The following is a 115,343-nucleotide window of genomic DNA, read 5'->3' on the forward strand; positions in this document are numbered from 1 at the left end:
ATGAAGCGCAGCCTACCCTTAAGAGAGTGCTGTTTTCCCTTCGCTCGACGTAAGCGAACACTGAGATACGCAATGAATTGGGAAGACCATAAGGGAATTCTCGAATTCTCAATCCCGGTCAGCCTTTTACCAGGACAGTGCCTTACAACATCCAGTCCCAGTGTACCCCATCCGGAACCTGCTTCAAGCACATCCCCGTACCCGGGAATCCGGTTCACCTCTTGAATGACCACCTGCCTAACGCGGCCGGATGTGGGCATCGGGGAAATCCCGTTTTTCCAACTAACAAGTACGATGGATATGACACCGATCAATGTCACCACGGCAATCAGCCATGGAATCAGGTAAATGATGAACATGAACTCATCCCTTTGTTATGACTCATTCATTCCGGCACATGAGACTTCATATATACACCCTTTTTATAAACGGACTTAATGGTAAAGTGTACACCCAGCTTGCGATTCGTCCGATAGATGAGCGAGTTAATCTCGTCGATCCCTACCGCTTCACTCTCCAGCATGCTCCGCTCTGGCCACACCTGAGCCACAATCTGTTCCCTTGTCACAAAGTGGTCAAGTTCGCTATACAGCAGCTTGAACAGCTGATATTCCTTCTTGGACAGCGGAATCTCCACTTCACCAATCTGCACGGTCTGCAAATGATCCTGCAAGCGTACACCCTCACCCAGCAGATCCGACACACGATACTCCCTCGTCTCTCCAAGATCCCCTTCAGCGCGAAGCTGAATCAAGCCGTTGACGAGCGTCAGGCTGTCTCCTTCGCCAAACGGATATTTCTCATAGGGAACGAGGCGCTGCCCGTTCAGTTCGGTTCCATTTTTGCTATCCAGATCCTCAATCCATAACTGTTGCTGTACATCATAATGAATGCGGCAATGCCGCTTCGATATCATCTGATTATAAACAGACAAGTCCAATTCACTACCGCCTGTGTAACGTCCCACCGTAATGGAGCGACCCTGGCTTACATAAGCGAACGAGCCGTCACTTTCCTGCCCTGGCGTACGAATGACGATTTTTGCCGTCTCCCGCATGTTATTCTCCCACCTTCAACGATCACTCGATCTCTATATACATCTCGTAAACAATAATGATAAGATCATCAGATTTGTTCCATTGTTTGCACCGCTATAGTTCAATATAGTGGTATACAGGAACGATTTATATTTGTTCTACTCACTCTACTATACCAGACGTTGTGCTTTTTTTCTCATGACGGCCGGATACCCACTTTAGCTCATTCAACAAGAGAGGTACCTTTCCATGAACAAAAAAAACATTTTCATATACGTATTGCTCGCCTTTGCCCTGTCCATGACATTAACCGTGCTCTCCCGTATGAACGATGATGGCGGAGAATCACTGAAAGGCACATCAGCTGCCGAAACCTCGTGGTTACAAATGAAGATCCAGCCCTAGTCTACTCTATTATAACGTGATCTCCGCGCAAAACGTTTCACGAATGTCATAATAAGCTATGGCATCGAATCCAAATTAAAACAATTCAATAAGGCCCCAGATTGCTGGTCACAGCAGCCCGGAGCCTTATTTTGGATTGTAAAACAATACCGAAAGTATAGATGATTGCATGACTTCAATCATAAACTGCCCGGCACGCAGATGGATTTCAGCCATTTGTGCTAGTGACATTTTTTAGTTTTGTGATTTTGGTTTCCTCTCCACCTTTCAACCCAACAATTTCTCCATTTAATCACGGTATTAAGGGGTAGAGTATAGACACTTGCAAGTAGATTTCTGTTAGGTGCTTTTCGATTATCGAGGAACGACTTTTCTGGAGGATTATATAACATAAATTTAACTCAAATTATAAATAATGTTAATCATATGTCATTCATGGTTTCATTTTCTTTGATATACTTTCTGCTAGGTCTATGAAAGGAGATCATAGGTGAAAAAAGAGATTGGTGTATTGATGTTGTCATGTATCGTTTTTCTTTCAGGATGTGGTGGATCAGGTAATCCCGCATCGGTTATGCAAGGTTCGGGTGAGTCCCCGAGTAAACAAGTAACAACACAGCAAAATAATGAGTATTGTTCTCTAGAACGTACAAGTTTGGATAGTGAAACTGAAAAATATTTCTATGGAACTTGGAACGTTGAGAAGCTTTTAGGATTTGCAAATTCATATAATGATGCCTCAGAATATCCAACAGGTCAAAAATTTATTGGTGATGAAATAATCATCAAAAAAGACTTATTTTCATCAAAAGGAATTAAAAACTACAGTAGATATCAAACTGAACTAAGAAACCCATTATATGAGTTTACAGCGACCTGCAATAATTCAGATTCTTTTTATAGATTATATAAATTAGATATTCCAAACTTAAATAAAAATGATGTCGTAAAAGCAATAGGTGTAAGTAATCCTTCTACAAAAATTAGTATACCTGTAAGTTTAAGTTTTTTTGTTGTTAATAACGAGAAGCTTATCTTGTTATCAGAGGCAACTATCTTTGAGCTTAAGAAAATCTCGGATAAAATAAATTAAGGTTATGTGATTAGTTTCGTGCTAATTTCCAGGAGAGATTCCCTATAATTGATTCTGAAAATTCCTGTGAATATAATTTTCAAACCAGAAAGGGCCTTGGACAGCTCCAGTTTTTTTGAGGAGGCTATGTAAATGTTAATTAAAGTATTTAAGGAATGGTCGGACCAAAATAATGGTCGAATTGAAATACTTGCTCCTACTGGGAAAATGACTGCTAGGAATAAATTCAAACCAGGTGCATCCGAAGATAAAATTAAAGAGCTTTCGGAGTATTTTTCTACTCCTTTACCTCCGGATTACATAAGCTTTTTACAATTATGTAATGGAGCGTCCTTGTTTGAAGACCCTGAATATGGCGGGGAGAGCCTCTTATATTCAGCCCAAGATGTTATACATTACAATGAAGCATCAGATAATAAGATTGTAGTCGCCAATATTCTTGATGATCGAATCCTAATTGATTTAGAGCTTTGGAGTTCAGGTGATGAGCAATATCTGTTGCTTTGTGAGAGTTTATATTCTGTTGAACATACGGGATCTTTTTACAGTAACTTTGAGACATGGTTAGAACGGTTTATAATCTCTCAGGGCGAGAAGTTCTGGTATTGGAAAACAAAGCGTAGTTTTGAAGAATAAAAGATATGATCAGTAGTCTGACCCGTAATTATAGCTTAATTTGCGGAGGTGTGCGTATGCTCGATGAAAGAGAGATTCAAATTAAAGAGAGGATACAAGAAAGGTACGATATTACGGAGCAAATATATTCAGCTTGGTTTACTGAAAATCCCGCGATGCTTTTACCGAAAAATAGATTCTACCAAAAGGAAAACATAGAAAAGCACAGGGCCATCTCATATCTGCTAGACAGAGGATTTATCGTTGCACAGCCCGTAGAGAATGACCCGGAGACAGTTGCAGTAACTATAACCCCTGATGGCATAGACTACTATGAGCAAGGATATCTTAATGGAAAAGCAAACGGCTTTCAAGTCGTCGCTGAGATTAAGAACAAGGATTAAATTGAGGAAGGACTCCGGATTTGAAATACTTCTGGAGTCCTTCCATATAGTTCAAATAAAAATATACATCAGTAAGAGCAGTAGTTTAAGCCTCTCCTTACAGGGTGCCCCCCCCCTCCTCGTAATACATTGATAACATATCATGCGCTGAAAGTAGAATCATTATATCAATCTTGTTCATCCTCCGGCATAGTCGGTTCGTCGTCAGGCTTCGCTGTCTCTCTGGAATGTATTTCCTCCATCCGACTCGACACCTTCTGATACAGGTAAGAGATGCCCAGCAGCAACACACCGAAGCTGAAGTAGGCAAAGATTTTGCTGCCCGAGGTTAGCATCCCCACATCATAGAACACCATCTTACCCGTAGCGAACAACGTTAGGCCAAGGCCCAGACGCCGAATCATGACATATTTTCTACGGAATCCATAGGCAATATAGAGAATCGCGAGCAGCAGATAGATCAGGCTGAACATCAGCCCCACATCACCCCACTGGAACTGGATCGTCAGGAATACGGTGATGACCCCTAGCAGATATACCCCTGCGATAACCGGGTACCATTCAATGCTCTTGAACTGCCCGCGGATGCCTGCAATCAGCAGATCCCTTCCTGCAAAGAATACCCCTACGTTAAAGATAATTAGCACCAGCAAACCAACAATCTCTGCCGCTGTATGCTGCTGAACTTCCGGCTGAAGCGCTGGCATGGTTAAGGTGACAGCCAGTGCAATACAGCAACCAATGGCATGCAGGAAAGTGGTATACATCTGTACGTATGGATCACGCAACAACTTCACTTTGCTCAATCCATAGGCCAATGCAATGGTCAGCGCTGCAAACATGAGCAGCTTGTAGAACATGTATAACAGGAACGTCCCATCCACAGCTCTGGTATACAATTCATTCGATTCATACAGCACGTATAACCACAGATTGGCGAGTGTCACATACTTGAATCCGTTCAGGAAGCCCAGCTCCAGCGGGCTGTAGTTGAATCTCTCCCTGGCAGATGAGCTGCTGTGAACTGCCCAGGCATAATACAGTGTAATCAGCAGGGTACCCAGCGTAATGCTGGAGTATTTTAACATGAAGTAAGAACGTTCCCCGATGAAGAATAGCGCCAGCAGGTCATAGTACACGAAAGTGATTAGACATAGAAGCACAATGCCCCATCCGGCACGTTCCACCGATTTGAGCCGTTTCAGATGTCCAAGCGTAACCAGCAGAACCCCTTCAATTAACCAGCCCATCGATAACCACTTGGCCCCGAACTGGAACGGAATAATCAGAATGGCAAAGGTCAGGGAAGTGATATAGAAGAGCAGAATGGTCTGTTTCTCCTGAGCCATATTGCGCTGAACGAATCGTGCGAGACCAAGATATACCAGGCAGAAGATTAATGCCAACAAGCCCTGAGCATCATTCCAATCCGCCACATCAAATAACACGTATAACATCAGGCAACTGATGGTCGTATTCATAGCCAGCAGAGCGAAATCCCACCAGGTTAACTTCATCCGATGTTTGAACGGATATGCCAGTGTAATGCCCAGATATAATGCAAACGTCACAATGGAATACAACATGCCAATCTTCTCACTTGGCGACAGCCACAAGAGGATAAGCATGGATGGTGTGTTGAACAGGAAACTGATATAGTGCACTACCGGCCACCGTTTGCCAAACGAAATGAACACAATAATGCCGTTCAAGAGCAGCAGATAGATCATGGCTACATAGACAGCAGTGCCCTCAAGTCCGAACGAGAACATATAGGAGAATAGCGGAAGATATCCGCCTACCAGACCCAATGAACATATGGTCTTCGACTGATACCTTAGGGACAACAATACGGAGATTGCCGAAACCAATACAGACAGGGCAAGTCCCGTATATAACCCGATAATATGCAGCAAAAAGTAACTATAGAAGATGGACCCGAACAAGACGGAGATCCCACCGCCAAGCAGGCCCATCGCAAACGTCTGCTTTTTACGGCGGAACAGCCACTCTCCTCCAGCAAGCATCAGAGCACCAAGCAGGAAAAAGGCTCCGCTCTTCATCTCGTCATTAAACCAGGTCGAGTACGAGTATTGGAACGCTGCTCCAACCCCCAGAATGAGGAGCAGGATGGCTACTTTGTTGATCCAGCTGAGTCCAATCTTCATCTCCATGCGATTCTGCTTGATCCGGCGTTGAATAGTCTCTTCGCTTAATCCCTCCTCCGCCATCTGCTCATATCCACGCTCCATGTGCCCACGCAGAGCCTCTTCTCTCTCCTGTACGGCCCGCTTGTGCGATTCAATACGCTCATTCACCTCTGCCGCAAGGTAAGCAATCCTTTCCTTCACCTCGTGTGAATCCTCTTGCAACTCCTGTGCTGCCTGGTTGTACAGCGCGTTCAGGCTGGATTTGGTTCGATGTTCATGAGATGCAATTCGATCGTTATGTACCGCTGTTTTTCCTTGAAAATACGTCTCCATCTTCTCCCGCGATACCCGGATCAGATTAAGCTTCTCATCCAACATCTGTTCAGATAACGCCATGCGAAGACGTGCATTCTCTTCTTCCATCTTGCGCGAGCGAAGTTCGAGCTGTTGCAGCTTGAGTTTGTGAGCTTCATACTGTTCCTGTAACTGTTCATTCTGAACGATCAGATCATCGGATTGGTATTCCTGGAGCAGGGCATGATACTCCTTCGCCAGCTGTTTCTGCTGCTCCTGAACCTGCCCAAGCCGTTCCTTAAACTCCTTCATGAGCTTCCTCCGTTGGTTGATGTTTAATCTTTTCCCTATATTTTACTATATGTATGCCATAAAAAGAGGTTTAAACATTAGATATATCTGTGCAATATTTCAATCGAAGGATCTCAAACGCAAAAAAAGCCGGGAAGCAACCGCTTCTCCCGACTTATATTCATATGAGCATTTTGCACAAGAATGGATCTTAGGCCGCATCACTCGTCTCCGATTGGTCGGCTGACTCGGGCTCAATTATCTCAGTCGCATCCGGGTCCAGCCAACTGGCGATCATGCCACGCACATACTGCAGATCGTCCTCCGACAGATCGTAGTACCATGTGCCACTGCGCGTTGCACCCTCACCCTTCAGCATGTAATTGCTGATCGTTGGTATGCTATCTTTCATATATAAGGACTCGGCAAATTTCACGATAAAGTCCGAGGTCATGTTGGTTGTAAAATTCGATCCGGCAATCTGGATGACGTCCGGGATCTTGGTCAGATTTTTGACCTCCAGCGCACGATTCATGAAGGCACTTAGAAAAATCCGGTGACGCATCGTACGATTGAAATCGGAATCTTCCCGGTAACGCACATATCCAAGCGCTTCTTCACCGCTATAGATCGGTTTATTCGCTTCAACAAACAGCTTCTCATGAATTTTGAGCTTGTTCTCAATATTTTTTTTGATCGGCAGTTCAACGCCACCCACCGCATCAACAATATCCTTGAGCCCATTAAAATTAATCGCGGCATAGAAATCCACTTTGTTCCCCAGCAAATTCTCCACCGTATCCATCGCCATCTTGGCTTCACCGTGGGCATATGCTGAGTTGATCTTCGACTTCACATCCCGGCCGACAATCTCGGTATAGGAATCACGTGGAATGGACAGCAGCAGCACTTTATTGTCTTCTGGACGCACGACGGAATAGATGATGGTATCCGAACGGCTTGGTTCATTATCGCGTTGGTCAATTCCCAGCAGCAACAATGAGAACGGGTCGGTATGTTCCACGACAGGGGCATCCTTATCGCCAGCTGGTACAAAGGAGTCATCCAAGGCTTCCTTCACCGTAGCTGAAGCGAACAAATTAAAGGCAAACACGACGAGTTGCTTTTGATAGATAAATCCGAGTCCTCCGAGCACAAGCAGCACACTTAGGGTGATGATCAATGGCTTCTTCCATTTCTTCTTCGGTTTCTTCGGCTTCCGTCTTGTTAAATGTGCAGCACTGTTTTCCATCATATCTCCTTTAATAACGGGTTCTTAGAATCATTTAACTATATTAATAACACGTTTTCAATAGATTACGTTATAATCTGCTATACATAAACAAGCATAAAGGGAGCGATAAAGGATGGAGTATCGACGTTTGGGCAATAGTGGTTTGCGTGTGTCGGCACTGGGGCTCGGCACCAATGCGTTTGGTAAACGCGCGGATGAAGCAGCTTCTACCCGCATTATTCATGCAGCGATGGATCAGGGCATCAACTTTATCGATACCGCCAATATCTACGCAGGTACGGAATCAGAACGCATCATTGGACAGGCTCTCACAGGTCGTCGGGAAAACGCGGTGCTTGCGACCAAAGCCGGACTTCCCCGGCATGACGGTCCCCATGGGCGGGGTTCCTCCCGCTACCACCTGCAACAAGAGCTGGAACATAGCCTGCGGCGCCTGCAAACGGATTATGTGGATCTGTACCAGATCCATACTTTTGATCCGCATACACCGCTGGATGAGACACTGCGCACACTGGATGATATGGTCACTTCCGGCAAAGTCCGTTACATCGGAGCCTCCAACTACGCAGCCTGGGAGCTGATGAAAGCTTTAGGCATCAGTGAACAGAAAGGTTATGTGCGCTACATCTCCACCCAAACCAGCTACTCTCTGGCAGACCGTACACCCGAGCTTGAACTGGTACCGATGTGTCTCGATCAGGGTGTAGGCGTTATCCCGTATTTCCCGCTGGCAGGTGGTATTCTAACCGGTAAATATAACGGACAGACTAGTGTGCCTTCTGGTTCCAGAGCAGACACCGATCCGTCCTTCAACCGTTTCCTGCTGGAGCATAATATCCAACTGAGTGAACAAGTGAGTGCTAAAGCTGCCTCATATGGATGCTTCCCGAGTGTTCTGTCGCTCGCATGGCTACTGACACGTCCGGCTGTATCTACAGTGATTGTGGGCGCTACACGCACCGAACAGCTGGAACATAATCTGGCTAGTCTGGACATGTCACTGCCCGATGAGCTGTTGGCCGATCTGGACCAGATCAGTGACTCTTTCCGTCGCCGCGAGCCGTTTGCGTCCTATCGAATCGATTGAGCAACCGAAATAGACCTCCCGACAAGATGAAGTCAGGAGGTCTATTTGTATTTTACAGAGGGCTATAATTATTAATAATCAGAAAATTTTCCAGTTCCACTACATTCTGTAGTTTAATACATTAAAAAAAGATATATTACGGATCAACTCTCTGTTTTTTGGCGAAGAAACTCTTGCATAATCTCCAAATACTCTCCCTTACGTTCATCCAAAGTTTCGAAAAATGCCTTGTCCGATTCCTCGACCAGATGAATTCCCTCCACAGCCAATCGGGTTCCCTCTTCCGTTGTTGTAATAATATTGGCACGCGTATCTGTCTGATGACGAGCGCGGGTAATTAATCCCCTTTTTTCAAGCGCACGTAGAACCTGAGAAGTCACGTTAACATCCACCTTGGCAAACTGAGCAATTTGAACCTGAGTAACTCCTTTGCCTTCCTCATCGTGTTCATTGAGCCACAAACAGGCGTGCAATAATACAAATTGAGGTTGTGTCAGTTCGAGGGGCTCCAGCACCCTGCGTACTTCCTTTTGCCACATGGCTGTAACTTGCCATAACAGATATCCCGGGCTTTCTTGTGCGTTTTTATACCGTGAGCTTGTCATCTCATACCTCCATGATGTGCGACCTTATGCAACAGAATATGTACCCGTCAGTCAATGAAGTAAAATCCATTATTCATATAACGATGATGGAAACATATCCGTTGCAACTCTGTGTGTTCTTTCTCAAAAAAATGATTAGCGCGCAGGGATAAACTGCTTCACCCATTGTCCGAATCCTTGCGGATTGCGGCTCTGTATAAGAATGGTTCCTTCACCCCGGAACCGACATACCAGTCCTTCTCCACTTGTAACACTGGATAACCAGCCCTGTGAAGCTTTCTCAATACGGTAATCTACATAATGTGGCCATGCCACCAAATGGGCGTTATCCACGATCATTTCTTCACCTGCTGCCAGATTAATCGCATGGATGGCACCATAGGAAGACAGAAATACAGTTCCACGTCCGCTGATCTCAATAATGAAGAAACCTTCTCCCGAAAAGAGACCTTTTTTCAGGTTTTGCATTTTGGTATTCACCTGGATGCCCTCGGTTCCTGCCAGAAATCCGTCTTTCTGCACATAGAGTGAATAGGAACCGTCTAATTCAACAGCTTCTACATCACCCATGCTTGAAGGTGAGAGCAGAATCTCTGCCGACCCACCCGCAGCCGTCAATTCCTGAAAGAAAAACTTCTCTCCGCTCAGCATCCGACCGAACCCGGCAAACATCCCGCCTTCTGCTGAACCCTTCAGTTCAACCGTAGGCGTCATGGATACCATCGCACCACTTTCGGCCTTGAACCGCTCTCCCCGCTGCAAATGTACCTTGAGCATTGCAAAAGCACCATCATATAAAATCTCATAGTTCACGGTTGCACCAGCTCCCTATTGTCAGAGTTAAAATCGTTGAGTCCATTGTCTTCCAGAACTGCTGATTTGTCTCCGTATTCCTTCACAATATGTTGATCTCCCCAATTACAGAGCGCATTGAGAATTGGTTCAAGACTCCGCCCGTAATCACTCAATTCGTATTCTACTTTGGGAGGGACCTGATTATATACGATTCGGTTTACGATTCCGTCGTTTTCAAGCTCTCTCAGTTGCTGTGTTAACATTTTCTGTGTAATTGCGGGCATAATACGCTTGAGATCACTGGTTCGTCTTTTCCCATGTGTCAGATGGCAAAGAATCACGCATTTCCACTTGCCACCGATCACTTCTAGGGTAGCTTCAACCGAGATGTTATATTTTTTTCTAACCATAACTTGCTTCCTCCCTGATGAATTGGATTACATCCGTCGCATGCTGTATAGGCACCAAAAAGTACGTAGGGTACTAAAAAGTACGTACTATTCAATCTATACCGAATAACTCATAATAGCATTTGCCGGTACGTAAATCTACATTCGGGGGAGTTGAGCAAGAAATGTTACAAGATTCAAAGCGTAGCACGTGGGCACTGCTAGCACTGGCCATTAGTGCATTCGCGATCGGTACCACAGAATTTATCAGCGTTGGGCTACTGCCCCTCATTGCAGATGACCTGGGCATTTCCGTAACTTCAGCGGGACTGACCGTTACTTTATATGCATTGGGCGTTACCTTTGGAGCTCCTGTTCTGACTTCACTGACGTCTACCATATCACGCAAAACGCTATTGCTTGCCATCATGATAGTCTTCATTGCAGGTAACACGATGGCTGCACTATCAACGGGCATCACCATGTTACTCATTGCACGGGTAGTATCCGCTCTGGCACACGGGGTGTTCATGTCCATTGGCTCCACGATTGCAGCCGATCTGGTGCCTGCCAACCGTAGGGCGAGTGCCATTGCCATCATGTTCTCCGGTCTAACCATTGCCACAGTAACCGGTGTACCTCTGGGTACACTTATCGGTCAACATTGGGGCTGGCGCGCTGCATTTATCCTGATTGTTGGGGTTGGCATCATTGCAATGATCGGAAACCTGATACTCGTGCCATCCACGTTGAAGCGAGGAACACGGACGGCATTTCGGGATCAGCTGAAGCTGGTTACAGGTGGACGCTTGCTGCTTGCTTTTGCCATCACTGCTGTTGGGTACGGAGGAACATTTGTTGTGTTTACGTATCTGTCCCCGTTGTTGCATGATATTAGCGGTTATTCCGAGAAAACAGTAGCGTTCATTCTGTTGTTGTACGGAATAGCCATCGCTGTTGGCAACATCATCGGCGGCAGAGCAGCCAATCGCAACCCGCTCAAGGCGCTCTTCTACATGTTCATCATTCAGACCATCATTCTGGGCATCATGTACTTTACGGTCCCATTCAAGTTGGCAGCACTACTTACCATTATGGGTATGGGTCTGCTCGCCTTCATGAATGTGCCTGGTCTTCAGATGTACGTTGTAACCTTGGCTGAACGATATGCACCACAGGCCAAGGATGTAGCCTCAGCCTTTAACATCGCCGCATTTAATGCAGGGATCGCTATAGGTGCCTATTTGGGTGGCGTGATCAATGATTCCATCGGTTTGATTCACACGACATGGGTCGGTGCCTTGATGGTTCTCGTAGCTGTAATCCTGACCGTTTGGGCTAAAATGCTGGAAAGCAAGGATCAACATGCATCAGTCGAAATGGAAAAAGCTTCGTTCTAATTTCCATTCCGACCATGGGTCTCACTCTTATATATATCAGTTCCAGCCTTCAAGGGGAACCGGTTTCACACGGTATTTTATTATACTATAATACGTTGAACCCAATTTGATCTACTATGATTTAATTTTGTATGATAAAACAACAAAAATTCAGCTTAATATGACTGATTTTTACACACTTTAAGGAGGAAATCTCATGACAACAGCTCAAACCGCACAACATTTACAATCCACAGTAACTCTGCATAACGGTGTTTCTATGCCTTGGTTCGGACTTGGTGTATTTAAGGTAGAAGAAGGATCTGAACTGATTGAAGCCGTGAAAAATGCGATCAAACATGGATACCGCAGCATTGATACTGCTGCAATATACGGCAATGAAGCCGGTGTGGGCCAAGCGATTGCCGAAGCTTTGCAAGAAAACAACCTGAAACGCGAAGAACTGTTTGTTACATCTAAAGTATGGAATGCAGACCTCGGATATGAAGAGACACTTGCTGCTTTTGATACAACCTTGAACAAACTGGGACTGGAATACCTGGACCTGTATCTGATTCACTGGCCTAAGGCCGGCAAATACAAAGCAGCCTGGAAAGCAATCGAGGAACTGTACGCAGCCGGCCGTATTAAGGCCATCGGTGTGAGTAACTTCCAGATTCATCATCTCGAAGACCTGATGCAGGATGCCAAAGTGAAACCGATGATCAATCAAGTGGAATACCACCCTCGCCTGACTCAGGTTGAGCTTAAGGCTTTCTGTGAAAAGAATGGTATCCAGCTTGAAGCTTGGTCGCCTCTGATGCAAGGTCAGCTGTTGGACAACCCAGTGCTCACGGCGATTGCTTCAGCCAAAGGCAAATCGGTTGCACAAGTAATCCTGCGTTGGGATCTGCAAAATGGAGTCATTACCATTCCGAAGTCCACCAAGGAACAGCGGATTATTGAGAACTCCTCCATCTTCGACTTTGAACTTTCAAATGAAGAGATGGATCAGATCAGTGCTCTGAACGAAGATGTACGCGTTGGACCTGATCCGGACAACTTCGATTTCTAATGAATAACCTTTTTGGAGACTGCTTTGTTTGACATAACATAACGAAAAACCACCGGACCAGGAGCCGGTGGTTTTTCGTTATATTCTCTTCCCTGTAGCCAAGACCCGCTAAAACTGCACGTTTCAATTCAAAATGTGGTAATCCATTTTTTAACTATTGAACCTGCCACAATGCAGGGACATTGGATGGTTCCCACCCAGGCAAGGAGGTGTGGGCCTGCAAACATTTATACGTCTTGCCGCTATACGTGACCAGTTGTCCTACAGTATAGGCTGTATTCGCCTGCCAGGCGGAAACGCCCGGATTTGTCGTTCCTGCTGCCGTTTTCACAGTCACCGCATTGCTCGTAGCAGAAACATTACCCGCCGCATCCTTTGCTTTTACCGTAAATGTATATGAGGTATCCGCTGCAAGCCTGCTGATCGTTGCTGTCGTTCCAGTCACGGATGTTGCCAGAGCCGTTCCATTGTACACATCATAACCCGTTACACCCATGTTATCCGTAGATGCCGCCCAGCTCAACGTTATGCTGGATGCCGTTTGCGCTGTCGATGCCAGGTTCGTCGGTGCAGTTGGCGCTTGCGTATCACCTCCCGGCTGAGTCGTGGTGCTTACGGTTACAGCATTACTGGCTGCAGACAGATTACCTGCCGCATCTTTTGCTTTGATCGTGAAAGTATAAGAAGTCCCTGCGGTAAGCCCATTGATCGTTGCAGTCGTTCCGTTGACGGAGGCAGCAAGATTGGCACCATTGTAGACGTTATAACCGGTAACCCCTACATTATCCGTTGAAGCATTCCAAGCCAGTGTCACCGAGTTTGCCGTTACGCCTGTCGAACGGGCATTACCGGGTACGCTTGGCGCCGTCGTATCTGCTGGAGGCACTGTACCTCCGGTAGGCAGATCGGCTTTCAGTTTATTTTGGAGTGTTTTGTTCCGGTCACCGCTAAGTTCCCAGAACATCGCTCCGCCAAGTCCTTTGCTCTTGATATAAGCGGTTTTATATCCAATAGACTCCGCATCGTCATAGCTAATAAAACGCTTGTTGGTTGCATTATAGAGATATGGCACTTTGGCCGTGTCATTCCAGTAACGTGTGTACCCGTTTTTGTTAATGTAGTTGGTCTCCAGATCATAGAAGTCAAAGGAACCTGCTTCCCATGTTCCAACGGAGGAACCTCCCGTACAGATCTGATACTGGCCATTGCTCGCCTGTGCGCATCCATCCCAGCCGCGGCCATAGAATGGAACACCAAGCACAAGTTTGGCGGCTGGTACCCCGGCATTCAAATGCCCTTGTGCTCCGGCAGCCACATTAAATGTATTGGCATCCGGTACCCCAGCAACTGATGCCGCAGGGTCATAGTTCAACGGCGCGTTATGCGCGCTGACTTTTTGCCAAGCCCCGTTAAAATCGTATGTCATAATGTTAATCCAATCGACGATGGAAGCTATGTTGGCAAGCTCTGTATTCGCAGCATAGGTGGTCGATGCACCGCTTGCAATCGTAAGCAGATACTTCTTGCCGTCCACAGCTCCGGCAGCATCCAGCTTCTCACGGATTTTGCTCAGAAGCAGCGTGTAATTTTGCTTATCCTCCGGACGTTTGCTGTTACCATCAAGTCCCCCTGATACCGGGTACTCCCAATCCAGATCCACCCCGTCAAAATTGTATTTGCGCAGGAAGTCGACGGCAGAGTTCGCAAATACCTCCCGTGTTGCAGCAGTCGCAGCCACATCAGAGAAGCGATTGGACCATGTCCATCCTCCGACGGAGATGATCGTCTTCAGATTAGGATTGATCTGTTTCAGCTTGTTCAGCTGATTGATATTGCCTGCAATGGGCTGATCCCACGTATCCCCTGCAAATGTCTTGCCGGTATCAATCCATGGATCGCCAAGCACGATCGTGCCATTCGGTACATTGATTGTCTGGCTCTTCTCATTCTGACACGTCCAGGTCACCGGGTTAGGGCCCGAAGGGTCCGGATTTCCATGAACACCATTCCAGCAAATATCGGCAAAAGCATAGTTGATATGCGTGACTTTGGTTGGGTCGATATCCGTTACATTATAGTTTCTCCCATACGCAGCCCATGACGGGTAGTAACCAACAATTTTATAAGAATCTGCAGCTGCTGCCGTAGCGGGTTGGAGTACAAAAGAAGGAATAATAACAGATAAGAGCAGGGATAGACCCAGGAGAAACTTTGCGGTTTTCTTGAAAGCAGTGTGTTTATTTAAATGTATCATCTAATACACAACCTCCTTTGTCGTTTGCGTACTCAGCCCGTTCAGGAACGGACGATGTGCGCTCGAAAACTGGTTATTCGTATATGCGTCCCAGTTGATTGACCAGGTCATAATCCCTTTTATCCCCGCATAACCCGCAGGCTGGCGCAAAGTATAGGAACCGCCGTACGACACACCTTTGATTAGGTAGTTCAGCGCCTTCTGCAGTTCGGCTGCCGTGGTATACCCGCCCCCGGCAGCCTGTTGGGAGGCCGGTACGCCGATCGCAATCTGGTCCGGTCGCAAGGCACTAAAGAAAGTGCCTGTGCTGCCGCCTACATGAAAGCCTTGAAGCAGCATCTCCGCCATGGCCACATGGAAATCAGCTGTTCCTTGCGCGTAAGAGCGTCCATCCAGCCCCACCATGGAGCCCGTGTTATAGTGCTGCACATGAAGCAGGGTCAGGTCATTACGCAAGGCATGGATGACTGGCAGGTAAGCTCCCCAAGGGCCACCGTAGCTCAGATATCCACCCTGTACATAGGCCGTCTCCGGCGCAGCCGTCAGGATGAAATTGGCGCCGAAGTGTGACTTAACCGCTTTCACGCCTTGGATGAGGTTAACAATTTTTGGTGTAGTTGGACTACGGAAATCGGTATCCCCTGCATTCAGAGACAGGGAGCTTCCTTCCAGATCGATATCCAGACCATTGAAACCATACGTAGAAATGATTGATTTTAATGAATCTTCGAATTGCTGTCTCTTGGTCGCGTCGGTGAGCTCAATGGTACCGTTGGCTCCCCCCATGGATAGCAGTACTTTTTTCCCTTGGCTTTGCAGATAGGCAATATCAGATTTGAATTCGGCTACCGTCACATTGTATGGAGTAAAAGCAAGCGTTCCACTGCCATGTGAAATCGGTTCGGCAAAGGAGACATTAATGACGTCATAGGCTGTTGATACATTACGAAGTCTGATATTCGTTGAACCATTATCGAAGTTGTGCCAGTAGCCGATCAGCCATTTGCTGCTGATTGGCCCAGGATTGGAAGATCCGTTGGAAGTTGTCACACTGAGGGAGGTGCTCGCAGCGGATATATTGCCTGCGGCATCTTTGGCTTTTACCGTAAAAGCATAAGTCGTGCTGGCTGTCAGTCCAGTGACTACAGCTGTTGTAGTTGAAGTACTTGTCACAAGAACGCCGTTCCGGTACACCTCATACCCCGCTACGCCCACATTATCCGTGGATGCATTCCAGGAAAGACTCACGGAGGTGTTCGTGATGGAGGATGAAGTCAGACCCGCTGGAACAGAAGGTGGTGCCGTATCTGGCGTTGGCGTTTCCCCTCCCGAACCTTCCCTGACGTATTTCCACAACGCGGGCACAACAGAGGGCTCCCATCCGGTCAACGCCGTGTGGGCTAGAATACACTCATAATCTTTATTTTGATATGTTACGAGGTCTCCATTCTGGTATGCAGTGCCTGCCTGCCACTGGGCGGCGGCATCGGCTCTCGGTGCAAACCACGTAATAAGTAGAAGAAATGCCAAAGCAAATGTAATGACTGGGCGGAATCGAACAGCTTGATTCAAGCAAAATCCCTCCTGTACTAAGGATACGTTCACCTTGCAAACAAAACTTCAATAGTCCACCTGCATCTGATCTGTGATCGATTAGAGCCAGCCTCATTCAGCCATCTGATGTTGCGTGTCACTTCACTCCCTTCCCTTACCAAAATGGACCTTCCCTCTCGTGTTCTTTTTTTGCAGGTACCATCCAAATTTTACAGGGAATTTACAGATCCTCACCCTGTATTTAATCAGTAAAATGCAAAAGAGATAAGGGATAAAATAGTTCTATTGGGGGCGAAAAATGTAATATAGCGCACAAAAAAGGTTTTCGTTCAACTCCTTAGGAGAATTGAAAGAAAACCCTTGTTAGATATTGCGCAGAGAAGAGGGCGTATCTTACTGCCGCTGCTCCCCTCTCCCTTAAAAAGGCTGCCATCCATCCACGCCGGACAGAATCAGAGGTACAGTGTACTCGGCCGCTTCCTGTTCGGTCAGCATCTTGGCCCAAGTCACACGATCAGCAGCACGTCCGGCACCAGGCCCGGCACTGTTATATTCCGCATACTGAACGGTCTGCTCTGCATCTGTCTTGTTCCAGTTATGCCATCCCTCCCGCTTCACATGAGCGCCGATCCAGCAGTTCAGAAAACAGACTTTGGCATGATGACGCCACGGTCTGCCCAGATACACCGACTGCGGCGGAGCATTGCTTGTCAGATCACAGTCCAGAAACACATAGCCGTAACGCACATCCTCTGGCGTAGATGCTGCGGTAATCCAGCCGTTCACTTGCCCATCCGCAGCCTCCGCTTCAGTCAGGCGATTCTTCGTAAAGATCTCGCACCCCTTAAATACCACCGTAGCCGAGCCAAAAATAAAATCGATATCGCCTTCGATGTAACAGTCCTCGAAATACTGCCGCAGTTTACGCCGCTCGGCACCATCACGTGGCCCGCCAAAGTAACTGCGATCCATGGGCTGCTCCGGCAGCGGGCCGGTGAAAATCGTATCCTGGTGACCAATCAAACGACAGCGACGAAAGGCCGCCCGGTCTCCATCTACGTAAACGGCCAGCGCCTGACCAACCTCCTTGCCCGGCCCGGCAGCATTTACGAAGGAAATCCCCTCTGCCGTGAAATCATCGGCACCAATGAAAGCTGTATAGGAATGAAACGTATGATATGGCGACCCGTCCGGGAACTTCTTAAGTGCATAATCATCATACGTAATGATTGTCTGCTCCGCCCCGTCACCAATCAGATGGATGCCCGGCTTCTCCATATGCAGCTTCTCATGATAGACACCAGCCTTCACGCGAATTGGAACGGTTCCGATGCCATTCTCCGGCAGCGCATCGACTGCAGCCTGAATCGTCACATAATCCCCCGTCCCGTCTGAAGCAACAGTCAGACAGGGAGTCGATGATTCCAATGCTGTATTCGGCAATCTCTGCTGTGTCATGGCAATCGCTCCATTTCCAGTGCTGCCAGCAGAAGCGGAGCCACACCCATAAAGGAATCGCTTACAACCGCTTCGCTTACATAGTAGTTGTACGAGCCATCCCGATCCAGGCTTAGTCCTGCGCCATGACAGATCCCGTTTAACCGAACGCCGTCAGCCGTCTCCTCCACCAATCTGGAGGACAGTCCTTGCCATCCCTTCTCGGCCGCAGCTCTGAAATGCGGCTCCAGATACCTTAGCCGCACACCCTTCGCAAGTGCATATACAAACATGCTTGACCCGGATGCTTCCAGATAGTTGCCTTTGCGGAAGCCCTGATCCAGTACCTGGAACCATAACCCACTCTCCTGCTCCTGCACGCGCACCAAAGCATGACACATCCGTTCGAAGATACCGATGATGGTTCCGCGCTTTGGATGATTCACGGGAAAATGTTCCACGCTGTCCACAATCGCCATGGCATACCAGCCCATCGCCCGGCTCCAGAAGTGTGGCGAGCACCCTGTCGATGAATCGGCCCAGACCTGCTCCTTTGATTCATCCCAACCATGATAGAGCAGTCCGGTCCGGGGATCACGGGTCTGGCGTTCGATCAGCAGAATCTGGTGTGCCACTTCATCCCATAACTCGGGGTGATGAAATGTCTTCGCATACTCGGATAGAAAGGGAGATGACATATACAGGCCGTCCAGCCACATCTGGAATGGATAGATTTTTTTGTGCCAGAAGCCACCCTCCGATGTTCGAGGTTGCCCTGCAAGCTGTGCGGCCAAGAGATGTGCCGCTTCTGCGTAACGCTGATCTTCTGCACCATCCAGTAATGCAAACAGGTTTTTCCCCTGATTAATCTGATCCAGATTATATTCTTCCAAAGTATACGTGCCAATAGAGCCGTCGGGCTGGATATACAGGTCCATATGTTTTTTCATAAAATCAACATACTCTTGCTTGCCATAATACTGCCCGGTTCGTGCCATTGCCATCAAGGTCATGCCTTCCACGTATGCCCATCGTCCCGAAGGGAACGCATGATAACCGTCCCCGTCACATTGCTGGATGATCGTTGCTGCAATTCGCTCAGACCAGGATAACTGCGTCTGTACCTGCATAAGCAATTCCTCCTTGAATGTTGTATCCACCTAATACATGTATGACTAACGGACCGCTTCACTCTTCAAAGGTCGCTGTCCTTATTGCCGGCACATTGCCGTTGAACTGCGAAGGTTCAGCTTAGGCTGAATGACTACCGGAACATCGACCTGTTCATCACGGATTAACGATACAATCAGCTCGGCTGCCTGCACGGCCAGTTCATCCAGAGACGGGCCAATCGTCGTCAAGGCCACTTCGGCATACTGCATATCCGGCAGATCATCATACCCGATTAACGAGATATCGCGCGGAACGCTGAACCCTGCCTCAAGCAAAGCCCGGAGCGCACCTCGGGTGACCAGGTTGTTAAGTCCAATAAACGCTGTTGGCGACTCCGACCCAAACGCATGATTCCGTATGGCAAAATATCCGTCTTCCCAGGAGGAATACGCTGGCAGCACATGATCTTCGTTAAAAGCCAGACCCGTACGCTGCAACGCTTCCCGGTATCCCTCCAGTTTAATATTCTGCGAGTTGCCGATGAATCCGATTCGGCTGTGCCCCAGCGATTTTAGATGCTCGACTGCTCTAAACAGTCCTTCTTTGCGATCAATCTTGATGTATGGAGAGTTCGGCGCTTCATCTGTACCTAGCACAAAACACGGCATGTTAAGTGTCGCGAACTTTTTCCAGAACATCTCCCGATTGTCCAGTGCGTAGTCCCACAGAATACATCCGTCCACACGCAGCTGGCTGAAGACATCTACCCCATCATCCGCCACAACCAGGATCATCTGATATCCCCGCTTCTTCAGCTCGTTGTGCAGACGGCCGGAGATGTTCGAGAATAACGGATTGCTCAGTTCATCCAGCACAAAACCGATGATGTTGCTCCTGCCCGTGGAAAGCTGCCGAGCCAACATATTTTTCCGATATTGATGTTTCTCCGCGACCGCAAGCACCTTCTGCTTTGTTGCCGGTTTGATTCGGGGATCATCATTCAGCGCCTTCGATACCGTGCTATAGCTCACCCCCGCCAGTTTTGCAATGTCTTTAATGGTTATCAAAATCAATCAACACCTCTCATACGCCTAAAACCCTATTTCTTATTTCTGTGCAGATTTATAACGATCATATTGTGCCTGTCTGCCCGAAATAACCTGCTCTATGTTCATCTTCTTCAACGTCTCAATATAACTGTCAAACTGGTCCAGACTGGCATCACCGCTAATAAACTTGAAATTCATCTCTTCCACATAGGTGGTGATGTCAGGCATCGCCATGCTCTCCACGCTCGCTTCATCCGGCAGGGCATAGACAAACGGGAACGGTTCACGGACATATGGCTCCAGTTCCTTATCCATCTTTGCATGCCAAGGGGCCACGACGGAATCGGCAGAATCGGTCGATTGGATATTCGGCAGATTCACCGGACCGATGCCGAGCTTCTGAATGTATTCATTGTCCTTGCCTTTGTCCGTAAATGTCTTCACGCCATTCTCTTCCGTATACGTGTCATCCTTGATGCCCCACGTATAATACGTCTGTGCCTCTTCACTTACCGCATAATCCAGGAAGCGGAAAGCCAGCTCCGGATTTTTGCTATCCCGCGTGATACCGAAGATGCCGCTAACCGGGGTACGACCGATGTAGAACTGATCGCCATGCGGTCCTTTCAGTGGCAGAATGCCTTTGATGATTGGCTCTTCCGGATTGTAATCCTTGAACAGCGGGCTGTAGACCATCGACATGTACCAGCTGAAATTAAATGTGGCTCCTGTCACATCCTGAGAGATACGCGATGTGACCTGATCACTCGTAGTACTCGCATAATCCACCCCAAGCAGACCTTCCTTGTACAGTCCATTCAGATAGGTCAGGTATTCCTTGTACGCTGGCTCATAATAACTGAAATGCACCTTGCCCTGATCGTCTGCATAAAACTGGTTGGACAGATCGAGACCAAACGCGGGGCCAAAGGCCATTGACACAAATTTTGCTTCCATGGACAGCGGAATCTCATCGGCTTTTCCGTTGCCGTTCGGGTCGTCTGTCTTGAACTTGCGCAGCATCGCCGTAAATTCATCCAGCGTGGTTGGCTCGCTTAATCCCAGCTTATCAAGCCAGCGCACATTAACCATAAATACCGGCATGTAGTTGCGGGTTAACGTCTGCTGCGGGATATAATACATTTTACCATCTGGTGTTGTTAAACTGGCTTTGACCGAAGGCGACTTTTCATATATTTTTTTGAGATTCACGCCGTACTTCTCCACCAGATCATTAATTGGAATGAACAGACCGCTGTTAATGTACTTCATCAGCTGATCCTGATCCGGCAGGTACACGATATCGGGCAAGCCGGTACCGGCAGCCAGCCTCGGATTGACGGCATCCGCATAATTCTGCGGCGGAATCAGATCCCAATCCACCGTCACACCGGCATTGCTCTCAATTTTCTTCACAATGGCGGCGGTAGACAGATCCACATTGGTCGTCCATGCGTTGGTTCCGAGAACAGACAACTTGGCATCCGTCTGATCCGTTACCGGTCCTGCTCCGGTATAATTGAAGGCTGGCTCCGAAGTGGACGGGGTACTCCCCGCATCGGTTCCCGCCCCTGTTCCGCCGCTACATCCCGCCAGGCTGATTGCCAGTATCGCTGCGATTACACTTTTTCTTCCTGCCCCTTTAAATCTCATCCATCATTCCTCCTTGGTATGAACCATTCTGAACTCCCTTGAATGACATGACACTTAAGCAATAAAAGCTATCCTTTCACGGCTCCGAGGGTGATCCCCTTAACGAAGTACCGTTGGATAAACGGGTAGATCGTAACAATAGGCAGAATGCTGACCACAATGGATACATAACGAACCTGAAGGGAGGAGACCGCCAGCGCACCAGATGTCATCGTACCGCCCATCTTCTGCATCACTTCCGGCGAAGCCATGATCAGCACCCTTCGCAGGAACATCTGTAAGGGCTGCATATCCTGTTTGCCCAGATATAATAGGGCCGTGAAAAAGTTGTTCCAGTGGAATACCGCATAGTACAGCGTAAGCACAGCCAGTGTTGGCTTGATGATCGGAACCGCCAGACGATACAGCATTGTCATCTCATTGGCCCCGTCTATACTGGCACTTTCAAAAATCTCATTCGGAATGCCTTCAAAGGCCGAGCGGCAGATCATGACGTTAAACGTAATCACCAGCACAGGCAGCACCATGACCCAGCGGGTATTGTACAGCCCAAGCGAGGTAATCAGCATGTAGACCGGAATGAGTCCACCCGAGAAATACATGGTGAAAGCGATGAAAAAGTTCAGCTTGCGACGCAAGAAAAACTGCTGTCTGGATAACGGAAACGCGGCAAGACATGTTGCCACAATATTCAACAGTGTACCTACAACGGTGTACCAGAGGGTGTTGTAGAACGATACCCATAACTCCTTGTATTGCAGTACCATTTGGTAACCTGACAGGGTAAAGCCGACGGGCCACAATACAACTTTTTGTTTGTCGATGGCATCCACCGAGCTGAATGAAATGCTGATGACGTACAGAAAGGGATACAACGTGACAACAACCGCCAGTATGGTCAGCAGGTAGACACATCCGTAGAACAAACGGTCACTTTTCGATTTTTGCATACAGGTCTCCTTTGGTCCGGGTTATAGTCTTACCAGAGTGACATCTTGGTCAGGCGGCGGGTCATGGAATTGGCAGCAAACACAAGCACAAAAGTGATAATGGAATTAAACAGGCCGACCGCTGTGGCGAAGCCGTAATTCTGGCCCTCAATCCCCATCCGGTATACATAGGTGGACAGGACATCAGCCGTTTCGTAGGTGGCTCCGTTGTAGAGCAGATATACTTTCTCGAAGCCTACGCTCATAATGCCGCCAAGCGACAGAAGCAGAAGAATGACAATGGTTGGTTTGATACTGGGAAGGGTCAGGTGCCATAGCTCCTGGAATTTGTTGACGCCGTCGATTTTGCCGGAATCGTACATTTCGGGATCAATGCCCATAATGGCTGCAATGTAGATGATGGAGCTGAAGCCAAAGCTCTGCCAGATGTCGGAACTTGTGAAGATGGTGCGGAACCAGCTGGCATCCATCATGAAGTTCACTTTTTCCATGCCCAGACTCGCGATGAGGGTGTTCACGATACCGTCTGTTGGTGAAAGGAAGTTAATAATCATACCGGCTACAACAACAGTGGAGATGAAGTGAGGAAGGTACGTAACCGTCTGGGCAAATCGCTTGAATGTCCGGTTCTTGATCTCTACAATGCAGACAGCGAATAAAATCGGAATGGAGAAGCCGAACAGGAGTGGCAGAAATGCAAGCAAGAATGTGTTGCGCAGCAGCCGCCAGAAGTAAATGGAATTCACGAACTGTTCGAACCAGCGCAGTCCCACCCACTCCCCGCTGAGCATGCCCTGCCCCGGCAAGAAATTACGAAATGCCAATAGCACGCCAGGCATCGGAAGGTACATGAAGATGAGGTAATACAGAAAAATAGGCGAAAACATCAGTAGCAAATATTTATCCCGTCTGATCAGGCTGAACAGGGTGGACATGCGTTTTTTCAACGTGAAACACTCCCCTTCGCTACATAATTACAACGTTTGAATTTTTAAATAAAAAAGAATTGTCATTTCACTGATGTATTTATTATTATTTCATTCACATTTTGTAACAACCTATATTATTCTGCATAATAACAAGATATTAGCTTGGATTGGTCCTCCTCACACCGTATTTCTTTCTTTTTAAGACTTGCCATAAACATAATTACAACGTTGTAATTTTAATCTAAATGTATACGCTTACATAAACTTTTTCCCATCTTAGCAAAGTCTCCATCGTTTGGCAACAACAAAAATCAGTGTCATGCTGTAACGTACTAAATACAGTCTCGCATACGCGAGACTGCCCATTAAAATCTACACCTGATTCCGATATTGCATCGGTGTCATAACATACACTCGCTGAAAGGCTCTATATAACTGGCTGACGCTGGAGAATCCCAGATCATAACTGATGGTGGTTACCGAATCCGTCGTATGGCGGAGCCTCCTGGACGCTTCTTCTACGCGCAAATTCAGCAGATATTGATACGGTGTTGTTCCCGTAAGAGCCTTGAAAGAACGCATAAAATGATGCCGACTCTGATGCGCAACCATCGCCATCGAATCAATATCCATTGGACCTGTATAGGCACTGTGAATGTACTCCAGCACCCGGCGGAGATGAGGGTCCATACATGTAGGATTATCTACAATCGCTTTTCCATTTTCCTGCCCCATCAACATGCGCCTTAGATACATCTCGACCGCCAGTTCTGTTTCCTGTACTTGGAGCGAATCCGGCATGTCATCTACCAAAATGGAGTTCCAACCTCGGAACAGACTACTGATCTCCGTTGGATCAAAAGTATGGGTGGGTCGAAACTCAGCTTGTCCGCTACTAATCTCCCCACTCGCGTAACTGCCTAATGGCGGTTTACGGAACTTGATCACGATGACAGCCGAATCCGAACCTATTTCAAAATAATGCTCAGTCTGAGGATGGGCAATAATCCCCATGCCTGCTTTCAGAGGATAATCATACCGTTCCTGCACCAGATAACATTTACCTCTGACCGGCAACGTTAGCTGATACCAGTCATCATGCACATGCGGTTCATTCGCGAACCCTCCGGTAGCTTTCCATAATTCCAACCCATTTAACGTCATGTTTAATTCCATCGTTTCCTCACCTGCTGACATTATAGCAAATCGTGCTCACTTTCCAAGCACTTTTCACAAAGACATGATCTGCCCCCATCTTTTATCATAGAAAAAAATAATTCGAGGTGATCTCCCATGGCTCAGGCCACTTTAAGCAAAATGCAAATCAACTCCTCCGCCAATTGGGCACTCGCCGGAGTCAGCTTCGCCCATCTGCTGAATGATGCGATGCAGACCGTGGTTCCGTCTGCTTTCCCGTTATTCCAGCAGACCATGCAGCTCAGTTTCGCCCAGATGGGCTGGATTGCCTTCACCCTGAATATTACCGCATCCGTCCTTCAGCCCCTGGTCGGTTATATGTCAGATCGCAAACCCATGCCGATTCTGCTTCCCGGAGGCATGTTATTCTCCCTGATCGGTGTGCTCGGCTTAGCCTTGTCTTCCGAGTTATGGATGCTGCTTGTGTCTGCAGCACTGATTGGCATAGGCTCATCCATCCTACACCCCGAGTCCTCACGCGTGGCTCATATGGCAGCAGGCCGTGGACGTGGAATGGCGCAATCCATCTTCCAGGTGGGAGGCAACACGGGACAGGCTATTGCTCCATTACTGGTCGCCTTCATCCTGCTGCCGCATGGGCAGCGTAGTTTTCTATGGCTGATGGGCTTTGCCCTGATCGGCATCTTCATTCAATCTATTGTCAGTCGTTGGTACAGAGACAAGCTTGCCGAGACTCGCATTCGTCAGCAACAACCTTTAAAATCAAGCGGCGCAGAACCAATAGCTCGACCTATGAGCAGGGGATTCATCGCTTTTACAATGGGAATTCTCATCCTGCTGTTATTCTCCAAATTCGTATATATTGCTGGCATGACCGGATATTACGCCTTCTATTACGCGGATGCATATGACTTGCCTCTCTCCCAGGCACAGATCTGTCTGTTTATCCTGCAATTTGCAGGTATGGTCGGAACCTTACTCGGCGGCCCACTCGCTGATCGTTATGGGCGTAAACCGATGATCTGGTTCTCCATTGCAGGCACTGCACCGTTTTCGCTCTTGTTGCCCTATGCAGGACCTGTCTTGTCCATGGTATTGTGCGGAATGATTGGACTAATCCTGATGTCCGGCTTCAGCGTCATCATTGTTTATGCACAGGAGCTGCTTCCTCGTCATATTGGAACGGTATCCGGGTTATTTTTTGGCCTGTCATTCGGAATGGCTGGACTTGGCTCGGTTGTGCTGGGTTCCTTAATTGACGTGACCAGCATTTCGTTTGTTATCAAGTTATGTTCGTTTCTGCCACTGCTTGGTGTGTGTGCTGTATTTCTGCGCAAGGACCAACCAAGAACAGCATGATAACCGTTGAAACCTTTTTCGTTTTGTGACTACAATACACCTAGGAGAATTGAGGATAACAGAAGGAAGGAATAACGCATGATTATTGATGTACAGCATGTCACTTGGAAAAGGGGACCTCTTACCCTGCTGAACGATGTAAGCTGGCAGGTTAATGACGGTGAACACTGGGCGTTGCTTGGCCTGAATGGCTCTGGCAAAACAACACTCCTGAACATGATCACCGGGTATCTCTGGCCAACTGAAGGCAAGATATCCGTGCTGGGCCATGAATATGGCGATGTGGATCTGAGGCAGCTCCGCAAATCCATCGGCTGGGTCAGTTCGTCTCTGCAAGAGAAATTGTACGGCACGGATCGCACACAATATGTCGTAATCAGCGGCAAACATGCCACCATTGGCTTGTATGACAAGCTATCGGATGATGATCTGGATGAGGCACAGGGATTGATGCAAACGCTGGGCTGTCAGCACCTGTGGGATCGCGAATATCGTACCTGTTCTCAAGGTGAGAAACAGAAACTTCTTATTGCCCGAGCACTCATGGCCAATCCGCGCGTACTCATTCTGGACGAGCCTTGCAATGGACTGGATCTGTTCTCAAGAGAGCGATTGCTGGACAGCATTCGTGAACTATCACAGCGTCCAGATACCCCTTCACTCATCTATGTCACCCATCATACCGAAGAAATATTGCCCGTGTTTAGTCACAGTCTCTTGCTTCGTAGGGGTGAAATCGTGAATAGCGGACTAACGAGCGAGCTGATGAACACCGAAGTGCTGAGCAACTTCTTCGAGGCACCTGTGGAAGTTGATCGGCACGGGGAACGTGTGTATGTTAGAGCTGCGGCGGATTCATAATTACGTGGTTATACACAGCACACGCAGCATAGGTGCAGTAACTTAACAGTAAAAGCCCAATATCTTATCCACATGTGGATAGATTTTGGGCTTTTTAATGCTATATCTAGTGTTATCCACCGTTTTCTGTGTAGAACTTTCTACTTTTTGAGTATAACTCAGCTATTCCATCTGTTTCTTCTCCGCAATCTATTTCCGGGCAGCCAGGAACAGAAACAATGGAATGCGCTGCCTGCGCAGATAGGTTTCCTCGTTTACAAAATAAGCACGTTGTGGTGCTGACTCGCGCAAATGTTCTACACGGAACCCTGCCCGCTGCAATGCCATAAAGTAGGATTCAATGGAACGATGCATCTTTTTTACAGAACCGCCCAGCCACTGTTGCTCACGAAATCCTTCCACAAAATACTGATCAACTACCCAGTCCGTTCGTGTCCCGGAAGGTTGCAGTGTGGACGTGATCACAGGATGTTCTACCGAGAACACAAATGTCCCGTTCTCTTTCAACGTATTGTATATGTTCCGGAACAGGCTCTCCACATCCTCAATATAGTGAACAGCCAGTCTCGATATCACCAGATCGTACACTTCGGCCGGGTATGTCCAATCTTCCATGAACGCTTGCTCAATCCGGGCATTCCATCCTTTTACGGATTCGTTAGCTGCCTGAATCATATTCACCGAACCCTCAATTCCCGTATACGTCGCACCTTCGCGCTCCCTGCTCAGCAATTCTGCGGCGAACCTTGCATCTCCACAACCGAGGTCCAGTATATTCTTGCCAGAAACATCTCCGATCAACTCCAGCATCACCGGCTTCTCCAGTGTATCATTGGCGTTCTCCTGCCACTTGCGACGTTCCATATACTTCTCAAAGTTCGCCTGATCATCGTAAAAATCCGATCCTCTGTCCTTCATTCGGTGACCCTCCATTTCGGATAAGCATGATCCTCTTTACAGCCTGTATGAGTATACAGAATATGGATGTGCGTGGCTATAACAAAAAAAGCTGTTGTCTGGAGTTATCCAGCAAACAGCCTTGCTGCCTTACACTTCTACAATTTTCGCCGCTTAGCCAAAACGTTCTGTTTTGTACCATTTGCTCTCGCGTTTCCGAATCTTGTCCATAATCAAGGAGTAGAATGCCTTGATCGAGATCAGGATGAACAGCTGTGCATACGTGAAGTAGGACACGCAGGCATAGATGAAATTACGAGTATTGCTCTGTCCAATATCTGCGGCAAGTGCCAGATTGATCTGTAACACGTAAATAAAGTACATGAGTGCCCAACCAATGACAAGGAAGACATACGCATCGCCGGCAAACTGGAACGGTGAACTTACCTCTGGTTTAAATATAGCAATGACCTGATAGACCAGATTCACGAGAAATATAATATCCGATACAATAATCGCAAGCATAAACCAGAAATAACTGACGGCATAATAGATAACCAACAACTTATTACGCCAACTGGAGCGGTTAAACAGGTTATGGATATTATCCAGTACCACCTGGTAGTTCCCCTTGGCCCATCGTTCGCGCTGCTTCATGTATACACTAAGCTGTTCCGGCTCCTGCTGATAGGCTTCCGCTTGCGGCGCCAGTGCCACAAACTGTCCGCGATTCAAAATCTCGAATGATAGTGCCGTATCTTCTGTGATGGCTGTCACATCCCAGCCGCCAATTTCCCGAATCAACTTGGTTTTGATAATGTAATTCGTTCCCGGAATGGAACCCAGCTGGAACAATTCCCACAGGCCCGTGTGATACACACGTTGCGAAGTAATAATCTCCAGATTGATGCATTTGGAGAGGAAATTCTGCCCTCTGTTGCGTGCTTTGTTTCTGCCAAAAACCACGCCATATTGTTCAGGGTTCTCAAGCGATTTTTGGGTCAAAAACATTAATGAATTCCGTTCAGGTGCGGCATCTGCATCAAAGATACAGATCCAATCACCCGTGGCAATTTCCAATCCGTCATTTAAAGCCCCGGACTTGCCACCTGTTCCTTTACGCTCCATTACTGTCACATTGCGATGCATATAACTAGTCTGACTGAGAAATGATCTCAGCTTCTCTGCGGTATCATCTGTACAGTTATCCGCTATAACGATGACCTGTACCTTGTCCTCCGGATAATTCAACCGCAGGATGTGCTCTACCGTCGCAACAATGACCAGACCCTCGTTGTGCGCAGGAACCATGACCGTAACGGTTGGATAATGGTCCATATCTTCAGGGATCTGAATCCCTTTTTTGTCCTGTTTATTAATAAAGCGAATTGCACCTGCCATAATAACAATCGACTCGAATACGGCAATCCAGATACTGAATATGGATAATATTAATATAAAATCAGCCACTTACCTTCCTCCGATCATACTTGCGAATAACTCTCGATCGAAAGCGAAGGGTTGCAATCGTTAACCAAATCGTAAATACCGCAAATATACCACTGACGGCGATACAGATCGGGATGAACCAGGACATATAGTCCACTGTGTATTCTCCTTCCCTTTATATATACTCTCCGATAAGATCGGTCTCCGTGTTTCGTTCTAGAGCTGCAATCACCGCATCAATGTCATCGTATTTGCTGAATTGCTCCTTCTGAAATACCAGAGCACCGGAGCGTATCACTGTTTGCAGCTCATTTCCCTTTTTATCAATAATTTGAAGATCCATGATGGCTTTTTTGATCCGCTGTGTCAGAAGTGGAAGATATTCCACATTCACCATTGGACATATGATGACAAAACGCCCACGATCCACGAAAAATTTGTAATCCTCATACCGAATCTGCTTCTGGATCGTACCCGAGATTTCAAGCAGAAACTGTGCATACCGGACTGAACCGAGAGATTCCATCACCAATGGCAAGAATTCAATCTTGAACATGGCAATGCTGAATCCATACTTTTCGGAGTATCGACGCGCAAGGTTACTATGTTTGATTAACGTATCTGCCAGAGCTCCTTTATTCCCAAGCGAGGTATCCAGATCGATTTCAGGGTTACGATCCTGCATATCCTGGAGACGCTCCACTACACGCGCACTGCGCAGCAGACTTGCCTTGATGAACGCAGCCACGGCAACGTTGGCCGGGATGAGCAACCACCAAGAGAATACAAGCACATTTGCATCAGCGTAAGTAACAAGCCACACAAAATATGAGACCAGATATACAAACCCCGCCACGACGGATACGCCAACAGGCAGAAAAAGACCAAAAACCAAGGCACCCAGCGACACCATACTAAAAATCATATCCCCTGTAGTGTAGCTCTGATCCATGTACACTTTAAGATAAATCATCAGTTGCTGCATGAGGGCTAGTCCAATTAAAAGGGCATATCCCCACGCAATACGACGGGTAGGTGCTTTATTCCTCATAGTTCCTTCTCTCCGTTGAAGTTTTAGAACTCTCGTTCAAACGCACTTCTCTTAAATTGCAACAATTTATGACATGATTAGACAAAACTATGCTAACACATTGAAGAATTTATTAAATGACAAAATCATTACTTTTTAATGCTTTTCTGTAAATTAATTTCTCCCAACAAAGGAAACAGATTATCAAACAGATGTGTGTTGCCGTCAAATACATATCCACCTGAATAACGAGAGTCCTGACTACGCAATGTAATCATATGGTTATACAGCTGTTTGGCCCACTTTGGATCACCTGAACGTACAGCCAGTAAGATGGCCAGGCCGTATACCGATGAAGATTCATACGAGACGGCAGGTGTGTGTGATTTTCGCTTATACTGTCCGGGCAGCTGATGCCGGGTGCTGAACTCCTTTTTCAAAAAAGAAATGAGCTTGTCCGGTTTGCGGTCGGTCACCGTTAGATGATTCGCCACGATTAACTGGTCGATCAGATTCACCGTATCATCATAAGTATATTCTTTACGGACCACATCGTAGGTCTTCGGATAGAACAATTCATCCTCAGGCATCTTCATCAGTATTGCTTCGTATTTCGCGTAGGTTCCGGGCTCCACCACTTGATGTTTTTCCATCGTCTGAAGAGACGGGAGATCAACATAAACCAGGCTTAACGTATCTGTGGAATGACCACTTGCAAAATCGTGGAAATCCACCAAATATCCTCGCTGCTGAGCCGACTGTGTTAAGGCACGGGAAATGGCGGCTGCGGTCGTAAGCTTCGTCTCTCTCCCTTGCTCCCACTGATCTGCAGCCTGCAATAGGGCACCAATGATACGAAGATCATCGCCAAGTGCATTGGTCGTTACATGGGATTCACCTTTGGCATCCAGCTTCCAGGCTATATAAGGATCTGGCGGCGTGAGAAAATAGGTCTTCAATTGCTCGTAGCTCTGCTCAAACAATACCTGATTATCACTATCTACGGCATACTGCATCCACAAGCCAAGGGACTCGGACAATGCCTCTCTGCCTGCAACAGTATCTGCCTTCTCTGATGTTGCATCCTGCAAATACGTTGCCAGCGTACCGTTCGGGTTGGTCATATGATCTTCAATAAAAGAAACTGTCGGGGATACTCCATTCATCAGGAAGCGCTCCCTTAGTAACAATATGCTTGCCACTGTAACAGTAATCAGCAGCAACACCAGCCATGTTCGTTTTTTTCGGAATATCATCCTAACGCCATTCCTCCTGCTTGTGTACGACAAAGAAACAACAACGCCCCTGGTTGAGGATTTCAACCTATCTAAAGTGTGCACTTATTCTTCACTATCCATGTACGATCTTCGTCCACCCTTTTTGACAAATTTCCAGTCCACTTCAATATTATGACGCATCCGTCTAAGAAGATGGATGGCTGTCTCGATCTCTTTCTCGGTCAGACCATCCAGAGTCACCTGATCCGAATGTACGCCCTCTTTACGAATGAATTCCCATGCTTCAAGCCCAGCTTCGGTTGGAAACAACACTTTATTCTTTTTATTACCCATTGCCGGCTGTTTAATAATGAATCCATCGGATTCGAGTTTGCTAATGGCTCTGGCCGCCGTTGTACGATCCACTTTGATCAGTTCAGCAAGCTGATTCGGAATGATGCCCGGATTCTCACAGATTCGATACAGATAAAGATATTGTCCACGGGACAGGTTCAGATGCTGAAACTCGACATTACTGATTGAATCCAGACAGCGGGCAATCATACCAATTTCACGCAGCACTTCTTTTTTCTCAGTCAACACGTTCACGCCCCTATAAAATTGTTGCATTCGCAACATAAATGATGGTATAACTACAGTTGAAATTGATTTCAATTTTAAACATATATCTCAAACCGTATACATGGAACGAAAATCGTTCCACATTCCTGTTATGTACCAGTTTATCACGTCAGGATAACATTACGATCACCCAAAGGAGAAACATTCATGAATACAAGGATTGTTGAAGTTAATAATCAGGAATTGCTCGATGCCTGCTTCGCCATCCGTACCGCTATTTTCGTCGAAGAACAAGGCGTGCCCGCAACGGATGAATTCGATGCTTATGATACATTAGACGCGGAGGCGCGCCACATTCTGCTCTACGTGGACGGTGTGCCTGCTGCTTCCTCCAGACTGCGCATTGTGGAACAGGTCGCCAAATTGGAACGGATCTGTGTCATGTTTGATTACCGCAAACACGGCCTGGGCCGCGTGCTGATCGACAAGCTGGAGCAGATGGCTGTTGCTGATGGTCTTGAGAAAGCAAAGCTGCACGCACAGGTACAAGCTTCCGGTTTCTACGAACGTCTCGGATATGCACCAGCGTCGGAAGTATTTATGGAAGACGGCATTCCCCATCTGCTAATGACCAAAAAACTTAAATAATGACGCTCCAAAAAACGCCTCCGTCATCACTTCTCAGTGATATACAGAGGCGTTTTGCATTCAGGCAACACATTCATTAGTGAATCAACAACGATAAATGGCACGTACAAAGTAAAGGCACTAATTATAACAACCAAGTATCCTAACTTCCTTGCCAGATCCGCATTGTTTCTTATCCCAGTGCCAGACGGCCTGGCTCGGATTCGGCAGCGCTGTTCTTCATTTGTTTACTGCGCAACTGTCCGCAAGCAGCATCGATATCGGTACCATGTTCCATACGTACAGTGGAGTTGATGTTGTTCTTTTTGAGCGTATCATAGAAGCCCAGAATTGATTCTTCTGTACTCCGTTGATACTGACTGTGCTCATCCACCGGGTTGTATGGGATCAGATTCACACTGACCATACTTCTGCGACTGGACAACAGTTCAGCGAGCTCCGCGGCATGCTCACGTTGATCGTTAACATCACGTAGCAAGATGTACTCAAACATGATGCGTTTGTTGGTTTTAGCCAGATAATAATCCACCGCATCCATCAATTGCTCAATCGGGAAAGCCCGGTTGATCTTCATGATGTGTGTACGCAGTTCATTATTAGGTGCATGCAGAGAGATCGCCAGGTTGACCTGCAGACTGCTGTCTGCAAATTCCTTGATTTTGTCCGGAAGGCCGCTCGTGGATACAGTAATCCGTTTGGCGGCAAGTGCCAGCCCTTTGCGATCCTTGATGACTTCGATGAAATCACTCATGTGCTGGAAGTTATCGAATGGTTCACCAATACCCATCACTACCACGTTGGTTACCCGCTCGTCTTGACCCGCTGCATCCAGATGTCGCTGCACATGCATAATCTGCTCCACAATCTCTCCAGCTGTCAGGTCACGGCTCTTCTTGATCAGACCGCTCGCACAGAAGCTACAGCCAATATTACAGCCCACTTGTGTGGTCACACAGACAGTAAGTCCGTATTTTTGCCGCATCAATACCGTCTCAATCAGGTTGCCGTCCTGCATCCGAAGCAGAAATTTCACGGTACCATCTGCCGATTCCTGCTTCACATGTTCGCTCAGCGAGTTCATTGTGAAATGCTCAGAGAGAACGTCCAGACATTCCTGACGGACATCGGACATCGCGGGAAAATCGTGTACACGCTCTTGATATAACCATTCCCAGATCCGGGATGCACGGGATTTTTTCTGCCCATGCTCCGGTAGCCAGGAACGTAATTGCTCTAATGTTAATCCATATATGGATGATTTGTTCATTGTATAATCCTCTTTTCGCAAGAAAGCATATGGCTTATCGGTCCTACCCAAAAAACCTCTACTCCGTATTGTCCCAAAATTGACGAGGGAAAACAAGGGCTTTTGCATTTCTTCCAAGAGGTTTTATCCATGTTAAATCTGCACAATAGACCATATTTCACCCTATCGGGCCTTCACCATTAGAAGTGAATGATGCCGGATGTGTGCAGTAGAACCAGCAGAACCAGGATCGGAGCTACATAACGCAGCATGAACAGCCACACCCGGAACCATCCGGAACGCAGGCCGGAAGCTTCAGCAGCCGTTTTCCAGAAGTATCCGGCAAAAATCGTCACAAGCAGTCCACCTACAGGCAGCAGGATGTTAGATGCTACAAAGTCCATCCAGTCGAACACACTCTTCGATCCAATCGTCCATTCAGGCAGCAAGCCAATCGACAATACCGAAGGGAGTCCCACGATGAAGACCGCTAGTGAAATAACCCATACCGCACGACTGCGGCTCCAGGACAAACGTTCCATGAAATATTTCACCGGAACTTCCAGCAAGGATACTGCTGACGTCAAAGCCGCAATAGCCAGCAGTATGAAGAACAATCCGCCAAACAGGAATCCAAGAGGCATAGCTGAGAAGGCTGCCGGAAGAGCCACAAAGATCAGTGACGGTCCTTGGTCCGGTGCAATACCAAACGAGAATGTTGTTGGGAAGATGATCAGACCCGCAATGAATGCATAGATCAGGTCACCTGCACCAACGGCGACGGTTGCCGCACCGAGAGATTGATTTTTATCCACATACGAACCGTAGGTTACCAGAATACCCATCCCGAGTGACAGGGAGAAGAAGGCATGTCCAAGCGCTACCAGTGCGGATTCTGTTGTAAGCTGCGAGAAGTCCGGATTCAGGAAGAAGGATACCCCAGCACCTGCACCCGGCAATGTAACTGCACGAATCATCAGGATAATAAGCAGTACAAGCATAGCTGGAATCAGAACTTTGTTGAATTTCTCGATTCCGTTGGATACCCCTTTGGCTACAATCCAGCCTGTAATTAGGACCGCGACCAGTTGCCATACAATCGGCATATAGCCACCTATAAAGGAGTCGAACTGACCGGCATAATCCGGATTGTCAAACAACGTGCCGCTGAAAGACGTAATCGCATATTGCAATGTCCAGCCAGCAATAATGACATAAAAGGACAGGATGATAAATGGCGTTAATACTTGCAGCAATCCGGCTGCGAGCCAACCTTTATGTCCACCTGCTTTGATAAAAGCAGTAGCTGCACTACCTCTGCCACTGCGACCAATCGCAAGTTCAGCCAGGAGCACTGGCAGACCGATGAGTAACAAACAGACGATGAAGAGCAGGAAAAACGCTGCTCCTCCGTTCTCACCCGTAATGTACGGGAATTTCCACATGTTGCCCAGACCAACCGAACTACCAATGGCTGCAAGGATAAATCCAGCTTGGGAGAAGCGTTCTCCTTTGCCAGCGTTGTCTTGATTTAGATTAGGCTTACTAAAATTCATCGTATCTACTCCATCACTTTAAAGTTTTCCCGTAATTATATACTACTCACCTTGTCAGGTCATTCGAAATTCGAAATTTGTCGAAATGTTATTTTTTTACATAAAAAACATACGGAAATCTTCATCTCATAAGTTCCTTAAACACAGTATGTGATAAAGTCCGTTAGTCCAACCGTATGAAGTTTCAACAAATCCTTATTCCCAACCGTTCAAAGCCCAATAGAATTAAAAAGAGGTGTCCCCTCAGCCACTTGGATGACTGGGAGCACCTCTCTTTTTAAATTACACTTTAATTTGAAGTAACTCGTACTTGATAACGCCCATCGGAGCATTGACATGAATGACACTGCCCACTTCTTTGCCCATTATCTCTTTGCCCAGCGGGCTCTCGTACGAAATTTTATTATTCGCAACATCCGCCTCGGCAGGGCCAACCACTTTATATTCAATCTTCTCGGCGAACTCAATGTCATTAAGCAACACCGTCGATCCAATGCTCACTTTGTTGGAGTCTATATTGTCTGAAGAGATGACTCTTGCTTTTGTCAGCATCTTCTCCAAGATCAAAATTCGGGTCTCCATAAAGGCCTGATCATCTTTGGCTGAATGATACTCACTATTTTCCTTCAGGTCACCGTAACTGATCGCGAGTTTCAGACGAGCTGCCAATTCCTTACGCTTCACCGTCTTCAAATCCTTCAGTTCGTCCTCCAGCTTTTCCAAGCCTTCCTGTGTCAAAATCACTTCATCATTAGCCATTTTTCCATCTCCTAATCCTGCTATCTATCTATATTCTAACCTATATCCACTCCAAAGGGTTAGCATACCCCGGAAAAAGAAATAGCCCAACCATATATTGTATTTCAATGAAATCAGAACCATGTCCATCTCTTGAGATGAATTTCAAGGCTTTGTTCAATAATTGTACCGTTACAATTGGCTCAATTGATTATGTTGTTTTCATCCGTTCACTTTTACAATGAACTCAGGGCAGCAGAAGTTTATAAAGATTTGGGCTGCAGCCCACTATATGACGTGAGGTGATCTGTATGAATGAACTATTGAATACAGCTGAAATACAGGCCTATCTGAAACGGATCGGCATAGATGATATAAAGGAACCTACACTGGAATTCTTATTTGAACTCCAGCGAGCACATGTACAATATTTATCTTGGCAAACGGTCGATATTTTTGCAGGTCGTCCTGCGGGAATCAGTCTTCCAGATTCAACTCAGCTTATATTACAGGGACGCAGCGGCTACTGCTTTCATCTAAATGGTGCATTTAGTGTTCTTCTCCGATCACTGGGTTATACGGTTGATTGGCATCGCGGTGGAGTACAGCCTCATGGGGAACAACCCCGTGTGAACTCATTCCATCTCGGTCTTTCTGTGCTTCTGCCGGATGCTGACCCGACAGTTGAACGCTGGATTGTAGATGTAGGTCTCGGCGGAATGCCCTTTGAACCTCTGCCACTTCGTTATGGAGCCTATGGTTCAGCTCCGTTCACGTACCAATTGATGCCATCATCTGTTGTGGCGGGGGGATGGCGGCTTGAGTACGAGCCGAATGGGCCAAGTGAAGGTGTGGACTATGCTCCTGAAGCAATTACCAGCCTAGAAGAGTTCATTCCCAAACATGAATTCTACAGTCGGGCGGCCGAATCACCTTGGCATAACGCATTTTTGCTTCGTCAGCGAGATGAGATCCGCAGTCATGAACTACGTGGATGTATGCTTCGAACACATGATATCGAAGGAATCCGGAAAACGGAGATCCAGAGTTATACCGAATGGCGTAACGTATTAACTGAAATATTCCATGAACCATTGGTGAACTACAGCGAACTGGAATGCCAGGACATGTGGGAACGAGTTCAGGCTGCGCATACGGAATGGAAACGAGTACAGGAAGCATGAAGAGGAAGATGCAGAATCTGAGGCCTTAACATGAAAAGCGACACAACCGGCTTGCTTATTAGGGGCATCCGTATAGTGATGATTTGGGAGGAAGAGTTGAGGGTCCGTTCCATATAAAGGAAAGTTATTGATCCACGCCGAATACGTACTCAGGTGATAAATGATGATAACTATTTGTGTGCTCCAAGTTCCAGAAGTATTGCCCGAGGCGAACTGGAACCAATTGCTGTCGCAAGTTTCTGGCGAGCGACGTGCCCAGGCTTCGCGTTTTTTGCGTCAGGCTGACGCGTATCGCTCCGTGCTGGGAGAGATATTGACTCGTGTGACTTTGAGCAAGTTGACTGGACTGAGACATGCTGAGCTTTCTTTTACCCATAACTCCTATGGCAAACCTTCGCTCATTCACCATTCGGATGTACCATTCAACGTCTCCCATTCTGGTGATTGGATTGCGCTAATCTCTGGCGGTACAGATGAACTGGGCGTAGATGTGGAAAAAATAGCTCCAATTGACATGCAGATTGCTGAGCGTTTCTTCTCTCCTAAGGAGAGCCAGTTCTTGGCTGCCGAGCCTGACGACCGGCGGCTGGAGACCTTCTACCGTCTATGGACGCTGAAGGAAAGTTATATCAAGGCAGTCGGTATGGGCTTGTCCATACCGCTGGACTCCTTCGCCATCCTACCTAATGAACGGAAGGAATGGCATTGCAAACAGGCCGGGACATATCTCTTTCTCAGTCAGCGACTGGATGATGGACATATGCTTGCGGCATGTTCTGCTGGGGGAGAGCTGCCGAGCAAGACGGAGATTGTAACCTTGGAGGATCTGTATAAAGAGTTAGTATAGAGTGGTGCTGGGCCTCAACGAGTTTGGATCAGCTGAGTTTTGTAAGAGGTTAACATCGAACATGCCCTGGCTAATGTTAATCAAAAAAGCTAACGACGTGAGTATCACGCGTTAGCTTTTTAGCTTTAAATCCACACTCCGTTTACGTCTCTGACGTATGGATAGAACTAGTCCCGGCTCCGCAATTTTCCAAGCAGACGGATGATCTCAATGTACAACCATACCAGTGTAACCATCAATCCAAATGCACCGTACCACTCCATGTACTTGGGTGCCCCACGTTCAGCACCACCCTCGATGAAATCGAAATCAAGGACCAGATTGAGGGCAGCCACAATGACGATAACGACCGAAATACCAATGCCGATCAAGCTGTTATCATGCAGATAAGGAATCGAAATTCCGAAGAAACTCAGTACAAAGCTCAGCAGATACATGATCATGATACCGCCGGTTGCAGCCACTACCCCAAGCTTGAAGTTCTCCGTAGCTTTGATCAATCTGGTTTTGTATGCCACCAGCAGAGCGATGAATACAGCCATGGTCAGCAGGGCCGCCTGCAAGGTAATTCCGTTATACAGGGACTCATAGGTTGCAGAGAGTGCTCCAAGGAACAGGCCTTCTGCCACGGCATAGACAGGTACGAGATAAGGTGCCGCTACGGGTTTGAACGAAATCACAAGTGCCAGAATGAAACCAACAATTAATCCGCCATAAGCAAGCGGCATTACTTGTTGTCCGTTAAAGAACATCATCCAGGTTGCAAATGCACTGCCCAGTAGAATCACAAGCGTAATAAACGCTTTGTTCACCGTGCCGTTGATCGTCATGTAATTCTGATACCGATCTTCTCCATATCCTCTGTTTTCAAACGTGCTGTCTTTAAGTGTAGGGTTACCGCTACGACCGATCAACACAATCACCTCTTCATATGTATTTGGTATATCTGTGATACTAAGTTTGGGTTTACTACGTTTCAAATTCTACAAGCTACTCCCTCAAAAAGATCGGGAGGCACCAGAAGGAATCGGATGCAATCCTTCGATTACATCCTTACCTACTGGCGCAACACTTAGGACATATGTCCCAGACATTGCATGTTCATGTGCTTTTTAAGCGTCTTATTTGTACAAGACTTTATCTACATTGTATTTCGCACGCATCGTGTTGATGATATACGTCTCATAAATTTCACGATCTACCGGATCTTCAACCAGGCATACTTCAATCTTAGTTACTTCTTCGCGGTGATTCTTCATTGGTGATACCGTGTCTTCAAAATGCTTTTTGATACGTGGTCTTAATTTACGTGCTTTCCCGACGAATAACAACTCTCCAGCGGCATTGTAAAACATGAAAATCCCGCCTAGTTCCCGGGTAATCAGGTGAAAATCAGTAAATCCATAAATGTGGCTAAGCTGTGGATCAACCTGCTTTGTAATGGTTACATCCGGTGTTGGCACGGTAATATTAATCAATAGGCTCACTTCCTCATTATCTATAGGTTTACATCCTATCACATATTATAAACGGACACCATTTCATTCTATATGAAGTACAATTCACGCAATTTTCGCTATTACGACAAATATTTCAAAAAAAAGGTTAACTTCCCTGATTCAAAGTGGTACTATAGGGGTATGAGGAAGAAATTGGGCACTGAGACATACGTCTTTATATCTACCTCCGTCTATTGTACCCTATGATTGAAACTCTTTTTCATGCTGAATTCTGTTACGTGATCACGACAAGAGTACAGTTAGCAAGAACCCTAGCTTATAGATTGTAGATTCATCATCTAATCGACCCTTGCAGCAAGCAAACCTAGAAAGACCTAGATTCATGATTCACTGTAGATTTTAAGTATCACCTAGAAAGCCTGCAATTATAGTCGTACTGAAGTTAATAGACACACGTAGAAGGTCAGATAGCTATCGATCCTAGAGAGACTAGTCATGCAATACAACTGTAGAAATTATAGCAGCAGTACTATAGAAAATGGATCAAGTTTCACCACCAGGCCCCGGCATACTGCCAGGGCTTTTTTGCGTTTGTGCGAACACCCAACCACACGCTCAGGGAAACAGAGGTATCGTGGTTCTTTCTGCTGGGTTTATAATATGGCAAGATACCAATAGAGGGAGTGATGGGATGTATTCCGATCTGCAACTGACGGAGGACCGCCCTGTATATATACAAGTCAAAGATTATATGAAGCGATTGATGCTCAAAGGCGGCCTGCAAGCCAAACAAAAGCTGCCCTCGACCCGTGAACTCAGTACACTCATGAAGGTTAGTCGCAGCACGGTCCTGCTCGCTTATGCCGAGCTTGAAGATGAAGGTCTGATCTATGCAGTCAAAGGCAAGGGCAATTACGTCAGTGCCTCCATCGAAACACCTGAGGCAGCAGCGAACTGGGAACTGGACTGGACGACAGAGGTAAGCGAGTATGCCATTCAGGCAGAGCAGTACGATCTGATGAAGCATGGCTCCGGTGCAGAGCGCGGTGAGATATCGTTTACCAGCATAGCACCGGATGAAAAGCTGTTTGATCTGCACAACGTAAAGCGGGCTTTTCTGGATCGCATGTCACTTGAAGGCGAAGTACTGTTGAATTACGGATATGCGCAGGGGTACAGACCGCTGATGAACTATTTACTACGTTATATGGAGAACAAAGGTGTCGATCTCCGTGGCAAGGACATCCTGATTACTAACGGATTCACGGAAGGTTTCGATCTGGTGCTTGGAGCGTTGCGCAAAAAAAGCGGAAAAGCGCTCTGTGAGAATCCAACGCACCACACGGCGATTAAAAATCTAAAATTGCACCAGTTTCAACTGACCGGTGTGAATATGGAGCCGGATGGCCTGGACTTGAAACAACTGGAACATGAACTCGAGACAAGTCCATATGATCTGGCGTATCTCGTGCCATCCTATCACAATCCAACCGGGATTGTGACGTCCCCTGCAAAACGGGTAGAGATCATCCGGTTGATGAACAAGTATCAGGTACCCATCATTGAGGATGGATTCAACGAAGAATTACGCTATTCCGGTTCCCACGTATCTCCCCTGATTGCCAGCATGGGCAAAGGCAATGGACTGGTGTATCTGGGCAGCTTCTCCAAAGTCCTGTTCCCAGGCCTGCGGGTAGGTTGGATTATTGCGGATGCGGCGCTGATTGATTATCTGGAGAGTATGAAACGGGCACGCAGCATCCATACCTCCACGCTGGACCAATCGTTATTGTATCAATATCTGAGCAACGGTAATTTCGAGAAATATTTGAAGCGTGCTCGCACAGAGTATAAGCGAAAATATGAATTGGTTGTGCGTTGCCTGAAGCAGCATCTGCCAATGTGCCGGATTTCCGGTGCGGGTGGTCTGCATCTGTTCGTGCAGTTCCCTTCCCAATACAGAACCCGTGATCTGCTGGCGGCCTGTAAAGGAAAAGGTGTAACGTTCACACCAGGGGATACCTTCTATCTGGAACCCGGTCAGGGTGTAAACACGATGCGTCTGGGTTTCTCCAGAGTGAGCGATGAGAATATACGTAAAGGCATTCGCATCATTGGCGAGACAGCAGCTCAAATGAGATAAGGAGGATTTCACATGAAAGTTGGCGTGATTATGGGCGGTACATCTTCAGAGCGGGATATTTCCCTGCTCACCGGACAGGAGATGATTGCAAACCTGAATAGAGACAAATACGAGGTTATACCCATTGAGCTGAATACCAAGCGTGATCTAATCGACAAGTCAGCGGGGATCGATGTGGCACTGCTTGCCCTGCATGGCAAATACGGCGAAGACGGTACTGTCCAGGGCACATTAGAATCTCTGGGTATTCCCTACACAGGCTGTGGTGTGCTGGCAAGCAGTGTATGCATGGATAAAGACATGTCCAAACAGCTCATGCAGCATGCGGGTGTACTTACTGGAGAATGGCTGCGAGTGAGCCATATGGAGGAACTATCCTCTATTGCTGTTCAACAATTAACGTACCCCGTGGTGGTCAAACCCAATTCAGGTGGTTCCAGCATTGGTACCCAAGTGGTTAAGGAGGCATCCACCCTACCCGCCGCTGTAGAGGCTGCCCTCGTCTGGGATGATACGGTGATGATTGAACAGTATATCGAGGGTGAGGAGATCACCTGTGCCATTCTGGATGGTAAGATGCTGCCGGTGATCTCCATCCGTTCAAACGCTGCGTTTTTCGACTATGCTTCCAAATACGATGACCACGGGGCCGATGAGCAGGTTGTACAATTGCCTTTGGACCTTCACAATCGCGTCGAAGCAGCGGCCTTAGCCTGTTATCAGGTGCTCAAATGCAGCGTCTACGCTCGTGTGGATATGATGATTCGGGAAGGCATGCCGTATGTCCTTGAAGTGAACACGCTGCCGGGTCTTACCCGTAACAGTCTGCTGCCCAAAAGTGCAGCAGTTGCAGGCATTTCTTTTGCAGAGCTGCTGGATACCATTATTGAACTTTCATTGAAGGAAAGACCCAAGGAGGATACAACATTATGAGCCTGGATGTGACGATTAGACATAGTTCCACTACCGATCTGCAGGATATGGTCATTCTGATGGACCAACTTGGTTATCCCACCACGTACGCCGAGATGGAAGAGCGCTATACCCATATCTCTGCGGACGCAAACTTTACTACACTGGTTGCTGAAGCACGAGGCCGCGTAGTTGGACTGATCGGATTACAGACGTCTTATCTATATGAAAAGAACGGAAGACACTGCCGTATCTTGGCATTGGTTGTACACGACCAGTTCAGGGGCTCAGGCATCGGCCGTCAGCTCATTCTTGAAGCCGAACAATGGGCAGCCACACATAACGTGGATTCCTTGTCTCTGAACAGTGGCAATCGCCCAGAACGTGAAGCTGCACATGAATTCTATCGCCAGATGGGCTTTATAGCCGGGAGTACCGGGTTTAGCAAAAAGCCACAAATTCTACAGCACACTTAACCTGCGGGATACGTGATACGCCCCCTTGAATATCAAACCAAAAAAAGAACGCCCCAATCCGCACATTGGCGAAAAAGGGCGTTCTTCAGTATATATCTATGCTGCATCGATGTGCTGTTGATGATTATGGGATCAATATTTGGCTGACTGCGCACCATCAATCGGAATAATGGCTCCATTGATGAATGGTGCTTCGCCAGACAGCAAGAAAGCAACGAGGCGCCCTACTTCCTTCGGTTCACCCAAGCGCTTCGCCGGGTTGTCCTTCACGAACTCTTTGGATGCTGACTCCCAGTCATTCGGATTGATCTGTTTGAACGAACCGATGACCATATCTGTCAGAATGGCTCCAGGTGCAATTGCATTAACGCTGATTCCATGCTCGGCGTATTCAATCGCTGCATCTTTGGTCATGCCGGCTACGGCATGTTTGCTCGCTCCGTAGGCAACCAGGTTTGGCACGGCGCGAATCCCACCAACAGAGGATGCGTTCACGATGTAGCCTTCTCCCTGTTTTTTCATCACAGGTAGAACGTGCTTCAACCCAAAAAATACACCCTTCAGGTTGATGTCGATAACTTTATTGAACATCTCCGTCTCGTAGTTCTCGATCAGGTTCTGCTTGCCTTCAATGCCTGCATTGTTGAAAAATGCATCGATACGCCCAAATTCATTGACCGTATCACTAACATACTTCTTTACAGCTTCTTCGTCCGATACGTCACCTTCAATTAGCAGAAATTCGGCATGCTGTACCTCTTCCGAGATCACACGCTTGGTCTCTTCCAGCGCCTTCATGTTCACATCCACCAGGGCAAGCTTAGCCCCTTCACGTGCAACTTCCACAGCAGCTGATCGTCCAAGACCGGAGCCACCGCCTGTAATCAGGACCACTTTACCCGCAAATCGTTCAGTCATAATCTATAGACCTCCCTTTGCTGTTCTGACATCCTCCATACGTAAATACCCATTTCTTTATTTGCTCTAATCTAACGGGGAACAGTTACAGCCATCATCTCAACCAGATTAGTATGCTTCCGTATGTGCCCTGGCATTCCTCTGTCCGGGGACGACATGACAAAGAGGAGCACCTCTAATAGAGGCACTCCCCATGCATTTCATTATTTTAAGTCATAAAAAATTAAGGACGGTCAATGTAAATCCAGCCTGTTTCTTGTTCCTTATCTACAGTAGCTCCAAGGGATTCAGCCACAAAGCGCAGCGGCACATACGTCTTGCCGTCCTTGCCTACATAAGCGGATTCCACCATGGTTACTTCTTTACCAGCAACGGTTGCCTTCTTGGAACCTACGGTCAGGACAATCTCATCACCAGTGATGTCGTCAATGACAACGATTTGGTTCGAGCCTTTGGTCCATTTCACTTCAGCATCCAATTCTTCAGACACGTAGCGAAGCGGAACAAATGTTGTGTTCTTAACGGTGATCGCCCCGGCGTATTCATCATCCGGGAAGAGCACTACACTTTTACTCGTGATTCCAGCTTCATCTTTCAGCAATTGGTATGCCAGTGAATTGGAATCAAAATTGCGCAGCATCTGTCCAGGCGTAATATCATCCTTCATCAGATCCATAACACCGCGGGATACATCCACTTCATCAACTGCAACTGTGCCACCGATATTCCACTGTTCACTGTTTCCACTCACGGTTACAGAGTTCACCGGCAGATCTTCGGAAGCTGGCAGCGCTACTTTCAGTTCAAAGTTTTGCTTGCGAATATCCAGCTTGCTGTCGAGATAAAAATCCATTTTCAGTTTGGTTTCTGTGCCAAATACCGTTTTGAATTCAGGGGTATCATTCAACAGGTTGGTCAGCTCCTGATCATAATTGACCAGCATAGTGTCCAGTCCCACTTTGATCATGGCATACAGTGAGGCCACGGCTTCATCTTTCGATTCAGGAACGATCGAATTCAGCGTGTCGTCTCCCCCACCTTCTACCTCATTCACTGCTTCCAGTACAGGGTAGAACACATCGTACAGATCGCCAATCAGGTCTTTCAGTCCTTGCTCATCCTTCGAAATACTCGTCAGGAACGGTTTAACCATGGCAAGCATCTCTTCACCACTAACTTCCAGATGCAGCTTGGAGAGGCTAAGTGCTTCGCCATTCACGGATTCCTGTACCGGTGTAACGGAGATGTTCTTCGGATTGGACAGATGCTTCAGGACAAAAGAGAACAGTTTCGGGGAAAGTTCCTCGAGTTGTTTCTCCAGAGGCTTCGTATCTACCATTGGAAGCGCCTGTGCATCCTGGAACGTATCCAGAGACATGTACAGCGGTTTCTGGGCTCCGTCCAGATCAATGACCAATTGGGACTCATTCATGGACAGGTGGAAAGGTAACTTCGTTCCCTCCATGCTCAGTGTACCTTTGATCGATGCTGTCTTCGCATCTTTCATTTTGGCTTGATCAATATCCAGGGATATGGAATTAATGAGTTCGATCATTTCAAGGTCTTTTTCTGTAGCAAATTCCTTAGCCGGTTCTATGTTTATATTCATGGATTGTCTGGATTCACCGGACTTGATACTCGCGCCATTGGCCATTGCTTTGCCAACGTCTACTCCACCCACAGCCTGACATCCTGTAAGAACAACCATTAAGAGTACTAGTGGCACTGCCATCCATTGGACTAACTTCCGATTCGTAATATGAACTCCTCCTTAGAAAAATATGGTTCATTTCCATTATGAAGGTATAGGTAATTCTTGTAAACGGATACGCAAAAAAATAAACCAAAAGGCCGGAACATGTCCGACCTCTGGTCTATCTATATTTCAGCATATCGTATGTTTCGATAAAACATCCTGCTTCATTATGCAATGCTGGGAGTTATTCTTGCTCCTGATCTTCTGCGAGTTTCTCATCCGTTTCTTCATCTTCCGCAGTTGCGGGAGTCTCGAATTGATCCGGCTCGTCCTCTTGAATCGCTTTGTTCTCTTCGTTCTGATCCTGTGTCATATCGCATTCCCTCTCTTCTACCGGATTGTCATGTCATCAAGGCCTGAGCCTTGTGTCTATCAATAACCCGAATAGGCACAGTTCAAACCTGCCTCAGTGTCGGCCATAGAATTCCCCTCATAATTTTAGTGCTCATTTAGAAAACATAAAAGATGATCCCGTTCCCACTTGCAGCCGTGGCCTGAAACAAGGCCTGAATATCATCCACGGTCTGAACGATCTCCTGAAATGTCTCTTCCGCGTCCCAATCTTCCATAACTGGATAGACACCTTCAGCGATCATTTGGTCCAGACTATACCGCTCCTTTAATTCTTCCGGTGTGAGCTGCTCCAATGCCATATAGGCTTCCAGCACCTGCTCGTTACTAAGCAAAAATAGATCCATATCCGAATAGTTTCCCACGTATTGCTCACCTGCGAGAGGCACCACATATCCCAGGGGAGGCTCCCCTTCTACCAAGTTACCGTTCAGCGTGAACTGCAGCATCTGCCACGTTTTATCGATATCCAGATCCACTGCACAATCATGCACACTGATCTCACCTGACTTGATGGATTCAACTAGCTCCTTTGTTACCACAAGATATCTGCCGGACATTCCCATACCGCTACCCCTCCTGTGTAATTCCTTCTATTGTTCCCCATTAACCGTGCTTGTTGATTCAGAATCGGGGTAATCCCTATCAAGGAGGGTGTATACATGAAAAAATTTGATTACAGTCTCAATTATGATGAGTTGGATCTGCGCAAACATCCTGAGTTGTACACCGTAGGCCGGGGCGAGCAGGGTGTTCTGATGGTAGAGCCGTACAAAGGCGAGATTCTGCCACACTGGCGATTCAAAACACCCGAGATTGCGACAGAGTCATCGGAGAAGATCTATGAGCTATTTGTGGAGTATAAGAAAAAGGGAGATTTCGTGGGTATGGATATGGCTCGCAAATTTCTCCAGATGGGTTATACACGGGCCAGACGGTATACAAATCACAAAGGAGGACGCAAATACTCGAAGGAGGATGGCTCGATCCTGCCCTATCAGAATGATAAGGTGAAGGCAGAAGCCGCGGCCATATTCAAAGCACAATGGGAGATTGCGAAGACGGATCCAGACTATGTGAAAATGAAGAAGGAGCATCGGGAAAAGTACGAGTCTGATGAGGCGTAGGAACAACGGTGAAAAGATTGACTTATGGAAACATTTGTCTCAGAATCGATCTTATTACTGTACATTTTCAACCATTATATTGGAGAAGAGAGGCGCATCCGATTATGACAGATTCGTTCATCCATTTAAACACAGGCCAGAATATCAGTATCAACGAATCCACCCAACTTCAGGTAACCATTCAATGTACATCATCTCCTTCTCCCTTGGATGTTAGCTGCTTTATGGTGAACGAAGAGGGAAAAGTCCCATCCGACGACTATTTTGTTTTCTATAATCAGAAGGCCGATCCCCATCAAAGTGTGCTTTTGCAACAGGCAGAGGAACTGAAATCCTCTTTTGTACTGGATACAAATCAATTACAGCAGGCCCCTGTGGAAAAATGTGTGTTTACGGCTACTCTGGATGCGGGAGGCACCTTCGCCGATGTTCAGGCATGTCAGGCGATTGTACAAGCGGGTTCCCAGCAGATCACCTATGAGATCACACAGGTCACTGCGGAAACAGCACTTATTCTCATTGAAATCTATAAGTATCGTGACGGGTTCAAAGTTCGTGCGATTGGGCGAGGTTTCTTTGGTGGATTGCAGCCGCTGGCGGAGTCATTCGGTGTTGAAATTGAGAGTAACGACACCTCGGAAGCCGAACAGGTTCTTCTCACCGCACAAGCTGAAGTAGCAGCGACCTCTCCAGAAGTCTTGGCACCTGTTGCTGCACCAAACACGATTCATCCGCCCCTTAACCTGACCAAGATCGATCTCCTCAAGCGTAAAGTAACCCTGTCTCTGCAAAAGAAAAAGATCGAACCTATACAGGCACGTGTTGCCGTTGTATTTGATGCATCAGGCTCCATGTACCATCTGTATCGCAAAGGCATCGTGCAAGAAGCCTTCGAGCGTATCCTGGCGATTGCATCAGCGTTTGATGATAACGGAGAGTTGGACGTCTGGTTCTTCGCCAAAGACTTCTTGCGTGCACCTAGCGTCACCGCCAGGGATTTCGAGAATTATATTGAACGCACATATACGCTGGGAAGCAAAGGCGGTACCAATAACGAACCTCCTGTGATGCAGGATGTCATTCGCAAATACACGATCGAGGAACCCGATGTGAAGATGCCAACGTATATTATCTTTTTTAGCGATGGCGGGGTCAGTCAAAAAGGGAAAATTATGCGGCTTATTACCGAAAGCTCAACCAAAAACCTGTTCTGGCAATTTGTTGGCCTAGGCCAAGCCAATTACGGCATTCTCGAGAAACTCGATGACATGACAGGACGTTTCATCGATAATGCTGACTTTTTTGCTCTCGACGATATCTCCAAGATCAGCGATGAAGAATTGTACGATCGTCTCCTCACTGAATTTCCAGGTTGGATAAAGGAAGCTCGGGCCAAAGGTATTTTGGCCTAAAGCTTTTAATCTATACCCCTAATCAGGCTTGTACTTTTTCTGCTTTACCATCCTTGGAACGTGGACGGAGCATACTTCCTACGATTCGCAACATCAACTTTGCGTGACACGAGGCGGGTGAACTGCGCTGTCCAGTAATTACCGGCCCCCGGCACAGCATAAGGTTTGCCTGACTCGAGTGCTCTCATGGCCACCGCCACGACATGCTCAGGTGTATCACGTTTACCCACCGAGGCTTCATCAGCGCCCACCACATCAAAGAACGAAGTCTCGGTTGAGCCTGGGCATAATGCCAAAAACTGAACGCCACGCTTCCTGTTTTCTTCGTATAATGCCTCTGTAAAAGAAAGTACAAATGCCTTCGTCGCTCCATACACAGCCATATACGGATCAGGTTGAAAGGCAGCCGTAGACGATACATTAATGACAGCACCATTTTTCTTTTGTAACATGCCTGGCAAGAAAAGATGCGTCAGGTTTGTCAAGGCGAGCACGTTCAACATAATTTCCTCCTGCTGCCGGGAACCATCCACCTGTTCAAATAATCCATGGGTAGCAAATCCCGCATTGTTGATCAGCATATCGATGTGTATTCCCCGATTCTGACATTCCTCATATACCCTCTGAGGTGCATCGACTTGAGACAAATCCGATACGATTACCTCCGCCCTTACTTGATATGCACGTTCTATACGTTCTGCCAATTGATTCAGTTTGGATTCTGTTCTGGCCACCAGCACAATATTTTTACCCTTGGAAGCCATTTCGAGTGCAAAAACTTCCCCAATACCTGAAGAAGCACCTGTAATAAGTACCCATTGACGCTGTTCCTTTATCATCTCTCATCCATCCTCTACGTATAATTAGAACACTCGTTTTCAATAAGAAACGTTGTTTCTTTATAGAATCATCGTAACCAGAATTCATGACGCTGTCAAATACATTTGTTAAATTTGAATCTAGAACGGGTTCTTACTTATTAAATTCGGATTAAATTGACGTCATCCGGCGTAAAACAGTAGAATGACCATAAAAGGAAACGTAGTTTCTGTTCAACAACAATACGGTTACGAGGATGAAATCAATGAAGGATCTTAATTCAGGTTCCACAGAATCTGCACATACGGTAACAACCTTTCAGGAAGCCAGACTCCAGCACTCGGATAATCTGCGGCAAAATATTGTGCATGCTGCTGCTGCTTTACTGCAAGAGCATGGACCGGAAGCCGTCACGGTACGCCGTGTAGCTGAGCGCATGGAGTGCTCCACCAAAATCATATATAACCTCTTCGGCAAAAAAGAAGGGTTAGCCAAACATCTGTATTTAGAGGGATGCTCCCTCATGGCCCAGCGTTTTGAAGCTATGCCCCGGCAGGCATCGTTCGAACAATATTTCCGTGATCTGGCCTACGTCTACTGGGACTTCGGCATTTCTCAATCCAGCTTCTATCAGCTGATGTTTGGAGGATCTTTTTCCGAGTTCAAACCAGATGGAGAGACCTTACAAGGAACAGCGACTGCACTGAAGCAAGTGTCTGCTTTGGTGGAGATAGCGATTAAACAGGGAATGCTTCAGGTGCAGGATCCCCTGCTTGCGGTACGAATGATCTGGGCCCCCTTACACGGTGTTATTCATCTGTACCTGGGAGGCCATATTGAGAGCGAAGAAGCTGCCAAAACCCTCTATGATCATACGTTGTCTATGGTTATACACTCCCTTGTAAGTGCATCCGCGAATGGATAAGCATTAAATCTGTGCTGTTTTAGATACTTTTAGAAGATAAACGAAAAAGGAGCAGACCCATTGGCGTAATAAGCCTAGGGCATGCTCCTTTATTTGGTTGACTTTATCTAATTCCGTAACAATAACAGTCGATTAACGGGCCTCTTCGTTCTCAGCTTCCCAACGTGCAATTTCCTTACGCACGATTGGAGCAACTTCTTTACCAAGCAGTTCGATCGCTCTCATGACCTCGTTGTGAGGCATGGTTCCGAGTGGGGTGTGTAACATGAAGCGTGTAATCCCGACTTCTTTACGCAGATAAATAATTTTCTGAGCTACAGTATCCACATCACCTACATACAATGCACCTTCCAGACTGCGCGCCGCATCAAATGTCGCACGGCCGTAGTGTCCCCATCCACGTTCACGACCTAGTATGTTCATGACTGCTTGAGCTGGCGGGAAGAATTTCTCCACAGCTTCGTCTGTTGTATCGGCAATAAAGCCGTGAGAGTGAGAAGCAACAGTCAGCTTGGAAGCATCATGTCCCGCATGTGCAGCTGCTTTCTTGTACAGCTCCACCAGTGGTGCGAATTGCACCGGACGACCACCGATAATGGCAAGCACCAGCGGCAAACCGAGCAGCCCTGCACGAACAACCGATTCCTGATTACCGCCACTGCCAATCCATACCGGAAGTTTTTCCTGTACCGGGCGCGGGTAGATGCCCAGATTGTTAAAGGAAGGACGGTGTTTTCCTTCCCAGGTTACTTTTTCAGAATCACGCAGCTTGAGCAGCAAATCCAGTTTCTCGTCAAATAGTTCATCATAATCATTCAAATCATAGCCGAACAACGGGAAGGATTCGATAAATGATCCACGCCCTGCCATAATCTCTGCACGTCCGTTCGAAATGCCATCTAATGTCGCGAAATCTTGATATACCCGTACCGGATCATGCGATGACAGCACCGTTACCGCACTCGTCAAGCGAATATTCTTGGTCTGTGAAGCTGCCGCGGCCAGAATGACAGCTGGTGATGAAGCAGCGTAGTCAGCACGATGATGTTCTCCCACGCCGTATACATCCAGACCCACCTGATCTGCCAAAACAATCTCTTCAACAACATCCCGAATACGCTGCGCATGACTGATAAGTTCTCCTGTTTTTACATCCGGGTTTGTCTCCACAAATGTACTAATTCCGATTTCCATTGTCTGTTCCTCCCTGGTATGAAGCGATCCGTTGTTCATCTAACCTATTGTAAGTAGATCACCTTTTGTTATATATCTTAATATTGAACTATTTTGATGAAAAACACAAGTACCCTCTGTTTCCAGAGGGCACATTTATGTTTATTTCTATAATTATGGCTTATCTATACTTAGTTCCATCAGGTTGGCATTAATTACAACACCGGTCTGTTTCATAAAATTAAATCCCAGAATTCCGTCAATCTCTAAACCATAATCCATATTTCCTATTTCAACTTGAAAATCATTAATCGTTGTTCCATCTACAGTTATAGAATCGAGTGACTTGGTATAAACATACTCTATACCGCCTACACCTCTTATAATATCAACGAGATCATCCTCTTCAGGAACCATTCCTACTTCCCGAACTGCATCTGCATTCAGCAATGTACTAGCTGATCCGGTATCCAAAAGGACTTTTTCTAATTGTAGTACTTCTCCTCTAAATTCAAGTTTTATGCTTATGAAGGGTAGACCATAAATCTCTGAAATTTTCATCGAGGACCTCTCATGCCAACATACCGTTCTCTTGCCACAACTTCTGGACGTGAAGTGTGAAAAAAGCAGTATTCCCGTCTGGGATCTTCTTGATGCAATTCACCATAACGTTTTAGTGCCTTTGTAGAATCATCAAATGAATCAATCACTGCCATCTCTTCAATGTAACGCTGGCCTTCTCTAGAGTACGCCTTGGTTGCCTCAAAAACGACCCATTCATTAGGGAATCGCTCCTGAACTTCCTTCCATTGCATAGTGACACCTCCAGACCATAAGATAGAAATATTATATCATGTGGAAACAGTATTCCACGGGCTGACATTCTAAAATACATAGATTTTTAGAGCATTGCCTGTAAATCTATTATTTCTTCCTCCCGATGTACAGCAAATGAGACGAGATTCCCAATATAGAAGGGTCCTTAGCAGCATTTATCATATATTGCATGAGTTCATCATACTCGCCACGCTCTTTCCAGTATCGCTGCTGCTCGTCCGTGAGCATCGCTCTAAGGCTGGATGAACCAATCAAATCAATGGTTTCAAATCCATGTTGCTCCATGAAGGGCGTAACGTCCTGAATATTAAAATAGTATGCTCCCGTAAATCGTCCTTGATCCTGATGATCGAAAATACCTTTTTCCACAAAAGAAGAGATGGCTGCCATATTATCATTCGGCTTCCAATGCTGCGGGGATTGCAGTGAATTGATACTCATGCGCATTCGGCTCTGCATGGCTACAAACACCACGCCCCCTCGCTTGGTCACACGGTACAACTCCCTTACAGCAGCCGTGCGCTCTTCGTCTGTCTGCAGATGATACAAAGGCCCCAGCATGAGGGACGCATCGTACGTCTCGTCAGCCACACCCGAGAGAGAAGTGGCATCGAGAACATGGAACCCATCGAATTGCTGTGCCAAACCAAACTCCTGAGCCTTTTGCCTCGCAGTATCCACGGAGGAAGGTGTCAGATCCGATAAAGTGACCTGATACCCCAGCTTCGCAAGCTCCATGGCATACTTTCCTGGTCCTGCGCCATTATCCAGAATACAACCAGTAGCGGGGAGATGTTCCCTGATGTAATGCATGTTAATGATGAATTCAATTGGTTCCCGCTCCAGCCTGCCCCACTCATCAAACCCGGAATAATATTCAATAATATGATCTCTCTTCATCGCTCTGACACCTGCCTTTTCTTATATGTAGACTACTCCTCCATGTTCAAAAAATTAAATTCCAACCAGTATATATCCACTAAATATTTCCTGTCAAACAAAAAACGTTCAATTCCCGTTGAATGCGGAACTGAACGTTTCTCAATCATATCTTATATCTTTTTCACAAACTCAGACTTCAACTTCATTGCACCCAAGCTGTCGATCTTGCAATCAATATCATGATCCCCATCAATCAGGCGGATATTCTTCACCTTGGTGCCCTGTTTGACCACAAGCGAACTACCTTTTACCTTCAGATCTTTAATGACCGTAACGGTATCCCCATCACTTAGCACATTTCCGTTGGCATCACGGATTACTTTTGCATCCTCAGCGTTATCATTGTCTGCTTCCAAAGACCATTCATGCGCGCACTCCGGGCAAACCAACAGGTTACCATCCTCGTACGTGTACTCTGAATTACATTTGGGGCAGTTAGGCAAATTAGACATATGTATTAAACTCTCCATTCTACGATTGGCATTCCCGCAAGTATACGGGATTTTGACGGTATATTCCATACGCTTGGTCACTGCATAGATGGATTTAAACCAAATTTAAGGTTCATGCATCCCTCACTTTAAGGGTAACTACTTATGATGTAACTAATAGATACGCACTACACATAGATGAATTTTAATGTCTCTATGAATTGTTATTATATTTAATACCAAAGGAGTTCCTACTCATGTCCTCATATGTTTTCCCTGTGCAAACGGCTTTTTTTATATTTGTCGTCGCGGCCATGTTTTTGCTGGTGCCGTGGTTAATCTATGGGTATCGTAAAGACGGCTTCTTTAGCTGGTCGCGGTTTGGCGTCAGCTTTTCCTTTATCTTTTATATTCTGGCTGCCTATTGCCTTGTCATTCTCCCTTTTCCGACCACGCGAGATACCTGTGCACAGCAAGCTGCTGACACGATCTACTACAATCTGGTTCCATTCACTTTTGTCAAAGACATCATGAAGGAAACACCCATTGTATGGTCTCAGCCTTCCAGCTATCTGAGCATGATTCAGGGCAGAGCCTTTCTGCAAGTTCTATTTAACGTCCTGCTTCTCATGCCGCTAGGTGTATATATCCGTTATTTTTTTCAAAAGAGATCATTCTGGAAGTACGCCCTGCTTGGTGGATTAGGGCTTTCCCTATTCTTCGAGATCACTCAAATCACCGGATTCTACGGGTATTACAATTGTCCTTACCGCCTGTTCGATGTAGATGATCTGTTATTGAACACTTCGGGAGCAGTCATTGGATTCTTCACAGCGCCCATCCTGCTTGCTTTATTCCCATCACGTGCAAGCATTCAGGCGAAGAGTGAACAGATCGTGGAGCAAAACCGAGTGTATGCTATGCCTCAATTGCTCGCGTTAATTATTGATGGAATCATTGTTGTCTTCCTTTCGAATCTAATCTCCATCTTTACAGCGTCTGATGTGATCAGTGATGCGCTAAGTACATCCATTGCTATGGTCATTGTGCTGTTCTTCATACCTTGGGTGCGAAATGGGGTAACTCCAGGCTCGGCCATCTTGCGATTCCGCTATGTGAATCGTCAGACCGGCACACCTACCAGTGAATCGTTATTCAAAAGATTTGCCGCACTTTACACGCCTTGGTTCGTGATTACAATCATCGGCTGGGTCAATGATTATGCCTTCACCAGTAATGAGGATGTTATGCTCCGGCCTTATCAAATATTGCTTTCCCTAGGAACAGTCGGTGTCTATATGTTGGTCTATGCCGTGCTCTTTATTCATATTTTGATCGTGCTTTTCTCCCGTGGAAAACGTTCCTTCTACTTCGATGAGGTGTCCCGCACACGTGCCTCTCGTAAATAATATTGGAGGATAACAAGGTATAATGTACCTCTAATTCGTGCTTACGTTCTGCTTACTTCGTTAGTCAGATTACAAAAAGAGGACGTTCATTCTGAGAATGAACGTCCTCTTTTGATTAGGCGCATAGCAGATATTCAGAGTATTCAGACACAACAATCAACCTGGATTATAACCCTAACAGCTCTCGCTTGGCTGCATCCGGATCATGTACAACCTCAATCTCATGGTTGAAAATTAGTGTCGCACGATCCTGCTCATATTCAGGCCAGTTCACACCTGCAACTTCAGGTTGGCCATTCTTGGCAAAGGAAATCCAGGCATCCTGTACCTTGAGAGCAAGTGCCGCCGCAGCTTCATCCGGCTCCGCATTCATGAATTTGAGGACATGTAGTGTATTAAACACAAAGAACATTTCAATGCTGTGAATCGCTCTTTTTAACAAGGGATGTTCCGGCATCACCCAATCAAATCGATACATCCACACCGGAGCATATTTCTGTTGTGCAGCAGCATATTGTAGCGCTGACCGCCAGAAGAACATATCGGTCATCACTTGGGCTTGTCCATCTGCCGTTTTTGGATAACTATCCGCGATGGCTACCCGGTTCTCCAGATCTGGCGTCATAAAGTCTACGCCCTGAACCATATCGATTTCTTTTGAAAAAGGTACATGTGGCTGGATGAACAGTGCACCCTCGTGTAATGTCGTACCAATCAACACTGGAATATCCTGCGCTGATCCTTCGCTCACTGCCTCAAGTGGCATCTGTGGTAGTGTCTGCCCATCCAATACAGGTTGGAACAATAATGCCATACCTGCCCCGCTCTGCTGTTTGACCGTTTCACCGGCTGCAATAATCTGCTCTACAGGAATTGTATTTAACTTCTGCAGGTTGTCCCGGTCCACCCCAAGAATCTTTAACATCCCTTCCCGCAACGCTGAAGCTTGCTCTGCCGGCATGAACTGGGATGCACCACTCTCCATAATGGCACGTTGGAACAGTCCTTTGGCCGCTGGCATCGCCATCAGTGCTGCAATGCTCATACTTCCCGCTGATTCGCCGAACACCGTAACTTGATCCGGGTTACCACCAAAAGCAGAGATATTATCCTTCACCCACTGTAATGCCGCAACCTGATCCAGCAGACCTGCATTGGATACATATGAATCACCTAATGGAGCCATATGCAGGAAACCTAAAGGTCCTAATCGGTAGTTGATCGTCACAACGATGACGCCCCCCCGAACCGCTAACTGTGTACCATCATACATCGGCTGGCTACCCGAACCTGACACGAAGGAACCGCCGTGAATCCATACCATAACCGGCAGCGGTGTTGCTCCTTTTTCCTTAGGTGCCCAGATGTTCAGATATAAACTATCTTCTGACTCATTCGGAATTTCTGTCTGGCCTTCTGGTTGATGATTTCGTGGTTGTATATTCTCAGGTCCAAATTGAGTGGCCTGTCTGATTCCATCCCATGACTCGGGCTGTACCGGAGTCTTGAAACGCAGCTCACCTACCGGGGGTTTCGCATAGGGAATGCCTTTCCATACGCTTGCATCGTGCAAAAGTTCGCCTTGAACGGTACCATATGTCGTTTGAACCTGAAGTTCTCTCATGCCGCTTCTACTTCCTCTCCGTGAATAGGTTAATTAACGAGTAAGTGCATATCATGTGTACTTATTTGAGTATAGTTTGTTGTCATACCTATTTACAACTTTACCCAACTCTAGCCTCCCCTGCTACGTTTCACGTGGAACTTTATGGGGTGGATGATCTGATACATACCTTTAAGATGGACACCAAAAAGGCCACCCATTGAGTAATATCATCAAGTCTAACTTATCTTAATGACATTGACCCTTAGCATGACCCTTTCCCGTTAACTATCCAAATAACTACCCTTTTACAGGATAACGCACCGTAAACTCAATACCCTCAATCCATTCACCCGCGACAAAGTCCCGTCCCTTCACAACAACTCGATCCTTATAAACCTCCACATGAAGTCCTTCACTGCCCTCCAGATGCTCATCCTGATCTGTCCAGAGATAACCTACAGACGAAGCGTTAAACATGGTTGGCATGTGGCCCGCACCATCGTACATCGTATGCTGCGCCTCCAGTTGCCAATGAGTGTGACCCGAGAAGAGGATCGCTTGCGGATATTTGGCCAGAACAGCCTTCAGTTCTGCATCCTGATTCACACCATACCAGCCTTGTTCCTTCAACGATCCAGCTACTGTATCCATGAGTGGTTGGTGCAAGAACAAAAAGATGGGATGATCTGGCGTTGCATGCTCAGACAATTTGGCATCCAGCCACTCCAATTGTTCAGCCGACATATCGCAATCCTTCGGATGAGGTTGCTCGGTGCCCAGGAAAATATAATGATACCCATCAATCCAGTGATCGTGGTATGCACCCTTCATACCTGTTGTCCCTTCAAAATCACTTAATCGACGCTGCCATAACCCTGCGACTGTAATGGGGTCCACTCCTGAAGAGATCCGTCCCCCATCCTGACCCTCCTGCTCCGAAGGTGCAGCAGACAACGTATAGGTTCCGCCGGATAGTTTCTCAATTAGAGCAGCTGATTCAGCAGCGGTTTGTTTAGTGACCCATTCCATATCTACTTCTTGCTCCAACAACTCGGCTACTTCATCTTCTTTCATCTCAAGCAAAACGATCGGCGGTTCTTGCCATACCACGGCTCCAATATCATGATTACCTACCGTGTACCAAATGTCCGGCAAGCTCTCCGCATGTTGCTTCCATATGCGCTGCAACTCACGATATTCGCTCGGCAGCCCCCGATCCGTCACATCACCCACATGCATAATCCCGCTGCTCCCCTGACTGAATGTAGCTATGTCGGCTAACGCTTGGTCCAGATGCCGGTTATGAATATGGTCTGCCTCATCTCGCACATGTGTGTCCGTAATAACCTGGAAGCTGGCAATAGGTTGCTCCGGTGTATGTTCATTTCCCATCAAGAATCACTCCATTTCAGTCCAATAATGCCAATCAGAATAAATCCGATCCAGACCATCGACGTGAGCCGCAGACGTTCACCAAAAAAGTAATGCCCCACAACGCCAATGAGCGTAATGCCCACGCCAGACCAGATCGCATAGGCTACAGCCAGCGGCATATACTTCACTGCAAAATTAAGAAAGGTAAAACTTGCGCCATAACAGACAAACATCAACACCGAAGGCCATAACCGCGAGAATCCATCCGATACTTTTAGCAAAATGGTAGCACTCAGCTCCAGCCCGATGGCCAGTGCCAACAGTACCCAGCCCAGGTAGGCATGACTGTTCGTCATCGATTCAGCCCACCATTCAGCAATTCATGGAAGGATTGAATCGTTCTGCCCGCCAAGCGGATTCTTCCCGGTTCTCCAATCCCAATCCGGTATCCTGCACCAGCGGCTCGTGCCATCTCCATATCTCCGTCCGTATCTCCAATGACCACCGTATTCTGCACGGATACACCCAACCGTTCACAGGCAAGCAGAAGCATATCGGGAAATGGTTTGCCCCGCTCCACCAGATCCGTACCAATCACCACGTCAAAGAAGGAGTCCAGCCCCATCCACTGCAAATGTTTAACCGCACTTGGTGTATCATCTGCCGTCACTACACCCATAATCACGCCCTTGGTACGGCACTGTTCAAGGAATTCTCGAACACCCGGTAACGGATGTGCCGGACGATGCTGCTCCATCTCTTCCTCCGCTCGCGCCAAACACTCCCGGACCATAATCTTGGATTCCGCCCAGCTGAGACCCGCACGATATCCATGCCAAGTCAGTACGGCATACATTTCATCCATCGTGCCCATCGCAAGTGGCCCACGCACATCATACCCATTCATTCGGCCTTGGTCATCGTGGAATGTACCCCATATCTGTGGGAATTCATCTGTGTCGATACGGAGTCCTTTGGTCGCTAACTGTTCTCTGAAATCGTTCAACACACAATCGGTCCAGAATCCCCACATGCCTGTAAAATCCAGCAACGTCCCGTCCTTGTCGAACAAAACGGCCTTAATCGGATTTAGTAATTCATCCATATACGATTCATCTTGCATCGGTTAAACTCCTTGTCTGCGATCTTTATGAACGGAAAGGACGGTACAGCATATGTACCGCCCTTTTCGCATGAGTTACTTATAGCAATACGTTTTGCTTGTTAGTCGAGCTGCTTCTCGACCAAATCACGTGGAAACCGTTCATCACTATCATTATTTCGTTACACGATCCAGTTCTTTCTGGGCTTTTTCCTTCGCTTCCTTCAGCGCCTGCTCCGCTGTCATATTATTGATCTGCACCTGATCAGCTGCATCTTTCAATGCATCATTGATCTTGCCACCCGTTGGATCCTGGAATGGAGCCGAAGCGTGAGCTGCCTGTTGCAATGGTACAGTGATCTGTGGATTCTCCTCACTGAATTTCATGAACTCTGGATCTTGTTGAGCCGATTGACGAACTGCAATATATCCGGTGTTCATGGACCATGAAGCTGTGTTTGAAGTCTCAGAGAAATACGTAAGCCATTGGTATGCTGCCTGTTGTTGTTCAGGCGTTGCAGCTGACGGAATACCTGCCGAAATGGCACTTGCTACCGGTTTTCCTTCACCAATACCTTCCCAGCCTGGTTGTTGCATTGCAGCGACTACGCTGAAGTCCAAGTCACCTTGGTCACCACTAGATCCCGTGTAACCTGCTGCTTTATTTTTCATCACATCATCAATCGTTTTGTACCAATACTCCCAGCCCTGACCTCCATAATGAATGCCCATAATCTTGTCTTCGTTAATCCATTTACGGAACAGTTCCCATGTCTCGATCCATTCCGGGGAATCAATCATGACGGTTTTGCCATCGGCGCTAAGAATCTGTCCGCCCTTACCCAGCACGGCATCAATCATATTGTCGCTACCCCACATCGGTTCCCAACCATAGAAGGTGGTCTTGCCATTCTCTTGCTTGCTCATCTTCGAAGCTGCCTCAGCCAGCTTCTCCCATGTCGTCAAACTTGCTGGGTCGATCCCATTCTCCTTGAACGTATCCATGCGGTAATACATGATCTGAGTTGTACCGTACATTGGCAAAAAGTATTGCTTTCCATCCACCTGTCCCTGGTTCAGGAATGTCTGAATGAAATCGTCTTTCTTAAAATTCGGATCAGCGGCAATCATCTCATCCATGGGTGCATAATATCCTTTGCGTGCCCAGTCTATATTGGAGCTGAGTACAGCGGCTGGAACCTTTTTGGAAGCAATTGCTGCTTGCAGCTTCTGTTCCGTTTCCGTGTAATCTGCTTGTACAATCCCTTTTACAACGACTTCATTCTGTGAGGCGTTGAACGCATCAATCGTCTTTTTCATGTTATCGCCCAGATTACCACCCAGACCATACCAAAACTCAATCTCCACCGGATCTTTCGCCTGCGCTTCGGTTCCACTGGCAGCAGCCGTCGTGCCGCCTGATTCTGCGGGTGCTTGTGTTCCACAAGCGGTCAGCAGTGCAAAGCTGGTCGCGAGTACCAGCGACATGCCACTCTTCCAGTTCAACCTCAATCTCTTTTTCCATGTCACGCTTGCCTGACTCCAATTCATTGTTGTTCCTCCCGTTTTAGGTGAATGGTAATTCATATCAGTTCTTGTTCACACCCGCCGTAATATTCACGCTCTGCATGATGGTCTTCTGGGTGAACAGGAAGAGAATAAGTAGGGGGGCGATGGTAAAGGCACTCGCAGCCATAATCTGTGGCCAAGCAAGTCCATATGCCCCACCTTCTACAAAGAAACTGCGCAGACCCGCCGATACCAGCTGCAAGTCAGGGTCTTTGGTGATGAGCATAGGCCAGAAATAGTTGTTGTACTGTTCAATAAACGTAATCAGAACCATCACGGCAAAACTTGAGCGAACAAGCGGCGTGATAATTGTCCAGAGAATCCGGAAGTGGGAAGCACCGTCGAGCTGTCCAGCTTCCACCAATTCGTGAGATACCTGCATAAACGCCTGCCGGATCAGGAAGATCGAGAACACGCTGACACAGTTGGATACAATCAAGCCTGTATAGGAATCCAGCAAGTTAAGTTCACTAAGTACCAGGTAACTAGGCAGATACACGGCTGTGCTCGGTATCATATAACCCACCAGAATCAGGGATGTCAGTACACCTTTGAGACGGAATTTCATATGTGTCAGGGCGTACGCCATCATACTGGAGTTGACGATCTGAAATAGACAGATGGCCAAGGCTACCCCGGTACTGTTCAGGATGTAACGGGCAAATGGTGCCGCATTCCAGGCATCCACATAGTTGCTCCACAGGAACGTCTCCGGCCAGAAGGTCGGCGGGAACTGCCAGATCTCATCATTGGTTTTGAATCCGCTAATGACCATCCAATAGAAGGGAAAGGCTGTACCCAACGCGATAATGGCTAACAGAAGGTAGCGAATCAATTTACTTATTTTAAAATTCGGTTGTGACACGTTCTGCAACTCCTTGCGCTTCATCCGTTTAGACTTTTTGTTGGGCAATGTCATTGTCATTAGTAGTGCACCAGACGTCTGCCAAGCAGGAAGGATACTCCCGACAGCAGCACGCAGATCAGAATAATCACAACGGCGATGGACGAAGCTTCACCTACGTTAAAGGATTCGAATGCAGACTGGTAATACATGTACAGCAACGTTCTCGTTGATCCCGCCGGTCCACCCTGCGTCATGACATTGATCTGGTCATAGGCTTGCAAGGACTGGATGGTTAGAATAATTGAGAGGAAAAATGTCGTTGGTGAGATCAGCGGCAGTGTGATACTTCTGAACTTGTCCCAACCGTTTGCCCCATCAATTGAAGCTGCTTCGAGCAGATCCGAAGGTAGATTTCGTAGCGCAACGAGATAAAATACCATTGCCCACCCAATCGACTTCCAGAGCGTGACGATCAGAACGGCAACCAGTGCCCAGTCCGCGTCACGCAACCATCCGATCGGAGATACGCCTACCCAGCCCAGCATAAGATTAGCGAGCCCCACTTCGGGCTCGAAGATCCAGGACCACGCAATGGACACCGCAACTGTAGGGGTGACCCAAGGTGAGAAGAGTAACGTCCGGAAGATGCCGGATGATTTGATCTTGCTATTCATGAGCATCGCAAGTGCCAATCCGCCCACAATGGTTGGGATTACACTTCCAAGTCCGAATAACAAGGTGACTTTCAATGACCGATAGAATTCAGAGTTTGTCAGCAGATAACTGTAATTGTCCAACCCAACGAACAGCTTGTCCGGGCTCATGAAGTCCCAATCGGTGAAACTGAGATAAACGATATATCCCAGAGGTCCCAGCCAGAAGATCAGCAACGGGATTAGAGCTGGCAGCGTAAATAGGACCGCCTCAGACTCCCTCCATAGTTTTAAACGCAAATCCCCCACTCCTTACTGTCCAATTTTTCTTTAATGATTGGGAATTTTTGAGTATAATCAGCTTTATATTTATTCTGTACAAAATTGATTGTACACTCGTATTGAAAATTCTAATTCCGGCTTATGTTAAAATTGGAGCAAGTCATGTAAAATATGAGGCAGCTAGTGGGAACGCTATCATAAACCAGAGGTGACATTGTGGGAAAAGAAACCGCCGGGAACCCGAATCATTCTTCGTTACCTGATCGGCATGCGCTGAGGGAGAGAGTTATTGAGGCCATCGCCAATACGATGGATCTATATGGGGTTAATCATACGTTTGGCAAATTGTACGGCATCATGTATTTTGAGGATCGACCGATGACACTTGAAGAGATGAAGACCTCGATGAATATGAGCAAGAGTAACATGAGCTATGCGGTTCGTTCGCTTACAGAATCACAGATGATCTATAAACTGGAGGAAAAGAAGGATCGCCAGGATCAGTATCTGGCTGAGACTGACTTTTATCGCACATTCCAGAATTTCTTCGGAGCCAAGCTCCAACGGGAAGTAGATGTCATGTTAGAAGGCATTCATGAGGTCATTCCTGACCTGTCGGCAATGATCCTTTCGGAACATACCTCTTCTGAAGATCGAGACGATGCACTGCGTGATCTGCACAAACTCCAACATGCGGAGCAATACTACGTCTGGCTACAAGGATTTGTGGATCAGTTGCGGGACGGTAAGTTTTACGAGAATGCTGCACACACGCCCGATAAAGAGTAGTACAACTGCGTAAACAGAATAACTAATGGGTGACCCAGGCGCTAACGAACCTAGACGATCTGACGTACCAATGTTGAGTCACACTAAACCGCAAAAAGGAGCTGTTCCTAGCCAATGCATGGCTTTTGGAACAGCTCTTTTTTTTATTCTATCTATTGTATTGTCATATCCTATCCGTCATTAGGGGTTCTTTTTTTCTATGCTACTGCGTTAATGCCCCCTTTTTTTCTTTTAAAAATATTACTTTTGCGCTGCAGCTTCGATATCTGCATATGCCCAGTGTGTAGCTGGTACATCACTGAACGTTGGCGTAACTGCGCCAGTTAGGGGTGTGCGGTTGAACAATACATTCAGCACTTTCACCGCTTCAGCACGGGTCAGCTTACTGTCCGGTTTGAATGTACCATCGTTGTAACCAACCATCAGGCCAGCAGATTGCACGTATGCAATCGCATCTGCTGCCCACAGGGCTGCGGATACATCTGTGAAGGAAACTACTGTTCCATTCACGGTTGTTGAATTCGCTTGTTGCTGCATCCAGCGATACGCAATGGTAGCCATCTGTGCACGGGTGATCGAACCTTCCGGTGCAAATTGAGTGTTGCTCATGCCATTCATGATGCCAGCGGATTGCGCTTTTTGAATCTCACTTGTTGCCCAGTGTGTCGCAGATACATCCTTGTAGCTCACACCATTAGTAGAACCTGCTGCCGGTTCAGTTGGAAGATTGCGAGCCAGCATAGCTGCCATCTGTGCACGGGTTACGAATGCATCTGGACGGAAGTCAGTACCGAAACCTTGGATGTACGGTTGATGTGTACTTTGTGAAGCTTTCAGTCCATCCACAACCACGAGGGTGAACGTACTGAATTTGGTTACGGTAAATTCGATGCCTTCGCTGTTATTCGCGAGTTGCACCAATTTGCCTTGAATCAATTCTTTTGTGCCGTCACTGTGTTCGATATAGATCGCCAGGTTGTCCAATGCTTGCTGACGAGCAGCCGGATCAGTTGGCAGACTGTCACGCAGTGGCAACGTAAGTGTCACTTCGCGGCTCTGCATATTCGTGTCGATCTCTACTGGACGAGCCAGTACGCGTACATTCGTGTTTGGAGCAACCTGTTGGATCAATTGCTCTTTCTTCGCACGTTCTTCGACTTCTTTGCGCTCCGATTCCTTTTTCAAAGGTACAACGCGGAAGTACAAGTCTTGATCGAATCCAGCGATGGAACTCGTCGGAACGGAAATCACTACATTTTCAGTAGAGATTTCAAGTTTCAGCGAACCCTCATTCAGTTCTTTCACCGCTGCCTTGGGTACTTCAATACGTGTCTCGGACACGGCATCTTTGGTGTCTGGAATCACGATGCGTGCGGTGTTCATATTCAATTGTTTTGCTTTTTCCACCGATTCCTTGGCAATCGCTTCGGTCATTTTCACCAAGTCCTTGATCGTGCCGTTGGTTTCGGTTGTACGGGTAATTGGTGTCTTTGTCAGGTTGATGCCGTTTGTTCCATTAACGTCAACCACGATCTGCTCTTGTTTCGTTGTTGGTGCGGGTGTAGAGGTTACTGGTGTGGTCGTGGACGATCCGCCACCTGTGCTACCACCCGGGTTAGGCGTTGGAGTATTGCCATTATCTGTGCTGCTATCACCATTCTGTGTAAAGACAAACTTCACAGCGCGGCCTGGCAGTTCATCGCTGATTGCTTTGTAACGAACCCATACCGTTTTGTTGCCGCTAAGGTCCATTTTTTGAATGAAGGCAACATCAATCCAGTGCAGCTTATTGTCAAAGGATATCTCCATCGTGCTGTCCAAGCCCATTAGGGTGTTATTGATATCATTGCCCTTCACATCTGGAGCCGTAAAGAATCGGTTAAATACATATTGCAGATTCCCAACATCCTCGTAACTGTCTTGTTCATTTAGGACCCATTCAGCCAATTCCTTCTGGCCTTCAGGACTGAGTTCTGCCCTTTTGGATAAATCAAGAGCGCCTCTAAGATTAAATTTGTATTTGCTGAAGAATGCTTCACCTTTAATCTGATTTTTCATTGCTACATCAAGCCACTGATCCATTCGTGGTATAGAGGTAGCTTGCTCAAATGAATCGATAGGCATAGAGAGGAGATTCAGGACAATATCAGGATCAACAATATCCCCTTTAGACACTCCTTCCAACCTTTCGAATGCAACTAGATGCAAGTAATTATATGCCAGTACACCTTTATCTACTTTGCTACGTTCCAAATGTTGTTGTCCAAGGCTGCGTAACACATATGTCTGTTGGTCATTAAAGTGATTAGGTCCATTTACTAATTGCTGAGCGAGCAGATCCAGCTTATTCCTAAGAACACTGAGTTCCCTCTGCTCCCAAACAGATTGTGCCAATACACCAAGTTCAATCATATATTGGACCTGTTCTTTGTTTTTATAATCTTTATTTACATAGTCGATCAGGAATCCCGCAATGAAATCTCTAACCTGTAAGGATAAAGCTCCGTATCCGTTAGGCAGAGTAATACCCAGATCAGGATCTTCCATAGCCATTCGCATTGCTTCTATATTACTGTTGCTCTTTGCAGTATTTAAGACAGTTAATGGATCTTCATTATCATCAGGGAAAAATTTATTAAATGCAGTCTGAATTGCTTCGAAACTTGCATATCCACCAAGTGGTCTTTCGGTAAGCATATGGTCTGCCAATTGTTTTTGCTCTTCGGAAGTGAGATTATCCAATTTGCTGACATCCAAAGGGAATGTTCCAAGTGGAATCTCCACGTCTTCATCCGAATTATACCTCTCAATATCTCCCTGAATTTCTAACATATTTATTAACTTTTTCAACATTTCTTCTGATGTTTCTACTTTGTTAATAAAAGGGGTTTCATCCAGTGCTGATTGCGTATAATTCAGTATCTCCGAGATATCGAGTTTTTTTGTGAGTTTACGCTCATATCTAAAAGCTGCCATACGTCTTTCAACTTCGGAGGAATCGAGATAATAGTGAATAAGTTCATAGTATTCATCATCTGCTTCTATATCATTGAATTGTTGCTGTATTCGTTCGGCTTGCTTATTAAAAAATGCATCAAGGATTTCTCTGGAGTCAGTTCCTCCAATTTTGTGAGGAAGCTCCATGGCTTGCAAGGCTAACTGCACTACATATTGGACTTGTTCCTTACTCTTATACCTACTAGATGCTGGCGGACTTGATTCCTCCAACATATACTTTGCAATTTCAGATTGTTCTTCTTCAGATAATGATTCAAAATCCGGAGTAGCAATGAAATTTTTGTTACTAAGCAGCTCTATTACTTCTGGGATGAAATCGGTAATAGGATCCTGATCTTTTTTCTCTTTGATATCGTTAAATTGCTCCAACAAGGCTGAACTATTGGGTTCGAAAAACGCATCAAATTCTTTCTGAACTTCGGATACCGTTTCATAACCGTTTTGCGGCTTATGATCAATCATCCATTGAGCCAGTTCTTCTCTCTTTTGATCATTTTCTTCAATGGCCTCCATTTTCTCCATCTGAACTGGAAAAGGGACTATACTGGAGTCCATGGTACTCATCATTCTGGTCATTCGATTATGTTTCATCATGGAGTTTAGTGCTTCGTCCATATCCGATACATTGTTAGGAGTATTAATTGGTCGATATTCATCGATTAATGTTTTCATAAAATTAAGCTGTGAACCGTAAGGTACAGAATCTTGTGATCTGTTTATGGAAGCCCCAAACATAGCAATATTCATATACATTGGTTTATCGACACCGCTCAACATGTTATAGACAACGCTTGCCTCAACCATTGGCTGTGCTTCGTCATACGGTAGAAAACCTCCCGCCTGACTATACAATCCATATACCTCATCCAAAAGATATTCTGCATTATTTGAATTCATCACTTTAGGCATTTTTAACAAGTTATATAGGAGTGCAAAAACATACTCAACTTGGCTTTGACTCTCATAATCTACCTCCCGTGGTAGCAAAAGAATTATTCCTCGAGTCAGTTCTTTCTTTTGCTCATCATTCAGCAGGTTATAGGTGGTGGAAATATCGGTCATATCTATCAAACTGCCGCTCTCCAACATACCCTGAACTTCTGGAATAGCTACTTCAATATCCTTATCTGAACTTCTGATTTGGTTAAGTTGGTCCAACGGAGTAAATGGGTCAGCACTTGCAATCCCACCAACACTAACCACCTGTAATAACAAAACAGCAATTAAAAGGTAGCTTATAAGCTTTTTGTAAACCATGTAATCTGTTCCTCCCTATCTCATGTTTTTTTACATATAAATTCAATCTATCTGATACGTAAGGCCTATTGTAGTGCACTGCAATAAACAGAATCTAAACAAAAAAAGTAAATAAAAGGAAAAAGATCCACCCTGTAGTGCAAAAACAGGATAGATCTCAATTTTTTTCGCCAAAATTCATCATTTTATTTTTAAAAAAAGTATTCTTTTGGACCTATATAACTCTGGCTCTTAAATCAGGGTGTACCCGCCATCCACATACAATGGAACTTCACAGCAAAAAAACGAGAGACAGATCACCTGATATCAGGCATATCTGCATCCCGTCTTTGTCACATCACATTCCAATCTGACCCCATACGATCTCAATGGTCGCCTACCTAAGAAAGTAGACCCAGCCTCAGTACTCTTGCAATATTCTCGATGGTACGTTCCACATTCTCCGGGCCTTCTCGCAATAGTCGATCCAGATCTGCTGCCCCAGGCACAATACCAAATATGGCATCGATGCCTTCCGCGTAGAGGGTGTCGATCCCTTCGCCCACATAGCCTGCAAGAGCAATCACAGGTTTACCCGCTTCCTTGGCTGCCCGAGCAACACCATAGGGGGTTTTGCCAAATTTCGTTTGGAAGTCGATACCGCCTTCGCCCGTAAATACCACATCCGCAGCAATCAACTTTTCACGCAACTCAGTATATTCAATGACAATCTCAATCCCTTTACGTAATACAGCCTGTGTAAAAATCAAGAGTCCTGCGCCCAATCCACCCGCCGCTCCCGCTCCTTGTACATCTCGGATATCTTTGTGTAGCTGCTGTTTCACCACATCTGCATAATGGGACAGATTCACATCCAGCTGTTCAACCATCTCTGGAGTTGCCCCTTTTTGTGGTCCAAACACCCTTGATGCGCCATGCTCCCCACATAGGGGATTGGTCACATCACAGGCCACAATGAACTCCACTTCCTGCAAACGCTCATCCAGACCGGATACATCAATCTGAGCCAGTTGATCCAGAGCCCCGCCACCACGCGCAAGCGGCTGACCCTGTGCATTCAGAAACTTCGCACCAAGTGCTTCAGCCATGCCAGCCCCACCATCGTTGGTCGCGCTACCACCAATGCCAATGATGATCTTGCGTATGCCAAGGTCTAGACATGCGCGAATCAACTCGCCTGTTCCATAGGTTGTCGTCCGGAGCGGGTCCCGGGTGTCCTTGGCAACCAAGTGGATGCCGCTGGCCGACGCCATTTCGATGGCCGCCATGGTTCCGCCACCCAGAATGCCATACTGCGCAGTGACTGTCTGACCCAATGGTCCGCTCACCTCGTGCTGGTGAAGGACCCCGCCGGAAGCGTCCACAAGGGACTGCACCGTACCTTCCCCACCATCTGCCATAGGTACATGAATATAGCTTGCCGTCGGGTATATTTTACGCAACCCTTTTTCCATCGCAATACATACTTCTTTCGCTGTCATGCTTTCTTTGAACGAATCCGGTGCCAGAACAAATGTCTTCTCTCTAGTCTCTCTCATATCCTAAAGGAGAACACGGTTTTCCATAATATTTTTCATGCTGATATGGGATTTGGAGGGTCCCAGCTTCACCAGTGAATCCTGAAATCCGGCAAGTTCTTCAATGGACGCCGTCTGCACTTTGATCAGATAGTTATACTCACCGCTAATCCGATAGACATCCGTGACTTCGATAGCCTGTTCACAGAACTGGACCAACTCGTCGCAATGCTCTGTTTTGAGCAAAATAAACGTCGTGGTTCCACGGTTTAATTGGGCTAAATTATAGATGGTTGAATATCCTGTTATCACACCTCTCTCCTCCAGTTTCAGGATTCTTTCCTTAACCGAAGGTTGGGACATGTTAATTTCTTTGCTTATCTGTGCAACGGGAATACGTGCATGATGTTGCAGCAAGCGCATAATCTGCTGATCGATTTCATCTATCATGTGTTCCATTTGTAAACCTCCGAATCGTTGGCTTATTTAATAAGGTTTTCCTGATAAATTAGCTAAAAATAGTTAGATTTCATCTCATTATATCCTTTGATATTGTATGGTTCCAATGCGATATCAACCCTATACTTTAGAATACAATCTGAAGAAGGAGCGATGTAATGTGAGTGTTATTGGACTTGCACATGTAGCCATTCAGGCTCGTAATTACGAAGATACTCTGGCGTTTTATACAAAAGTATTGGGATTCAAGGTAGGTCACTCCTGGAGCTTGCCTTCCTTCCACATTACCGAGGCATGTATGCTGATCTCTCCGGATCAGCGTACATGTATTGAGGTATTTGATCCAAAAGCAGTCATTCCCGCCGAGGGTGAACCTGCCACCTCTCCCGAAGCGGTCCGGCACGGCGCACTGTTACATTTCGCCTTTTACGTGCATGATGTAGAAGATATCTATGAGCGAGCGCTCGCCCATGGAGCCAAGTCCTATGTTGAACCGGATTGGATATCGCTTGGCGAACCTGCACTTCAGGTTAGAAATGCGCTTGTTCACAGCCCCAATGGTGAAGTGATCGAATTCCTTGAAGAGATTAATTTCGACAGATCCTCATCCTCACCATCATCCATATGAAGTACACAAACAGCCTGTTGCCTCGTCATCCGTGGCAGCAGGCTATTTCATGGTTGAGTTTCCTTGGAGCATCAGCATACGCACCTACCCTACTCCTGCTCTGTATTCCCCAGTGTATACTCGCTCAATTTCCCTTCATAGACCAGTTGCAATCGTTCACTCTGGCGAAAATCATCCGGTGTCACCAGCGCAGGCAGCTTGTTCCACAGCTTGATGCCTGAACGCTGTAGAATCTCGGCTACAAATTGGGAGCAGAAGTAGGAGTTGCTGAACTCCACCGGCTCCTTGAGCGTAATACCAATCACGCCGAGCAGATTGTACATATATTTCTGGCGGCTGCGGATGAAGATGTGCAGCACGCGTTTCATCTTTTCCACTTCACGATCCGTCACCTGAAGCTTGTATATGACACATGTGGTATTGGGATACTTGCTGTATGTACCTGTCTGAATATTTTCCTTCACAAACCCGCCATTCAGCGGATTACTCGGATGCTTGCGGCCGAAGCTGTACAGCTCGGTTAACTCCCGGTCAAATGAGATCGATGCGTGATTATATGGCGCTCGGGTATAGCTCTGAATAACCTTGGTAAACAGCGTTCCTGTATTCGTAAGCAGGATATAGATGGAGCGTTCATCTGTCATAGCAAAATTTCCCCTTATCAAGTTGGCACTATTCCTTCATAATAACATAGGTACCCTATAATGGAATCTTACTTTGAATAAGCAGGTGATCGGTACGTGAGCAGTTCACTCTTTACACTAACGTTAATCTTCACAGCTTTACTTGTGATACATATCGTGTACAAAATTATTGCAAAGCTTCAGCCAAGCAAAGACTATTCAGGCATCGGCCAAAAAATCAAAACCTGGTGGGGTATGTTTGTGATCTTCTGCCTCGCCACCCTTTTTAACCCCATCGTGTCCCTCATCTCCCTCATGGTGCTTGCATTCTTCTCACTCAAAGAATACTTCTCCATGATTCGCAGTACACGCAAAGCCGACCGCAGACTGTTCCTGTGGGCATATCTGGCGATTCCGGTTCAGTTCTACTGGATCTATATTGGATGGTATGGCATGTTTATCGTGTTTATTCCCCTATATGTGTTCCTGGTGTTGCCCTTGCCACGTCTGATTAACAAAGGTACGGTCGGTTTCCTGCGCAGTGTCAGCTCCACACAATGGGGACTAATGCTGATGGTGTTTGGACTGAGCCACCTGGCCTATTTTCCATTTGCCACACCGGAGTACGGGTCCAAGCTGGTGTTGTTCTTGGTCGTGTTAACACAGCTTAATGATGTGGTGCACTATCTGGTCTCTCTCTATCTGGGCAAACGAAAAGTGGTGCCTACCGCCAATCCTTTTGTCACCTGGGAAGGGTTCGCGTGTGCGTTCATTGTAACGACAGCATCGTCTTATTTCATCCATCCCTACCTGACGCCATTTGATTGGAAATTCTCGCTATTCATCGGGGTGTTGATCAGTCTGGCCGGATTCTTCGGCAGTCTGACGGTGTCTGTACTGAAGCGCGATCTGTTAATCGGGGATGACAACAAGTTTGATTCGCTCAAAAAAAGCTACCTGAGCCGGGTCGACAGCCTGACCTATACCTCTCCGGTTATGTTCCACGTGGTCCGTTATTTCTTTGACTTTATGTAGCAACAGATAGATCGGCGATCTTGTAATTAAGTATGTCAAAAAAAGCAGCCACTTAGGCTGCTTTTCCTGTTCAACAGGCCCTAGACGGAGCCTTCATGATGTGCCTGCTACTTCAACGTAATTTCTTTTTCGGACATGATTTCGTTCCCCTCATCATTTGTGAAGACAAATGTGGCTTTGCCCCGCTCGCCCTTCATCTCATCCGAGTAGATAAAGCCGGAAAATTGTCCATTGCCGCTAAAGTAAAACCCCTCTTCACCATTCCCACCATGTTCAATGGCTTCCTGTAGTGAATTCACAATCGTCACCGTGTTAGACGTCCATCGCATCTCCGTTAGTGCATAACCCTTCGGAACCTGTTTAATTCCAAAATCAAAACTGTTACCCTCGCTCGGTTTCTCCGACTGGTCAATAACGATATCAATCTGTTCAGACGGTTCAGTGGATTCCGATTGAGCCGTAGGCTTGCCCTCATCACCACTGGCACTGCCTTGGCTATTGTTATTCTTCGCATCCGCATTCGGAACAGAGTTTTCTCCGGCTTCCTCTACAGGTTGCTTCGATTGCGGATAGGCGTGCTCCTGAACAGATTCATTATTATTCTTGGCGCCACAGGCACTGACGAATAGCGAAATACAGAGCACAGACATGCAAAGTACAGATTTCTTTATATTCATGATCATCATCTCATTCTCCCTTCATCCATTTACAGCACATATATCTATGTCAGTTGAACTAATCATTTACACGATAACGGAGAGGACAGAAAAAACCTGAAAAAGCGAAGCGTTCGCCTTTATCCCCGGATTTTCCCTTTAAGAAAGGGGAATCAAAAAATCTGGGGATAACAGCGATTGGAAGGTTATTCTGTCATCGTAGTGTCAGTGTAAATATTCTTTAGTTCAACTTATATAGCACACCACTTACTAATCACTACACCATATCGTCCCACATGAAGCTCCATTATATGTAAATGATTAATAAATTCAATATGTAACTGCACCTCGATGAGTAAAAAAAGAACTCTATTCATGACGTCATGCACCGTTTATTTTATCGATCAAACCCAGGCAAGACCAACACTTGTCCAATCTGAATGGCGTTATGCTCAATTTTGTTCACTTTCTTGATAGCTTCTACATACACACGAGTGTCCATCTGCTGAGGTTTATGTGCCAATGAAATGCCCCACAGTGTATCTCCCTGAGATACAACGATCTGGTCCCCCGACAGTAATTGCTCATCTCCGGCAAATGCAGTGAATACAGCACTACACCCTATGATTATAATTAGAGTTATAGTGACGATCTTCATTAGCCAGGTTGGCGTCTTCACACGCTGCATGAATTGATCTTTAACATACACGGTGGGAGACTCGGACGTTTTGGTATAAACGGATTCATAAATACTTTTGTACGTAGAATATCTCATTCTAGTCGACCTCCAGACTTTCATTCCGCTAATCTTTAATTTCATGTTTACCTATGTATTTTTCCTATAACAATGAATGATCAATAATTAACTCTTTCACTATATAGGTATCTTTGCCTAAGTGTCCCTAGCCTGATAGGTCTATACTACCAGTTCACTCTAAACAAATTCTGAACAACCGAATTTCAATGTTATATCCGATTTAATCTATCCAATATTCATGCCTGATTTTCGGCGATGCTTGCTGCAACGTTTTTCTATAATAGGTATAGACAAAGATTCTAATGAGTAAGGACGTGCCCCCATGATTTCTGCTGATCTAAAGGAACAATATTACGAGGCACTTGTGGCCAAGGATTCGGAATACGAGGGTTTATTCTATGTTGGAGTCCGAACCACGGGTGTGTTCTGTCGTCCCACATGTCCTGCGCGAAAGCCAAAATTTGAAAACTGCGAATTCTATGAGACGGCTCAGCAGGCACTTCTGGCCTCTTATCGCCCTTGCCAGCGCTGTCGCCCGCTCTCTCACCCTAACCAAGTATCCGATGTCGTTCGCATATTAGTGGAAGCTGTGGAGAAAAATCCGGAGAAACGCTGGAAAGGACAGGATTTCAAGGCCCTCTCCATCGACGAATCCACTGCTCGCCGTCAGTTTAAGAAGCGGTTCGGCATGACCTTTGTTGAATATGCTCGCGCTCGCCGCATGGGACTTGCCCTGAAAAATATTCGCTCCGGCCGCACCGTGATTGATAGCCAATTATCTACCGGATATGAATCAAGCAGTGGCTTCCGCGATGCCTTTTCACGGATCATGGGAGCCGCCCCTACACAAGTCGATGAAGGACATATCCTGAAAGCGTCCTGGATTGACACCCGCCTCGGCCCGATGATGGCCATTGCTGATGAGGAGTCGCTATATTTACTGGAATTTGTAGACCGCAGAGGTCTGGAACGCGAAGTTGAGCGTCTGCGTAAACGAACCAAATCAGCGATTGTGCCCGGCACTACAGCTCCCATCCAGTCCATTGAGCGTGAACTAAACGAGTACTTTCAAGGTATTCGGACAGCATTCGACACACCGTTGTTCTGTTTAGGAACACTATTCCAAAAACTTGTGTGGGAACAGCTGACGGCCATTCCGGCTGGTGAAACGAGGTCATATCAAGAGATAGCAAATGCACTGGGAAAACCGACTGCGTGCCGAGCTGTAGCACAGGCAAATGGGGCCAATCAGCTTGCGATTGTGATTCCATGTCACCGTGTAATCAATGCCAGTGGTGAGCTGGGCGGATACGGCGGAGGATTAACTCGCAAAAACTGGCTGTTGACTCACGAGAAACAAAAAAAGGGTAGCTGAAAAACAGAATAAAGTAATGAAGTACGCATCAAATATCCAAAGAAATGCATGATATAACAAAGGAGAGTCAACATAATATGAGTAACTTAGAAGAAAAAGCAGCGTTGTTCCAACAATACCATGTGAAAGGAAAACCACTTGTTCTGGTCAATGTGTGGGATGCCGGAAGTGCGCAAGCCATTCAATCCGCTGGAGCAACGGCCATTGCTACCGGAAGCTGGTCCGTTGCTGCGGCCCACGGTGAACGCGATGGTGAAGCCATGCCATTCCATCTGGTGCTTGCCAATCTTGCACGGATTACAGCAAGCGTGGATCTGCCTGTAACGATCGATATAGAGGGAGGGTATGGGAGGTCTGTGTCAGAAGTGAAGCAAAATATCCTGCAAGTCATCGATCATGGTGCTGTAGGAATCAACATGGAAGATCAACTTCCCGCTGGCTTGGGATTGTACACTGTGGAGGAGCAATGCCCGAGATTGTCCGCCGCCCGGGAATCTGCGGAGCAGGCAGGCATCCCGTTGTTCATTAACGCCCGCACAGATATTTTCCTGCAACATGCACCTGAACACCATAACCACTCTCTCCTGGAGGAAGCACTTATACGTTCGAGCCATTATGCAGATGCAGGAGCCAGTGGTCTGTTTGTACCCGGTTTGCAGGATCACCAACTGATTCAGGAATTGTGTGAGCGTTCACCGCTGCCAATTAACGTCATGGTTACGTCTCCTGAGCCTTCACCAAAACAGCTTGCCACACTGGGTGTAGCACGTGTAAGCTATGGGCCATATCCCTATCTGCAAGTTATGGAACACCTGAAAGAACTGGGGAGAAACATTTTATCGGGAAATTAACAGGAGGGCATGTTATAATCACCTCTATTGAACATTTACAGGAGGCAATTATGCTTAACGTGGAACAAAAGCTTGAAGTGCTACAATCGTATCCCCAACTACAACGCAAAGATGTTTCTCTCGGTCGTGTTAATTTCCACTACGAGGATAGTGCGTATGATAAAAAGATTGTTGCTCTCCATATTCATCCTAACGGTAACGGTTATATCTATGCAGGACTACTAACTAACTATGAGACCGATGCTAAAGGATTCGTCAATATTCGTGATTACTCCGAAACAGATCTGCGCACATTGTTAGATGAAACGATCCAAGCGATGTCTCACAATCCCAACGCAGTTGAATTTAAAGAACCAGAACAAGTAAAAGCTGCTGCTCCTGCATTGTCTACAACCTCTACGAGTGGCGGAACGTGGATCGATGAAGATGGACATACACTGACTTTAAAATACGAAGATGACATGTGGTATGTGTATTCCGGTGATAATCTGGATATGGCATTTGAAACGCGTAGCGAAGCTGGCGAGTACCTCAAAGACGAAGGATTCAAACCGCAGGCTCAGGCTTAGCGCATACAGATTCATTTTGGATTGCAGAAAAAACACGAGGCGTGTTCGCACTCGTGTTTTTTGTATTACAGGAAGTTTCGCTTAGATTCCTTACCCAGTTCCTTTATAACTGTTTCCTGTCAGTCTTTTTTGGATTTCATGGTAAGCGGTGCATTCTTCATCATCGGGTACGTAGACAGAAGTAGCGCACCGCCAATGCATCCCAGAACGGTGAACAATGTCATGCGATTGATCCTAGCAATCCACAACATAAACTCACCAAGATCGCCCAATGTAATGATCAGCGTAAAGACCAAGCCAACCCCAAAGAACATAATGAAGAAGTTACGCATCCCCAAGCGCATCCAACAAACCGTTGGGAAGAATGAGATTCCCAGTACGAGAAAGCCGCACATCAGATCGATCCACAGATAGGATAAGAAATGATATTCACTTGAATACAACATGCCCGGTTGATAAAGGGTTACGCCAACAATTCCTTTTTCCTGAAGCAGGTGTATGAGGAAATACGCCACATGCAGAATGACCATGGTGCCTGCAACCATCCATACCGAGTTCATATAGAAAGATTTCATGAATTGAATTCGTGTACTGCCCATACCGATCGCAACCGGAAACAGTGTAATAATTCCCCCGATTGCAAATGTACATATCCCTCCGTACATTGGACCAAACAGTTGCGTAGCATACGAGACATCAAATATGAAGCCAATGGCCAGATATACAACGGCGAGCATCAGAGCGATGGATGAAAATATGCTCAGATACAAACGCATATCATCGCGAATCAGTCGGTTCGTACCTTTTACTGCGTTCATGGTTTAACCCCCTCTTGATTACGGGTCCTGTTAACCAAATAATCTTGTAATGTCGCTTTCTCAATGGAAAGCCCCTGCGAATGAGCGATATCCTTCCACATTTTCGAGTAGGGCTCATCAATCATCACTTTCACAGTCGATCCCATCTGGGAAGACTCTATAACTTTAACACCTGCTGTGACTCGGTTGATATCGTTAATTGCCCCTGTTAGAAGAACTCCTTTTTCGCGCATCTCTTCCATCGGTTGATTTAACAACACCTCTCCAGCTTGCAAAACGATAATGGACTCACATAAAGGCTGAATCTCCTCAATATGATGGCTGGATATCAGAATCAGACGCGGGTTATCTTCATAACTTTCCAGTAGCGCATTGTAGAAGAACTTACGCTTCTCAGCATCGAGCCCATTGGTGGGTTCATCCAGAATGGTTATCTTTGCATTACTGGCAAGACCTAATATAATCTGGGTGGCAGTCTTCATGCCTTTCGAAAATTTAATGATTTTCTTCTTCTCCGGTAGTTCGAACACATTGATTAAACGTTCCGCCAAATCCTGATTCCACTGCGGATGAAAATATTGCCCCATTTGGACCATGTCACTAACCGTCCAGTTTTTTCCCAGGGGATGATTCTCCTGGATGTAGCACAGATGCTCTTGGGCAGCCAGATTATTATAGGGGTCTTGACCCATGATCTGAACGGTTCCACTGTCCGGGCGGTTATGCCCTGCCAGTAAACTCATCATGGTTGTTTTGCCCGCTCCATTTCTTCCCCAGATTGCACCAATGATTGGCTCACTCTCATGTAGCGTAACCTGGTTCAGAACGGGCGTCTTCTGGTAGCTGTAGTTGACCTGCTCCATATGAATCATAACTCACTCTCCTTATCCTTCTTGCCGCGAATCAGATCAATAATCATGTCTTCATTCATGTGAATCCGTCTGGCTTCTTCAAGTAAAGGCTTGATGTATTCTTCATAAAAATCTTGCTTCCGTTCAACGAGCAATGCTTCTCTTGCTCCCTTTGCAACAAACATTCCAACACCTCGCTGTTTGTATATAATCCCCTTGTCCACGAGTTCCTGCAGTCCTTTGCGGGCTGTAGCCGGATTGATATTGTAGAAGCGCGACAGTTCATTGGTTGAGGGAACCTGTTCTTCCACCTTCAATCTGCCTTCCACAATATCGTCCATAATCATCGTAGCAATCTGATGAAAAATAGGCTGAGATTCATCCAAAGTCGATTTCATGTGCCTCCAACTTTCATACGTATTCATTAGTGAGTTAGTCGGTTAGTTACTCATGTGACTAACTATAGTATACAAAGACGCAAATGTAAATAGGCGAACTTAATTCATCGCCTTTCCTACCTTGACTCTATTGTATTGATTAATAAGCCTGTCCAGGACTACGGATTGCTGGATCACTTCCGGATGAAGCAGACTACCGTATTCCATATGCATGCGATATAACAACTGTCTGGCATCTTCGATCCGTGATATCAAATCCAGGCGATCCATAGTATCCCTCCTTTTTGTCATATTTTAGTGTATTATGCCAATCATAAGCGCATGTGAGATACGACATACTTATTCTTCCACTTTGATACACAAAAAAAGAACGCTTCTGATTTATTCAGAAGCGTTCTTTACTTTTATTAAGTTCCAAATCCATGATCAGCGGGTCTCATAATTTCGGGGTTCGGGATTTCCTTGCCTGGGACAGGTTCCGTAGCAGGGGCTACGATGGATACAACGATACTACAGGTAGCTATCAGCAAAGCCAACTTTCTCTTCATTGAGTTTCTGCACCTCACTAATTATCATTTTGTATTGCTGTTTCGCCGTCTCAGATGCAAATTCCCGATATTGCTCGAACAGTCCGACACCTCTAAGCATACCTCGTCCACTGCTAATTTCAATAGAAAATTTTAAACTATCCAGCACAAATTCTATCCCTAAATGATACTCGTCTTTCTTTAGATAATATGCACCCAAATCTGCTAAAAGTCTTAAATATCGATCATCCGTAACCTGACTGCTCACTTTGCCAATTCGGTTACTCTGTTCCTGATAAGTGAAGTACGATTCATACTGTTTGAGAACATGATCAATATCCTTATCATAACGATTAGCCGCTGTTACAATATCACACAGCGCTGGGAATATTTCATTTTCCTTCGTCGAGATATACGCCAGATAATCAGGTAACACCTCAAAATGACCACCCATTAAATGATATATATATCGATTCGCTTCAGCCCATTCCTGAAACTGATTCATAACAACGATTTCATCTTTATCCGGGTTCCTCACCCAGCGATTATCCGAATATAAAGAAACATATTTAAGTGCCCCAGTGTAGTCCTTCAATTGATAACAGGCACTTCCTGCAGCTAGATCGGAGTATAGAATATAGAAAACAATTGGTCTTTTTGTCTCTTCTTGTTTCCGTCGGCCATTCATCTCATAGTGGATGGACGCTTTTATTTTCAATTTTTCAGATAACTCCTGAACCTTGTCCCATCTATGCAATGCTCCAAAAGCATTAATCAGTTCGTTAAGCGCATCCAACTGGAAGCGTTCATCCAGCCGATCCACATAATATTCGAACCGAGATGCAATAATCAGATTCCGGTGCTGATCATTGCTCAGTCCCAACCTGAACAGTCGGTACTGACAGAGTGCAAGCCGCTCGGAATGTTGCATTTTCTCGCTTTCAGCAATGTTTTCATATAGAAGAATGGCTGGTTTGAATTTACCCGCTTGGTAGAATTCTTCAGCCACATCAAATAACAAAGGAATATAGGATAGATTATCCATCATCAGACGAATAACCTCTTCAATACAGTCCAACTTGTCCAACTCGGCACAGCGATGAAGGAAGGGTCCCAGTCTTCGCCAGTCCGGGGTCGCGTGTACAAAACACTCGTCTATGTATAACTCATAGAAGTAACCTTCTTCCAGTCTCATGGCAGAAGTGATGCGATCCAACTGCTGCATGGCAATAGGCCGATTTTTATTCAAAATATTGCTGAGCGTACCCGAATTAATCCCTGACGTTTCCGAAAAATGACTAATGGACATCTGTTCACGCTTCAGATAACTTTCCAAGTGATCGCGTATCGTGGTTGTCGACTCCAAACGAACACCACCCTCCAAAATAAAAAACATAAACGGGATTATCGGTATGCAAAAGTAATTATATGTAATTAGAAAGTATCGGTCAATATAATAATTTCAACTAATTTGTATTAAAACCATTTTAATCCTTTTATAAAACGGACAATCCTATCCTTATTTTATATCGGAAACGTGCCTGACATCAAACCTGAAAATAGGCAAAAAACACGAGCCATTCACGGGCTCGTGTCCTCAACTGACTCAGCAGTCAGCATGCTCACTATAACTTGGATTTAAGGCAGTATATTGCCTGCTGCACGGTAAATTTCATACCACTCTGGACGAGTGAGATGAACATCTCCTGCTTTTACACAGTCTTGCAGACGTTCAATATTCATCGTGCCTGTCACAGGTTGCATCTGCGCAGGGTGACGAAGCAACCATGCGATTGCAATCGTTGTATTGCTCACGTCATATTTCGCAGCAATCTCGTCAATCTTTGCATTCAATTCCGGGAACTTGTCGCTACCCAGAAATACACCTTCGAAGAATCCGTACTGGAACGGGGACCACGGCTGAATGGTGATATCATGCAGACGACAATAATCAAGGATACTGCCGTCACGGTTAACCGCAGCTTCGTTCTCCATGTTCACGTTGATTCCACTGTCAATCATCGTGGTATTGGTAATACTCATCTGCAACTGGTTGGCTACCAGTGGCTGTTTCACGTATTTTTTCAACAATTCGATCTGGTTCGGATTCTGGTTGGATACCCCGAAGTGACGCACTTTACCTTCGCGCTCCAGTTGATCAAAGGCTTCAGCCACTTCCTCCGGCTCAACCAATGCATCAGGACGATGCAGAAGCAGAACATCAAGATATTCCGTTTTCAGACGTTGCAGGATGCCATCGACTGAATTCAGGATGTGCTCTTTGGAGAAATCAAACATGCCTTTGCGGATACCGCATTTGGATTGAAGAATCATATTTTCACGAACTTGGGGATTCATCTGTACCGCTTCGGCGAAGATTTCCTCACATGTTCCTGTACCATAAATGTCGGCATGGTCAAAGAAATTCGCGCCAACCTCCATTGCAGAACGAACAAAATGTTCGGCTTCCTTACCGTCTAGTGAATTAATACGCATGCAACCCACCGCGACTACAGGTACTTCTAGTGCACTGCTGCCCAATTTAATCGTTCTCAAGATGTTTTCCCTCCATATTCGAATATTATCGTGTATCTTACCTTTGATTGTGACATATATCTGCAATCGGTTTCAATAGCTTTATCCTACATTCATATGGAGAAATGATAGGTTCTTCATTCCAGCCTATATATCCAAAAGAATAAGTTATACTTCTTCCGGTATGATAACCTCAATGTGCCTTGGCAGGACACCGATATGAATCGGCAGGGCAGGACCTTCTTCCCCATCTACATTGGTGCGAATGGCTTCGTCTGAGCGAACATGAACTTCTTTGGCTGTAAAATAGTCCACGTCCTTATGGTCTTTCAGACTACCAAAGAAAAGGGAAGTGCCAAGGGTCAGACTGTTGAACACACTGATATTACGAACAACAAAACAATGTATCAAACCATCGTCCACCTCTGCATCCGGGGACAACTTCTCGAATCCTCCGACCGAGTTGGTCAGCGCCGCCAGAAAAAGTGGCGATTCCCCCTCCCAGAACTGTCCGTCATATTCGATGGTTAGATGATTGGCTGGTGTATTCACCAGGTCTTTCAAGCCTTCTTTGAGATATGCGAATGATCCCAACTTCGACTTCTCTTCCGAGGATACGGAGAACAAAGCTTCTGCCAAAGAACCCGCAGCCACAACGTTGGCAAACAGGCGATCATTGATTTTCCCCAAATCCACGATATGGGTCTGATTCGAACGTAACTGCCTAATGGCTTCTTCCGGGTCAAGCGAGATATTCAGCGCACGTGCAAAATCATTCACCGTACCTAGCGGTACCACGCCCAGTCGGGGACGGTGATCCTGATCCATCATGCCGTTAATCGTCTCATGTAGTGTACCGTCGCCTCCGATGGAGATGACCAGATCACAGCCGTCTTTGCAGGCACTCAGACAGTAGTTGGTCGCATCACCTTCCCCAGCCGTCTCATTAACAACCACCTCATACTGCTGTGACTCCAGAACTTCTCTGACTTGGGACACATACTGCTCGGCCTCTTCCTTACCTGACGATGGATTACTAATGATCATGGCTTGGCGCATACTCACATCTTCCCCTCCAAAATGGCATCTTTACTTTATCTTTACCCGTTTCAAGGGTGGGTTGAATAGGGTCTGCGGGGGATGTTCCATTTTTTTTGATAAACATGTCTCTGAAGAGTGCAGAGCAGGGTTTGTTTCATATAGAATAGAAGTAGACAAATACCCATTACGAAATTTCTTGTTCCTTTTCCCTGTTGACGGGTTAATAACTATAGATGTGCTTTGAGCCGAACCTACATATGTTAAACTCTTCAATTCACACTGAACACTCCGTGGGCAGAATAACCTTTCGGTCGCTGTTATCGTGTAACTACTATACTTATCTAACTCAATCTGTTCGGATTATTTTATAATTCTAAAAAATTGGAGGGAATGCATGCAATGAGAAGAATGACGCTACTATTTCTAGTATTCATCCTGAGTCTCGGGGCATCGGGGCAAGCCATGGCTTACACCACTACAGACTTGGGCGAGGGAATCATTGAAGATCCAGCTTTGGAGGAAGGACTGAAGTTAATCCTGAACAAACCTCTGGATGTGCCATTAACTTCAACGGATCTGGAGCAGCTTGAGGTGGTGGATCTGAGCAATGCAGGTATTCACAGCCTCTCCGGTCTCGAATATGCAACCAATCTGACTCACCTCCGATTATATGGAAATGAGATTGAGGATCTCACACCGCTGGAGCACCTAACCCAGCTTCGGGAAATCGATGTTCGCAATAATTACATTACATCCATAGACGCACTTACTGAATTGAAAGACTTGGGACGGCTGTATATCAGCAACAATTCCATTTCTTCCATAGAGGTTGTACGTGAGTTCAACCGATTACATACGTTCCACGCCAGCGGTAACCAGATTGCCAGTCTTGCGGCCCTCTCGGATGCGGATGCACTGAAGTGGCTCGAGATCTCGAACAATACCATTAGCAATCTGACACCGCTCATGGGTAAAACTCGGCTCCAACAACTCAATGTATCGAATAACCAGATTCAAACGCTGGACGTACTGGCTGAATTGCCAAATACACTGCGGAATCTGAATGTGGCAGGCAACCAAATCACGGATCTGACACCACTGGAGCACATGACACGCCTTCGGACACTTGATATCTCTGGTAACCAAGTACAGCATCTCAAGGGGCTTGAGGGGCTGACTGGGCTGACGGAGCTGAATGCAGAGTCCAATCAGATCTATGATCTGGAACCTTTACGGCAGCTTTCCAGCCTGGACGTATTAAAATTATCCAACAACCGGGTGTGGGATCTGACACCAATCGCAGGTTTTACGTTTACCCGTGATCAGTCAGCGACAAATGCTATACAGGATATATCGGCGTCTACCTCGTTATCCTCCGGTATTCAGACTTCTGTATCAGAGGTTGAGCCTGCCGGACTCACGGTGCAGAACAATTATCTGGATGTTGTGAGTGGCAGTCATACGATGCAGCTTCTGAACCGGATGAATGTGCGGGAGCAGAAACGAACGCCGCAAGGCAGCTTCCAGCGTCTGATTGAAGGGTCAACCACCGCCTATGTCGGGGACCGTGCTTATGCACTGGATGCTGCACCTTTTATCGATGAGGGCCGGACCTATGTGCCTCTGCGTTTTGTCTCCGAGCAGTTAAATGCCCGTGTGAACTGGAACAGCGGTACGCGCGAAGCTGTGATCACACAGAATGATAAGACCATCCGCTGGAGCGTGGGCAACAAACAAGTTGTTGTGGATGATACGCTTGCGATCAATGATGCTCCTCTTCTGATGAAAAATGGTAAAGCTTTTGTACCGGTACGCTTCATCTCGGAGCAATTCAATACGACGGTTGGTTACATCGGAAGCAGCAAAACGATTCTGATTTTTGAAAATAAACAGCTTGGTGAGAGTGTGCAGCCTTAAATAGTGTCTCACGTTCATTTCCAGCCATAAGAGAATATGAGAAACAAGCAAAGTCCCCGTCTGAACGATCAGCGGGGATTTTGTTGTGTCATGACAGTTGTATTATGACATTGGATAATGGTATATGGATATCGCCGATCACAAACAAATACAGCATATAATCTGTCTATTCGGATACGAACTCGTGATACTCCATCTTCGATTAGGGTAAATTTCACACGGTTTAGCATATCTTCTTTTGCCGCAAGAGTTGTTATACTGAACGTAATATCTATGACAGCTGGAGTTCAAGCGAGGAGGAAATTCATATGACATTCACGTTCACTGGTTATTCAACAACCCAAGATAGCCCATGGAAAAAGTTATCTTTTGTGCCTACTAATGAAAGCGCTAACTTAAAACTGACGGGTGAACAGTACCAACTTGTGGAAGGGTTTGGTGGCTGTTTTAACGAGCTTGGTTATATGGCTCTGTCCCACTTGAATGAGGAGCAGCGCCATGAGGTATTTCACTCTCTCTTCCATCCAGAGGGCGAGCACAAGTTTAACATCTGTCGCCTGCCGATCGGCGCAAGTGATTATGCAGAGCAATGGTACAGCCACAACGAAGTGGACGGCGACGTGGCCATGGAACATTTTTCGATCAAACGTGATTTCAAATATCTGATTCCTTACATCAAGGAAGCTCTGAGTTATAACCCGAACCTGCAATTCTTCGCCTCGCCATGGAGCCCGCCAACGTGGATGAAGTCGCCCAAAGCCTATAACTATGGGACACTGCGCTGGGAGAAAGATATTCTGGAGGCCTACGCCCTGTATTTTGTGAAATTTGTACAGGCTTACCGTGACGCAGGCATTACCATCCATCAGGTGCATGTGCAGAACGAAGTGATTGCAGATCAGAAATTTCCTTCTTGCATGTGGACAGGCGAGCAGCTTCGTGAGTTCATCGCCGATTATCTGGGCCCGGCTTTTGACAAACACGGTCTGGATACGGAAATCTGGCTCGGAACGATCAACGCCCCTGATCCATGGGAGGAATTGATTAAGAAAAAAACAAATGACTTCGATGAGTACGCAGGGCTTGTCCTAAGTGATCCGAAGGCCTATTCCTATATCAAGGGTGTTGGATATCAGTGGGCAGGCAAAAATGCCATTCAACGTACCTCGGCAAGTTATCCGGAGCTGCGTTATATGCAGACCGAGAACGAATGCGGTGATGGCAACAACTCATGGAATTACGCCAAATATGTATATAACCTCTACCAGCATTACTTCAGCAACGGCGTGAACGCGTACATCTACTGGAACATGGTTCTGGAACCCAAAGGCCGCAGCACATGGGGCTGGGAGCAAAACTCCATGATCACCGTAGATCCGGACAATAAGGAGGTTACTCGGAACCCGGAGTATTATGTGATGAAACACTTCGCTCATCATATTGTTCCTGGTGCTCGAAAAGTCGGTCTGTCAGGCGCCTGGAGCGGGAAATCCGTCGCTTTCCGCAACCCGGATAACAGTCTCGTCATTGTCATCAACAACCCATTCCAGGACCGTCGTGACCTGTATCTAACCCTTGAAGAAGGACAGACCCTACACATGAAGTTGGAAGCCGATTCGTTCAACAGCATGGTTATTCAACCGAAGTAACTAATCCAATACCTCGTTAAAAACGCGGACATCAATAGCGTCAGGCCCCAAAGATTCCCCGGGCCGGCGCTATTTTTTATGGGCCAGACCAGGCTTATTTTCACCATTATTACTCCTGTGAAACACAAGCCGAAGGCAACTTAAAGATATGACGTTCAAGCTTTTATATTTACAAATCTATAAATCTAGATATAATGTAATCCAGAGCTTACTCTCATGTCCATCACATTATAGGAGTTATAGGAGGCAAGGCAGGTTCATTTCGACATAATACATCTATTTTTCTGTATATCTAAATTCACTGGAGGTACGCTTTACATGAAATCACAACAGGTCAACCCGCTGCTTATCCTGATTCTGGCACTGGGTGTATTCGGGATCATTACAACAGAAATGGGGATTGTGGGGGTGCTGCCTCAGGTTGCGCACAAATTCAACATTACGGCTGCACAGGCAGGTTGGCTGGTCAGTATATTTGCGCTGGTCGTAGCCATCGCGGGTCCTTTTCTCACCTTGCTGGCGTCTGGAATTAATCGCAAAATCATCCTTTTAGCCGCTGTGCTGATGTTTGCCATTTCGAACGTCGTCTATGCCTACGCCACAACATTTGATACCATGCTTATCTTCCGTATCATTCCCGCGTTATTCCATCCCGTCTTCTTTTCCGTAGCCCTGGTCACCAGTGCCCAACTCGTTCCGGCAGAGAAAAGCAGTCAGGCCGTCGCCAAAGTATTCACCGGAGTTACCGCGGGCTTTGCCTTTGGCGTGCCACTGACATCGTATCTTGCTGAACGCCTATCCCTCGAAATCGCCTTCCTGTTTGGAGCGATGGTCAGTGTGGTCGCTTTGATCGGCATATGGATCTGGTTACCCTCGATGCCCGTGAAGGAAAAGATGTCCTATGGCAAGCAACTCGGTATTCTGCGCAAACCTGGATTATGGCTGAATGTTGTCGCAGTCATTTTTATATTCGCCGCCATGTTCTCCGTATACAGCTATTTCGCCGAGTATCTTGGACAGGTCACCCAAATGAGCGGATCATGGATCAGTGTCATGCTGACTGTCTTTGGTGTCGTCATGATCATCGGAAATTTGGGGTTTGGACAGTTTCTGCGTAAGAGCGTGGTCCGAACTGTCCTCATGTTCCCCCTGCTGTATGTAGCAGCTTACGCACTCGTCTATTGGGCCGGTCCCCACTTCATGTGGATGGTTATTGTAGTCATCCTCTGGGCATCCGTGCATTCAGGAGGATTAATTGTAAGCCAAACCTGGTTAACCGCTGAAGCGCAAGATGCGCCTGAATTCGGCAACAGCTTGTATGTATCCTTTTCCAACCTCGGTATTACCCTGGGTACTGCTATCGGCGGCTGGTTCATCGCAAACCTGGGAGTACATCAACTGGTCTGGAGCGGAATGATCTTTGCACTGATCGCTTTTGTATTGATATGGATTAAAATCAAATGCTTCTCCTCACGCTCGGTTGCTTAAAGTTCAGAACGACCATCATTCGGATTCTTGACTCCTCGCACCAGTGGTTGATCAAACAGGGAGACAAAATATTCGCACATCAAAAAGCGCCATGTCCCCATACTCATCATGTGGGACAGGCGCTTTTTGATGTGATATCATTATCGAATTTCTACGAGATGCTCAGCCACATCAATACGTAAACTTAAGGATTGTTTGCCAGGTAATTTCTCAGCCATTGCATAGCCGGACGTTCTGTACCGTTGCTATTGACCAAGTGGGAGCCAGCCTGCCAGGTTTGATTCTGGTTGTAACCCCACAGCGTCACACCTTTAACAGCAGAGTGTTTCCACAGCACAGGGAATTTCTGCTGATAACGTTGCAATTGTGTATTATCGTCACCTGTCATATCCAGCTCGGATACATAGATTGGCAACCCTGTTGCTGCAAGCTTGTTCAATACCGTGTTCATCGTGCTCACAGAAACGTTGTCCATATTGAAGTAATGCGCCTGGATTCCAATACCATCAACTAGACCTCTGTTTTTCAAAAGGTTGATAATCTGGATATATTGGTCCGCTTTAGCAGGATCACCGATAATACCATATTCATTAATTAACAGTTTGGAGTTAGGGAAGGCTTGTCTCGCCTGTTGGAATGACCAGATAACCCAATCCCAACCCGTTGCCCCATCTCCACCAATGGCATTGCGATAGGATGGTTTCGCATGCAGAGGTTCATTCACCACATCAACGAAGGCAGACTTCGAATACCGCTGTCCTGCAGCTTTAATCCATTGTGTCACTTCAGCCTTCTGATCTGCGGCTGAGAGACTGTTAATCCAATTTGGCTGTTGATTTCCCCATACGAGCGTATGGAATTTGAACGGAAATCCGTTGTTGTTAGCATAGTTGTAGGCCATATCCGCCTGGCCCCAATTCATTACGTTGCGTGTGCCTTCAATAGCATCCCACTTGGTTGAGTTCTCCGGAGTTACCTGATTCCAATATGGGCTAAAATTCGAAGGAACCTGGTTGGCAATAATATTGCCCAGAAATTTGCTACCTTTCGCCAAACCAGCACTCACACTACCAACCGCAACAGAAGCAGCGAGAATCCCTACCAATGCCAGTGAGCCGACTGTTTTAAACCACTTAGACTTAATCAATGATTTTCCTCCTTAGTATTCATTTTTTGTAAAGCGCTTACAAAAACCATTTTACTGGATAATTTTGGTTTTTAACACCTGTCAAATTATAGTATTTTATTGTAAAAAAATAGAATTTAGTGGTTTTTCTGAGGCTAATTATCGATTCAATCTCTTAAATCCAACATAACTCTTACATTGGAGTTTACATTCACTAGATGTTTATCTAGTATGAAATGATACATATCTTTACACACACTAGATAACAAGGGAGATTACAACATGCGCAAAATTTCAACGAAACGCTTCGCCGGATGGCCTTTATCTTTCCTCTTATGTGCCTCCATTTTGTTCGCCCCTTTTGCTTCCACTCCGGTTCAGGCTGCTGAGGCAGACAAGGAGACCAAGATCACGTTGCTGGGTACATCGGATATACATGGTCGATTCATGCCGTGGGACTATGCTTTGGATGGTCCAAACCCAACCGGAAGCATGACACAGCTCTACACCATTGTAAAAAAAGTGCGTGCGGAGAATCCCAATACGATCCTACTGGATGCAGGAGACATGATTCAGGATAACTCGGCTGAGTTGTTCAATGATCAACCCCAATCTCCCATGATGGTTGCAATGAACGAAATGAAATATGACGCATGGGTTATGGGTAACCATGAGTTTAACTTCGGACTGGACGTACTGGAGAAGATCTCTTCCCAATTCAATGGACAGCCTCTCGTGGGTAACATTTTCAAAGAAAACGGCGACCGCTACATGCCTGCCTATACGATTATTGAGAAAGACGGCATCAAAGTCGGTGTTATTGGAATGAACACACCTATGATTACCGAGTTTGAGAAAGGTACGGATCACCTGGACGGCATCATCGTCAAAGATCCTGTGGAAGAGACCAAGAAGGCCATTGCTGAGCTAAAAGGCAAAGTCGATGTCATGGTTGGACTCATGCATATGGGATTGGACAACGAGAACGGTAATCCGGGAACCGGAGTGACGGATATCGCCAATGCCAACCCGGAGCTGGCTGCCATTTTTGCCGGACACATGCATACTTTGATTGAATCCCAAACGGTTAACGGCGTATTGATCTCCGAACCGAATAAATATGGCTCGCATATCTCTCGAATTGACCTTACATTTGAAAAAGATGGCGACAAAGTTGTGCTGAAAAGCAAGGAAGCTCAAGCTCTCGCTGTGAAAGCAGCAGACGGAACATATGAAGTCTCCGATCCTGCGCTGGAAGAGACTTTGCACCCATTCCACGAGTTCGCTCGTGCCGATGCCAACATTGAAGTGGCTGAACTGAAAGGAACGAACCTGGTCCCTGCTGATGAGATTAAGGGTATCCCTGCGGTGCAGATCCAGGAAACACCTTTGTCTGATTTCTTCACAGAAGTGATGTTGCATTACAGTGATGCCGATGTGGTCGCGCACCAGATTGATAACGACAAGGCCAAGCTGGATGTAGGCCCGATCAAGAAAAAGGATATTGCGTTCAACTACCAATACACCTTTGGTGAAGTGACCGTATATGAAGTAACCGGACGCGATCTGATGGATTATATGGAGTGGTCTGCGGGATACTTCAACTCCACACGCCCTGGTGATGTGACCGTCAGCTTTGATCCGAAACGACGCGCTTCCAAATACAGCACCGATGATTTCTTCGGCGGCGTAACGTATGAGATTGACCTGACCAAGCCATACGGTAGTCGGATTAAAAATCTCAAGTACAGCGATGGGTCAGTGGTCAAAGAAGACGATACGCTGAAGCTCGGTATGAATGCCTACCGGATGGAAGCGCTGATTGCCAAAGGTGGCGCCATGGAAGGTCGCAAGTTCAAGCAGCTCTGGTCCTCCAAGGATGCCTCGGCATTTGGTGAGATTCAAGGCACAATTCGCAACCTGTCCATCGCCTATCTGAAAGATGTTATGAAAGGTGTCTACGAACCGAAGATTCAACATAACTGGAAAATCACCGGCGTAGACCTGACTGCACCGGAACGTGCAGATGTAGTGGAGTTAATTAACGACGGCATCATGTCTGTCCCAACAACGGAAGATGGCAAGTACACCAACATTGCCTCCATTAACATTTTGGATACGGTGACTCAGGAAGAGATTGATACGTTATCTGCCAAAGCAGATGTGAGTGCGGTACAATTCGCAGGCGTGAAAACCAAGGGAGCGTTCTATCAACAGCTGAACAAAACTCGCAAAGCAGTAGGTAGTGGTGAGGGAGCAACTACTCCTACACCTGAGAAGCCAACAACGCCAACAGTACCTAAACCAACACCAACTCCAGGCACATCGAAACCTGGTAAACCATCAACACCAAGCACTGGTAAACCAGGAACTGTCACCAAAGGCCAACAAGCCAAGGTCACTGCAGCTTACCTGAACGTACGCGCTGGCGCTTCATCCAAGGCCAAAGTTGTTGCTGCAGTACCAAAGGGCACTGTGCTTGAGGTGATCAGTACAGACAAGTATGGCTGGGTAAAAGTGAAGCTGGATGGACGTGTAGCATTTGTATACGGGAAATATGTGAGTATTTTGAAATAGGTACAATCGTGACGTACCACGCTTAACGAAAAAGAAAAAGGGCGATCCCTCCCATGGATATCATGGAAGGGATCGCCCTTTTTTATGTTAAAGAACATTTATAATAATTGCTATAACTGCTCTATGGAAAAAAGTCATTTAGCGTTGTGGCAGGTTCTTGATTTTATCCATAAAAGCGTCCAGTTGTATACCATTCGTTTGTTCCGTAAAGTAACGTGATTCCTCCGATTCACCCTCATAGGTGGCAAGTACGTAGTCACCATCAACAATATAGTACGTGCCGTAGCGGGTGAACGAATATCCTCCCAGCTGTTCTCCAGTCGTCCCCTTTTTGACTACAGCGATAATCTTCATACCTGGTTTAAGTTCAGGCTCCACACCTGCAAAGTCAGCGTTGTAAAATAAAAAAGTGTCCTCGGGCACATCATCTCCTGTTACCACTTCATGTACCCTCACCCCATAGGAGATGAATTCAGGTTGATAGGGTGTCGTTCCAGTAGCCCGATCCTTATCAGCCATCTTTCGCTCAGGCGTGCCCGGCTCAGTAGTCAACTCCACACGAAAACTCGGCAAAACATTCATAACCTCTGCCACAACGACCCCATCCCCATATGTCATGATCTCTCTGAAGCTCACTTCTCTCATGTTAATCGTCGCGGGAACGCCAGTGGATAGCGGATATTCCTTGCGGAGTTCATTCATTCGCTTTTGGGAGAGCACGTTCTCCGCACGATCATCTGAATTGACAAACAGAGTTGTACATCCCGTTAGACTAACCAGCAATGCAATACCTGTTAGCCAGCATATTAGTCGGATTCGTGCCATACATCCACCCCTCACCTGGTATGGTTGCTATATATACCTTCAATACTCAACCTCTCTTTACATCCCAGTTCGCAAGCATGCCTCTCGCCATCTCCATGTCCGACTCCTTTCCTGTAATCAGTGCAAACTTGGCAACAATTGCAGGATAGGCTGCCCACTGCTCTCGAATATGCTCCATCATCCGGGGCCATGTTCTTCCCCCTGCCTTCTCATAACGTCTCAACAGTTCACGCAGTCCTTCCTCCTGAAAGAGTGCATAGTAAATGACGAAGTCCTTACCCGGATCTGCAATCTCAGCTTCCGTCCAATCAATAAGTCCAGTTACTCGCTGGGCATCATCGACAATTATATGTGGTGGATGCAGATCACCATGGATGAACGCCGAGTGCTGAGGCCAATAGCTACTTATAGAAAGCCATACCGTCCAGCGTTCAACCAACTCGGTTGGCACCGTAAAATTCTGCTTAACCTCTTCTATATTGGCTGCAAATTCTTTGCGAGCTTCCATAGGTGTCTTGGTCCGCACTCCACCTTTCTTCGCCTTGTCGGGATCGATGTTATGCAGCGTGGCGAGAGTCGTAGCCAGTGAATCCAGGAATGTATCCGATAAGCTCTCCTGAGGGAATCTCCATACATACCCTCCCCCTGCGGGATCCACAACTGCGATCGGATCACCCTCAAGTAAAGGATAAGCGATCAACCCTGGCGTGCAGATCCGCCAATCTGGTACCTGTGCATGTATATTTCCTCGGACCACATTCAGCACCTTTCTCTCATTCTCGGCTCGCTCCCAGACATCTTTGCGTCGCGGCTGGCGCAGAACCCATCTTCGGCCTTCTTCATCCGTGGCGAATGCTACACGAAAGTCCATACCCGACTCGTTGATCTCCAAGGATTCCTCAACGATAAGGAGTCCATTCTGATTTGCTAAAGATAATAATTCCTTTCGAATTGCCAAATGCTCATTCATGTTCGCTTTTGTCATATCAGGTACTCCCCTTTTCCTGGATAAACTAAAAAACACAGACATGTTCGCCTGTGCAATTCATCTCGGAAGTTGGCATACCTGAATGCTCACAAAAAATAGTAGTACATCAAAGAACCACCTCACAGAATGATTCTTTCACGACTAGCGGCATACGTGTAACATGGCAAACCAATCCCGATGAGCTGCACACAGGCAGAAAACAGCAAGCATAAACAAACATCTCGCCATATTATCTCAATCGGGAAAAATTTAGCACACGTATCCCTCCGTTCAATAAGTTACCCATATGCTAACATATTCCAAATCCCAGTTCCAGACTGAATGGAATTTTTTTGGTTCTTTTTATTGATATACAGGAACTTGGGCGTCTCAGGTAACGTCCATAGTTTGTAGATGTAATTAAAAAGAATGAGAGGTGAGCACCCCAATGTCCATTGTACGAAAGTTATCCTTATTACCAGTCATCATGCTCTTGTTAACTCTTGGATGCACAGAGAAGTCCGTAGAACAAGTGAAAGAGAAGCCACATGTGCGAGGAATGATTACGGATTTTGAGGAAGAAAGAGGTCAGGTACTCATAGAGAATAAAGAAGATGGAGGTGTTGAATCAGGACCGATTTGGATTTCGCTCAGCAAGAACGCCGAACTCATCATCGAAGGACAGACTGTCACCGTCTCTTTGGATGAGACACTCGTTGGTCGAAGTGCAGAAGTATGGATTGGTGGAATAATCGCTCAATCTTACCCTCCCCAAACCCAGGCTGTAAAAATGGTCATTCATTAACACACAGCAATATTCACCGATACATTTCGTTTCACGTGGAACGTTATGATACACCTACGCACAGCAACAGGCGGTTCCTCCTCATATCGGAGTTGATAAAAACATTTTAACCACTTGATGCATTTACTCCGTTAGCCTGCCTGCATATAGAGTATAATGAAGAGGTATACGATAAATGTACGGTGCAATAATTGTACAAAAACTAACGCAAAAGAGGTAAACGATGAGCGAGCAACAATTTAAAGATTATGGACTAGGTGAAGAGATCGTAAAAGCACTAGACAGTCTGGGCTACGAGACACCAACCGAGGTTCAAACGAAAGTTATTCCGGTAGCACTAGAGAACCAGGATCTTGTGGTCAAATCACAGACAGGTAGCGGTAAAACAGCCGCCTACGGCATTCCGCTTTGCGAGCTGGTGGATTGGAATGAAAATAAGCCACAGGCTTTGATTCTTACACCAACCCGGGAACTGGCTTTGCAGGTTAACGAAGATATTACAAATATCGGCCGCTTTAAGCGTATTAAAGCAACCGCACTATACGGACAGTCCCCTTTTCATATCCAAAAAGCCGAGTTAAAACAAAGAACACATGTCGCTGTAGGTACGCCAGGTCGGGTACTGGATCATATCGAACGCGGCACGCTGCCACTCGAACGGATTGCTTACCTTGTCATTGACGAGGCCGATGAGATGTTAAATATGGGCTTCATCGAGACGGTACAAGCGATTATTCAGAAGTTGCCGCAGGAGCGAGTAACGATGTTGTTCTCCGCTACGTTCCCTGAAGATGTAGCCAAGCTATCACGCAAATACATGAACAAGCCGGTGGAAATCGAGATCAAAGCAAGTGGACTGACAACAGCCACTATTGAACACGCTGTAATTCATGTGCCAGAAGTGAACAAAACCGCGCTGCTTCAGGACTTGTTCATTGTGGAAAATCCGGATAGCTGCATCGTGTTCTGCCGTACGCAGGAGAATGTAGATAAACTGTTCCGGGTCATGGCTGACCTTGACTATCCAGCAGACCGTATCCATGGTGGCATGGAGCAGGATGAGCGGATCGAAGTCATGAACGCCTTCAGACGGGGACAATTCCGTTATTTGATCGCAACGGATGTAGCCGCACGTGGTATTGATATCACCAATATTACTCATGTCATCAACTACGATATTCCTTTGGAAAAAGAGGGATATGTTCACCGCACCGGCCGTACGGGTCGCGCAGGCAAAACAGGTAAAGCCATTACGTTGATTACACCGAAAGATGGCAGACGTCTTGCGGAGATTGAATCCTATATCGGTTTCGAAATCCCTATTGTGAAAGCTCCTTCCGAGGAAGCTGTAGATCGCCGCAGAGAAGATTTTGAGAAACGATTGAAGATCGTTCCTGAACGCAAAAAGGACAAGCGTGAACAGTTGAATCAGCAGATCATGAAGTTGAACTTCAACGGAGGCAAGAAGAAGAAACTTCGTGCTGTTGACTTTGTAGGTACCATCGCCAAGCTTGAAGGCGTTACGGCTGACGACATCGGGATCATTACCATTCAGGACAATGTAACGGATGTGGAGATCCTGAATGGCAAAGGCCCACTCGTGCTGGAGCTTATGCAGAATATAACGATCAAAAAGATGCAGCTCAAGGTTCGTAAAGGTCATAAATAGTTTGGTAAACACGGTCAAATAAATAGAAATTTAAACAGGGATAGTGGACTCTTTTCTAAGTCTACCATCCCTGTTTTCATTACCTCTTCTTTTTCCGCACTGTACCCCCTTCCACCGTATACCGAAATAACGCATCCTCCGCGCCCCCTGTATCATCCGTAACTTGAAACGTCGCTGCGTCCCCCGACTTATATACACTTCCCGTCACAAAGCTGAACACCACACGGTCATCTTTGCCCCAATATTCATTCAGCATGACAAATGTACTGCCGTTCACACCCTTTACCGTGCGTTTGCCATTGGCATTATATAGACTATTCTGGTCCATTGCCCAACTCTGGGGATCAGCATCGAATAGATGTGTAAAGGTGGCTCGATCGATATTTTTGTTCGGTTTCCCCCATAGATACACACGCTTGGCATCCACCGCCCAACTACCGGAAGGTGTTATTAACTCAAACGTTGCTGCATCTGCCCCCTTGATCATCTGAAGCACATCGTCCGGTTGACCGAAAGGCTGACTTGTCCGAACAACCTCGGCACGATACACATGTTGTTGATCCTTGGAAAGTCCAAGATGCTCCGTCCTAGCAAACGCTACAAATTGCCGAGCATCTGCCTCGTCGACACGGTAACCGTTGTAATACACATGTTTGTCATCACGACCGAACGGTCCGCCTAGCGGTTTAAACGTATCCGGGTCTGCTCCTTTTATAGTGCGCCACTGAAAATAAACACGTTCCCGGTCCCGTGCAAACTGCTCATCTAGCGGTTCAAAGGTAGACCTATTCACATCCCGAACGAGATTGTACACTTCCTTCGCCTCCCGATGAGCCGTACCGCCCCATTCGGTTTTATAAAAAATGGACGACGCAGTCTCATACCAATTGCCTGTGATCTGCGTAGCGCCTTCTGCACTGTGGGCATAATGATCACTCCACCAGCCAGATACGTCGGGTTGATGTTCTTGCAGCCATGCTCTCACCTCATCCTTTTCCCCATTTGCATAACGAAGAGAGCTGGACAGATGGAATAAGTGGTCCTTGTCAGTACAATAATCGTGATGAGCAATCACAGCATTCGTATCGATATCCTCAAATAGATGAAAATGCGTGCTGCTCTTCACATATAAATAACGTTGGTCCCGAGCGAAGTAGGGTGTATCCGGCAGCAGCCGAAAGCTGGGCGGATCGGAGTCAGGCACAGCCTGATCTTCCAGATAGACATATTGAGAATCACAACAGTAATCTTCATCGATTACACGGAAAGCTTCCGTATCCTGGCTGAATAAACTTGCCTTGTTCTTACGAGCATTGGACCACCATATTCCCTGATGATCACGCAGATAGGCGAACGTCAGCCACCCTTTTGGATAAGTCGAGATAACTTCAAAATCCAGTGCGGTAATGCCTCCCTTAATGGGAGTACTGGTTCCATCTTCTTCATTTTGCAATATCACTTGAAGGTCTTCATCTACAATAAATTTGTCCATGACGGTTCCCCCTCCAATTATGTTGTAAAAATGAGTCTAGCCTTATTTTAACGTGTGCACCTGATCCTCTCTACATCATCGTACATGACATTTAGGAACATTTCCTCCGCTCTCACCGCTCAACCCCGAAGAGATGAAGATATGTTCAGCAATGGATGGATTGTTCACTTGAAAAAGAGTCTAGTCCAACTAAAATATAAATGAAAACATTATATTTTAGTTACATATCTTACGGGAGGTGTATGTCATGGGTAACAGAAAAGCGGTCTGGTTACTGGTCTTTGCACTCACGTTCACCCTGTTTGGACTTCATCCTGAACGAACAAGCGCTGCAAGTGTCACGATCACCAATGGCACCGATTGGCTCGACACCGCGGGCAATCCCATCCATGCGAACAGCGGCAACATACTGCAGGTAGGCTCGACGTATTATCTGTACGGTGAACATGCGGTGGGCGGCAAGTTCGACAGTGTGAACGTCTACACCTCGACCGATCTGAAGAACTGGACTTTCAGCAATGCCATTCTGACGAAAGATTCCGCAACCGAGCTGGCTTCCAGCAAGATTGAGCGCCCCAAAGTCATCTATAACGCCTACACCAACCAGTATGTGCTCTGGGCACACTATGAGAATGGAACGGACTACAACCTTGGGCGTGTAGCGGTCGCAACAAGTAATACCCCGAATGGAAAATTCACCTATGAGGGCAGCTTCCGACCGCTGAATTATGAATCCCGTGACATGACCGTCTTTGTTGATACCGATGGCACGGGTTATCTGGTTACGGCTTCACGCAAGAATGGCGGCGCCAATGATACAATGGCTGTTTTCAAAATGAATGCAAGTTACACCGGAATACAATCCTTCGAGGGTTGGCTGTTCGAGAATGCTTATCGTGAAGCGCCTGCTGTTGTGAAAAAAGGAAACCGTTACTACCTCTTCACCTCCCAAGCCGCTGGCTGGTATCCGAATCAGGGTGCTTATGCTACAGCAACTTCCATGACGGGTCCATGGACTGCGCTTACGCCATATGGTAATCCATCTGCCTTTGGTTCGCAGATTCATGATATTGCCACGATTACAGGCAGCAACACCACATCCTACATCTACATGGGAGATCGCTGGAATCCGATGAATCTCGGAGAGCACAAGCATATTTGGCTGCCGCTAACCTTGAATGATTCCAACGGAACAGCATCACTGGAGTGGTATACAACGTGGAACATCGATGCAGCAACAGGTGCGGTAACACCGCCTGCTCTCGTCAATCATGCCCAAGGCAAAACAACTACCGCCAGCTCTACAGCCTCCAGCTCGTCCGCATCCAATGTCAATGATGGCAACTACCAGACTTCATGGGTCGCTTCCTCCAATAGCTGGCCTGCCTGGTGGCAGGTGGACTTTGGCGCACCAAAGACGATCACGGAGATCGACACCTCCTGGTTTATGTATAAAGGTTCCGAAGGATACTACAAATACAAAATCGAGATTAGCAACGATGGTGTCAATTACTCTACCTTGGATCGCACCAACAATCTGACCTATGGCTATACGACGGATGCTGTGCATTTCACAGCTCGTTATGTACGGATCAATATGGTAAACGCGGTCTTGTGGAATAATCCGGGTAACTGGTACACCCCAACCCTGCACGAGGTCAAAATGTTGGGTCCTGCAACACCGGAAGCCACAGGTTACAGCCGGTTCAGTTCACACAACGTTCCGGATCGATACATCCGTCATGCCAACTACACTGCTCGCGTGGATGCCAACGTCTCACCTGTTCTGGATTCACAGTTCCGCGTCGTGCCGGGTCTTGCCAGCTCCATGGGAATATCACTGGAGTCCATCAACTTCCCGGGCTACTTCCTGAAGCGCAACACCAGCAATAAAATTGTACTTGAAGCTTATGCCGACACCTCCGCATATAAGGGAGATGCTACGTTCCTAAGCAGTCCTGGTTGGGCTGACAGCACCAAAGTATCCCTTCAATCGTACAGTCAGCCCGGATATTACATCCGGCATTATGATTACGTGTTACAGCTCGATGCCATCAACGCATCCAGCAACTCGACAGTGAAGAGTGATGCCACGTTTGGGCGAACCAATTTCTAAGCAAAATAATTGGAGATGAGGATTAGCCAGGTTTGGTGGGTTGTGCGAAGCAATGCGGGTGCATAACGTGCCGGAGACACAAACGCTGCATGAATTACAGTGAATTATGGAATATATTCAAAAAAAGCCTACTCCGATGGGAGTAGGCTCTTCTGCCAGTCTGATCTATCAAGGTTATTTGAAATTAGGATCAAACTTCATCATGTTCATTTTACCTTGTTCCTTATAACTCACATAGATGTTATCGGTGCTGTCTATGGTGATGTCTAGCTGAAGAACATCACCAGTGGAGAACCCGGCAGATCCTACGGGTCTCCAGTCCATATTCTCATATTTCATCACAGTCACCCTGTTGCCATCTGCAGCATCTCGATATGCAACGTAAGGCGTGCCTTGGCTGTCAAAGGCCATATCCATGCTTACTTCTTGAGATGAACCCACCGAGAATCCGGGAGTGCTCACCTTTTCCCATGCTGTATCTTCTGATGGAGTGGAGTGCGGATATTTCCACATTTCAACACCATTGGAACTGCTGAGATAGATCATATAAGGTACGCCAGATGGATCAAGCGCGGATGCAGCATCCATATTCGGAGTTATTTGATATGGATATAATTTAGGATCTAATTGTTTCCATGACCCATCTGCCAGACTATATCCTGTTGCCACAGGGGTACTAGATGACCTGAATGGAGCAAATAAATACATGCCGTTGTTTGGTAATGGTGCGAGGAAGGCTCTTAGACCTGCGAATGCCTGTATTCTCGCTTCTTGTATCCGTCCCCTATCGCTATAATACCTCCATGACATGAGCATTGACGGTTCCGCAGCATTACCGACCAAAGCACCTCTAAACATCAGAAAAGGATTATCATCCTTATCAAAGGTAATGAAGAAGCTGTCTTGAACTGTATCCACTTTTCTGCTCGTCTTACCATCATTCCAACTGAAGTCAGAGACAGTAGATACTGCTCTCCACCACTTATGTTCATCATTATAATTCTTAAAGCTTACTTTACCTGAGCTATTCTTATAAGCAACATAAAGCTTGTCCTTACTGTCTATTCCAAGCGATATAGCTGAGCTCCCCAATCCTCCCGCTTTTTCAAGATCGCTTTGATTGCCGAAGGACTGCCACTTGCCTCCCTTATATTGCATTACAAATACTTCGTAATTGTCCTTTATATAAGCCATGTAAGGCATCCCTTGACTGTCGAAGACGATATTGGACTTGCTATTCAATTCCAGCTCGTCACCCACCTGCAGCCAAGATGTCATCGTCCACTTCGCGAAAAGCGTGATGTCTGCCGTCACCGGCGTACCGAAGTCGTAGACGCTCTCCAGATCACGATCGCTGTACCAACCTTCAAATCGATATCCTGCCCACTTCGGCGCAGCAGGTGCCACAGCTTGGTTGCCAGTAACCACCGTCTGACTACCTACTGCTGCCCCACCGTTACTGTCAAAGTCCACCGTGCGGCTGTTAAATGTCCACTTCGCGTACAGCGTGAGGTTACCCGTCACCGATGTCGTGAAGCTGTAGGCTTCATTCAGTCCGGCGTCGCTGTACCAACCGTTGAACGTGTAACCATCCCTTGTCGGTACGGCAGGCTCCGTAGCATTACCGCCGGTTTGCATATTCTGGTCAGCCACCAGTGATCCGCCGTTACTGTTGAAGGTGACCGTATATATAGCCGTCCACTTCGCGTACAATGTGAGGTTATTCATCACAGGTGTCGTGAAGCCGTAAGATTCATTCAGACCAGCATCACTATACCAGCCTTCAAATACATGCCCTGCACGTGTCGGTGCTTCAGGAATCGTTGCCATTTCACCTTCACTCACAGACTGATTACTCACCGATGATCCATTGTTACTGCTGAAGCTCACTGTGTAGCTATTCTTCGTCCACTTCGCGTACAGCATTACATTCGCCGTTACACCTTCCGTGAAACCATAAGGTATCATCAATTCGCTATCGCTATACCAGCCATCGAACGTATACCCTTCCAGCATCGGAGCGCCAGGAGCAGTAGCCACGGCACCTTCATTCACACTCTGTTCTGTGACTACCGATCCGCCATTACTCTCGAAAGTTACGGTATAAGTATTCGGTACATAAACCGTCCACTTCGCGTACAACGTGAGGTCTCCCGTTACCACCATAGCCGTGAAATCGTAGGCGTTCATTAGCTCGCTATCGCTGTACCAGCCGCTAAACACATAGCCGTCTTTCGTCGGAGGGGCAGGAGCCATAGCCTTGACGCCTTCATTCACTGTTTGGGCATCTACTACCGACCCTTCATTACTCTCGAAGCTTATCGTGTAAGGGATCAGCCACTTCGCATACAGTGTGAGATCCGCCGTCACCGCAGCAGCGAAGTCGTAAGCATTCGTCAACGTGTTATCACGATACCAGCCGCCGAATACATAACCATCTTTCGTCGGTTCAGTCGGCGTACTAATCGTAGCGCCAAACCCTACAGTCTGAGCCGGCACTTCTTCGGACCCACCGTTACTGTCGAAATTTACGGTGTAGTCGTTAATTGCCCACTGTGCGGTAAACTGGACATCCTCGGCAGGCATCGTGGTCGGAGGTGTTGGCGACCAACCCGTAAAGCTATATCCCTGCCATGTCGGAGTGCCCAGACGCAACAGCATCGTTGCTCCGAAAGGAACATTATCCGTTTTATTTGCTGCTCCAGAACCATTATAATCAACCGTCATTTGGTATACATCACGCTTATAATATACCTTCAGCGTCGTTTTACCGTTGCTCGTGATTAGATCCGTCAGTACCGAAATGCTGTCGTCCCGCACGAAGCCATCATAGGATCTCGGCTTGACGTCCGCCAAACTCGCCTCGGTACCCGTAACTCCACGATACGATTCCGTATCTGCAACCGTATAGGTGTCACTTCCGATATTTTGCAGCAAGTACACGACCTGATAAGGCGTACCCTCTCTCCCCATCCACTTCGCTGTATACGTAGTATCCTCAATCGGCATCGTACTTGGAACTTCTGGCGACCAACCGGCAAACGTATATCCCTGCCTTGTCGGTACAGGTATACGAGTAGCGATGTTCTTGCCAACGGCTTCTGTTAGCGAGATTTGGGGCGCACCAGCATAACCCCCAGCGAAAGTCATCTTTCGATTCTCCGGATAGTAATTAACTCTTACGACTGTCGAGCCGTCGCCCTTGATTAATACGCCGCTTACCGTTCCGGTCGCATAGCCTTGCTCCTTAAACCTGTCGGAGCTGATTCGAATCTCCGTGTCCGTTGTTCCAGTCCTCTTTTCCGTATCCACAGGCGGAGCCTGTATCCTGCTGTTCGGGTCTAGCACATAATACTCAACGGTATACGGCGTATTCTTATTCGCAATCCAGTGCGCGTACAGTTTCCGATCCTCCGCAGCCATTCGGCTCGGAATCGTGATCTTCGTGCCGCCGGAAGCGGCCGTATACCAGCCGTCAAAGGTGTATCCTGGATATACCGGGGTGACCACGCTGATTGGCGCGTTATACGGAGCCGCCACTACCTGGGTCACTCCGCCGTTCTGCGGATCTAGCTGAAGGTTGTAGTCACCCACTCTGGCAAGCCAGCTTAAATGAATCGTACGCTTGAGTGGATCGGACGTGAACGACCCCGGCGACCCCTTCCAGGTGATAACCAGATTGCCCTCACTCACCTGAATCTTCTTGTCCACCACTTCAATCATACCGTTCACTGCGTCATACTTGAAGTTCGGATTGTCCACCTGAATATCGAAATTCGAGCGATCATAAGCCCGTGTATCCGTAGCGCCTGTCTTCAAATCAAAGGTATTCATTGTGACCCACAACTCCGGTACAACGATGGATGACGCAGAACCCGCCATGTTCACTTTGAGCGACTTATCCTGTGGATAGGCGAAGTCGTAGACGTTCTGTTCTTCTCCAATCGTATACAGTGGCCACTCTTCATCGACTAGCTCTACGCCGCCGGAAAGCGCGCCATCTCCTAATTGAGCGCCGAGTTCGACCTCCAAATAGATGCCAATCTCAACGAACAGAGCGCCTAGAGACTTCGTACTCTCCACCCCGCTAATATTTTTCAATTGATAGTAGAAGTAGCCCCAGAGATTCACATACACACCGGGTTCTACAGCAAGCCCGATACTATTCAACTTGACGCTTCCAATCCCCGCTTTGACCTCCATATGAATACCAGCTCGTAAACCGATCGTCCCCATCACATAGAAGGTAAATTGGTAATCTCCGTCTCCCGGCAAGCTGACCGTATTGCTCGAACCACTGAAACTCAATACGCGCAAGCTAACCGAGTAGCGCTTGGCCATCTTATAGTAGAAATCTGCCCCCACCGTCAGGTTCACCTGGGCGCTGACCACAAACTCCGCTTCAAATTTGACTTCCACAATACCTAAAGCCACGCGTACGCTCTTTTCAAAGAGCTCCTTCTTGATTAACGGAACCCATTCCGTGTCTTGCTCCAACATCTCTTGATACTTTTCCTTCAACGATTCGGCATCTACGGCAGTATCCTGCACGCCCGCCATTACCGCTTTAATCTGTGTCGCAATGTCCTGAACCTTTCCCAACCTGCCAGCGTTCTTCTCGCCCACCCAGTCATTCAGTGCATCATTTAACTTATCGTGTTCAACGAGAGCTATCTCTGCCGTGATGTTCATCCCGGTATAGCTATAAGCATCCAGATTCGCCGTAATTACATAATCATCAATGCTGTACCAGTAAGGAATTCCCCACTTTTTCAGCCAATGCCCTTGCATATCCCCATTAATACCGAGATCCAAGCTCATCTCCTGAACGAATGTACCCGTCATATGGATAACAAGATCGCTGTCTTCATTGATATTGACAACAATATCGGCACCCACTTGTAATGTAGCGCTTACGCCTGAGGTTCGGCCGTCAATATTCTTCAGCCTCGTGCCGAGTGAAGCAACAACGGTCAGATTCTCCACACTTACCCGGCTCCCTTTACCGGACGCCAGGGAAGACTGAGCCTTGATCTCCTGAATTTCCTTCGTCTCCATGGCGATGTCAGACAGATAATCCGCGGCTTCATTGACGAATCCGCTGTCCCTCGCTTGCTGCTCAATTTGCTCTTCGAGCTGTGCAATCTGTTCTTCCGACAACAGATCGTCGCCGTTAATGGCTTGCTTCTGATAGATGTTGAAGACATTCTCAATATCTTCAATCGTGGCATCAGTATATTCGATGATGTCCATCTCTGCTATAGGCGTAATCGAAGTGATACGTCCATAACTGACAATTCGAGAACCTTCTTCAGCAAAGATGCCCTCATAAAAACCGATAAAGTCACCCACATCCACCGTGGTTAACTCATCCAAGCCGAAAGGCTCATATAGGCTGTCGCTGTAATTCATTTGGATATGCTCAACTGTGATGGATTTGTTATTCGGATTTCCATCTGTGTCTGCTTCCACACTCACCGGCAGAACATCCGGCTTGAGCAACACTTGATTGGTATCTGCATGGTCATAGGTATAGGTGATTCCGTCTACCTCTGTGATCTGGACATAGGCAACATCGCCATCGTCTTCACCCGTTGTTGCTAATGTACGCAGATCAGGGCGAACCCCTTGATATATGGCGACTGTATTGCCGACTTGAATCACGGTGCTGCCGGAATACACGAACGTTCCACTGCTCGCGTTCGCCTCGGCAAGCGCATTTTCGCTACCGCCCACCGTCGTGGAAACTACCGAAATCGCTGGTGAACCCACAGCTTCGCCATTCAATATCATATCCGTGACATCCGTAAATGGAAGGTAGATCATGTTAGGGTTCAGCGGAATGTCCAGAACCTCTTGCTTAGCGACACTAAAAACATAAATACTCGTTGTCGCATCTTGGCCTTGGAAGGATAAACTGTCATCCGTCAACGTAAGTTGATACGTATTGCCTTCAACGAATTTTCCGTCTTCAGCTGCGGACGCTACCGTGAAAGCACCGTTCCCACCAGTGACGGTAACTCCAGCAAAGTCGGGGTTCGCCGTGTCTGTGAACGTCATGCCCGCTTGAACCTCGGATACTGTCAGGTTACCTGATGCATCGTGTACCGCGATCGTGAAGTCTGGTGCCACATCCAGCACCGAATAGCTTGGTGTGCTCTGTACGGCATTATCTATGCTATCCGTATACTTCGCATACAACTTCGTATCCGCAGTCAAGGTAGTGCCACTTGCGAAGATGAGTGAAAGGTCACTATCCGCAAACCACCCTTGAAATATATATCCTTCTTTTGTTGGAGCCGGCAGGTTATTTAGCGCTTGGCCTTTCCGCACTTTCTGCGCGTCAACTGGCGTACCTCCGTTGCTCTCGAAAATGAGTGTGTATGTAGCCTCACCGGTGTTACCGCCTCCGTTGTCTCCAGGCGTTCCACCACCATTATTACCGCCTGGTGTCGGCGTTGGGTTCACTGTTGGAGTTCCCGGTTGGGTCGGTTGAGTTGATGTCGGTGTGGGAGTAGGTGTAACCGGCGTTTGATTCTGATTTTTCCACGCCTCTACAACCGCGTTGTTGCGCATGAAGAGAACCGCTGCTTCCGCGCGAGTCGCTTGCGCACGCGGATTGAAGTTCCCCTTTTCATCCCCGGTGAACACACCGGCTTGCCACAGCTTGATGACCGCTTCAGCCGCCCAAGGTGATACATCCCCGAGATCGCCCGGCTCTGTCGTGACCAGATTCTCGGTCTGATAAGGGATCTGTTCGCTTTCGAAATACCGCAACGTCATCGTCGCCATTTGCTCCCGAGATACGGTAGCATCCGGCGAATATTTCCGATCCCCCGTGCCATCGGTAATTCCCTTCTTAACCGCCCATTCGACATATGGCGCATACCAGCTGCCCGCCTGTACATCAGCAAAGCTCGATGTGGAGTACGCCCCCGCATCGACTCCGGCCATCCGTCCAAGTGCCGTTACATACATGGCACGTGTCATTGTCCCCTTAGGAGAGAAGCTACTCGCGTTCGTTCCGCTGAATATGCCCTTCTCCTGCACATGGACGACTGCATCATAGAACCAGTCGGTGGGACTCACATCCTGGAATCCAGTGGATGTGGTTACTTTTGTCTTCTGCATCGGCAGTTCAGCCGCTACTGCCGATTGCGCTGGTAATAGGGGCACGGCAGAAACTATTAAGCTGATCACCAGCATCCACATCAGGATCTGCCGGCTCACCTTCCATCCCTGTATTACTTTCTTCACTTGTATTCATCCCTTCTATGTATAGATCAAACTAAAAAAACTATCCAAAATTGGTTTCTAACCAAGCTAATCACCAAAGCCAGACTAATAGCGGAAACCACTGACCCAGATCGGGATCATTGGTCTCCTGCGAGTCAGTTCGCTCGGCACGTGGAGATCAAGCGAGGAAAAAAATTAACATACAGAAATGGCGTTGTCCTAGCTGCGGCGTTCAGCACGGTACGATAATGCCAAATTTACAGATTGAATTCGTTCACCGACCTTTCTGATCAGTCGCAGTCGAATTGTGACACCGACACAGCAAATTATGTCGTTTTTTCTTCCGTATTTTATCATGCGAGATAGGGGCGCTTGTGAATTATAAAGAAAACTTTAAGTAAGCAACTACTCGCAAGCGAGAACATCAATGACATCAAAAAATAGTGGCGTAGGGAAGGTAACTCCCACACCACTATTTTTCATGAATTCTTTAGCTAATCTGCAATCCATTCCAGATGATTCTCTTCTCAACGATTCATCTGCCAGAATCGACTATAACGAACTGCTCTTCCCCCAACGCAGTCTTGGAGGAAGCGAAAAAACACTAATATGCCTCTTGGGTTTCAATGAGATAAAAGGCTCCTGCTGATTCTTCGCCACATTGTGGGCGATATGCCTGAAGCGCAGTCCGCTTTCGAACTCGGGATTAAGCGCAATCGGAATGCCCTTATGTACGGAACGTATAATTTGTACATCGGCATGGATCACGCCAATCACACCAATATTGAGAATATCGATAATATCCTGCATCTTTACCGTTGCCGAACGGGCTTCCTGTCCGTCGGCCATATTAATGATGAGCTGTGGCGGAGCCTGAATCATATCTTCTAATAATCCGATCACGCGATCCGCGTCCTGAAGCGATGTACGATGAGGCGTAGTAACGACAATAGCCTCATCTGCTGCCAAAGCCGCATTCCAAAATCCATTTTCAATGCCTGCCGGCGAATCAATCAGCACATAATCATAGCTCTGGGCTATTTGCTGTACAACCTCGCCAAAAACTTGCGGATCATCGTGATGCACCGCGTCGTTACTACAGGAGATAAAGGACAAGGTACTGATTCGCTTATCTTTGACGATCACTTGATGTAAAGCACATTGACCCGTCAGAAAATCAGAAATATGATACCCTACCCTATTACTCAAACCAAGCGGAATATCCAGATTTCTCAATCCAAAATCAGCGTCGATCAAGCAAACGCTGCTCCCCGATAAGGCGAGGGCAGTCCCGAGATTAGCCGTGACCGTTGTCTTGCCAACTCCGCCTTTCCCTGATGTGATACATATAACTCGTGCCATCGGAGCCACTTCCTTCTCTTCAAGTACTAATGCGGGACAGCAAGACAACCATTTCTTCACGTATTATCGTTTGATCCGGCTTGAATGTAACGTCCTCGTAGCTAATAATCAGTTGCAATTTGATGAAATATGTCGTTATATCGACCACAGTGATTTTATCATGATGGATTAACCTACTTGAGAAACCTAAAGAAAACTTTAAATCCGTGCGTATTGGATCGTTTAATTCTTCGGAGAGATGGCACATCATTTTGACGAGGATGGAAAAGCGCAGACTGGTGTTGAGGGATTCAATATCTTGAGTCGGTTACAAAGCTAGTGGAAAGAACAAAAAATGGGCCAATAGCGTCAGGTACTGCTCCAACGCCATTTTCCCATTTATAATAGACTACCACCCTTACTGCTATATTCATGCTTGTGACGTACTATTAGAAACCAGCATATATCCGCTCCCCCGAACCGTAATAATTCGCTCAGGGTCGGCAGGGTCAGACTCAATTTTTTTGCGTAAATTACTGATATGTACAGCAACCGTTCTTGTATCCTCCAGACTTTCCATTCCCCAGATGATTTGAAACAACGTATCGACACTGACGACACGATTCACGTTTTGTGCCATATAGGACAGCAGACTGAATTCTTTTTTCGATAAAGAGATAGGTATACTCCCCATGTTGACGGACTGCGTGTAGAAATCCAGTGTCAAACCCGGTAACTCCAGCAGTTGTTCCCTTCTACCCGTCGACACTCTGCGAAGGTGAGCCTTGATCTTGGCCATGAGCACTCCCGGACTGAACGGTTTGGTCACATAATCGTCCCCGCCATAGGATAATGCGCTAATTTTTATTTCGTCTTCCTCTTGACTGCTCAGAAACACAATCGGCGCACTGGTGAGATTACGCGCATTCCTGCACCAGTCAATACCGTTTTCATTAGCCAGTAATATATCCAGTATAATTAAATCCGGCTCAAACGATGCAAGCAGCTCCATCGCTTCTGACCCGCTATGACTGCAGGTGGAGACAAATCCCTCCCTATCACAATACACCTGCACAATCTCGCATATATGAGGATCATCATCAACGATCATGATTTTGTGCGTGTCCATCTCATCACCCCTTTCCTTCAATCACCGTACAAGGAAACGTTATATAGAATGTCGCCCCCATCTTGCCGTCGCTCTCCGCTCGAACCATGCCTCCGTGCGATTGTACGATTTCCCTGCAAATTGCCAGCCCCAGTCCACTGCCCTCTATGCCCATTCCCGGCCGATCGTATCTGTAATTACGTTCAAAGATTTGCTCAAGCTGATCCGGAGGAATCCCCATACCAGAATCCTCTATGCTAATAACTGCATGAGGAGCATGATTCACCATTTCCACAACTAGTGCAATACGCACCACCCCCCCGCTGGAGGTGAACTTCATGGCGTTAGATACTAGATTAAATAAGGCCTGCTCTATTCTTTTCGCATCCATCTCGACAACTGGCAAAATAGATCGTCTATCCTCGGTATCTCCGATATCCAGTAAGAAGTCTAATCCTGCGTCACGCACTACCAACTCATATTGTTCAAAAAAACCATGCAAGAAAGGAATCATCTGAATCGGCTCCATTCGGTACGAGACCTGTCCGGTCTCCAAATGGGACAAGAAGGACAACTCCTCGATCATGCGGTTAATCCTTATCGTGTTCTCCCGGATGTACTTCAGATATTGTTCATTGCGTTCCGGCTTGACCCTGTCCTGTATAGCTTCTACATATCCGAGCATACTGGACAACGGCATACGCAGATCATGCGTAATATAAGCAAGAAGCTTCTTCCTCCCTTGCTCGGAGTGAAGCAGTTGGTCATACGAGGATTGGAGATCATCATACACTGTAGATAAGGCCTGTGTTCGCTCCTGAACGGTCTGTTCCAGATTCATATTCATTTCAATCAGCTTGTCATTAACGTCCTGTAATTCACGTGTAATTCTCTCTTCGTTCGATGCCGTCCTCGTAGATCGCGAAGACAGCAGAATCAACTGCGCAATCGTAAATATCAATAACCCAAGCGGAGATGTATTTCCAATCGGCGACCATCCGTTAAAATATAAAAAATCGTTGACAACCGTGACCAACGTAACCACCGACACCAGCAGGAAGATCAACGCTCCCTCCATACGTCGCACAGCCGCCTGAACCAGTCCGATCATCAGATAAATCATATGTAGAACTACCATCACACCGATCATCAGCATAAATTTTGAATATATAAGTGCAGGAGTTACCACCACAAGGACACAGAATACGCCGGTTGTGATCAAGCTAAAAAGACGAAACCATCGTGATATGTAATTGGGAAAAATGCTATCAAAATACATGCTGATGATATAACCACTGACACAAAGAATCAGATATTCAATCTTGAACTGCAATTCCCAAGGAAACTGAGGCAACCATTGTGTAAAGATAAGCTCCCCGTTGAACAAGGATCGAATACCAAGCAGTACAGTAAACAGGCCAAAATATAACGGAGCTCTATCCTTACGTCGCAGCATGAACAACAGCAGATTATACAAGCCGATCACTAGTAAACTTGCCGTGATGAACATATCCCTGGCAAGATTCAGATTGGTCTTGGAAGTTAGTACGTCACTACCACCCAGCTCGATATCCTTGGTAATGCCGCCACGCTTATGATTGAAGTTGGCTACTTGCATAACCAGCTCTATCGTATCGTTTTTAGGCTGAAAATACACCAGTTTCGTCTCCAGATGCGGGGTCACGCGGCTCTTGTCCTGACCCACCTCACCAACTTCTTCTAGAAGTTCGCCATTCACCCATAATTTGTACGCATGAAAAATGCTCGGCAACCGCAGAGTAAGCTGCTCGTTTCGATCGTTCTCGCTTAGTTGTATGACCAGTCGAAAGGTTGCATAGCCTGTACCACTCAGCCGCTGACCTTCTAACGGATAGCCAAGCCAGGAGCTTGGGATGCTGATCCAGTGGTCCTGATTTCCTTCCCTTGCCGAACGAACCCGTATGTCCTCAGGCGACAGTAGCTCTTGCCAGTAGAACGACCACTCCCCTGTTAACTTTTGCGGATTCGTACTGAGCTGAACCTGCCTTAAATCCAGAATACCTTTTTCACTTTGGAACTTAGGAGAGTCCTGCTCAGAGAGGACGACATAGCCTGCAACCAAGCCAACAATAACGGCAACAACGATATAAAACCACACCTTACGAGAACCGACTCGGAGAATTCCCCTCATGATGAATCCAACCCCAATCTCTACAAGCGCAATAAGTAAGTTTATTTATCCAAATGATATCATCATTACAGGAGAATGTACCCTGCAAATTTCTAGGAAGAGACAAGAACAATCATCACGATGAAGCCCTTTTGACGACGCACGCTTAGCTGTACACACCCACAAAAAAATACGCACTTTGAAGTGCGTACTTAATATGAAAGAGCTTATTCGTACTGGTTAATTCGAGCACAATCTGCATGTGCCAGATTCACAGACACTTCATGAACTATAGAGAACTATTGATAATGTCCGCGAATGCATCCCTGTTATACGTATCATCCTGAATGCGCCATTCTCCCTGATCCTGCAAAAAGGTGATATCGCCCGATAACGGAATGGACTTGAACTCTTTGCCATCCTTATCCGTAAATTTCAAATCGAGCGTGTATTCCACAAGAATCCAATCACTCTTGCTATCTTTGATCTTGGTTTGTATATTTTCAGGATGCAGCAGAGCCTTCTCTTTGTCTGCTACACGTAAAGGAATCTTGTTAAATCGCGCATCTATATTGGATTCGAAATTCCTTTCTGTCAAAAATGGTCTGATTACTTCTGCTCTAGCCAGCAGACCCTCTACAGTTAACGTATCTTCATAGTCCTTATAATCAACAGTCAGTTCGGTTGTTTTATAATCCAGCGACATTTCGAGGGCCTGCTGCTCATCTATGGCTGACGCCTTCTGATTGCTCACAATACTCGGCTGATTCGTCGCTGGTGGAATGGTCTCTTTAACGTTCTCGGCTGACTCAGATGGGATGCACCCCATTATCATGACAGATGAAAGAAACAACGTACTCATCATATAAGCTAACTTACGCGAGGTGATCAACTCCTTTCTCTCCTTATTACTCTCAATTATCCCTTCAATAGGATATAATGTCCAGTTACTGGGCACATCTGAACAGACATCCAGTGAATTACATCCATTGAGTGTCATCTTCATCATAGATTGTGTTATAGTCATCGGGAAGTGAACCAACTCTTGAAGGATAGCGCCTGCGGGTCCAATAACTGCGTGTTTCCTTCAAAAATGAAGGTGTGAAAGCTATGTCAACTTATCAAGTCATTCCCATGGTCTATAACTCCAAGGAACAGATTGATGCTATTTTTTTGCTCGAACAACAATGTAAACAACTGGATTCCGTCCATCTAAAGGCAGACCTTGACCATATCAGCAAAAAAGACGGAGACCATGCGCTCCTCTGTTATCGCCACGGTGATCTGGTAGGACTCCTCAGTTGGTATCCATCCGATGGCGTAACCGGGAATATTAATGCCATCGTACACCCAGATTTTCGTCGCCAAGGTGTGTTCAGCAGCCTACTGAAAAGGGCCATCCTGGATATGAAACCACAGGGAATCAACCAACTCAGTTATCGCGTTCCTCAGGGCTTATCTCCGGGCCTTCTTACTGCCCAATCCCTCGGAGCCATTTATGATCGTGCGGAGTACTCGATGCAACTTGTGAATGAGGTGCTTTCGGTTGTGGAGCCACCTGAACTAACGTTGTCCGTGGCAGAAGCCGAGGATATGGAGTTTATGGTCACTTGCTCCTCCCAAGCCTTTGGAGATTCGGAGGACTGGACACGCGAGTACTTTATGCAAACAAATGAACCCAGCCGAGTCACCTATATTGCATGGCAGGACCAACAGCCTGTTGGGCTGATACGGGTTAACTCCATTAATGCAACTACCGCATTTATTCATAACTTCTGTATCTTACCTGCTTATCAGGGACGGAAAATAGGACGCACCGTGCTTCATATTCTGGTGAATCTCCTAAGGAAGCAACATTACACAGATATCCGTCTATCCGTTGTTACCGAGAACAAACGCGCTTTGAATCTGTACCGCAGTGTTGGTTTTGAAGTGAATTCAGAGTATCACTATTTCAGCGGTAGTTTATAAAAGGCAGTGGAAAGAGATCGTTTCCCTCAAAGGGAGACGGTCTTTCTCTTTATATATTGGAGAATTGGAAAATCAATTTATAGCCATCAAACGTATGCCCGTACATTTCCCGATAGTTACCTTCGGTATACTTATTCACTGTTTTCCGCCAGAAAGATTGGCCAATCTTATTTTTCTCCGATGGATTGGTGAACAACTCCCAGTTTCCTTTAAACATTCCGAAGATCGTGGATGCCGCGTGTTCAGCAACGCCTACACCTCGAAACGGCTGCATCAGAAAGAAGTCATGTACAAAGAAATTGGTGCCTTGTGAACAATGTGGCGGAGTAGCTATGAACGCAAAACCTGCCGGTATGCCATCCACAATCATGAGGAACGGATAAAGACACTCCGGTTTTTCCCACCATATGTTCTGGACGTTATACTGATCCTGCAAAGTTATATAATCAGGACTTGGCTCATAAATGCCATGTTCGTTCGGGGTATGCTCTCCACCCAGACCATAATGTCCGGATAGATCATGAAGGTATAGCGGGTACATATTTTTAATCACATACGCCTCGTCTTTATTCGTTAATTTCACTTCTATATTCATATTATTCATATTCACCAACCTTACCAGATGATTTAAGGAGTTACTTCATGAACTCTCACCGCATAACCTTGTACCGTCAAATGAATTGTACGCGTAATTAACAACCTCGAATATGTAAAAAAGCTTTAATAACCATTCTTTACTCTTACAGGAAAAAGCCACATTCGATTGCTCGAACATGGCTTCTATAGTTTCATCCCTTTTTGCGATACACAATTTTCTTGATGCTATCGATGGATAAACAGTACTGGTCCGCAAGCTGATCAATGGTTGTTCCCGCAGCAAAAAGCTGGCGGATCTCGTCGTTCCGCTCCCGGACAATCCTTCTGCCGCCCGAGTTCTCGCCCCATTTCTTATAGGCATCCTTGGGCCTCGGAATATAGATCAGGCCTCCGGGGATATGACGCTGTATTTCTTCAAGCAATTCTTTCGGGAAGATTGTATCCGCATTAATATATTTCACGTTGCTCCACTCCTTAAAAGTTAAAATCTTTAAGGCAGCAGAGTCGTACAATGAACACATTGGATATGCACTACAATGATATGGCGGAAAAGAATTTCAAGCTCTATGCAAACAACCGCCGTTGTTCATCACATGGACTCTGCATAGAGCGGGTCGTTAAATTTATTATGAATCGAATCATGGTAGCCCCCCATTCAGTTAATCTTATTCGTGCTGAAGAACTTTTAACTATCCATTCCATAATAAGGTTTACTTTCCCAAATGGCAAAATCTACACGTCAAATCTGTAATATACCCCTGTTAATTCTTCTGACACGCTCCATAGCTTGTTTGAAATGTTAGCGTCATATAATTTTTCGATGATCTTAGTGCTCTTGGGATAGCCCTTAGTGCCGCCCATACCGCCAGGAGCTATATACTCTCCTCCCATAATCGTCGGATCTGTTGCAGCGTACAAGGTGGGTAATGCCCCCATGTGTGCAGGTTGACTAATGATTTTCAGAAGACTCCGCATGAATATATTCGCCTGTTTCCCCGAACCGAAGGAGAACAGATTGGTATTCGAAATTCCTGGATGAGCGGCGATACTCATAGAATCCATATGGGCGGAATTAAACTTATTCTGCAGTTCTCTTGCAAACATCAGATTAGCTAGCTTGCTTTGACTGTAGAACTTCATGGGATTATATCCTTTGGAGCCATCTAAATTATTAAAATCAATTGCACCATTACCAGCTGCCAAACTGCTTAGAGTAACCACTCTCGATTGCGGAGTAGAAATTAATCGAGGCAATAGCAGGCCCGTAAGTGCAAAATGCCCTAGATGATTGCTACCAAACTGCAACTCAAAGCCATCCTTCGTTAACTGGAACGGAGGGTTCATAATTCCTGCATTATTAACTAGAATGGACAAAGAATCATATTGCTCAAGAAAAGCGGCTGCGAACTTACGGATACTAGCTAAATCGCTGAGGTCGAGCTGCATAACGATTACCTCTCCAGCTACATGCACAGATTTTATTTTATTAGCTGCCTT

The 115,343-nt window shown here is 46.5% G+C and carries 102 protein-coding genes and 2 pseudogenes (2 of these 104 cut by a window edge); 33 read left to right on the plus strand and 71 right to left on the minus strand.

Translation table 11 applies throughout. The features are described 5' to 3' along the window. Both F0220_RS29150 and F0220_RS29155 read right to left on the minus strand, forming a co-directional pair. On the minus strand, positions 1-359 hold the 5' portion of the coding sequence (locus tag F0220_RS29150) for a class I SAM-dependent methyltransferase (RefSeq protein ID WP_105600430.1). It extends 220 nt beyond the left edge of the window; the window shows 359 of its 579 coding nt (coding positions 1-359); its start codon is at positions 357-359; its stop codon lies beyond the left edge, outside the window. A 26-nt stretch (positions 360-385) separates the two neighbouring features. Beyond that, positions 386-1,057 carry an FHA domain-containing protein gene (locus F0220_RS29155; protein WP_105600432.1) on the minus strand — a complete coding sequence of 224 codons (672 nt, stop codon included), beginning with the start codon at positions 1,055-1,057 and terminating at the stop codon, positions 386-388. Between the two features lie 229 nt (positions 1,058-1,286). Here F0220_RS29155 and F0220_RS32685 point away from each other — a divergent pair, with 229 nt between their 5' ends. The 4 genes from F0220_RS32685 to F0220_RS29170 all read left to right on the plus strand — a co-directional run bounded on the left by F0220_RS32685 (position 1,287) and on the right by F0220_RS29170 (position 3,554). Next, positions 1,287-1,442 carry a hypothetical protein gene (locus F0220_RS32685; RefSeq protein ID WP_017691624.1) on the plus strand — a complete coding sequence of 52 codons (156 nt, stop codon included), beginning with the start codon at positions 1,287-1,289 and terminating at the stop codon, positions 1,440-1,442. 490 nt (positions 1,443-1,932) lie between these two features. Then, positions 1,933-2,535 carry a hypothetical protein gene (locus F0220_RS29160; protein WP_105600433.1) on the plus strand — a complete coding sequence of 201 codons (603 nt, stop codon included), beginning with the start codon at positions 1,933-1,935 and terminating at the stop codon, positions 2,533-2,535. 132 nt (positions 2,536-2,667) lie between these two features. Further along, positions 2,668-3,171 (plus strand): SMI1/KNR4 family protein, encoded by a 504-nt coding sequence (locus tag F0220_RS29165; protein WP_091012456.1) that lies wholly within the window; start codon positions 2,668-2,670, stop codon positions 3,169-3,171. A 56-nt stretch (positions 3,172-3,227) separates the two neighbouring features. Then, complete coding sequence (locus tag F0220_RS29170) at positions 3,228-3,554, plus strand: hypothetical protein (RefSeq protein WP_105600435.1); 327 nt, start codon at positions 3,228-3,230, stop codon at positions 3,552-3,554. Positions 3,555-3,721: 167 nt separating this feature from the next. On the opposite strand, the gene F0220_RS29175 is transcribed toward F0220_RS29170, so the two are convergent. Together F0220_RS29175 and F0220_RS29180 are read right to left on the minus strand one after the other, a co-directional pair. Beyond that, on the minus strand, positions 3,722-6,310 hold the full coding sequence (locus F0220_RS29175) for a DUF2339 domain-containing protein (RefSeq protein WP_105600436.1): 2,589 nt from the start codon (positions 6,308-6,310) through the stop codon (positions 3,722-3,724). 190 nt (positions 6,311-6,500) lie between these two features. Next, positions 6,501-7,544 (minus strand): LCP family protein, encoded by a 1,044-nt coding sequence (locus tag F0220_RS29180; protein ID WP_308737350.1) that lies wholly within the window; start codon positions 7,542-7,544, stop codon positions 6,501-6,503. Positions 7,545-7,656: 112 nt separating this feature from the next. Between F0220_RS29180 and F0220_RS29185 the strand changes: the two genes are divergently transcribed. Further along, positions 7,657-8,631 (plus strand): aldo/keto reductase, encoded by a 975-nt coding sequence (locus F0220_RS29185; RefSeq protein ID WP_105600438.1) that lies wholly within the window; start codon positions 7,657-7,659, stop codon positions 8,629-8,631. Between the two features lie 143 nt (positions 8,632-8,774). On the opposite strand, the gene F0220_RS29190 is transcribed toward F0220_RS29185, so the two are convergent. From F0220_RS29190 to F0220_RS29200, 3 genes are all read right to left on the minus strand, one after another. After that, positions 8,775-9,236 (minus strand): MarR family winged helix-turn-helix transcriptional regulator, encoded by a 462-nt coding sequence (locus tag F0220_RS29190; RefSeq protein ID WP_036612197.1) that lies wholly within the window; start codon positions 9,234-9,236, stop codon positions 8,775-8,777. 135 nt (positions 9,237-9,371) lie between these two features. Further along, positions 9,372-10,049: a TIGR00266 family protein gene (locus tag F0220_RS29195; RefSeq protein ID WP_017691614.1), complete on the minus strand. Its 678-nt coding sequence runs from the start codon at positions 10,047-10,049 to the stop codon at positions 9,372-9,374. Then, positions 10,046-10,441, minus strand: a complete 396-nt coding sequence (locus F0220_RS29200) for a winged helix-turn-helix transcriptional regulator (protein WP_017691613.1) — start codon at positions 10,439-10,441, stop codon at positions 10,046-10,048. Before F0220_RS29200 ends, F0220_RS29195 begins: the two co-directional genes overlap by 4 nt. 164 nt (positions 10,442-10,605) lie before the next feature. Between F0220_RS29200 and F0220_RS29205 the strand changes: the two genes are divergently transcribed. After that, positions 10,606-11,820: an MFS transporter gene (locus F0220_RS29205; RefSeq protein ID WP_105600440.1), complete on the plus strand. Its 1,215-nt coding sequence runs from the start codon at positions 10,606-10,608 to the stop codon at positions 11,818-11,820. A gap of 196 nt (positions 11,821-12,016) precedes the next feature. Beyond that, on the plus strand, positions 12,017-12,874 hold the full coding sequence (locus tag F0220_RS29210) for an aldo/keto reductase (RefSeq protein ID WP_105600441.1): 858 nt from the start codon (positions 12,017-12,019) through the stop codon (positions 12,872-12,874). A gap of 154 nt (positions 12,875-13,028) precedes the next feature. Here the strand turns inward: F0220_RS29210 and F0220_RS29215 are convergent, their stop codons facing one another. From F0220_RS29215 to F0220_RS29255, 11 genes and pseudogenes are all read right to left on the minus strand, one after another. Beyond that, on the minus strand, positions 13,029-15,128 hold the full coding sequence (locus F0220_RS29215; RefSeq protein ID WP_105600443.1) for a glycosyl hydrolase family 18 protein: 2,100 nt from the start codon (positions 15,126-15,128) through the stop codon (positions 13,029-13,031). Continuing rightward, positions 15,129-16,406, minus strand: a complete 1,278-nt coding sequence (locus F0220_RS29220; protein ID WP_223200023.1) for a chitinase — start codon at positions 16,404-16,406, stop codon at positions 15,129-15,131. Beyond that, positions 16,403-16,495: a transposase family protein gene (locus tag F0220_RS33455; protein ID WP_223199812.1), complete on the minus strand. Its 93-nt coding sequence runs from the start codon at positions 16,493-16,495 to the stop codon at positions 16,403-16,405. Before F0220_RS33455 ends, F0220_RS29220 begins: the two co-directional genes overlap by 4 nt. Then, positions 16,488-16,733, minus strand: a pseudogene (locus tag F0220_RS33460) (carbohydrate-binding protein); the annotation flags it as partial. The pseudogene F0220_RS33460 and the gene F0220_RS33455, both read right to left, overlap by 8 nt. A 366-nt stretch (positions 16,734-17,099) precedes the next feature. Beyond that, entirely contained in the window at positions 17,100-18,140 is a 1,041-nt protein-coding gene (locus F0220_RS29225; protein ID WP_105600446.1) for a pectinesterase family protein, read from the minus strand. After that, positions 18,137-19,249, minus strand: coding sequence for a glycoside hydrolase family 88/105 protein (locus F0220_RS29230; RefSeq protein ID WP_105600447.1), 1,113 nt, complete (start codon positions 19,247-19,249; stop codon positions 18,137-18,139). Before F0220_RS29230 ends, F0220_RS29225 begins: the two co-directional genes overlap by 4 nt. Positions 19,250-19,330: 81 nt before the next feature. Beyond that, positions 19,331-20,299, minus strand: a complete 969-nt coding sequence (locus F0220_RS29235; protein ID WP_181155514.1) for a LacI family DNA-binding transcriptional regulator — start codon at positions 20,297-20,299, stop codon at positions 19,331-19,333. 39 nt (positions 20,300-20,338) lie between these two features. Next, a complete protein-coding gene (locus tag F0220_RS29240) occupies positions 20,339-21,934 on the minus strand; it encodes an extracellular solute-binding protein (protein WP_105600450.1) in 1,596 nt (531 codons plus the stop codon). Between the two features lie 68 nt (positions 21,935-22,002). Then, positions 22,003-22,884, minus strand: coding sequence for a carbohydrate ABC transporter permease (locus F0220_RS29245; protein WP_076213874.1), 882 nt, complete (start codon positions 22,882-22,884; stop codon positions 22,003-22,005). Positions 22,885-22,913: 29 nt separating this feature from the next. Further along, positions 22,914-23,831: an ABC transporter permease gene (locus F0220_RS29250; RefSeq protein WP_036612224.1), complete on the minus strand. Its 918-nt coding sequence runs from the start codon at positions 23,829-23,831 to the stop codon at positions 22,914-22,916. A gap of 354 nt (positions 23,832-24,185) precedes the next feature. Then, positions 24,186-25,010, minus strand: a complete 825-nt coding sequence (locus tag F0220_RS29255) for a helix-turn-helix domain-containing protein (protein WP_105600452.1) — start codon at positions 25,008-25,010, stop codon at positions 24,186-24,188. Positions 25,011-25,106: 96 nt separating this feature from the next. Here F0220_RS29255 and F0220_RS29260 point away from each other — a divergent pair, with 96 nt between their 5' ends. Together F0220_RS29260 and F0220_RS29265 are read left to right on the plus strand one after the other, a co-directional pair. After that, positions 25,107-26,330, plus strand: coding sequence for an MFS transporter (locus F0220_RS29260; RefSeq protein ID WP_105600453.1), 1,224 nt, complete (start codon positions 25,107-25,109; stop codon positions 26,328-26,330). Between the two features lie 78 nt (positions 26,331-26,408). After that, positions 26,409-27,191: an ABC transporter ATP-binding protein gene (locus F0220_RS29265; RefSeq protein WP_105600455.1), complete on the plus strand. Its 783-nt coding sequence runs from the start codon at positions 26,409-26,411 to the stop codon at positions 27,189-27,191. A gap of 189 nt (positions 27,192-27,380) precedes the next feature. Here F0220_RS29265 and F0220_RS29270 read toward each other — a convergent pair whose 3' ends face one another. The 6 genes from F0220_RS29270 to F0220_RS29290 form a co-directional block, all read right to left on the minus strand. Beyond that, positions 27,381-28,109, minus strand: a complete 729-nt coding sequence (locus F0220_RS29270) for a class I SAM-dependent DNA methyltransferase (RefSeq protein WP_105600457.1) — start codon at positions 28,107-28,109, stop codon at positions 27,381-27,383. A 153-nt stretch (positions 28,110-28,262) separates the two neighbouring features. Next, positions 28,263-29,558 carry a glycosyltransferase family 2 protein gene (locus tag F0220_RS29275; protein WP_105600458.1) on the minus strand — a complete coding sequence of 432 codons (1,296 nt, stop codon included), beginning with the start codon at positions 29,556-29,558 and terminating at the stop codon, positions 28,263-28,265. Continuing rightward, entirely contained in the window at positions 29,551-29,694 is a 144-nt protein-coding gene (locus F0220_RS32690; protein ID WP_181155516.1) for a hypothetical protein, read from the minus strand. Before F0220_RS32690 ends, F0220_RS29275 begins: the two co-directional genes overlap by 8 nt. Before the next feature lie 18 nt (positions 29,695-29,712). Further along, positions 29,713-30,588: a diguanylate cyclase domain-containing protein gene (locus F0220_RS29280; RefSeq protein ID WP_105600460.1), complete on the minus strand. Its 876-nt coding sequence runs from the start codon at positions 30,586-30,588 to the stop codon at positions 29,713-29,715. Between the two features lie 128 nt (positions 30,589-30,716). Further along, positions 30,717-31,823 (minus strand): glycosyl hydrolase family 8, encoded by a 1,107-nt coding sequence (locus F0220_RS29285; RefSeq protein ID WP_105600462.1) that lies wholly within the window; start codon positions 31,821-31,823, stop codon positions 30,717-30,719. Positions 31,824-31,907: 84 nt separating this feature from the next. Beyond that, on the minus strand, positions 31,908-32,348 hold the full coding sequence (locus tag F0220_RS29290) for a MarR family winged helix-turn-helix transcriptional regulator (protein ID WP_223200024.1): 441 nt from the start codon (positions 32,346-32,348) through the stop codon (positions 31,908-31,910). A 225-nt stretch (positions 32,349-32,573) separates the two neighbouring features. Here F0220_RS29290 and F0220_RS29295 point away from each other — a divergent pair, with 225 nt between their 5' ends. Beyond that, entirely contained in the window at positions 32,574-33,014 is a 441-nt protein-coding gene (locus tag F0220_RS29295) for a GNAT family N-acetyltransferase (RefSeq protein ID WP_105600463.1), read from the plus strand. Positions 33,015-33,186: 172 nt separating this feature from the next. Here the strand turns inward: F0220_RS29295 and rlmN are convergent, their stop codons facing one another. From rlmN to greA, 3 genes are all read right to left on the minus strand, one after another. Then, positions 33,187-34,281: a dual-specificity RNA methyltransferase RlmN gene (gene rlmN, locus F0220_RS29300; RefSeq protein ID WP_105600465.1), complete on the minus strand. Its 1,095-nt coding sequence runs from the start codon at positions 34,279-34,281 to the stop codon at positions 33,187-33,189. 179 nt (positions 34,282-34,460) lie between these two features. Continuing rightward, positions 34,461-35,816 (minus strand): sodium-dependent transporter, encoded by a 1,356-nt coding sequence (locus F0220_RS29305; RefSeq protein ID WP_105600467.1) that lies wholly within the window; start codon positions 35,814-35,816, stop codon positions 34,461-34,463. 282 nt (positions 35,817-36,098) lie between these two features. Then, entirely contained in the window at positions 36,099-36,575 is a 477-nt protein-coding gene (gene greA / locus F0220_RS29310; RefSeq protein WP_047840913.1) for a transcription elongation factor GreA, read from the minus strand. Positions 36,576-36,865: 290 nt separating this feature from the next. Here greA and F0220_RS29315 point away from each other — a divergent pair, with 290 nt between their 5' ends. Together F0220_RS29315 and F0220_RS29320 are read left to right on the plus strand one after the other, a co-directional pair. Further along, a complete protein-coding gene (locus F0220_RS29315) occupies positions 36,866-37,738 on the plus strand; it encodes an arylamine N-acetyltransferase family protein (RefSeq protein WP_105600469.1) in 873 nt (290 codons plus the stop codon). A 160-nt stretch (positions 37,739-37,898) separates the two neighbouring features. Continuing rightward, positions 37,899-38,585, plus strand: coding sequence for a 4'-phosphopantetheinyl transferase family protein (locus F0220_RS29320; protein ID WP_105600470.1), 687 nt, complete (start codon positions 37,899-37,901; stop codon positions 38,583-38,585). A gap of 167 nt (positions 38,586-38,752) precedes the next feature. Here the strand turns inward: F0220_RS29320 and F0220_RS29325 are convergent, their stop codons facing one another. Together F0220_RS29325 and F0220_RS29330 are read right to left on the minus strand one after the other, a co-directional pair. Then, positions 38,753-39,499 (minus strand): Bax inhibitor-1/YccA family protein, encoded by a 747-nt coding sequence (locus F0220_RS29325; protein WP_091012415.1) that lies wholly within the window; start codon positions 39,497-39,499, stop codon positions 38,753-38,755. Positions 39,500-39,706: 207 nt separating this feature from the next. Further along, on the minus strand, positions 39,707-40,063 hold the full coding sequence (locus F0220_RS29330) for a nucleotide excision repair endonuclease (RefSeq protein WP_017691590.1): 357 nt from the start codon (positions 40,061-40,063) through the stop codon (positions 39,707-39,709). Positions 40,064-40,736: 673 nt separating this feature from the next. Here F0220_RS29330 and F0220_RS29335 point away from each other — a divergent pair. The 3 genes from F0220_RS29335 to F0220_RS29345 are packed head-to-tail and all read left to right on the plus strand — an operon-like array spanning position 40,737 to position 43,576. Beyond that, positions 40,737-42,188 (plus strand): MocR-like pyridoxine biosynthesis transcription factor PdxR, encoded by a 1,452-nt coding sequence (locus F0220_RS29335; RefSeq protein ID WP_105600472.1) that lies wholly within the window; start codon positions 40,737-40,739, stop codon positions 42,186-42,188. A gap of 12 nt (positions 42,189-42,200) precedes the next feature. Further along, positions 42,201-43,121, plus strand: a complete 921-nt coding sequence (locus F0220_RS29340; protein WP_149846872.1) for a D-alanine--D-alanine ligase — start codon at positions 42,201-42,203, stop codon at positions 43,119-43,121. After that, positions 43,118-43,576, plus strand: coding sequence for a GNAT family N-acetyltransferase (locus F0220_RS29345; protein ID WP_074092765.1), 459 nt, complete (start codon positions 43,118-43,120; stop codon positions 43,574-43,576). The genes F0220_RS29340 and F0220_RS29345 overlap by 4 nt, the downstream gene beginning before the upstream one ends. A 132-nt stretch (positions 43,577-43,708) precedes the next feature. On the opposite strand, the gene F0220_RS29350 is transcribed toward F0220_RS29345, so the two are convergent. The 4 genes from F0220_RS29350 to F0220_RS29360 all read right to left on the minus strand — a co-directional run bounded on the left by F0220_RS29350 (position 43,709) and on the right by F0220_RS29360 (position 47,167). Next, positions 43,709-44,494 carry a glucose 1-dehydrogenase gene (locus F0220_RS29350; RefSeq protein WP_076251972.1) on the minus strand — a complete coding sequence of 262 codons (786 nt, stop codon included), beginning with the start codon at positions 44,492-44,494 and terminating at the stop codon, positions 43,709-43,711. 223 nt (positions 44,495-44,717) lie between these two features. Then, a complete protein-coding gene (locus tag F0220_RS29355; protein ID WP_105600475.1) occupies positions 44,718-46,226 on the minus strand; it encodes a copper amine oxidase N-terminal domain-containing protein in 1,509 nt (502 codons plus the stop codon). Positions 46,227-46,434: 208 nt separating this feature from the next. Then, positions 46,435-46,563, minus strand: coding sequence for a hypothetical protein (locus F0220_RS33270; protein WP_017691584.1), 129 nt, complete (start codon positions 46,561-46,563; stop codon positions 46,435-46,437). A gap of 136 nt (positions 46,564-46,699) precedes the next feature. After that, complete coding sequence (locus tag F0220_RS29360) at positions 46,700-47,167, minus strand: YfbM family protein (RefSeq protein WP_105600477.1); 468 nt, start codon at positions 47,165-47,167, stop codon at positions 46,700-46,702. A gap of 96 nt (positions 47,168-47,263) precedes the next feature. On the opposite strand from F0220_RS29360, the gene F0220_RS29365 reads away from it, so the two are divergent. Together F0220_RS29365 and F0220_RS29370 are read left to right on the plus strand one after the other, a co-directional pair. After that, the gene (locus F0220_RS29365; protein ID WP_105600479.1) at positions 47,264-47,728 is read left to right on the plus strand and encodes a DUF4385 domain-containing protein; all 465 of its coding nucleotides are present in this window, start codon (positions 47,264-47,266) and stop codon (positions 47,726-47,728) included. A gap of 104 nt (positions 47,729-47,832) precedes the next feature. Further along, positions 47,833-49,140, plus strand: a complete 1,308-nt coding sequence (locus F0220_RS29370; RefSeq protein ID WP_105600480.1) for a VWA domain-containing protein — start codon at positions 47,833-47,835, stop codon at positions 49,138-49,140. Positions 49,141-49,162: 22 nt separating this feature from the next. Here the strand turns inward: F0220_RS29370 and F0220_RS29375 are convergent. Beyond that, a pseudogene (locus F0220_RS29375) lies at positions 49,163-49,979 on the minus strand (SDR family NAD(P)-dependent oxidoreductase). 245 nt (positions 49,980-50,224) lie between these two features. Between F0220_RS29375 and F0220_RS29380 the strand changes: the two are divergent. After that, positions 50,225-50,884, plus strand: coding sequence for a TetR/AcrR family transcriptional regulator (locus F0220_RS29380; protein WP_105600483.1), 660 nt, complete (start codon positions 50,225-50,227; stop codon positions 50,882-50,884). Between the two features lie 132 nt (positions 50,885-51,016). On the opposite strand, the gene F0220_RS29385 is transcribed toward F0220_RS29380, so the two are convergent. The 5 genes from F0220_RS29385 to F0220_RS29405 form a co-directional block, all read right to left on the minus strand. Continuing rightward, positions 51,017-52,078: an LLM class flavin-dependent oxidoreductase gene (locus tag F0220_RS29385; protein WP_105600485.1), complete on the minus strand. Its 1,062-nt coding sequence runs from the start codon at positions 52,076-52,078 to the stop codon at positions 51,017-51,019. Between the two features lie 153 nt (positions 52,079-52,231). After that, positions 52,232-52,618, minus strand: a complete 387-nt coding sequence (locus F0220_RS29390) for a retropepsin-like aspartic protease (protein ID WP_105600486.1) — start codon at positions 52,616-52,618, stop codon at positions 52,232-52,234. Beyond that, entirely contained in the window at positions 52,615-52,872 is a 258-nt protein-coding gene (locus F0220_RS29395) for a hypothetical protein (RefSeq protein WP_074092774.1), read from the minus strand. The genes F0220_RS29390 and F0220_RS29395 overlap by 4 nt, the downstream gene beginning before the upstream one ends. A gap of 109 nt (positions 52,873-52,981) precedes the next feature. Continuing rightward, positions 52,982-53,794, minus strand: coding sequence for a class I SAM-dependent methyltransferase (locus tag F0220_RS29400; protein WP_105600488.1), 813 nt, complete (start codon positions 53,792-53,794; stop codon positions 52,982-52,984). 152 nt (positions 53,795-53,946) lie between these two features. Continuing rightward, the gene (locus F0220_RS29405) at positions 53,947-54,288 is read right to left on the minus strand and encodes a zinc ribbon domain-containing protein YjdM (protein WP_017691576.1); all 342 of its coding nucleotides are present in this window, start codon (positions 54,286-54,288) and stop codon (positions 53,947-53,949) included. Positions 54,289-54,524: 236 nt separating this feature from the next. Here F0220_RS29405 and F0220_RS29410 point away from each other — a divergent pair, with 236 nt between their 5' ends. Continuing rightward, positions 54,525-55,676: a VanZ family protein gene (locus F0220_RS29410; RefSeq protein ID WP_105600489.1), complete on the plus strand. Its 1,152-nt coding sequence runs from the start codon at positions 54,525-54,527 to the stop codon at positions 55,674-55,676. 166 nt (positions 55,677-55,842) lie between these two features. Here F0220_RS29410 and F0220_RS29415 read toward each other — a convergent pair whose 3' ends face one another. The 7 genes from F0220_RS29415 to F0220_RS29445 form a co-directional block, all read right to left on the minus strand. After that, positions 55,843-57,300: a carboxylesterase/lipase family protein gene (locus F0220_RS29415; protein ID WP_105600491.1), complete on the minus strand. Its 1,458-nt coding sequence runs from the start codon at positions 57,298-57,300 to the stop codon at positions 55,843-55,845. 279 nt (positions 57,301-57,579) lie between these two features. Continuing rightward, positions 57,580-58,674: a metallophosphoesterase family protein gene (locus F0220_RS29420; RefSeq protein ID WP_105600492.1), complete on the minus strand. Its 1,095-nt coding sequence runs from the start codon at positions 58,672-58,674 to the stop codon at positions 57,580-57,582. Beyond that, on the minus strand, positions 58,674-59,012 hold the full coding sequence (locus F0220_RS29425) for a DMT family transporter (protein ID WP_083684565.1): 339 nt from the start codon (positions 59,010-59,012) through the stop codon (positions 58,674-58,676). Before F0220_RS29425 ends, F0220_RS29420 begins: the two co-directional genes overlap by 1 nt. Further along, the gene (locus F0220_RS29430) at positions 59,009-59,779 is read right to left on the minus strand and encodes an HAD family hydrolase (RefSeq protein WP_223199814.1); all 771 of its coding nucleotides are present in this window, start codon (positions 59,777-59,779) and stop codon (positions 59,009-59,011) included. Before F0220_RS29430 ends, F0220_RS29425 begins: the two co-directional genes overlap by 4 nt. A 153-nt stretch (positions 59,780-59,932) precedes the next feature. Further along, positions 59,933-61,309, minus strand: a complete 1,377-nt coding sequence (locus tag F0220_RS29435; protein ID WP_105600494.1) for an ABC transporter substrate-binding protein — start codon at positions 61,307-61,309, stop codon at positions 59,933-59,935. A 37-nt stretch (positions 61,310-61,346) separates the two neighbouring features. Further along, on the minus strand, positions 61,347-62,192 hold the full coding sequence (locus tag F0220_RS29440) for a carbohydrate ABC transporter permease (RefSeq protein WP_223199815.1): 846 nt from the start codon (positions 62,190-62,192) through the stop codon (positions 61,347-61,349). Positions 62,193-62,251: 59 nt separating this feature from the next. Further along, positions 62,252-63,127 (minus strand): carbohydrate ABC transporter permease, encoded by an 876-nt coding sequence (locus F0220_RS29445; protein WP_036671737.1) that lies wholly within the window; start codon positions 63,125-63,127, stop codon positions 62,252-62,254. Between the two features lie 198 nt (positions 63,128-63,325). Here F0220_RS29445 and F0220_RS29450 point away from each other — a divergent pair, with 198 nt between their 5' ends. Continuing rightward, complete coding sequence (locus F0220_RS29450; RefSeq protein ID WP_091012392.1) at positions 63,326-63,898, plus strand: GbsR/MarR family transcriptional regulator; 573 nt, start codon at positions 63,326-63,328, stop codon at positions 63,896-63,898. Positions 63,899-64,138: 240 nt separating this feature from the next. Here F0220_RS29450 and F0220_RS29455 read toward each other — a convergent pair whose 3' ends face one another. From F0220_RS29455 to F0220_RS29465, 3 genes are all read right to left on the minus strand, one after another. Further along, positions 64,139-68,173 carry an S-layer homology domain-containing protein gene (locus F0220_RS29455; protein ID WP_149846873.1) on the minus strand — a complete coding sequence of 1,345 codons (4,035 nt, stop codon included), beginning with the start codon at positions 68,171-68,173 and terminating at the stop codon, positions 64,139-64,141. Positions 68,174-68,553: 380 nt separating this feature from the next. After that, positions 68,554-69,711, minus strand: coding sequence for a glycerate kinase family protein (locus F0220_RS29460; protein WP_105600497.1), 1,158 nt, complete (start codon positions 69,709-69,711; stop codon positions 68,554-68,556). 3 nt (positions 69,712-69,714) lie between these two features. After that, positions 69,715-70,149 (minus strand): Lrp/AsnC family transcriptional regulator, encoded by a 435-nt coding sequence (locus F0220_RS29465; RefSeq protein ID WP_091012387.1) that lies wholly within the window; start codon positions 70,147-70,149, stop codon positions 69,715-69,717. 160 nt (positions 70,150-70,309) lie between these two features. Between F0220_RS29465 and F0220_RS29470 the strand changes: the two genes are divergently transcribed. Further along, complete coding sequence (locus F0220_RS29470) at positions 70,310-70,777, plus strand: VOC family protein (protein WP_105600498.1); 468 nt, start codon at positions 70,310-70,312, stop codon at positions 70,775-70,777. Positions 70,778-70,866: 89 nt separating this feature from the next. On the opposite strand, the gene F0220_RS29475 is transcribed toward F0220_RS29470, so the two are convergent. Further along, positions 70,867-71,421 carry a hypothetical protein gene (locus F0220_RS29475; protein WP_036671746.1) on the minus strand — a complete coding sequence of 185 codons (555 nt, stop codon included), beginning with the start codon at positions 71,419-71,421 and terminating at the stop codon, positions 70,867-70,869. A 96-nt stretch (positions 71,422-71,517) separates the two neighbouring features. Between F0220_RS29475 and F0220_RS29480 the strand changes: the two genes are divergently transcribed. Beyond that, entirely contained in the window at positions 71,518-72,435 is a 918-nt protein-coding gene (locus tag F0220_RS29480) for a phosphatidate cytidylyltransferase (protein ID WP_105600500.1), read from the plus strand. A gap of 107 nt (positions 72,436-72,542) precedes the next feature. Here the strand turns inward: F0220_RS29480 and F0220_RS29485 are convergent, their stop codons facing one another. Continuing rightward, positions 72,543-73,112: a hypothetical protein gene (locus tag F0220_RS29485; protein WP_146118065.1), complete on the minus strand. Its 570-nt coding sequence runs from the start codon at positions 73,110-73,112 to the stop codon at positions 72,543-72,545. 376 nt (positions 73,113-73,488) lie between these two features. Further along, positions 73,489-73,866 (minus strand): LysM peptidoglycan-binding domain-containing protein, encoded by a 378-nt coding sequence (locus F0220_RS29490; RefSeq protein ID WP_179198387.1) that lies wholly within the window; start codon positions 73,864-73,866, stop codon positions 73,489-73,491. Between the two features lie 304 nt (positions 73,867-74,170). On the opposite strand from F0220_RS29490, the gene F0220_RS29495 reads away from it, so the two are divergent. The 3 genes from F0220_RS29495 (at position 74,171) to F0220_RS29505 (ending at position 76,643) form a co-directional block, all read left to right on the plus strand. Further along, complete coding sequence (locus F0220_RS29495; protein ID WP_105600505.1) at positions 74,171-75,223, plus strand: bifunctional transcriptional activator/DNA repair enzyme AdaA; 1,053 nt, start codon at positions 74,171-74,173, stop codon at positions 75,221-75,223. A 77-nt stretch (positions 75,224-75,300) separates the two neighbouring features. Continuing rightward, positions 75,301-76,074 (plus strand): isocitrate lyase/PEP mutase family protein, encoded by a 774-nt coding sequence (locus tag F0220_RS29500; RefSeq protein WP_091012377.1) that lies wholly within the window; start codon positions 75,301-75,303, stop codon positions 76,072-76,074. 50 nt (positions 76,075-76,124) lie between these two features. Further along, positions 76,125-76,643, plus strand: coding sequence for a hypothetical protein (locus tag F0220_RS29505; RefSeq protein WP_091012376.1), 519 nt, complete (start codon positions 76,125-76,127; stop codon positions 76,641-76,643). Positions 76,644-76,762: 119 nt separating this feature from the next. Here the strand turns inward: F0220_RS29505 and F0220_RS29510 are convergent, their stop codons facing one another. The 7 genes from F0220_RS29510 to F0220_RS29540 all read right to left on the minus strand — a co-directional run bounded on the left by F0220_RS29510 (position 76,763) and on the right by F0220_RS29540 (position 82,831). Continuing rightward, the gene (locus F0220_RS29510; RefSeq protein WP_105600507.1) at positions 76,763-77,461 is read right to left on the minus strand and encodes a hypothetical protein; all 699 of its coding nucleotides are present in this window, start codon (positions 77,459-77,461) and stop codon (positions 76,763-76,765) included. Further along, the gene (locus tag F0220_RS29515) at positions 77,458-78,333 is read right to left on the minus strand and encodes an ATP-binding cassette domain-containing protein (RefSeq protein ID WP_105600508.1); all 876 of its coding nucleotides are present in this window, start codon (positions 78,331-78,333) and stop codon (positions 77,458-77,460) included. The genes F0220_RS29510 and F0220_RS29515 overlap by 4 nt, the downstream gene beginning before the upstream one ends. Further along, positions 78,330-78,710 (minus strand): GntR family transcriptional regulator, encoded by a 381-nt coding sequence (locus F0220_RS29520; RefSeq protein ID WP_036611682.1) that lies wholly within the window; start codon positions 78,708-78,710, stop codon positions 78,330-78,332. The genes F0220_RS29515 and F0220_RS29520 overlap by 4 nt, the downstream gene beginning before the upstream one ends. A gap of 99 nt (positions 78,711-78,809) precedes the next feature. Next, the gene (locus F0220_RS29525; RefSeq protein ID WP_091012370.1) at positions 78,810-78,980 is read right to left on the minus strand and encodes an aspartyl-phosphate phosphatase Spo0E family protein; all 171 of its coding nucleotides are present in this window, start codon (positions 78,978-78,980) and stop codon (positions 78,810-78,812) included. A 240-nt stretch (positions 78,981-79,220) separates the two neighbouring features. Then, positions 79,221-80,603 carry a transcriptional regulator gene (locus F0220_RS29530; protein WP_105600510.1) on the minus strand — a complete coding sequence of 461 codons (1,383 nt, stop codon included), beginning with the start codon at positions 80,601-80,603 and terminating at the stop codon, positions 79,221-79,223. Positions 80,604-80,875: 272 nt separating this feature from the next. Beyond that, positions 80,876-81,793: an aldo/keto reductase gene (locus F0220_RS29535; protein ID WP_105600512.1), complete on the minus strand. Its 918-nt coding sequence runs from the start codon at positions 81,791-81,793 to the stop codon at positions 80,876-80,878. Between the two features lie 147 nt (positions 81,794-81,940). After that, a complete protein-coding gene (locus F0220_RS29540; RefSeq protein WP_105600514.1) occupies positions 81,941-82,831 on the minus strand; it encodes a diacylglycerol/lipid kinase family protein in 891 nt (296 codons plus the stop codon). Between the two features lie 381 nt (positions 82,832-83,212). Between F0220_RS29540 and F0220_RS29545 the strand changes: the two genes are divergently transcribed. The 3 genes from F0220_RS29545 to F0220_RS29555 all read left to right on the plus strand — a co-directional run bounded on the left by F0220_RS29545 (position 83,213) and on the right by F0220_RS29555 (position 87,867). Beyond that, on the plus strand, positions 83,213-84,730 hold the full coding sequence (locus F0220_RS29545; RefSeq protein ID WP_181155517.1) for a leucine-rich repeat domain-containing protein: 1,518 nt from the start codon (positions 83,213-83,215) through the stop codon (positions 84,728-84,730). Positions 84,731-85,038: 308 nt separating this feature from the next. Continuing rightward, positions 85,039-86,379, plus strand: coding sequence for a glycoside hydrolase family 30 protein (locus F0220_RS29550; RefSeq protein WP_105600517.1), 1,341 nt, complete (start codon positions 85,039-85,041; stop codon positions 86,377-86,379). A gap of 318 nt (positions 86,380-86,697) precedes the next feature. Then, a complete protein-coding gene (locus tag F0220_RS29555; RefSeq protein ID WP_105600518.1) occupies positions 86,698-87,867 on the plus strand; it encodes an MFS transporter in 1,170 nt (389 codons plus the stop codon). 184 nt (positions 87,868-88,051) lie between these two features. Here the strand turns inward: F0220_RS29555 and F0220_RS29560 are convergent, their stop codons facing one another. After that, positions 88,052-89,014 (minus strand): endo-1,4-beta-xylanase, encoded by a 963-nt coding sequence (locus F0220_RS29560; protein WP_091012361.1) that lies wholly within the window; start codon positions 89,012-89,014, stop codon positions 88,052-88,054. 426 nt (positions 89,015-89,440) lie between these two features. Between F0220_RS29560 and F0220_RS29565 the strand changes: the two genes are divergently transcribed. Beyond that, entirely contained in the window at positions 89,441-91,570 is a 2,130-nt protein-coding gene (locus F0220_RS29565) for a 5'-nucleotidase C-terminal domain-containing protein (protein WP_374954419.1), read from the plus strand. A 138-nt stretch (positions 91,571-91,708) separates the two neighbouring features. Here F0220_RS29565 and F0220_RS29570 read toward each other — a convergent pair whose 3' ends face one another. Both F0220_RS29570 and F0220_RS29575 read right to left on the minus strand, forming a co-directional pair. Then, the gene (locus tag F0220_RS29570) at positions 91,709-92,395 is read right to left on the minus strand and encodes a hypothetical protein (RefSeq protein ID WP_091012358.1); all 687 of its coding nucleotides are present in this window, start codon (positions 92,393-92,395) and stop codon (positions 91,709-91,711) included. 46 nt (positions 92,396-92,441) lie between these two features. After that, the gene (locus F0220_RS29575) at positions 92,442-93,380 is read right to left on the minus strand and encodes a macrolide 2'-phosphotransferase (RefSeq protein ID WP_105600521.1); all 939 of its coding nucleotides are present in this window, start codon (positions 93,378-93,380) and stop codon (positions 92,442-92,444) included. 430 nt (positions 93,381-93,810) lie between these two features. On the opposite strand from F0220_RS29575, the gene F0220_RS29580 reads away from it, so the two are divergent. Together F0220_RS29580 and F0220_RS29585 are read left to right on the plus strand one after the other, a co-directional pair. Next, positions 93,811-94,167 carry a hypothetical protein gene (locus tag F0220_RS29580; RefSeq protein ID WP_105600523.1) on the plus strand — a complete coding sequence of 119 codons (357 nt, stop codon included), beginning with the start codon at positions 93,811-93,813 and terminating at the stop codon, positions 94,165-94,167. Positions 94,168-94,390: 223 nt separating this feature from the next. Further along, the gene (locus tag F0220_RS29585) at positions 94,391-95,836 is read left to right on the plus strand and encodes a DEAD/DEAH box helicase (RefSeq protein ID WP_105600524.1); all 1,446 of its coding nucleotides are present in this window, start codon (positions 94,391-94,393) and stop codon (positions 95,834-95,836) included. 79 nt (positions 95,837-95,915) lie between these two features. Here the strand turns inward: F0220_RS29585 and F0220_RS29590 are convergent, their stop codons facing one another. Further along, positions 95,916-97,328 carry a DKNYY domain-containing protein gene (locus F0220_RS29590; RefSeq protein ID WP_105600526.1) on the minus strand — a complete coding sequence of 471 codons (1,413 nt, stop codon included), beginning with the start codon at positions 97,326-97,328 and terminating at the stop codon, positions 95,916-95,918. Between the two features lie 247 nt (positions 97,329-97,575). Here F0220_RS29590 and F0220_RS29595 point away from each other — a divergent pair, with 247 nt between their 5' ends. Next, complete coding sequence (locus F0220_RS29595) at positions 97,576-99,444, plus strand: AbfB domain-containing protein (protein WP_105600528.1); 1,869 nt, start codon at positions 97,576-97,578, stop codon at positions 99,442-99,444. A gap of 174 nt (positions 99,445-99,618) precedes the next feature. Here F0220_RS29595 and F0220_RS29600 read toward each other — a convergent pair whose 3' ends face one another. From F0220_RS29600 to F0220_RS29625, 5 genes are all read right to left on the minus strand, one after another. Next, a complete protein-coding gene (locus F0220_RS29600; RefSeq protein WP_105600529.1) occupies positions 99,619-106,701 on the minus strand; it encodes an InlB B-repeat-containing protein in 7,083 nt (2,360 codons plus the stop codon). A gap of 531 nt (positions 106,702-107,232) precedes the next feature. After that, positions 107,233-108,042, minus strand: a complete 810-nt coding sequence (minD, locus tag F0220_RS29605) for a septum site-determining protein MinD (RefSeq protein ID WP_105600531.1) — start codon at positions 108,040-108,042, stop codon at positions 107,233-107,235. A gap of 409 nt (positions 108,043-108,451) precedes the next feature. After that, positions 108,452-109,132: a response regulator transcription factor gene (locus F0220_RS29615; RefSeq protein WP_308737371.1), complete on the minus strand. Its 681-nt coding sequence runs from the start codon at positions 109,130-109,132 to the stop codon at positions 108,452-108,454. 22 nt (positions 109,133-109,154) lie between these two features. Next, positions 109,155-111,299 carry a sensor histidine kinase gene (locus F0220_RS29620; RefSeq protein ID WP_105600532.1) on the minus strand — a complete coding sequence of 715 codons (2,145 nt, stop codon included), beginning with the start codon at positions 111,297-111,299 and terminating at the stop codon, positions 109,155-109,157. A 268-nt stretch (positions 111,300-111,567) separates the two neighbouring features. After that, positions 111,568-112,143, minus strand: a complete 576-nt coding sequence (locus tag F0220_RS29625; protein ID WP_146117110.1) for a hypothetical protein — start codon at positions 112,141-112,143, stop codon at positions 111,568-111,570. A gap of 245 nt (positions 112,144-112,388) precedes the next feature. Between F0220_RS29625 and F0220_RS29630 the strand changes: the two genes are divergently transcribed. Further along, positions 112,389-113,249 (plus strand): GNAT family N-acetyltransferase, encoded by an 861-nt coding sequence (locus F0220_RS29630; protein ID WP_105600535.1) that lies wholly within the window; start codon positions 112,389-112,391, stop codon positions 113,247-113,249. Positions 113,250-113,298: 49 nt separating this feature from the next. Here the strand turns inward: F0220_RS29630 and F0220_RS29635 are convergent, their stop codons facing one another. The 3 genes from F0220_RS29635 to F0220_RS29645 form a co-directional block, all read right to left on the minus strand. Continuing rightward, positions 113,299-113,844: a hypothetical protein gene (locus F0220_RS29635; protein WP_105600686.1), complete on the minus strand. Its 546-nt coding sequence runs from the start codon at positions 113,842-113,844 to the stop codon at positions 113,299-113,301. Positions 113,845-114,037: 193 nt separating this feature from the next. Then, entirely contained in the window at positions 114,038-114,307 is a 270-nt protein-coding gene (locus F0220_RS29640) for a CD3324 family protein (protein ID WP_091012335.1), read from the minus strand. Positions 114,308-114,578: 271 nt separating this feature from the next. Further along, positions 114,579-115,343 carry the 3' portion of an oxidoreductase gene (locus tag F0220_RS29645; RefSeq protein ID WP_105600537.1) on the minus strand. It continues 159 nt past the right edge of the window, so only the last 765 of its 924 coding nucleotides appear in the window; its start codon lies off the right edge, out of view; the stop codon is at positions 114,579-114,581.

Origin of the sequence: Paenibacillus sp. 37 (assembly GCF_008386395.1) — a bacterium.
Classification (GTDB): Bacteria; Bacillota; Bacilli; order Paenibacillales; family Paenibacillaceae; genus Paenibacillus; species Paenibacillus amylolyticus_B.

What these genes read in the sequence shown, in the direction of transcription:
- F0220_RS29485 (WP_146118065.1), bottom strand. Translation starts at nt 73,112, where the DNA reads ATGAATATAAAGAAATCTGTACTTTGCATGTCTGTGCTCTGTATTTCG.
- F0220_RS29545 (WP_181155517.1), top strand. Translation starts at nt 83,213, where the DNA reads ATGAGAAGAATGACGCTACTATTTCTAGTATTCATCCTGAGTCTCGGG.
- F0220_RS29180 (WP_308737350.1), bottom strand. Translation starts at nt 7,544, where the DNA reads ATGATGGAAAACAGTGCTGCACATTTAACAAGACGGAAGCCGAAGAAA.
- F0220_RS29625 (WP_146117110.1), bottom strand. Translation starts at nt 112,143, where the DNA reads ATGATGAGTACGTTGTTTCTTTCATCTGTCATGATAATGGGGTGCATC.
- F0220_RS29265 (WP_105600455.1), top strand. Translation starts at nt 26,409, where the DNA reads ATGATTATTGATGTACAGCATGTCACTTGGAAAAGGGGACCTCTTACC.
- F0220_RS29590 (WP_105600526.1), bottom strand. Translation starts at nt 97,328, where the DNA reads ATGGACAAATTTATTGTAGATGAAGACCTTCAAGTGATATTGCAAAAT.
- F0220_RS29575 (WP_105600521.1), bottom strand. Translation starts at nt 93,380, where the DNA reads ATGACAAAAGCGAACATGAATGAGCATTTGGCAATTCGAAAGGAATTA.
- F0220_RS29360 (WP_105600477.1), bottom strand. Translation starts at nt 47,167, where the DNA reads ATGGGAATGTCCGGCAGATATCTTGTGGTAACAAAGGAGCTAGTTGAA.
- F0220_RS29585 (WP_105600524.1), top strand. Translation starts at nt 94,391, where the DNA reads ATGAGCGAGCAACAATTTAAAGATTATGGACTAGGTGAAGAGATCGTA.
- F0220_RS29630 (WP_105600535.1), top strand. Translation starts at nt 112,389, where the DNA reads ATGTCAACTTATCAAGTCATTCCCATGGTCTATAACTCCAAGGAACAG.
- F0220_RS29500 (WP_091012377.1), top strand. Translation starts at nt 75,301, where the DNA reads ATGAGTAACTTAGAAGAAAAAGCAGCGTTGTTCCAACAATACCATGTG.
- F0220_RS29540 (WP_105600514.1), bottom strand. Translation starts at nt 82,831, where the DNA reads ATGCGCCAAGCCATGATCATTAGTAATCCATCGTCAGGTAAGGAAGAG.
- F0220_RS29380 (WP_105600483.1), top strand. Translation starts at nt 50,225, where the DNA reads ATGAAGGATCTTAATTCAGGTTCCACAGAATCTGCACATACGGTAACA.
- F0220_RS29615 (WP_308737371.1), bottom strand. Translation starts at nt 109,132, where the DNA reads ATGATCGTTGATGATGATCCTCATATATGCGAGATTGTGCAGGTGTAT.
- F0220_RS29410 (WP_105600489.1), top strand. Translation starts at nt 54,525, where the DNA reads ATGTCCTCATATGTTTTCCCTGTGCAAACGGCTTTTTTTATATTTGTC.
- F0220_RS29435 (WP_105600494.1), bottom strand. Translation starts at nt 61,309, where the DNA reads ATGAATTGGAGTCAGGCAAGCGTGACATGGAAAAAGAGATTGAGGTTG.
- F0220_RS29335 (WP_105600472.1), top strand. Translation starts at nt 40,737, where the DNA reads ATGTATTCCGATCTGCAACTGACGGAGGACCGCCCTGTATATATACAA.
- F0220_RS29260 (WP_105600453.1), top strand. Translation starts at nt 25,107, where the DNA reads ATGGCTCAGGCCACTTTAAGCAAAATGCAAATCAACTCCTCCGCCAAT.
- F0220_RS29385 (WP_105600485.1), bottom strand. Translation starts at nt 52,078, where the DNA reads ATGGAAATCGGAATTAGTACATTTGTGGAGACAAACCCGGATGTAAAA.
- F0220_RS29290 (WP_223200024.1), bottom strand. Translation starts at nt 32,348, where the DNA reads ATGATTGCCCGCTGTCTGGATTCAATCAGTAATGTCGAGTTTCAGCAT.
- F0220_RS29345 (WP_074092765.1), top strand. Translation starts at nt 43,118, where the DNA reads ATGAGCCTGGATGTGACGATTAGACATAGTTCCACTACCGATCTGCAG.
- F0220_RS29400 (WP_105600488.1), bottom strand. Translation starts at nt 53,794, where the DNA reads ATGAAGAGAGATCATATTATTGAATATTATTCCGGGTTTGATGAGTGG.
- F0220_RS29415 (WP_105600491.1), bottom strand. Translation starts at nt 57,300, where the DNA reads ATGAGAGAACTTCAGGTTCAAACGACATATGGTACCGTTCAAGGCGAA.
- F0220_RS29270 (WP_105600457.1), bottom strand. Translation starts at nt 28,109, where the DNA reads ATGAAGGACAGAGGATCGGATTTTTACGATGATCAGGCGAACTTTGAG.
- F0220_RS29295 (WP_105600463.1), top strand. Translation starts at nt 32,574, where the DNA reads ATGAATACAAGGATTGTTGAAGTTAATAATCAGGAATTGCTCGATGCC.
- F0220_RS29460 (WP_105600497.1), bottom strand. Translation starts at nt 69,711, where the DNA reads ATGAGAGAGACTAGAGAGAAGACATTTGTTCTGGCACCGGATTCGTTC.
- F0220_RS32685 (WP_017691624.1), top strand. Translation starts at nt 1,287, where the DNA reads ATGAACAAAAAAAACATTTTCATATACGTATTGCTCGCCTTTGCCCTG.
- F0220_RS29185 (WP_105600438.1), top strand. Translation starts at nt 7,657, where the DNA reads ATGGAGTATCGACGTTTGGGCAATAGTGGTTTGCGTGTGTCGGCACTG.
- F0220_RS29155 (WP_105600432.1), bottom strand. Translation starts at nt 1,057, where the DNA reads ATGCGGGAGACGGCAAAAATCGTCATTCGTACGCCAGGGCAGGAAAGT.
- F0220_RS29555 (WP_105600518.1), top strand. Translation starts at nt 86,698, where the DNA reads ATGAAATCACAACAGGTCAACCCGCTGCTTATCCTGATTCTGGCACTG.
- F0220_RS29255 (WP_105600452.1), bottom strand. Translation starts at nt 25,010, where the DNA reads ATGTCAGCAGGTGAGGAAACGATGGAATTAAACATGACGTTAAATGGG.
- F0220_RS29315 (WP_105600469.1), top strand. Translation starts at nt 36,866, where the DNA reads ATGAATGAACTATTGAATACAGCTGAAATACAGGCCTATCTGAAACGG.
- F0220_RS29620 (WP_105600532.1), bottom strand. Translation starts at nt 111,299, where the DNA reads ATGAGGGGAATTCTCCGAGTCGGTTCTCGTAAGGTGTGGTTTTATATC.
- F0220_RS29495 (WP_105600505.1), top strand. Translation starts at nt 74,171, where the DNA reads ATGATTTCTGCTGATCTAAAGGAACAATATTACGAGGCACTTGTGGCC.
- F0220_RS29170 (WP_105600435.1), top strand. Translation starts at nt 3,228, where the DNA reads ATGCTCGATGAAAGAGAGATTCAAATTAAAGAGAGGATACAAGAAAGG.
- rlmN (WP_105600465.1), bottom strand. Translation starts at nt 34,281, where the DNA reads ATGAACAAATCATCCATATATGGATTAACATTAGAGCAATTACGTTCC.
- F0220_RS29425 (WP_083684565.1), bottom strand. Translation starts at nt 59,012, where the DNA reads ATGACGAACAGTCATGCCTACCTGGGCTGGGTACTGTTGGCACTGGCC.
- F0220_RS29240 (WP_105600450.1), bottom strand. Translation starts at nt 21,934, where the DNA reads ATGAGATTTAAAGGGGCAGGAAGAAAAAGTGTAATCGCAGCGATACTG.
- F0220_RS29595 (WP_105600528.1), top strand. Translation starts at nt 97,576, where the DNA reads ATGGGTAACAGAAAAGCGGTCTGGTTACTGGTCTTTGCACTCACGTTC.
- F0220_RS29550 (WP_105600517.1), top strand. Translation starts at nt 85,039, where the DNA reads ATGACATTCACGTTCACTGGTTATTCAACAACCCAAGATAGCCCATGG.
- F0220_RS29475 (WP_036671746.1), bottom strand. Translation starts at nt 71,421, where the DNA reads ATGACAGATGAACGCTCCATCTATATCCTGCTTACGAATACAGGAACG.
- F0220_RS29490 (WP_179198387.1), bottom strand. Translation starts at nt 73,866, where the DNA reads ATGAGATATTCTACGTACAAAAGTATTTATGAATCCGTTTATACCAAA.
- F0220_RS29580 (WP_105600523.1), top strand. Translation starts at nt 93,811, where the DNA reads ATGTCCATTGTACGAAAGTTATCCTTATTACCAGTCATCATGCTCTTG.
- F0220_RS29175 (WP_105600436.1), bottom strand. Translation starts at nt 6,310, where the DNA reads ATGAAGGAGTTTAAGGAACGGCTTGGGCAGGTTCAGGAGCAGCAGAAA.
- F0220_RS29525 (WP_091012370.1), bottom strand. Translation starts at nt 78,980, where the DNA reads ATGGATCGCCTGGATTTGATATCACGGATCGAAGATGCCAGACAGTTG.
- F0220_RS29395 (WP_074092774.1), bottom strand. Translation starts at nt 52,872, where the DNA reads ATGCAATGGAAGGAAGTTCAGGAGCGATTCCCTAATGAATGGGTCGTT.
- F0220_RS29165 (WP_091012456.1), top strand. Translation starts at nt 2,668, where the DNA reads ATGTTAATTAAAGTATTTAAGGAATGGTCGGACCAAAATAATGGTCGA.
- F0220_RS29210 (WP_105600441.1), top strand. Translation starts at nt 12,017, where the DNA reads ATGACAACAGCTCAAACCGCACAACATTTACAATCCACAGTAACTCTG.
- F0220_RS29305 (WP_105600467.1), bottom strand. Translation starts at nt 35,816, where the DNA reads ATGAATTTTAGTAAGCCTAATCTAAATCAAGACAACGCTGGCAAAGGA.
- F0220_RS29285 (WP_105600462.1), bottom strand. Translation starts at nt 31,823, where the DNA reads ATGATATTCCGAAAAAAACGAACATGGCTGGTGTTGCTGCTGATTACT.
- F0220_RS29340 (WP_149846872.1), top strand. Translation starts at nt 42,201, where the DNA reads ATGAAAGTTGGCGTGATTATGGGCGGTACATCTTCAGAGCGGGATATT.
- F0220_RS29505 (WP_091012376.1), top strand. Translation starts at nt 76,125, where the DNA reads ATGCTTAACGTGGAACAAAAGCTTGAAGTGCTACAATCGTATCCCCAA.
- F0220_RS29200 (WP_017691613.1), bottom strand. Translation starts at nt 10,441, where the DNA reads ATGGTTAGAAAAAAATATAACATCTCGGTTGAAGCTACCCTAGAAGTG.
- F0220_RS29635 (WP_105600686.1), bottom strand. Translation starts at nt 113,844, where the DNA reads ATGAATATAGAAGTGAAATTAACGAATAAAGACGAGGCGTATGTGATT.
- F0220_RS29320 (WP_105600470.1), top strand. Translation starts at nt 37,899, where the DNA reads ATGATGATAACTATTTGTGTGCTCCAAGTTCCAGAAGTATTGCCCGAG.
- F0220_RS29370 (WP_105600480.1), top strand. Translation starts at nt 47,833, where the DNA reads ATGACAGATTCGTTCATCCATTTAAACACAGGCCAGAATATCAGTATC.
- F0220_RS29230 (WP_105600447.1), bottom strand. Translation starts at nt 19,249, where the DNA reads ATGCAGGTACAGACGCAGTTATCCTGGTCTGAGCGAATTGCAGCAACG.
- F0220_RS29350 (WP_076251972.1), bottom strand. Translation starts at nt 44,494, where the DNA reads ATGACTGAACGATTTGCGGGTAAAGTGGTCCTGATTACAGGCGGTGGC.
- F0220_RS29280 (WP_105600460.1), bottom strand. Translation starts at nt 30,588, where the DNA reads ATGAGGAATAAAGCACCTACCCGTCGTATTGCGTGGGGATATGCCCTT.
- F0220_RS29465 (WP_091012387.1), bottom strand. Translation starts at nt 70,149, where the DNA reads ATGGAACACATGATAGATGAAATCGATCAGCAGATTATGCGCTTGCTG.
- F0220_RS29205 (WP_105600440.1), top strand. Translation starts at nt 10,606, where the DNA reads ATGTTACAAGATTCAAAGCGTAGCACGTGGGCACTGCTAGCACTGGCC.
- F0220_RS29355 (WP_105600475.1), bottom strand. Translation starts at nt 46,226, where the DNA reads ATGGCAGTGCCACTAGTACTCTTAATGGTTGTTCTTACAGGATGTCAG.
- F0220_RS29245 (WP_076213874.1), bottom strand. Translation starts at nt 22,884, where the DNA reads ATGCAAAAATCGAAAAGTGACCGTTTGTTCTACGGATGTGTCTACCTG.
- F0220_RS29455 (WP_149846873.1), bottom strand. Translation starts at nt 68,173, where the DNA reads ATGGTTTACAAAAAGCTTATAAGCTACCTTTTAATTGCTGTTTTGTTA.
- F0220_RS29520 (WP_036611682.1), bottom strand. Translation starts at nt 78,710, where the DNA reads ATGAAATCGACTTTGGATGAATCTCAGCCTATTTTTCATCAGATTGCT.
- F0220_RS29225 (WP_105600446.1), bottom strand. Translation starts at nt 18,140, where the DNA reads ATGACACAGCAGAGATTGCCGAATACAGCATTGGAATCATCGACTCCC.
- F0220_RS29405 (WP_017691576.1), bottom strand. Translation starts at nt 54,288, where the DNA reads ATGTCTAATTTGCCTAACTGCCCCAAATGTAATTCAGAGTACACGTAC.
- F0220_RS29430 (WP_223199814.1), bottom strand. Translation starts at nt 59,779, where the DNA reads ATGCAAGATGAATCGTATATGGATGAATTACTAAATCCGATTAAGGCC.
- F0220_RS29390 (WP_105600486.1), bottom strand. Translation starts at nt 52,618, where the DNA reads ATGAAAATTTCAGAGATTTATGGTCTACCCTTCATAAGCATAAAACTT.
- F0220_RS29565 (WP_374954419.1), top strand. Translation starts at nt 89,441, where the DNA reads ATGCCGTGGGACTATGCTTTGGATGGTCCAAACCCAACCGGAAGCATG.
- minD (WP_105600531.1), bottom strand. Translation starts at nt 108,042, where the DNA reads ATGGCACGAGTTATATGTATCACATCAGGGAAAGGCGGAGTTGGCAAG.
- F0220_RS29365 (WP_105600479.1), top strand. Translation starts at nt 47,264, where the DNA reads ATGAAAAAATTTGATTACAGTCTCAATTATGATGAGTTGGATCTGCGC.
- F0220_RS33270 (WP_017691584.1), bottom strand. Translation starts at nt 46,563, where the DNA reads ATGACACAGGATCAGAACGAAGAGAACAAAGCGATTCAAGAGGACGAG.
- greA (WP_047840913.1), bottom strand. Translation starts at nt 36,575, where the DNA reads ATGGCTAATGATGAAGTGATTTTGACACAGGAAGGCTTGGAAAAGCTG.
- F0220_RS29215 (WP_105600443.1), bottom strand. Translation starts at nt 15,128, where the DNA reads ATGATACATTTAAATAAACACACTGCTTTCAAGAAAACCGCAAAGTTT.
- F0220_RS29190 (WP_036612197.1), bottom strand. Translation starts at nt 9,236, where the DNA reads ATGACAAGCTCACGGTATAAAAACGCACAAGAAAGCCCGGGATATCTG.
- F0220_RS29570 (WP_091012358.1), bottom strand. Translation starts at nt 92,395, where the DNA reads ATGGCACGAATCCGACTAATATGCTGGCTAACAGGTATTGCATTGCTG.
- F0220_RS29420 (WP_105600492.1), bottom strand. Translation starts at nt 58,674, where the DNA reads ATGGGAAATGAACATACACCGGAGCAACCTATTGCCAGCTTCCAGGTT.
- F0220_RS29515 (WP_105600508.1), bottom strand. Translation starts at nt 78,333, where the DNA reads ATGATTCATATGGAGCAGGTCAACTACAGCTACCAGAAGACGCCCGTT.
- F0220_RS29510 (WP_105600507.1), bottom strand. Translation starts at nt 77,461, where the DNA reads ATGAACGCAGTAAAAGGTACGAACCGACTGATTCGCGATGATATGCGT.